General features: G+C 63.4%; 79 protein-coding genes and 3 tRNA genes. 33 read left to right on the forward strand and 49 right to left on the reverse strand.

What is annotated here, in order from left to right; translation table 11 throughout:
* Positions 1-41: 41 nt before the first annotated feature.
* From rplL to ACFVSI_RS16030, 9 genes are all read right to left on the reverse strand, one after another.
* A complete protein-coding gene (gene rplL / locus ACFVSI_RS15990; protein WP_144659408.1) occupies positions 42-419 on the reverse strand; it encodes a 50S ribosomal protein L7/L12 in 378 nt (125 codons plus the stop codon).
* A 76-nt stretch (positions 420-495) separates the two neighbouring features.
* A complete protein-coding gene (rplJ, locus tag ACFVSI_RS15995) occupies positions 496-1095 on the reverse strand; it encodes a 50S ribosomal protein L10 (protein WP_387825646.1) in 600 nt (199 codons plus the stop codon).
* Between the two features lie 299 nt (positions 1096-1394).
* A complete protein-coding gene (locus ACFVSI_RS16000) occupies positions 1395-2564 on the reverse strand; it encodes a GNAT family N-acetyltransferase (protein ID WP_387825649.1) in 1170 nt (389 codons plus the stop codon).
* Complete coding sequence (locus tag ACFVSI_RS16005; RefSeq protein WP_387825652.1) at positions 2543-3652, reverse strand: GNAT family N-acetyltransferase; 1110 nt, start codon at positions 3650-3652, stop codon at positions 2543-2545. Before ACFVSI_RS16005 ends, ACFVSI_RS16000 begins: the two co-directional genes overlap by 22 nt.
* Before the next feature lie 106 nt (positions 3653-3758).
* A complete protein-coding gene (rplA, locus tag ACFVSI_RS16010; protein WP_144659404.1) occupies positions 3759-4466 on the reverse strand; it encodes a 50S ribosomal protein L1 in 708 nt (235 codons plus the stop codon).
* Between the two features lie 146 nt (positions 4467-4612).
* On the reverse strand, positions 4613-5044 hold the full coding sequence (gene rplK, locus ACFVSI_RS16015) for a 50S ribosomal protein L11 (protein ID WP_144659403.1): 432 nt from the start codon (positions 5042-5044) through the stop codon (positions 4613-4615).
* Between the two features lie 129 nt (positions 5045-5173).
* On the reverse strand, positions 5174-5995 hold the full coding sequence (gene nusG, locus ACFVSI_RS16020) for a transcription termination/antitermination protein NusG (protein WP_144659402.1): 822 nt from the start codon (positions 5993-5995) through the stop codon (positions 5174-5176).
* A gap of 114 nt (positions 5996-6109) precedes the next feature.
* Positions 6110-6391, reverse strand: a complete 282-nt coding sequence (gene secE / locus ACFVSI_RS16025) for a preprotein translocase subunit SecE (protein ID WP_144659401.1) — start codon at positions 6389-6391, stop codon at positions 6110-6112.
* A gap of 80 nt (positions 6392-6471) precedes the next feature.
* Positions 6472-6544 (reverse strand) — tRNA-Trp (locus ACFVSI_RS16030).
* Positions 6545-6799: 255 nt separating this feature from the next.
* On the opposite strand from ACFVSI_RS16030, the gene ACFVSI_RS16035 reads away from it, so the two are divergent.
* Positions 6800-8029: a pyridoxal phosphate-dependent aminotransferase gene (locus ACFVSI_RS16035; RefSeq protein ID WP_387825657.1), complete on the forward strand. Its 1230-nt coding sequence runs from the start codon at positions 6800-6802 to the stop codon at positions 8027-8029.
* 431 nt (positions 8030-8460) lie between these two features.
* On the opposite strand, the gene ACFVSI_RS16040 is transcribed toward ACFVSI_RS16035, so the two are convergent.
* Complete coding sequence (locus ACFVSI_RS16040) at positions 8461-9135, reverse strand: LuxR C-terminal-related transcriptional regulator (protein ID WP_387825660.1); 675 nt, start codon at positions 9133-9135, stop codon at positions 8461-8463.
* Complete coding sequence (locus ACFVSI_RS16045) at positions 9132-10643, reverse strand: PspC domain-containing protein (protein ID WP_387825663.1); 1512 nt, start codon at positions 10641-10643, stop codon at positions 9132-9134. The genes ACFVSI_RS16040 and ACFVSI_RS16045 overlap by 4 nt, the downstream gene beginning before the upstream one ends.
* A 125-nt stretch (positions 10644-10768) precedes the next feature.
* Between ACFVSI_RS16045 and ACFVSI_RS16050 the strand changes: the two genes are divergently transcribed.
* The 5 genes from ACFVSI_RS16050 (at position 10769) to ACFVSI_RS16070 (ending at position 14957) form a co-directional block, all read left to right on the forward strand.
* On the forward strand, positions 10769-12310 hold the full coding sequence (locus ACFVSI_RS16050) for a PspC domain-containing protein (RefSeq protein ID WP_387825665.1): 1542 nt from the start codon (positions 10769-10771) through the stop codon (positions 12308-12310).
* Between the two features lies 1 nt (position 12311).
* A complete protein-coding gene (locus tag ACFVSI_RS16055; protein WP_387825667.1) occupies positions 12312-12686 on the forward strand; it encodes a hypothetical protein in 375 nt (124 codons plus the stop codon).
* Between the two features lie 49 nt (positions 12687-12735).
* Positions 12736-12984 (forward strand): PspC domain-containing protein, encoded by a 249-nt coding sequence (locus tag ACFVSI_RS16060; RefSeq protein ID WP_377548300.1) that lies wholly within the window; start codon positions 12736-12738, stop codon positions 12982-12984.
* A 188-nt stretch (positions 12985-13172) separates the two neighbouring features.
* Positions 13173-14198, forward strand: coding sequence for an ATP-dependent 6-phosphofructokinase (locus ACFVSI_RS16065; RefSeq protein WP_387825670.1), 1026 nt, complete (start codon positions 13173-13175; stop codon positions 14196-14198).
* A 9-nt stretch (positions 14199-14207) separates the two neighbouring features.
* The gene (locus ACFVSI_RS16070) at positions 14208-14957 is read left to right on the forward strand and encodes a GNAT family N-acetyltransferase (protein ID WP_387825672.1); all 750 of its coding nucleotides are present in this window, start codon (positions 14208-14210) and stop codon (positions 14955-14957) included.
* Positions 14958-15035: 78 nt separating this feature from the next.
* Here the strand turns inward: ACFVSI_RS16070 and ACFVSI_RS16075 are convergent, their stop codons facing one another.
* The 7 genes from ACFVSI_RS16075 to ACFVSI_RS16105 form a co-directional block, all read right to left on the reverse strand.
* A complete protein-coding gene (locus tag ACFVSI_RS16075; protein ID WP_387825675.1) occupies positions 15036-16577 on the reverse strand; it encodes a DHA2 family efflux MFS transporter permease subunit in 1542 nt (513 codons plus the stop codon).
* Positions 16561-17190: a PadR family transcriptional regulator gene (locus ACFVSI_RS16080; RefSeq protein ID WP_387825677.1), complete on the reverse strand. Its 630-nt coding sequence runs from the start codon at positions 17188-17190 to the stop codon at positions 16561-16563. Before ACFVSI_RS16080 ends, ACFVSI_RS16075 begins: the two co-directional genes overlap by 17 nt.
* Positions 17191-17313: 123 nt before the next feature.
* The gene (locus ACFVSI_RS16085) at positions 17314-17733 is read right to left on the reverse strand and encodes an ankyrin repeat domain-containing protein (RefSeq protein ID WP_387825680.1); all 420 of its coding nucleotides are present in this window, start codon (positions 17731-17733) and stop codon (positions 17314-17316) included.
* Positions 17730-18815, reverse strand: coding sequence for a YgfZ/GcvT domain-containing protein (locus ACFVSI_RS16090; RefSeq protein WP_387825682.1), 1086 nt, complete (start codon positions 18813-18815; stop codon positions 17730-17732). The genes ACFVSI_RS16085 and ACFVSI_RS16090 overlap by 4 nt, the downstream gene beginning before the upstream one ends.
* Positions 18816-18869: 54 nt before the next feature.
* Entirely contained in the window at positions 18870-19586 is a 717-nt protein-coding gene (locus ACFVSI_RS16095) for a flavodoxin family protein (protein WP_387825685.1), read from the reverse strand.
* A 79-nt stretch (positions 19587-19665) separates the two neighbouring features.
* Positions 19666-20265: an FABP family protein gene (locus tag ACFVSI_RS16100; RefSeq protein WP_018776715.1), complete on the reverse strand. Its 600-nt coding sequence runs from the start codon at positions 20263-20265 to the stop codon at positions 19666-19668.
* A 166-nt stretch (positions 20266-20431) separates the two neighbouring features.
* Positions 20432-21166 carry a permease gene (locus tag ACFVSI_RS16105; RefSeq protein ID WP_387825687.1) on the reverse strand — a complete coding sequence of 245 codons (735 nt, stop codon included), beginning with the start codon at positions 21164-21166 and terminating at the stop codon, positions 20432-20434.
* 263 nt (positions 21167-21429) lie between these two features.
* Here ACFVSI_RS16105 and ACFVSI_RS16110 point away from each other — a divergent pair, with 263 nt between their 5' ends.
* The 11 genes from ACFVSI_RS16110 (at position 21430) to asd (ending at position 32057) form a co-directional block, all read left to right on the forward strand.
* Positions 21430-22128 carry a response regulator transcription factor gene (locus ACFVSI_RS16110; protein WP_018776718.1) on the forward strand — a complete coding sequence of 233 codons (699 nt, stop codon included), beginning with the start codon at positions 21430-21432 and terminating at the stop codon, positions 22126-22128.
* 212 nt (positions 22129-22340) lie between these two features.
* Complete coding sequence (mshD, locus tag ACFVSI_RS16115) at positions 22341-23312, forward strand: mycothiol synthase (RefSeq protein WP_387825690.1); 972 nt, start codon at positions 22341-22343, stop codon at positions 23310-23312.
* A gap of 104 nt (positions 23313-23416) precedes the next feature.
* A complete protein-coding gene (locus tag ACFVSI_RS16120; protein ID WP_387825692.1) occupies positions 23417-25666 on the forward strand; it encodes an RNA degradosome polyphosphate kinase in 2250 nt (749 codons plus the stop codon).
* 8 nt (positions 25667-25674) lie between these two features.
* Positions 25675-26643, forward strand: coding sequence for an NUDIX domain-containing protein (locus ACFVSI_RS16125; RefSeq protein ID WP_387825695.1), 969 nt, complete (start codon positions 25675-25677; stop codon positions 26641-26643).
* Positions 26644-26770: 127 nt separating this feature from the next.
* Entirely contained in the window at positions 26771-28366 is a 1596-nt protein-coding gene (locus ACFVSI_RS16130) for a hypothetical protein (RefSeq protein ID WP_387825698.1), read from the forward strand.
* Positions 28363-28755, forward strand: a complete 393-nt coding sequence (locus ACFVSI_RS16135) for a GntR family transcriptional regulator (RefSeq protein ID WP_387825701.1) — start codon at positions 28363-28365, stop codon at positions 28753-28755. The genes ACFVSI_RS16130 and ACFVSI_RS16135 overlap by 4 nt, the downstream gene beginning before the upstream one ends.
* A complete protein-coding gene (locus ACFVSI_RS16140) occupies positions 28752-29555 on the forward strand; it encodes a thymidylate synthase (protein ID WP_387825704.1) in 804 nt (267 codons plus the stop codon). Before ACFVSI_RS16135 ends, ACFVSI_RS16140 begins: the two co-directional genes overlap by 4 nt.
* Complete coding sequence (locus ACFVSI_RS16145) at positions 29552-30148, forward strand: dihydrofolate reductase (protein ID WP_387825707.1); 597 nt, start codon at positions 29552-29554, stop codon at positions 30146-30148. Before ACFVSI_RS16140 ends, ACFVSI_RS16145 begins: the two co-directional genes overlap by 4 nt.
* Before the next feature lie 5 nt (positions 30149-30153).
* A complete protein-coding gene (locus ACFVSI_RS16150) occupies positions 30154-30393 on the forward strand; it encodes an NF038396 family protein (RefSeq protein WP_144659380.1) in 240 nt (79 codons plus the stop codon).
* Between the two features lie 24 nt (positions 30394-30417).
* Positions 30418-30819 carry a hypothetical protein gene (locus ACFVSI_RS16155; RefSeq protein WP_387825709.1) on the forward strand — a complete coding sequence of 134 codons (402 nt, stop codon included), beginning with the start codon at positions 30418-30420 and terminating at the stop codon, positions 30817-30819.
* Positions 30820-30914: 95 nt separating this feature from the next.
* On the forward strand, positions 30915-32057 hold the full coding sequence (asd, locus tag ACFVSI_RS16160) for an aspartate-semialdehyde dehydrogenase (protein ID WP_144659378.1): 1143 nt from the start codon (positions 30915-30917) through the stop codon (positions 32055-32057).
* Between the two features lie 19 nt (positions 32058-32076).
* Here asd and ACFVSI_RS16165 read toward each other — a convergent pair whose 3' ends face one another.
* The gene (locus ACFVSI_RS16165; RefSeq protein WP_387825712.1) at positions 32077-32766 is read right to left on the reverse strand and encodes a hypothetical protein; all 690 of its coding nucleotides are present in this window, start codon (positions 32764-32766) and stop codon (positions 32077-32079) included.
* Between the two features lie 364 nt (positions 32767-33130).
* Positions 33131-34252, reverse strand: a complete 1122-nt coding sequence (locus tag ACFVSI_RS16170; protein WP_387825715.1) for a winged helix DNA-binding domain-containing protein — start codon at positions 34250-34252, stop codon at positions 33131-33133.
* A gap of 85 nt (positions 34253-34337) precedes the next feature.
* Here ACFVSI_RS16170 and ACFVSI_RS16175 point away from each other — a divergent pair, with 85 nt between their 5' ends.
* On the forward strand, positions 34338-34817 hold the full coding sequence (locus ACFVSI_RS16175) for a hypothetical protein (protein ID WP_387825718.1): 480 nt from the start codon (positions 34338-34340) through the stop codon (positions 34815-34817).
* Between the two features lie 17 nt (positions 34818-34834).
* On the opposite strand, the gene ACFVSI_RS16180 is transcribed toward ACFVSI_RS16175, so the two are convergent.
* Genes ACFVSI_RS16180 through ACFVSI_RS16210 form a run of 7 tightly spaced genes read right to left on the reverse strand, consistent with a single transcriptional unit; the run spans position 34835 to position 40220 of the window.
* Positions 34835-35902 (reverse strand): UDP-N-acetylmuramate dehydrogenase, encoded by a 1068-nt coding sequence (locus ACFVSI_RS16180; protein ID WP_387825721.1) that lies wholly within the window; start codon positions 35900-35902, stop codon positions 34835-34837.
* Between the two features lie 9 nt (positions 35903-35911).
* Positions 35912-37198, reverse strand: coding sequence for an MFS transporter (locus ACFVSI_RS16185; RefSeq protein WP_387825824.1), 1287 nt, complete (start codon positions 37196-37198; stop codon positions 35912-35914).
* A 41-nt stretch (positions 37199-37239) separates the two neighbouring features.
* Positions 37240-37677, reverse strand: a complete 438-nt coding sequence (locus ACFVSI_RS16190; protein ID WP_262275653.1) for a MaoC family dehydratase — start codon at positions 37675-37677, stop codon at positions 37240-37242.
* Between the two features lie 2 nt (positions 37678-37679).
* Positions 37680-38129: a MaoC family dehydratase N-terminal domain-containing protein gene (locus ACFVSI_RS16195; protein ID WP_144659372.1), complete on the reverse strand. Its 450-nt coding sequence runs from the start codon at positions 38127-38129 to the stop codon at positions 37680-37682.
* Positions 38130-38182: 53 nt separating this feature from the next.
* On the reverse strand, positions 38183-38407 hold the full coding sequence (locus ACFVSI_RS16200) for a DUF3188 domain-containing protein (protein ID WP_144659371.1): 225 nt from the start codon (positions 38405-38407) through the stop codon (positions 38183-38185).
* A gap of 20 nt (positions 38408-38427) precedes the next feature.
* Positions 38428-39348, reverse strand: coding sequence for a DUF2797 domain-containing protein (locus ACFVSI_RS16205; protein WP_387825725.1), 921 nt, complete (start codon positions 39346-39348; stop codon positions 38428-38430).
* A gap of 8 nt (positions 39349-39356) precedes the next feature.
* Positions 39357-40220: a CoA ester lyase gene (locus tag ACFVSI_RS16210; RefSeq protein WP_144659369.1), complete on the reverse strand. Its 864-nt coding sequence runs from the start codon at positions 40218-40220 to the stop codon at positions 39357-39359.
* 379 nt (positions 40221-40599) lie between these two features.
* Between ACFVSI_RS16210 and ACFVSI_RS16215 the strand changes: the two genes are divergently transcribed.
* Genes ACFVSI_RS16215 through ACFVSI_RS16230 form a run of 4 tightly spaced genes read left to right on the forward strand, consistent with a single transcriptional unit; the run spans position 40600 to position 44400 of the window.
* Positions 40600-41622, forward strand: a complete 1023-nt coding sequence (locus ACFVSI_RS16215) for an ABC transporter substrate-binding protein (protein ID WP_387825729.1) — start codon at positions 40600-40602, stop codon at positions 41620-41622.
* Between the two features lie 2 nt (positions 41623-41624).
* Positions 41625-42512, forward strand: a complete 888-nt coding sequence (locus tag ACFVSI_RS16220; protein ID WP_387825732.1) for an ABC transporter ATP-binding protein — start codon at positions 41625-41627, stop codon at positions 42510-42512.
* On the forward strand, positions 42512-43423 hold the full coding sequence (locus tag ACFVSI_RS16225; RefSeq protein ID WP_387825735.1) for an ABC transporter permease: 912 nt from the start codon (positions 42512-42514) through the stop codon (positions 43421-43423). Before ACFVSI_RS16220 ends, ACFVSI_RS16225 begins: the two co-directional genes overlap by 1 nt.
* 53 nt (positions 43424-43476) lie before the next feature.
* The gene (locus ACFVSI_RS16230) at positions 43477-44400 is read left to right on the forward strand and encodes a TauD/TfdA dioxygenase family protein (RefSeq protein WP_387825738.1); all 924 of its coding nucleotides are present in this window, start codon (positions 43477-43479) and stop codon (positions 44398-44400) included.
* Positions 44401-44492: 92 nt separating this feature from the next.
* On the opposite strand, the gene ACFVSI_RS16235 is transcribed toward ACFVSI_RS16230, so the two are convergent.
* From ACFVSI_RS16235 to ACFVSI_RS16255, 5 genes are all read right to left on the reverse strand, one after another.
* Complete coding sequence (locus ACFVSI_RS16235) at positions 44493-45446, reverse strand: aldo/keto reductase family oxidoreductase (RefSeq protein ID WP_387825741.1); 954 nt, start codon at positions 45444-45446, stop codon at positions 44493-44495.
* A gap of 15 nt (positions 45447-45461) precedes the next feature.
* Positions 45462-47216, reverse strand: a complete 1755-nt coding sequence (locus ACFVSI_RS16240) for a glycoside hydrolase family 13 protein (protein ID WP_387825744.1) — start codon at positions 47214-47216, stop codon at positions 45462-45464.
* A gap of 84 nt (positions 47217-47300) precedes the next feature.
* Positions 47301-48200 carry a carbohydrate ABC transporter permease gene (locus ACFVSI_RS16245; protein WP_144659364.1) on the reverse strand — a complete coding sequence of 300 codons (900 nt, stop codon included), beginning with the start codon at positions 48198-48200 and terminating at the stop codon, positions 47301-47303.
* Positions 48200-49147, reverse strand: a complete 948-nt coding sequence (locus ACFVSI_RS16250; protein ID WP_387825748.1) for a carbohydrate ABC transporter permease — start codon at positions 49145-49147, stop codon at positions 48200-48202. The genes ACFVSI_RS16245 and ACFVSI_RS16250 overlap by 1 nt, the downstream gene beginning before the upstream one ends.
* A gap of 23 nt (positions 49148-49170) precedes the next feature.
* Complete coding sequence (locus ACFVSI_RS16255) at positions 49171-50442, reverse strand: ABC transporter substrate-binding protein (RefSeq protein ID WP_387825751.1); 1272 nt, start codon at positions 50440-50442, stop codon at positions 49171-49173.
* 230 nt (positions 50443-50672) lie between these two features.
* Here ACFVSI_RS16255 and ACFVSI_RS16260 point away from each other — a divergent pair, with 230 nt between their 5' ends.
* Positions 50673-51890: an ROK family protein gene (locus tag ACFVSI_RS16260; RefSeq protein ID WP_387825754.1), complete on the forward strand. Its 1218-nt coding sequence runs from the start codon at positions 50673-50675 to the stop codon at positions 51888-51890.
* A 22-nt stretch (positions 51891-51912) separates the two neighbouring features.
* On the opposite strand, the gene ACFVSI_RS16265 is transcribed toward ACFVSI_RS16260, so the two are convergent.
* The 9 genes from ACFVSI_RS16265 to ACFVSI_RS16305 form a co-directional block, all read right to left on the reverse strand.
* Complete coding sequence (locus tag ACFVSI_RS16265) at positions 51913-53484, reverse strand: Na+/H+ antiporter (RefSeq protein WP_387825757.1); 1572 nt, start codon at positions 53482-53484, stop codon at positions 51913-51915.
* 116 nt (positions 53485-53600) lie between these two features.
* Positions 53601-54257 carry an SDR family oxidoreductase gene (locus ACFVSI_RS16270; RefSeq protein ID WP_387825760.1) on the reverse strand — a complete coding sequence of 219 codons (657 nt, stop codon included), beginning with the start codon at positions 54255-54257 and terminating at the stop codon, positions 53601-53603.
* 62 nt (positions 54258-54319) lie between these two features.
* Positions 54320-54393, reverse strand: a tRNA-Met gene (locus ACFVSI_RS16275).
* Positions 54394-54453: 60 nt separating this feature from the next.
* Positions 54454-54525, reverse strand: a tRNA-Thr gene (locus ACFVSI_RS16280).
* A gap of 118 nt (positions 54526-54643) precedes the next feature.
* Positions 54644-55201, reverse strand: coding sequence for a LysM peptidoglycan-binding domain-containing protein (locus tag ACFVSI_RS16285; protein ID WP_387825763.1), 558 nt, complete (start codon positions 55199-55201; stop codon positions 54644-54646).
* A gap of 148 nt (positions 55202-55349) precedes the next feature.
* A complete protein-coding gene (locus ACFVSI_RS16290) occupies positions 55350-57449 on the reverse strand; it encodes a DEAD/DEAH box helicase (RefSeq protein WP_387825766.1) in 2100 nt (699 codons plus the stop codon).
* A 380-nt stretch (positions 57450-57829) separates the two neighbouring features.
* Positions 57830-58486: an MOSC domain-containing protein gene (locus tag ACFVSI_RS16295; RefSeq protein WP_387825769.1), complete on the reverse strand. Its 657-nt coding sequence runs from the start codon at positions 58484-58486 to the stop codon at positions 57830-57832.
* A gap of 32 nt (positions 58487-58518) precedes the next feature.
* Positions 58519-59193 (reverse strand): response regulator, encoded by a 675-nt coding sequence (locus tag ACFVSI_RS16300; RefSeq protein WP_387825772.1) that lies wholly within the window; start codon positions 59191-59193, stop codon positions 58519-58521.
* Positions 59190-60713, reverse strand: a complete 1524-nt coding sequence (locus tag ACFVSI_RS16305; RefSeq protein WP_387825775.1) for an ATP-binding protein — start codon at positions 60711-60713, stop codon at positions 59190-59192. The genes ACFVSI_RS16300 and ACFVSI_RS16305 overlap by 4 nt, the downstream gene beginning before the upstream one ends.
* A 151-nt stretch (positions 60714-60864) precedes the next feature.
* Between ACFVSI_RS16305 and ACFVSI_RS16310 the strand changes: the two genes are divergently transcribed.
* Genes ACFVSI_RS16310 through ACFVSI_RS16320 form a run of 3 tightly spaced genes read left to right on the forward strand, consistent with a single transcriptional unit; the run spans position 60865 to position 64315 of the window.
* Positions 60865-61584, forward strand: coding sequence for a Tat pathway signal protein (locus ACFVSI_RS16310; protein WP_387825778.1), 720 nt, complete (start codon positions 60865-60867; stop codon positions 61582-61584).
* A 2-nt stretch (positions 61585-61586) separates the two neighbouring features.
* Positions 61587-62792 (forward strand): glutathionylspermidine synthase family protein, encoded by a 1206-nt coding sequence (locus ACFVSI_RS16315; RefSeq protein WP_144659352.1) that lies wholly within the window; start codon positions 61587-61589, stop codon positions 62790-62792.
* Positions 62789-64315 (forward strand): APC family permease, encoded by a 1527-nt coding sequence (locus ACFVSI_RS16320; protein ID WP_387825782.1) that lies wholly within the window; start codon positions 62789-62791, stop codon positions 64313-64315. The genes ACFVSI_RS16315 and ACFVSI_RS16320 overlap by 4 nt, the downstream gene beginning before the upstream one ends.
* A gap of 21 nt (positions 64316-64336) precedes the next feature.
* Here the strand turns inward: ACFVSI_RS16320 and ACFVSI_RS16325 are convergent, their stop codons facing one another.
* Positions 64337-65689 (reverse strand): glycosyltransferase 87 family protein, encoded by a 1353-nt coding sequence (locus ACFVSI_RS16325; protein WP_387825784.1) that lies wholly within the window; start codon positions 65687-65689, stop codon positions 64337-64339.
* A gap of 134 nt (positions 65690-65823) precedes the next feature.
* Here ACFVSI_RS16325 and ACFVSI_RS16330 point away from each other — a divergent pair, with 134 nt between their 5' ends.
* On the forward strand, positions 65824-66999 hold the full coding sequence (locus ACFVSI_RS16330) for an acyl-CoA dehydrogenase family protein (RefSeq protein ID WP_387825787.1): 1176 nt from the start codon (positions 65824-65826) through the stop codon (positions 66997-66999).
* Between the two features lie 62 nt (positions 67000-67061).
* Here ACFVSI_RS16330 and ACFVSI_RS16335 read toward each other — a convergent pair whose 3' ends face one another.
* Positions 67062-67676, reverse strand: a complete 615-nt coding sequence (locus ACFVSI_RS16335; RefSeq protein WP_387825789.1) for a TetR/AcrR family transcriptional regulator — start codon at positions 67674-67676, stop codon at positions 67062-67064.
* A 146-nt stretch (positions 67677-67822) separates the two neighbouring features.
* Between ACFVSI_RS16335 and ACFVSI_RS16340 the strand changes: the two genes are divergently transcribed.
* The 4 genes from ACFVSI_RS16340 to ACFVSI_RS16355 are packed head-to-tail and all read left to right on the forward strand — an operon-like array spanning position 67823 to position 74099.
* Positions 67823-69157 (forward strand): ABC transporter substrate-binding protein, encoded by a 1335-nt coding sequence (locus ACFVSI_RS16340; protein ID WP_387825792.1) that lies wholly within the window; start codon positions 67823-67825, stop codon positions 69155-69157.
* Positions 69154-70101, forward strand: a complete 948-nt coding sequence (locus ACFVSI_RS16345) for a carbohydrate ABC transporter permease (protein WP_387825794.1) — start codon at positions 69154-69156, stop codon at positions 70099-70101. Before ACFVSI_RS16340 ends, ACFVSI_RS16345 begins: the two co-directional genes overlap by 4 nt.
* On the forward strand, positions 70098-71012 hold the full coding sequence (locus ACFVSI_RS16350) for a carbohydrate ABC transporter permease (RefSeq protein WP_387825797.1): 915 nt from the start codon (positions 70098-70100) through the stop codon (positions 71010-71012). The genes ACFVSI_RS16345 and ACFVSI_RS16350 overlap by 4 nt, the downstream gene beginning before the upstream one ends.
* Positions 71013-74099, forward strand: coding sequence for a glycoside hydrolase family 2 TIM barrel-domain containing protein (locus tag ACFVSI_RS16355; RefSeq protein WP_387825800.1), 3087 nt, complete (start codon positions 71013-71015; stop codon positions 74097-74099).
* Positions 74100-74169: 70 nt separating this feature from the next.
* Here the strand turns inward: ACFVSI_RS16355 and ACFVSI_RS16360 are convergent, their stop codons facing one another.
* Entirely contained in the window at positions 74170-75552 is a 1383-nt protein-coding gene (locus tag ACFVSI_RS16360; protein ID WP_387825802.1) for an MFS transporter, read from the reverse strand.
* A complete protein-coding gene (locus tag ACFVSI_RS16365; protein ID WP_387825805.1) occupies positions 75549-76127 on the reverse strand; it encodes a winged helix-turn-helix transcriptional regulator in 579 nt (192 codons plus the stop codon). Before ACFVSI_RS16365 ends, ACFVSI_RS16360 begins: the two co-directional genes overlap by 4 nt.
* A gap of 164 nt (positions 76128-76291) precedes the next feature.
* Between ACFVSI_RS16365 and ACFVSI_RS16370 the strand changes: the two genes are divergently transcribed.
* Complete coding sequence (locus tag ACFVSI_RS16370) at positions 76292-78406, forward strand: phosphocholine-specific phospholipase C (RefSeq protein ID WP_387825808.1); 2115 nt, start codon at positions 76292-76294, stop codon at positions 78404-78406.
* On the opposite strand, the gene ACFVSI_RS16375 is transcribed toward ACFVSI_RS16370, so the two are convergent.
* The 4 genes from ACFVSI_RS16375 to ACFVSI_RS16390 are packed head-to-tail and all read right to left on the reverse strand — an operon-like array spanning position 78403 to position 82734.
* The gene (locus ACFVSI_RS16375) at positions 78403-79698 is read right to left on the reverse strand and encodes a glycosyltransferase 87 family protein (RefSeq protein ID WP_387825811.1); all 1296 of its coding nucleotides are present in this window, start codon (positions 79696-79698) and stop codon (positions 78403-78405) included. The two genes, ACFVSI_RS16370 and ACFVSI_RS16375, sit on opposite strands and share 4 nt — an antisense overlap.
* Position 79699: 1 nt before the next feature.
* A complete protein-coding gene (locus ACFVSI_RS16380) occupies positions 79700-80869 on the reverse strand; it encodes a cystathionine gamma-synthase (protein ID WP_387825813.1) in 1170 nt (389 codons plus the stop codon).
* A 41-nt stretch (positions 80870-80910) separates the two neighbouring features.
* Positions 80911-82296, reverse strand: coding sequence for a cystathionine beta-synthase (locus ACFVSI_RS16385; RefSeq protein ID WP_387825815.1), 1386 nt, complete (start codon positions 82294-82296; stop codon positions 80911-80913).
* A 45-nt stretch (positions 82297-82341) separates the two neighbouring features.
* The gene (locus tag ACFVSI_RS16390) at positions 82342-82734 is read right to left on the reverse strand and encodes a VOC family protein (RefSeq protein WP_387825818.1); all 393 of its coding nucleotides are present in this window, start codon (positions 82732-82734) and stop codon (positions 82342-82344) included.
* Positions 82735-82878: 144 nt separating this feature from the next.
* On the opposite strand from ACFVSI_RS16390, the gene ACFVSI_RS16395 reads away from it, so the two are divergent.
* Positions 82879-83850, forward strand: a complete 972-nt coding sequence (locus ACFVSI_RS16395; RefSeq protein WP_387825821.1) for a DNA-3-methyladenine glycosylase family protein — start codon at positions 82879-82881, stop codon at positions 83848-83850.
* The last annotated feature ends 53 nt before the right edge of the window (positions 83851-83903 follow it).

Genomic DNA, 83903 nt, shown 5'->3' on the forward strand with positions numbered 1-83903 from the left:
CCTTTGATTGGAACGGGCGGGGCTTCCACAAGCAAGACGAGTTACTTGAGGGTAACCGTTGCGCCAGCTTCTTCGAGCTGAGCCTTTGCCTTCTCGGCAGCTTCCTTGTTGGCGCCTTCGAGAACAGCCTTCGGTGCGCTGTCAACCAGGTCCTTGGCTTCCTTGAGGCCGAGGGAGGTGATGGCGCGGACTTCCTTGATCACTGCGATCTTCTTGTCGCCAGCAGATTCGAGGATGACGTCGAAGTCGGTCTTCTCTTCAGCAGCTTCAGCGGCACCGCCGGCAGCGGGGCCAGCAACTGCAACAGCAGCAGCCGTAACTTCGAAGGTCTCTTCGAAGAGCTTGACGAACTCGGAGAGCTCGATGATGGTCAGTTCCTTGAAAGCTTCAATGAGCTCTTCGTTGCTGAGCTTCGCCATGGTGGCGTCCTTCCATTAGTTGGCGCAGGTCCGGATCGTACCGCTCCGTGCGCCGGAGTTTGTTTGGGGGGAGAACTTAGTTCTCTTCGGTTGCAGCTTCGGCAGCGGCCGGTGCTTCTTCAGCAGCCGGAGCTTCCTCGGTTGCAACCTCTTCAGCCGGGGCTTCATCAGCGGCCGGTGCAGGTGCGCCGCCCTCTTCTTCAAGCTTGAGGCGCAGAGCGTCGATGATGCGTGCAGCAGCAGATGCGGGAGCCTTGAGGACACCAGCAACGCGTGCGAGCTGCAGTTCGCGGGACTCGAGGGCTGCCAGTGCGGCAACTCCTGCTGCGTCCAATGCCTTGCCTTCGAAGACGCCGGTCTTGATAACCAGCTGCTTGTTGGCCTTGGCAAAGTCCGTCAGGCTCTTGGCAGCAGCAACAGCGTCACCCTTGATGAAGGCGATTGCAGTAGGGCCGGCGAGCTGATCGTTGAATGCTTCAACTCCAGCTTCCTTGGCTGCAATGGCGCTCAGGGTGTTCTTGACGACCGAGAACTTGGTGTCCTGGCCGAGCGCAACACGCAGTTCCTTGAGCTGTGCAACAGTGAGCCCGCGGTATTCGGTCAGGACAGCCGCGTTCGATTCCTTGAAATCGTTGGTGATCTCCGCAACTGCGGAAACCTTGCTAGGCGTTGTCATAACCCTCCTTCCGGGGAATAAAGCCGGTCTTCCGGGTCCCCGCTCACGAGAGCTAAAACTAAAAACGCCCCGCGCAGATGCACGGGGCTTGGCTCAACACAGATGTATCCGTGGAGACTTGCTTCGTTCACCTGCGCCGGCCGCCCTATGTTCAGGGTCCTTCGTCAAGGAATTCACTTGGTTCTCAAGGGCGTAGCTGCAGAATTGAGCTGTGCTCGAAAGAGTGGATTCCCATCAACCGACGGTCTTTGGTACTTCAAGGTTACGGGAGAGCGTTCAGCAAACCAAATCGGGGCTGCCTACTCAGACACCGTTGGCCCTTTGTCGCGCCCCGGAAGCTCCTTTTGCCACAGTCCGGTGACACCCGCCGTCGTAAATCCCAGCTGCTTGTTCACTGTCAGGAGGTACCGGTTTTCCGGTGCGTTCCAGGTGTAGATCACGCGGGCGTCGGGAAATTGCTCGCTGAGCCTTTCCATGTTGGCCACCTTGATGAGCAAGCCCAGCTTGTTGCCGCGATGCTCCTGGAGGACCAAGGTATCGTCCTGGAACACCACGTCCTGGCGGTGCGCGAGCACACTGATGGTGGTCAAGCCCACCAGCTTGCCGCTGTCCACATGCTCGACGGCGGTGACCACCGTGCGTCGTCCCTGCGCCAGGGCGGCGTCTTCGGTTTCCCTGAGAACCGCGGTGTCGAAAACCATGCCGCTTGCTTCAACCTCGGGAGCGTCTTCCTCGGCGTCGTCGCGGACAACTTCGCCGGCTGCGTTCTCCAACGCGGCAACAGCTTCCAGCCAAGGTTCCGGGCAGCGATCGGTCCAGTGGTGGAGGACGTACCGTCCGCCGTTGGCTTCCTCCGCCTCGAGCTGGAGGTCTGCCACGAGCTGGGAATCCAGCGGCAGGATGCAGGAACTGAACTGTTCAATGTGCTGGAGGGTGTAGCCGGCCTTCTTGGCGAAGTCTGTCTCACGGCTGCTGACGGGAACAAAACCTGCTCCGCTGCCGGGGATCATCTGATCCTCGGGTACCTCCGTCAGTGACGTTGCAGGATGGTTTGTATCCACCAGGACCATGGTGCGGCCCTCCGCGCGGGCCAGCTGCTCGGCAGCCTCCAGCAGTTGCCTTCCGACTCCCTGTCCTTGGAACTCAGGCAAGATATCCAGGGTGAACTCGGCCAGGTCCATGTTGTCGGCCAGCGGAAGGGCGATGTCCACCACGCCCACTATGACGCCATCCACCTTGGCCACCAGGATGATCTGGCGTTCATAGGGGTCCGAAAATTCCAGCAGCTTTTCCAAGGGGGTGTAGGCGAGGTCATCGCTCCCCCATGTTTCCATGCGCACCCGGCGCCCGACTTCCACGGCGTCAAGGAAATCGGCGGCCTCGGGACTATCCAGGGTGTCGGGCACCCACAGCTGCTCGACCTGAACGGTCCCCGCCTCGTCTACAGTCATCCCAGCCGTTTCTGCCATTCGCCTTCAAAGCCGGACGGCTTGAATCCAAGGGCGATATTTATGGCCAGCATATGCTGGTTTTCCACGGCGTTCCATGTCATCACCGACGTGGCGTCCGGCCAGAGCTCTTTCGCGCGGCGCAGGTTCTCCACTTTCACGAGCATCCCCAGACGATGTCCACGGTGCCCGGGCGCCACCAGGGTGTCTTCCTGGTAGATCACTGACGGCGCCTCTTCCCGGTGGGTCAGGACCGTATAGGCAGCCAGCTCTCCCGTGTCATCCCGGCGGGCAACGCACACTGCCGTGTCAACGCCGCTCGCACGCCACGTGGATTCCTCCTGACGGACCCGGGCGACGTCCCATTCCTCGCCTTCCCATCCCAACCCGGCGATGGGAACCTCAGTGCTCATGAGGCTCTTGAGACGGGCGAAGGACTCTACAAGGTGGTCTGGACCGCGTTCCTGCCAGGCGACCACACTGTAGCCCTCCGAACTCCTCAGCGCGTCCGCCTCCAGGTCCCGGAGCAGCGTCTCGGGAACGGGAAAGGCCAACGTGCTGTTCGTTTCCACCTGTTCAAGCGAATACCCGTGGCGAAGCGCGAAGCTTGTTGACGCTGCGGCCAAAGGCACGCCGCCCGAACCGGATTTCGCCTGCAGCAACTCAACACCGGCCTCCACAGGAGCCAGCGGTTCTCCGCAATAGGCATCGAAGGAAGCCCTCCCCCGCCTGACCGCCTGCTCCTCCACAACGGCCAGGATCCGCGAACCAAAGCCGCGCCGCCGGAAGCCGGCGTCGACCAGCACGTCCACGCCCGCCGTCGTCGTATTTTCACTGAGCGGAAGGGTCAGCGTCCCGCTGCCAACTACGGCACCGTCCAGGCGGGCCAGGAGCACCTGGCGTTCTTCGTAGTCATTGCCCTGCCAGAACTGGATGGCCTCGGCGAGCGTGGCACAGCGGTCGAGGTTGCCCCACAGTTCAAGCGCGTGGGCTCTTTGCAGCTGATGAAAGGCACGGAAGTCGGCGGCATCCGCCGTGTCAGGACCCGCCGGGACAGGGATCCGCTCCACGCTCAGCCCGGCAGTCACGGAAGTGTTCGACGACGTCACGAACCACAGCCTACGGCCCGCCCCCTGCCTGCGAACAGGCCAGCAAACGAAAATGGACCGCCCGGCAAAGCCGGACGGTCCTTTTCAGGGCAGTGCTCTGCGAAGCTTACGCTTCGGTGAGAACCTTGGTGACGTTCGGGTCAACGGTGATGCCCGGGCCGAACGTGGTGGCAACGGTAGCCTTCTGGATGTAGCGGCCCTTGGAAGCGGACGGCTTCAAACGAAGCACCTCTTCCAGTGCGGCTGCGTAGTTCTCAGCCAGCTTGGTGGCGTCGAAGGACACCTTGCCGATGATGAAGTGAAGGTTGGAGTGCTTGTCGACGCGGAAGTCGATCTTGCCACCCTTGATGTCGTTGACAGCCTTGGTGACATCCGGGGTAACCGTGCCGGTCTTCGGGTTCGGCATGAGGTTACGCGGGCCGAGGACCTTACCGAGGCGGCCAACCTTGCCCATGAGGTCAGGGGTGGCAACGGCTGCGTCGAAGTCGGTCCAGCCGCCTGCGATCTTTTCGATCAGGTCATCGGAACCAACGAAGTCGGCGCCGGCTGCGATTGCTGCCTCGGCCTTGTCACCGGTTGCGAAAACCAGGACACGGGCGGTCTTGCCGGTGCCGTGGGGGAGGTTGACCGTGCCGCGGACCATCTGGTCAGCCTTGCGGGGGTCAACGCCGAGGCGGAAAGCGACCTCAACCGTTGCGTCGAACTTGGACGGGTTGATTTCCTTCGCCAGGCTGATGGCCTCGAACGGGGCGTAGACCTTGTCTGCCTCGATCTTGGCTACGGCTGCCTCATATGCTTTGCTGCGCTTTGCCATGCTGCTTGTTTCTCCTTGTGCAGTTGTGGTCTGCGGACCGCGCTGGGCCCTGCCACAGTCGTGGATCCGGCAAGGATCCTGCGACATTTCAATGTTCAGGTGCCGGTTGCCCGGCGGGTGAAGGCCTCAATGGGCCCTCGGGGGTTTTAGCCCTCTACGGTGATGCCCATGGAGCGGGCGGTACCGGCGATGATCTTGGCAGCAGCCGCGACATCGTTGGCGTTGAGGTCTTCCATCTTGGTGGTGGCGATTTCCTCAACCTGTGCCTGGGTCAGCTTCGCAACCTTGACGGTGTGCGGCGTAGCCGAACCCTTGGCAACGCCTGCAGCCTTCTTGATGAGCTCTGCAGCCGGCGGGGTCTTGGTGATGAAGGTGAAGGAACGGTCTTCGTAGACCGTGATTTCCACCGGGATAACGTTTCCGCGCTGGGATTCCGTTGCAGCGTTGTACGCCTTGCAGAATTCCATGATGTTGACACCGTGCTGGCCAAGTGCAGGACCGATCGGCGGAGCCGGGTTAGCGGCACCTGCCTGGATCTGCAGCTTGATGAGGCCGGTGACCTTCTTCTTGGGAGCCAATGTAGGGTCCTTCTCTCAATAGCTTCCTGGGGCACAGGAGCGCGTCCCAGGTTGGTGGCCGCCATGGCGAGGCGGCCGGCCGCTTCCGTACCGCTAAGCAGGCGGCAGGGAGCGAAATTTTGGAATCAGTTAGATCTTGGTGACCTGGTTGAATGCGAGCGTCACCGGGGTTTCGCGCTCGAAGATCGAGACCAGAACCACCAGGGTCTGGGACTCGGGCTTGATCTCGGAGATCGTTGCCGGCAAGGTCTCGAACGGACCTTCCTTGACGATGACCGACTCGCCGACCTCGAAGTCGACGGCCACGGGAGCCTGGTTCTGCTTGTTGACCGGCTTGCCCTGCTCTGCCTGCTCTTCTTCGAAGACCGGGGCGAGCATGGAGAAGACCTCGTCAAGGCGCAGCGGAACCGGGTTGTGGGCGTTGCCCACGAAGCCGGTAACGCCGGGGGTGTGGCGGACGGCGCCCCAGGAGGCGTCGGTCAGGTCCATGCGGACCAGCACGTAACCGGGAATGCGAACGCGGTTGATGACCTTGCGCTGCGCGTTCTTGATCTCGACGACCTCTTCCATCGGCACCTGGATCTCGAAGATGTAATCTTCCATGTCCAGGGTCTGGATGCGGGTCTCAAGGTTGGCCTTGACGCGGTTTTCGTAACCGGCGTAGGAGTGAATGACGTACCAGTCACCCTCCTGGCGGCGCAGCTTGGCCTTGAATTCCTCGGCAGGATCAGCCGGCGCTGCAGCAGCAGCGGCCGCGAGCTGGTCGCCGTCGGACTCTTCATCAGACTCTTCGTCCACGTCCGCCTCGAAGTCCTCTTCGGAATCGTCGGCGTCGACGTCGGCAGATTCGGGCGCAGCGGAATCAACCTCGGACTCTTCTGCAGCCTCAGCCGCAGTGCCCTCGGATTCTTCCAGCTCAGTCTCGTTTACCTCGAGCTCCTGCTCAGACACTTGGTCTCCTGCTTCCTCATTGCCTAACATGCCTATTTAAATGGCTCAATTCCGCAAACCCCGCAAAATTCCCGGAGTATCAAGGAATTCCACACAGTTTGCGGACAGATCCGCTTAGCGGTCCGTGGCGCCTGACCCACCGAAGACCCAGCTGACTCCCGTGCCGAAGGCGAGGTCCAACAGGGTGACAATGACCATCATGATGACCACGAACACCAGCACCACGAGCGTGTAATTGATCAGTTCCTTGCGGGTGGGTGCAACGACCTTCTTCAGTTCGCCGATGATCTGGCGTACGAAGAGTGCAATACGGGCGAAGAAGCCGCGTTCGGCTTTCTTGGCGGGACGGCCCTTCGAGCTGCTGGCAGCTGTTTCGGTCACCTGGTCCTCACTCACCTTGCAAAGTCGTTGACCCGACTCTGATCAGAGCCATGGTTGCTGCGCGTGTTCCGGCGTTTCCGCCGGAACAGCTTGCGCAGGGCAGACAGGACTCGAACCTGCAACCTGCGGTTTTGGAGACCGCTGCGCTACCAATTGCGCCACTACCCTATGGATCGAATCCATGTTTCAGGCCGCACTTCAGCCTGCGATGCTTTTCAACACCGGTGAACCAGTCTACGCAAGAAATTCGCGATAGTCGAACCGGCTCGATTCCGGGGCTCCCACTCCCCTTTTACGCCTGTGACCAGCACCATCAGTCACAAAGCCGGGTGGGCACCCGGGAGCTCCGCAGAACAGCATAAGGTAGTTTACGTCGAATCCCATCATCCAGCCCACGAGCTGCCTGCGAAGAACGGTACATAGATGTCTGCCGGAACAACTGCCGCCCGCATTTCACAGCGAATCTCCGCCATTGCCGAGTCCGCCACCCTTGCCGTTGACGCCAAGGCCAAGGCACTGAAGGCCGCGGGTCGTCCCGTGATTGGTTTCGGTGCCGGCGAACCCGACTTCCCCACCCCCGACTACATCGTCCAGGCCGCCATTGAGGCAGCCGGCCAGCCGAAGTACCACCGTTATTCCCCTGCGGGCGGTCTGCCGGAACTGAAGAAGGCCATCGCCGACAAGACCCTGCGTGACTCGGGCTACAAGGTTGATCCTTCCCAGGTCCTGGTGACCAACGGCGGCAAGCAGGCCGTCTACAACACCTTCGCCACGCTGGTGGATCCGGGCGACGAGGTCATCATTCCCACCCCGTTCTGGACCACCTACCCGGAGGCCATCCGCCTCGCAGGTGGCGTTCCCGTCGAGGTTTTCGCCGGACCGGAGCAGGGTTACCTGGTCACTGTGGACCAGCTTGAAGCCGCAGTAACGGACAAGACCAAGATCCTGCTCTTCGTCTCCCCCTCCAACCCCACGGGCGCTGTGTACAGCCCGGAGCAGGTTGCCGAAATTGGCAAGTGGGCCGCGGCCAAGGGCCTGTGGGTAGTCACTGACGAAATCTACGAGCACTTGACCTACGACGGCGTCGAGTTCACCTCCATCGCCACGGCGGCCCCGGAGCTTGGCGATCGCGTTGTGATCCTCAACGGTGTCGCCAAGACGTACGCCATGACCGGATGGCGCGTCGGTTGGATGATCGGCCCGGCCGACGTCATCAAAGCCGCCACCAACCTGCAGTCGCACGCGACGTCGAACGTCTCCAACATCATGCAGGTCGCTGCCGCCGCTGCCCTCACCGGCCCGCTGACCGCCGTCGACGAAATGAAGGTTGCCTTCGACCGCCGCCGCAAGGCGATTGTCGCCGGACTCAACGCGATTGACGGCGTGGAATGCCCGACGCCGACCGGCGCCTTCTACGTGTACGCGGACGTCCGCGGACTGCTGGGCAAGGAATTCGAGACCTCCAATGGTCCCGTCCGACCGACCACCTCAGCTGAACTCGCGGCCCTGATCCTCGATGAGGTTGAGGTAGCTATCGTTCCGGGCGAGGCGTTTGGGCCCTCCGGCTATGTGCGGCTTTCCTACGCACTCGGCGACGATGACCTCGCCGAAGGCGTCCGTCGGATCCAGGAATTCCTGGGCAAGGCAAAGTAGCGCCTTCACTTTTTTCGGCAATCAGCCCCCAGCCAACCGGAACAGGTTGGCTGGGGGCTGATTTGTTTTCCATACGTGCGGCGAGCCGCGGGCGTGTACCGCCACGACCTGCTTTGCCTGGCTTCGATGCCCCGCCACGCCCAACCTGCGGTGGGTCGGGGCGCGTGGGCTGCTCAAAGTCAGTGGCAGGGGTACGCCCGCTGGTGTGTCGTGCCTCTTTGACAGCAATCAGCCTCCAGCCACGGGAACCAGGTTGCTTGGGGGCTTACTTGTTTTTCAAACCCGTGAGCAATCCTCACCCGGAAGCGACGCCGTCAGCCATGTGCCGCCGTCGGGCGCCACCTTGCACGCGTGACGTGAGCGAGCGACCCGCCCAAACACCCGGGACGTGAGCGAGCGACCCGCCCAAACACCCGGGACGTGAGCGAGGGTCAGAGGAGGCGGCGCTCCGCCGCCCACTTGGTGAGTTCGTGGCGGCTGGAGAGCTGGAGCTTCCGCAGCACAGCTGACACATGTGTTTCCACGGTCTTGATGGAGATGAAGAGTTCCTTGGCAACTTCCTTGTAGCTGTAGCCCCGGGCGATGAGCCGCATGACCTCGAGTTCCCGGGCGGACAGCTTGTCCAGCTCGTCGTCAGCGATGTCCGCAGGGGCGGTGCCAAAGGCGTCGAGGACGAACCCAGCGAGCCGGGGCGAGAACACGGCATCCCCATCAGCCACGCGGATGACGGCGTCGGAAATTTCCTTGCCCGAGATGGTCTTGGTGACGTAGCCGCGGGCACCGGCCCGGATCACCGAAACCACGTCCTCGGCGGCATCGGAAACACTCAGGGCCAGGAAGCTGGTACTCCCCAGCAAGGCGGCGGACCCGGCGATGACCTCGCGGCCGCCGCCACCGAGGCCACCGGGAAGGTGGACGTCCAGGAGCACTACTTCCGGTCGGGTCCCGGCGATCACGGCGATGGCTTGCTCCACCGTTCCTGCCTCCCCCACCACGTCCATGCGCCCATCAAGATCGGCCTTCAAACCGGAGCGAAAAATGGTGTGGTCATCCACGATCACCACCCGCACGCGGCGTCCTGTGCTTGCGTCAGGATTGATAGTCATTGCTTCGTGTCTCCGTTCCGGACATCAGTGCCCCGGGCCTCGCCGTTCCGACCTTCGCCCATCTCCGAATTTGCTGATGGCAGGGCCAGCCGGACCTCTGTCCCATCGCTGCTGCTGTTGATCACAGCTGTGCCGCCGTGCCTCTTCATGCGTCCGATGATCGATTCCTTCACGCCCAGCCTGTCATCGGGGATGGCTTCGAGCGCGAAGCCAGGGCCCCGGTCCTTGATAAAGATCTCCGTGCCGCTGTCGGTGCTCTCAAGATAGACCGAAACGGTGCCGCCGCCGTGTCGGGCGGCATTGAGCATTGCCTCCCGCGCCGCCTGGACCAAGGCTTCGTGCCTTTCCGTCATATCGGAATCACCGACAGCGACCACCTCGACGGCGTGGCTGTGAGCGTCCTCCACGTCTGCGGCAACTGCCTTGATACGTTCTGCGAGCAGCCCGGATTCCTTGGCGGGATCGCTGAAGAGCCACACCCGCAGTTCGCGTTCCTGTGCTCTTGCCAAGCGGATGACGTCCTGTTCAGAGCCGGCCCGCCGCTGGATGAGCGCCAACGTCTGGAGCACGGAGTCGTGCAAATGTGCTGCGATCTCGGCGCGCTCGGTTTCGCGGACGCGTCCGGCACGCTCTGTTTCCAGGTCCTTCCAGAACTTGAGTCCCCATGGCAGCAGCACCAAGGCAACGCCACCAAGGACGGCAACGGAAGCCAACAGCGCCAGCCACGTCTGCTCCCACGACCCGGAGCCGGACACCATGACCAGTACGCCGGCCACCACCAGCGCCAGGCCCGCCGCCAAGCGCACCCAGCCTCCGGCTTGGTCCGCCTTCGTCTTGTCCACCAGCCCGGCCCTGCGCGTTTCATCGAGCTGCATCCAGGCGATCGCGGCACCACCCAGGATCGCCGCTGCCGGAATCAGCGTGCCCAGCGGGACGTCCACGCCGAACTGGCGGGCAATCAGGATGGCAGCCACCAACAGCAGCGCCGCGCCGAGCAGGATTTCTTTGCCGTATTGGATTTTCCGGAAAGAGAACCAGGAAGCCAAGGAGCTGCCGTCCCACCCTGCCCCGGACGAGGCCTGGGAATGCGTCGCCGATGCCCCTGCCTCCGGGCTGGTCCCGGCCGTGCCGCTGCCAGGTGAACTGCTTGCCGGGGCGCCCGCCGCCGGTGCGCTGGGCACCGCCGGTGCCGCTCCGGCGTCGTACATCTGATGCTGGCGGGCCGTCCCGACGCCGGCAGCCGGCACGGGCGGCAGGCTCACGGCAGGAGCAATAGGCGACGCCGGCCGGCGGGCATTGCGTTTGGCGGCCTCGTCCGCGGTGGGAACCATGGTCCACAGCCACGCGTAGAAAGCCAGGCCCGCTCCGCCCGCGAAACTGGCCAGAACCATCCCGAGCCGCACATATTTGACCGGCCACCCCAAGTGATCGGCCAATCCGCTGCAGACGCCCGCGATCATGCGGTCGCTGCTGCGGACCAGCGGGGGGCGTTCGATGGCGGTTGTCATGTACCAATCCAAGCACGGATCAGGGTTCCCCGAACCGGATTCCCGCAGGCTCAGGGGGTCTCTCAGGGATCATTCAGGGTATCCCCCAGTAGAGGGCGAACGCGGCGGGACGGCAGGATCGAAGTATGAACGCGAACAGCATGAACCCAGAGGAACCCGGAACGCCTGGCACCGCCGGCACAACCGGCTCCAGCGCCACGAACGGTGCCTCCACCGGCGCCCCCGGCACTTCTTCGGACCAGCCCTCCGCCGGAGGGTCCGCCGGGACTGGTCCGGCAGACGGCAGTTACGCGCCAACCGGCGAAGCGCCCCAAGGTTCCCAGCAGAACTTCTTCGACTGGATCCGTAACCTGGGGATCCGGCGTGGACCTGACCGCTGGATCGGCGGGGTGGCCAGTGGAATTGCCCACCGGTTCGGCATCGATCCGCTGATCGTCCGCGGCATCTTCATTGTGCTTGCACTTTTCGCCGGCGTCGGGGTCCTGCTGTACGGCATCGCATGGGCGCTCCTGCCTGAGCCTGATGGACGCATCCACGTTCAGGAGGCGGCCGCCGGGCGCTGGTCAGGCGGCATGACAGGTGCCTTGATCACCACCATCATCGGCTTCCCGAGCTTGGGCCGCGGATTCTGGGGATGGGGTGGGAACGGGCTTCCCGGTGTGTTCTGGACTCTGTTCTGGATAGCCGGCGTCAGTTACCTCGTCTATGCCCTGGTTCAGCGGAACAAGGGCGCGAAAGCATCCCAGTCCACAGGCCCGCAGAACTACACGGCCTCCTACTCAGCCACTCCCATGGCGGGCACCAACACCGGAGTTCCCGTGTACGGCGCATCCGTGCCGACGGGCGCTTCCGTGCCGACAGGCCAGCGCAGCGGGGCTACAGGCGCGGGCGGGTACGGTTCGAACGCTTACGGCGCTCCTGGCTACAGTGCGGGGCCAACCCCTCCATCGACGCCCGTCCCTCCTTCAGGGCCGCGTCCTCCGTACGGTTCCACTCCCCCGCAAGGGTGGACCCCGAAGCCGGCCGCCCCCAAACGCAAGGGACCCGGAGCAGCCATCATCGCGGTGTCCGCAGGTGCGGCGCTGCTGGCCGGAGGCACGCTCAAAGCGCTCGACGCCGGGCACGTCATTGATCTCGGCAGCTCGGCCAACGCTGTGGTGTGGGCAACCGGCGCTGCAGTCCTGGGCCTGGGCATCCTGGTCGCCGGACTCCGCGGGCGGACCTCAGGTTTCCTCGGGTTCCTGGCCATAGTTGCCCTGATCATTGGCGGCATCTTCAACGTGGTTCCCCGCAACGGTGACCGACTGACCTTCCACGACGTCAACTGGGCACCCACCAGCGTTGAACAGGCGAAACAAGGCATTGACGTCACCGGCGCCCAGGGCACCGTCGACCTCAGCGACATCACTACGACACCGCCCTTGATCACAGAGGTCCTGGTACCCATCGACGCCACCGCGAGCAACGTCACCGTCATCATCCCGGACAACGTCCCTGTGGAGGTCAGGGCCGATATGACCTTCGGCAACCTGAACGAACGCGGAAGCGACCGTGGAGGGCGGCTGAAAGATGACCGTACCGTCTACAACACAGGGAAACCCGGGGCCAATCTGGTGGTCCAGATCGACGGCACCTTCAGCAACGTGACCATCAAGGAAGGAAACTGACATGAGCACGAACGATCCAGCCACGGAATCCGGATCCTCTCCCACCGAACCGTTGCCCAGGGGAACCCGCCCCACCGAAGCCCTCCCAAAGCCCGCGCTCCAGGAGATCCCGCTGACACCACTGCTGGAGCCAAGCTTCCGGGCGGAGCACGCCGAAGAGGACGACCCCCGGCAGGCCCGCATCGGCACAGTGGTGTGGGGGCTGATCGTGGTGGCTTTGGCGGCGTTGATCATCATCTCCACCCTCGGCTGGGTGACTCTGAATGGCACCTATGTGCTCATAGGCCTGATGATCGGAGCCGGGGCGGCCTTGGTGGTTGGCGGACTTCTTTCAACGCGCAAGCGTTCCACTAAGTCCAAGAACCCCGCCGCGTGAGCCGCCCGATCCACGTGACAAAGCAACCGCGACAGGGAAGTGTGTAGACATGGACAAGTTCTTCAGCATCGTCAGGGGCCTCGGCCTGAAGCGCGGACCACAACGCTGGCTGGGTGGCATATGCGGAGGCATCGCCGCCAAACTCAGGGTGGATGTGGCTTACGTTCGGGTAGCATTCCTGCTTTTCTGTCTGCTACCCGGGCCTGCAGTGGTGGTGTACATCCTCGGTTGGCTCATCCTGCCGGACCAGAACAACAAGATCGCCCTCGAATCCTTCCTCAGCCAACGGTCCCGGTAACTACCGGGCACAGAAGGCGCTCCGCCGGTCGGCGGGGCGCCTTTTGCTGGTTTCCGCCATGTTTCCACTACCGCACACCTGGGCCAAAAAGTAACCATTTGTGTCCCACCCCACATGCACGTCTACAATCGTGGGGAGCTCAGCGTGGCGCTCTTGCACGTATTCCTCCAAGCCATGAGTGAGCAAACATGAAAATTGGCATTCTTACCAGCGGTGGCGACTGCCCCGGACTCAACGCAGTGATCCGGGGAGCAGTCCTCAAAGGCATTGCCATCCACGGCCAGGAATTCGTGGGTTTCCGTGACGGCTGGCGTGGCGTCGTCGAGGGCGACATCATCGACATCCCCCGCACCATGGTCCGTGGTATCGCCAAGCAGGGTGGAACCATTCTGGGAACCTCCCGGACCAACCCTTTCGAAAACGGCGGCGGCCCGGACGTCATCAAGGCCCACATGGAACGTCTGGGCATCGACGCCATCATCGCCATCGGTGGTGAAGGAACCCTGGCTGCGGCCAAGCGCCTCACGGATGCCGGCTTGAAGATCGTTGGTGTGCCCAAAACGGTGGACAACGACCTCGATGCCACTGACTACACCTTCGGCTTCGACACGGCAGTCCAGATTGCCACTGAGGCCATCGACCGCCTGCGCACCACCGGTGAATCCCACCACCGCTGCATGATTGCCGAGGTCATGGGACGCCACGTGGGCTGGATCGCCCTCCACGCAGGCATGGCAGCCGGTGCCCACGCCATCCTGATTCCGGAGCAGAAAGCCAGCATCGAACAGATCGCAGAGTGGGTACAGGAGGCCCACGACCGCGGCCGTGCACCGCTGGTGGTTGTTGCGGAAGGTTTCGTCCCCGACCACATGGAATCCCCGCACTCCGAGCGCGGCCTGGATACCTTTGGCCGGCCCCGCCTGGGTGGAATCGCCGACCAGTTGGCCCCCGAAATCGAGGCCCGCACAGGCATTGAAACCCGTGCAACCATCCTTGGGCATATCCAGCGCGGCGGCGTTCCGACTGCTTACGACCGCGTTCTCGCGACCCGTCTTGGCATGGCCGCCATCGACTCCGTGGTCGAAGGTCGTTGGGGAACCATGGTGGCTCTCAAAGGCACGGACATCTCCCACGTTGGCTTCGAGGAAGCCTTGGGCAAGCTCAAGACCGTGCCACAGCACCGCTACGACGAAGCGTCCGTATTGTTCGGCTAGGCTGAATCCATGACTCTGGAGCCCACGTCCGCTGCCATCATCCAGCTGGCGTGGGCTCGCCATTTGGGTTTCGACGACGACGCTTTCGCCGGCGCTGCTGCCGCCCTCAGCTCTGACGGGACTACTCCGGGTGACCCCACCAGCAGGATGACCCGGGTTGATGACTCAGCGCGGGCACTGGTGTTCCTGCGGTTGTTTGGCGTCTCGGCCTTGGTGGGCCCGCAGTGGGCGTTGGACGCAGCCGAAGACGTCCCTGATACCGAACTCGCCCAGCATGTCACGCTGCTGACCCTCACCCGCTCGCACGGTGGGCACGGACTGGGATCGTCGGCCCTGTTCTTCGCCGATGACCTGCCGTTGCAGCAGCCTTCGGAGGACCTCACGGTCTCGCACGGCAATCCGGAGGCCATCTTGCTGGAAGGACTGTGCCCACCGGACGACGTGAATGAAGTGGGGCTCCAGGGCCTGGAACACCGTTTCACCATCATGCACCCGGAAGAGGAACAGCCCACGCCGGTGGCCTGCGGAGCTTATGGGGAGTGGGAGGGCATCCTGGCCAACATGGGAGTGCTGGTGGCTCCTCCGTGGCGCAGGCGCGGAATCGGAACGCTGGCTGCTTCCATCGCCGCCCACGAAGCACTTGCCGCCGGGCTGACCCTTCAATGGAAGGCCGACGTCAGCAACACAGGAGCACTCGCGATGGCCCGCAGCCTTGGCTTCGCAACGGGCGGGCTCCACGCGAGCGTGCTCCTGGGCTGACTCCCCCTCCGAGTTTTGTACAGCCAACGTGCTTTAGAAGGGCTCTTGAGGGCGTTGGCTGTACAAAAACTCCATCTGCTAGCGCTGGACTTGGGAGTTGCTTTCTTCGGATCGGGTGCCGGCTGCCTCGGTTTGGACTGGGGGCTTGGCGCCCCAGCCGGATACGGCCTTCGGCTTAGCGAAGAACAGGGCGACGACGGCGGCCAGCAGGATCGCGAAGGCGGGCAACAGGATGGACTGGCTCATCGCCGTCGAGAATCCCGCGTGCAGGAACTCCGGCAGGGTGCCGCCCATCGATACCTCCCCGACAGGCGCCCCGGCAGGTGCTGCCGGGAGCTCAGCTGCCAGACGTGACTGGATCAACGCAGCGATTGCGGCCGAGCCGAGTACTGCACCGATCTGGCGGGTGGTGTTGAAGACGCCGGACCCTGCGCCGGCCTGGCGCGGTTCCAGGTTGCGGGTGGTCGCATTGGACACCGGTCCCCAAATGAAGGCGTTGGCAACACCCTGCAGTGCGCTGGGCAGCAGGAACATCCAGATCGGTGTATCCGGCCCCAGCAACGAAGCCGTCCAGAACAGTGCGCCGGACAGGCAAACCAGGCCGAAGGCAGCGAACCAGCGGGGGTTGGCGCGGTCGATCAGCTTACCCACGAACGGGGCCAGCGCACCGGAGATGACTGCCATCGGGATCATGAGCAGTGCCGACTGCGTGGGCGTCAGGCCCCGGACTGTCTGGTAATAGAAGATGGTGGGCAACGGGAACGCCGTCACGGTGAAACCAACGGCCATGATGGTGGCGTTGCCCAGCGAGAAGTTCCGCTCTTTGAACAGGCCCAGGGGAAGCAGCGGCTCTCCGCCGCGACGCTCCAGAATCCACTGCCACAGGACAAACACCACAAGGACTGCCAGACCCGTGATGATCAGGCCCCAGACCGAGATGAACCCGTTGACGGTGCCCCATTTGTAGGTCTGGCCTTCCTGGATTCCGAAGACCAGCAGGAACATGCCCACGGCAGAAAGGACTACGCCCAGAATGTCGAACGAGTGGCTGTGCGTGGTCAGCTTGGGAACGAACCGTGTCACCAGGATGAAAGCTACGAGTCCGATGGGAACGTTGACGAAGAAGATCCACTCCCAGCCGAGGCTGTCCACCAACACGCCGCCCAGGATCGGGCCGACCAGCACCGCCATGCCTGCCGTGGCGCCCCAGAGCCCCATGGCGGCGCCGCGGCGGTCCGGCGGGAAGATCCGGGTGATGACTGCCATGGTTTGCGGAGTCATCATGGCCGCACCGAAGCCTTGCACGGCCCTGGCGGCGATCAACATGGTCACATCGCCGGAGAGTCCGCACCACAGGGATGCCAGGGTGAAGACGACCAGGCCGATGAGGTACAGGTTCTTGGGGCCGAAACGGTCACCCAGCCTGCCGGTGATGAGAAGGGGCACTGCGTAGGCCAGCAAGTAGGCGCTGGTTACCCAGATGACGGCGTTGATGTCAGTGTTCAGGCCCTCCATGATCCGCGGGTTCGCGACCGACACGATGGTGGTGTCGATAAGGATCATGAAGAAGCCAACCACGAGTGACCACAGCGCGGGCCACGGCTTAGCTATGTTTTCCAAGGGGTTCCTTTGGCTTGTGTGAAAGTTCGGTCGGGGCAGGGCGGGGTTCGTCCCAAGGCAACTGCCCGGTGCCCAACTCCTCCAGGAGACCGCGGATCCACGCGATCTCGGTTCGAAGCATGGCTTGTTGGTAGGTGATGTCGATCCAGTACTTGCGCTCGAGCCCCTTGGCTGTGACGGCCTCCTGCGCGCGGAGCAGGAAGTCGAGATCGGCACTCAAGGCAACCACCCGTTCTTCCAGGAGGCCGGTCACCACGTCCGCCGGGAGGTGGTGGGCTTCGGCTATGGCATGCGGAAAGACGGGGTACTCGTTGATGGGCGTGGCCAGCATGGCTTGCAGCCGCGCATCCAAGGCCGCATGTCCGGCCGGGGTGATCCGGTAGGTGGTCCGCTCGGGACGCTTGCCTTCCCGGCCGGTCCCGGTTGCTTCCACGAGTCCGCTCTCCTCGAGCCGGCCCACGGCGTGGTACAGCGTGCCGGGACGCACTTTGACCAGCCGGTCCTCATGGCGGGCCATCAGCACTTGGTACATCTCGTAGGGATGCATCGGCTGTTCGGCTAGAAGCGCCAACGAGGCCACGCCCAGCGGCGTCAACTCAGCACTTTTGGCCATAGCCATCCCCTTCCACGTGATCTTATTCCACAACAACTATTCCACGTGGAATATCTAGGCGCAAGTAACCCCGGCTGTACCAACAGCCGGGGTTACGTGACGGGACGACCTAACCCGGACAACTCAGCCGAGCAGTGACAGGATTTCGGTCCGGGCGAACATCGTGGCGGCGTCGCGGGCGCTGGGCGTCCCGGCGTCGGGATCCGCTCCCGCGTCCAGCAACGCCCTGGCGACCCCCACGTATCCCTTGAAAACGGCGCCGGCAAGCGGTGTCTGTCCCCGGTCGTTGGCGGCGTTGACATCGGCGCCGTGGTGAATGATCAGCTGCACAGCGTCCTCGTGCCCGTGGTAGGCGGCAAGCATCAGGAGGGAGTCGCCCGCGGCGTTGGTAAGGGTGGCCGGGGCCCCGGCGTTCAAATAGCTTCGGAGCAGCCCGGCGTCGCCTTCGCGTGCGGCGTCGAACAGTGCGTGGGCCAAAGCCAAGGTCTCATCATCCGGGCCGGTCCCGGGGTTTGTGGCATCGGCACCATCAGTGTGGCTCATCGGTGGGGTCCCTTCAGGAATCCGGTCTGGCGCCCGACCACCTGGCCGGCGTCGGGGGCGACGATCACTTCCTGGGCTGCGACGTAGGGCTCCTCGCCGTCCATCACGGTCAAGGTCTCCTCCGCCGAAACGGAGCGCTTGATCACGGCCAAAGCCACAGGTCCCATCTCGAAGTGCTGCGCCACCGATGTCAGAGTACCCACCTTGCGTTCCCCGGCAAAGACAACACTGCCGACCGCCGGCAAGGTGTGCTGGGAACCATCGAGTTGCAGGAACACCAGGCGGCGGGGCGGGTGTCCAAGGTTATGCACGCGCGCTATGGTTTCCTGGCCCTTGTAGCAGCCCTTGTTGAGGTGGACAGAGGTCCGGATCAGGTCCAGCTCATGTGGAATGGTCTTGTCGTCGGTTTCCGCTCCGAGCCGAGGACGCCACGCCGCGATCCGAAGGGCGTCCGCTGCCATCGCACCGGCCAGTGGCAGGCCTTCGACGGCGGCCTCAAGTTCGCCTTCCGGGACCAGGTATTCGAACCAGGGACGCTCAAGACCCGGATGCGACTCCTCCGGGACCAAGCTGTACGAGTACCCACCGGGCGACACCCTAGGCCACGGATCTTCCCATACGAGGCGGCCGGCAAAGCGATCCACTGGCTTGGTGGAACCAACCACGGCCCATTCCCCGCTGACATCGGCGATCTCCACGCGCAACATGAACTTCATCTTGTTCAGCCATTCCGCGAGGGGTTCCGCTTCCGCCGCTTCGACGATCAGCCAGGTTGTGCCGCCGTCGTCAATAACCCGTGCATCGAATTCGATGCGGCCCTGGACGCTGAGCAGCAGCAGCTCGCTGGCAACGTTCGGCTGCAGGTTTGTCAGCTGCTGCGAGGACAGGGAGTTGAGCCAGCTGAGACGGTCGGGACCGGACACCGTGACCACGCCACGGTGCGAAAGATCCACGACGGCGGTGCCTGCCGCCAAGGCGCGCTGCTCGCGCAACGGTTCACCGTAGTGGGCAGCGACGCCGGCATCCAGGCCGGTATCTTCGACCGCGCCGGGGCGCGACAACAGAGGGCTCTTGTAAGTCATATCCAGTAGAAGTCCTAGCGGCTTTGAGGTATTCCAGACCGGGGGCAATCCGGTTCAGCGGTATTCCGGGTTGTCGAAGTCGAACCGGGTGCCGGCTTTCCATTCCTCCGGCAGGTTGCCGTAGGCCGGAATGCCGTCTGCATCGCGCAGGAGCCTGGCCATGTGGAGCAGGTTCCAGGTCATGAAGGTGGTGTTCCTGTTGGTAAAATCACTCTCCGGGCCGCCCGATCCTTCATCCAAATAGCTGGGTCCGGGGCCTACGGGACCGATCCAGCCGGCGTCTGCCTGTGGCGGGATGGTGAACCCGATGTGCTGGAGGCTGTACAAGACGTTCATGGAACAGTGCTTGATGCCGTCCTCGTTGCCCGTGATCAGGCAGCCGCCTACCTTCGGGTAGAACGCCCACTGGCCCTTGCCATTGAGCTCGCCGGAGTGGGCGTACAGGCGCTCGATGAGTTTCTTCGTTTGGGAGGAGTTGTCGCCCAACCAGATGGGGCCGGCAACCACCACGATGTCCGCTTCCCGGACCGCGGGATAGAGCTCCGGCCACTCGTCCGTCTTCCACCCATGTTCGCGCATGTCCGGGTAGACACCGCTGGCGATATCGTGGTCCACAGTGCGGATAAGGCGGGTGGTGACACCCTGTTTTTCCATGATGTCGCGGCTGATCCGGATCAGGCCGTCGGTGTTGCTCAGCTGCGGCGATGGCTTCAGGGTGCCGTTGAAAAAGAGGGCTTTGAGCCCCTCATAGCCCGTCGGTTTATCGTTCACTTTCTGCTCCTTTTGCCGTTGCTTCATGGAACGTACGGTGAACCCCGAGGGTCAGGAAACCGGGGCGTGGAAACCTGGGTTACGAGACCTTGTGCAGGAACGCCGATGCGTGGGCTTCGAGGGTCTTGCCGTTGGCTGCGACATCCCAGCGCCACAGGAGGTTGCCGTCCACCAAACCGAAGATCCGGGTGGCTGCAGTGTATTCCTTGGAGTGGCTCCCGCGCATCACCATGTCAGTGCTCAGTTGGATCTGGGGTCCCTTGATCTGACCGTAGTAGAGCTCGGTGATGCCACCGGGGTGGGCGATCGAGACTGAGATATCGAAGCCGCCGTCTTTGTTGCGGCGTTCTTCGACTTCGTCTGCCGTCTTGAGCACGGGGACGATGTCGGCCGGAATCAGCCCGGGGCCGCCGTCGCCTTCCTCAAGCTTGCGCTCCAGCGCCCAGAACCCGGTCTCCACCGTCAACGGGCGCAACTTCGCGCCGGCGTCGTCGCTGATCCAGGTTTCGGCCCGGTACTGCAAGTACGGCAGGCCGTTGTGGGTGAAGGAAACATGCTGGACAAAGTGTTCGGAATCCTCGTCGCCGCTGCCGAGCCGACCACGGCCCTCCCACTCACCAATGAGCCAGGAAAGGGGGACGAGTTCGGGCGTCAGATCAGTGGGGATCTCAATAGGCACAACAGTTACCTCGGTTGGGCTGCAGAGTCAGAAGGTTTACTTCTGGCCCTTGAAAAGGCGGTAGACGACGAATCCTGCAAACCACGCCATGGCGACGCTGGCAAGGCCCAGGAGAACGAGGAAGAAGATTTCAAATGCGAGTACAGACATGATGCCATCCTAACCGTTAGTAGATGAGTAGTTTGTCTATGAAGTACGCCAAGGCGCCCACGGCCCAGACAGGGGCGACCCCCATGCCCACCGCTGCCGGGAGGTTCAGCCTCCCCCGCCGAAGAGTGGCCATGCGCCGGAAACACACCAGCACCGAACCCACGGCCACGCCCACCAAGGCAGCGGGCAGTACGGCGATGTCGGAGAAAACGAGGCCCGCAAGGGGACCCATGAGGCCTGCCATAACAACTCCAAGCGGCGCCACGATGCGGTCCGGCCAACGGATGATGCCCACCAGAAGGGCAACAGCCGCACTCAGGCCCGCCACCAGGACCATTTCCTTGACGCCGTTGAACCTGGCGCTGGCTATCCAGCCTGCTCCGAGGCAGTTCAGGAGCACACCGGCACTGCAACCGAGGGTCGACTCCAGGCGCTGGGCCTGGCCCGTACCGCGGACAAGTTGGACGACGAACACGGCCATCACGCCCAGCGCAACAAAAGCCGGTGTCCCCTCAAGGAAGCCGGGGGCCGGAAGGTATGCGGCCGCCACTGCCGAACCGGCACCGGAGAGTCCGATGACGGCTGCCAATGTCTTCTTGGCCGGGACTCCCAGAAAGTGGGGCCAGCCGATGCCCACCGCTGCCGAGGCCGCGACGCCGACCCCCACCATGGCTTCCCGGGAAACGAAGGTGCCGGCCACGATGGCCGCGAGCGCCACGAGTCCAAATACCCCGATACTCCAAGACTTCACTGTGTGCCCGACCTCAATCCGATGCGCCTTCTACGGCCTCTCGACAATCCTGCCCTATACCTGCCCAATATGTCGTAATTGCCCTGCCTGCCCGTCACGAATCCATGTGTCGCAGGGCACTGATGGGTATACTCAGACTTCAACAGCGCACTGTCCTGGCCTCCATCCCGTCACAACGGGGCAAGGGCCGCAAGGCGCTGGGACCGGCCGGGAAACTCCGGCTTCGACGCCCGATGATGCGCGTACAGCCCATTGGAGGAACTATGTCGCACATCCTGCTCCTGACGAACAGCACCGGCTCATCGGTGGACATTCTGCCTGCCTTGGAGTTGTTGAACCACCGTGTGCACATTCTCCCGGCAGAACCGACCGCCTTGCTCGAAACCGATCCCACGGACATCGTCTTCCTTGATGCCCGCAAGGACCTGGTGGGAGCCCGCTCGTTGACGCAACTGCTCAAGGCAACAGGACTAAGCGCTCCCTTGATGTTGATCCTGACAGAGGGCGGCATGGCCGCCGTTTCTTCAGCCTGGGCCGTGGACGACATCGTGCTCGACTCCGCCGGACCGGCCGAGGTGGAAGCCCGCATCAGGCTCGCCATGGCGCGTGCCGTGCCCGGCGAAGAAGAGACCCAAACGGAGATCCGGGCTGCCGGCGTCGTTATCGATGAAGCCAGCTATACCGCGCGCGTCAGCGGCCAGCCGCTGAACCTGACGTTCAAGGAGTTTGAGCTTCTGAAGTACCTGGCGCAGCACCCTGGCCGCGTCTTCACCCGCCAACAGTTGCTGACTGAAGTCTGGGGCTACGACTACTACGGCGGCACGAGGACGGTGGACGTGCACATCCGGCGTCTCCGCGCCAAGCTGGGCGTGGACCACGAAAACCTCATCAGTACGGTCCGCAACGTCGGATACAGGCTTACGCTGGTGCGGCTGCCGGATGACGAACTCTCCGAAGCCTGAGACACAGATTTAACAGTAAAGGCCGGGATCCCCACGGATCCCGGCCTTTATCTTGCTGCATTGGTGGAGGACATACGGGTCGAACGTATCGAGGCCACCCCACTGGTGGATCCCCCCTGTACCCGGCCGAAGCCGAATGAGATAACGACACTACAGCCGTTGGGCCGGGACTTCAAATCACGGGGACAGCCCGGGGCGTATAGCCTTGCATCATGAGTCACGCGCATCCGGAGAACTGGCCCGTACTGATCATCAAAGGCGCTGTGGACGTCGAACTCCTCCACGACTTCAAGAGCCTTACTGCCGCGGCCGAGGAGTCGGACGGTAACCCGCCCCTGTCCGAGCAGACCATGGTCATGCTGCGGGGAGCCGACTCAGGAGACCATTCGGTGCTGTCCTTCGCGCTTTATGCCCCGGACGAGGACTCGGATCCGGCGACGGCCGAAGACCTGGCGGGAATCGCCGTCGTCGTTGAAGCTCCGGACGGAAGCGGCGTGCTGGAGCTTGCCGTCCACCCCAGCTACCGCAACCAGGGCGTGGCCGGGCGGCTTCTGGACGCCCTTCAACAGCAACGGACCCTTGAAGGTTTGAGCGCATGGTCGCACGGCAACCACGAGGCCGCCGCCCAGCTGGCCACCCGCTACAGTTACGGTCCAATGCGGGAGCTGTGGAAGATGCGTCTGATGTCCTCGACGTCCGCATTGCCCGACGCCGGCCTCCCGGACGGAGTTTCGATCCGCGCCTTTGTGCCGGGCCAGGATGAGCAGGCCTGGCTGGCCGCCAACCGCGCCGCCTTTGCCCACCACCCGGAGCAGGGAGCACTGACCCTCGCAGACCTTGAGGCACGCAAGGCCGAAGACTGGTTTGACCCCGAAGGTTTCCTCCTGGCGGTCAACGACGCCGGCGAAGTCCTGGGATTCCACTGGACGAAGGTCCACCCACGGCAGGGAACACACCCGGAAATCGGCGAAGTGTACGTGGTAGGCGTGACCCCGGCCGCGCAGGGTTTGGGGCTCGGCAAGGCCCTCACCGTAGCCGGAATCCGGCATCTCCAGGACAAGGGCCTCCACGCAGTGATGCTGTACGTCGACGCCGACAATCAAGCTGCTGTGGCCCTATACCAGAAACTTGGCTTCGTCCGCTGGGACACCGATGTGATGTACGGTCCGTTAACGAAAAATTAACCGGCTGGGATCGTCGCGGGGAAAGGTGGCGGCTCCATGGATTCGCGTGCCGCGATTGCTTGTAATGTGGGAGACAAACCCAGTCCTGAGCTTAGGAGAGCCCCATGCAGCCGGACCCCGTCGGCATCGCCGGATCCACCTCTAAGGGGGCCACACTGCCCTCACGCTTCGGATCGTCGGAAGTACCGGCCTCGCGGGCCACACAGGACCGCATCGACATCCCCGAATTCGCGCCGAGCCTGGAGCCTGAAGGCGACATCTCCCCGGACCGATTCCTTGACCGTGAGCTTAGCTGGCTTGCCTTCAACTCCCGCGTGCTGGAGCTGGCCGAAGATCCCGATCTGTTCCTGCTGGAGCGGGTCAACTTCCTCTCGATCTTCGCATCCAACCTGGACGAGTTCTTCATGGTCCGCGTGGCGGGCCTCAAACGGCGTATCGCTACCGGGCTTGCGGTGCCTTCACCCGCAGGACTCAGCCCCATCGAGGTGCTGGAACAGATCGGTGAAGAGGCCCACAAGCTGCAGGAACGCCACGCCCGCGTCTTTGCCGAACAGATCCGGCCGGCATTGGCATACGAACACATCCACCTCATGCACTGGGATGAGCTCGATGACGACGCCCGCCATCGGATCAGCGCCATGTTCCAGGAGAAGGTCTTCCCCATCCTGACTCCCCTTGCGGTGGACCCGGCCCACCCGTTCCCCTACATTTCAGGGCTGTCCCTGAATCTGGCAGTGATTGTCAGCAACCCCATCAGCGACAAGGAACTCTTCGCCCGCGTCAAGGTTCCGGACCAGTTGCCGCGCCTCATCTCCGTGGACGGACCCCGCGCCGGCGCCATCCCGGGCCGTGTTGCCAGGTTCATCGCGCTGGAAGAAGTCATCGCTGTCCACTTGGACAAGCTCTTCCCGGGCATGGAAGTCCTGGAACACCACACCTTCCGCGTCACCCGTAACGAGGACCTGGAAGTTGAAGAGGACGACGCCGAGAACCTCCTGCAGGCTCTGGAGAAGGAATTGCTGCGCCGCCGCTTCGGTCCTCCCGTGCGCTTGGAAGTAACCACGGACATCAACCCGAACATCAAGGCCCTGCTCATCCGGGAACTCGGCGTCGAAGAGTCCGAGGTCTACTCCGTGCCCGCGCCGCTGGATCTTCGCGGCTTGTCCGCGATCAGCAGCATTGATCGAGCCGATCTCCATTACCCGAAGCACGTTCCGCACACCTCGCGTTACCTCAACGAGTCCGAGACCTCGAAGGCTGCCAACGTCTTCGCAGCGATGCGGCGCAGGGACATCCTGCTCCACCACCCCTATGACTCCTTCTCGACCTCCGTCCAGGCGTTCCTGGAGCAGGCGGCAGCGGATCCCAAGGTCCAGGCCATCAAGCAGACCCTTTACCGGACGTCGGGCGACTCCCCGATCGTGGATGCCTTGATTGACGCCGCTGAAGCCGGCAAACAGGTCCTGGCCCTCGTGGAAATCAAGGCCCGCTTCGATGAGCAGGCCAACATCTCGTGGGCACGCAAGCTGGAACAGGCCGGGGTCCACGTGGTGTACGGCATTGTTGGCCTCAAAACCCACTGCAAGTTGTCCCTGGTGGTGCGCCAGGAAGTGGATGGCCTGCGCCGCTACTGCCACATCGGTACGGGCAACTACCACCCCCGCACCGCCCGTTACTACGAAGACCTTGGATTGCTGACGGCCAACGAACAGGTGGGCGAGGACCTCTCCAAGCTCTTTAACCAGTTGTCCGGCTATGCACCGAAGTCCACCTTCAAGAGGCTCCTTGTGGCGCCCCGCTCGGTCCGGGCAGGCCTGGTGGACCGGATTGAAACCGAGATCCGCAACGCCCGTGCCGGCATCCCCGGCCTGGTGCAGATCAAGGTCAATTCAATGGTTGACGAGGCCATCATCGACGCCCTCTACCGTGCTTCGCAGGCAGGGGTAAAGGTGGACGTAGTGGTGCGCGGCATCTGCTCCCTGCGCCCTGGTGTTCCGGGACTGAGCGAGAACATCACGGTCAGGTCGATCCTGGGTCGCTTCCTTGAACACTCACGGGTATTCGCCTTCGGCAATGGCGGAGACCCTGTGGTGTACATCGGTTCGGCCGACATGATGCACCGCAACCTGGATCGCCGCGTGGAAGCCCTGGTGCAGCTTGCCAGCAAGGAGGACATCACAACGGTCATGGACCTGATGCGCCGCTATGTGGATGACGGAACTGCCAGCTGGCACCTGGATAACCAAGGACACTGGACCAGGCACCACCTGGATGAGAACGGCAAGCCGCTGTTGGACATGCAGTCCTGGTTGCTGGAGTCGCGTTCACGCCAGCGCGCGTCGGCACGTAGGTAAGGACACAGTTGAACAGCGATACCCCCGTGGAGGATCAGACAGACCACCCCGGCGAGCCGGTGGCCGTCGTGGCCGCCGGCGCCATTCCCTGGCGCGTCAACAAAGGCGCTTTGGAGGTCCTGTTGATCCACCGGCCCCGCTACGACGATTGGTCGTGGCCCAAAGGAAAGCTCGACGCCGGCGAAACAGTACCTGAGTGCGCAGCCCGTGAAGTGTGGGAAGAGATAGGTCTCCGCGCTCCGTTGGGTATCCCGCTGCCTGCCATTCACTACCACGTATCCGCTGGCCTGAAGGTGGTCCACTACTGGGCCGCCAAGGTCAACGGGGAACCGCTCCGTCCCGATGGCAAGGAAGTGGACAGCGTGATGTGGTGCAGCCCGGACCGGGCAGCGTCCTTCCTCAGCAATCCCACGGATGTGAAGCCTCTGGAATATTTGGAGAAGGCCCACGTCCGCGGCGAATTGGACACGTGGCCCCTGATTTTGATCCGTCACGCGAAAGCAAAGCCGAGGTCCTCGTGGACCAAGGCGGAGGGTGACCGCCCCCTGGCCGCTACGGGCCAGCGACAGGCAGTTGCTGTGCAGCGCCTGCTGAATGTCTGGAAGCCGCAGCGTCTGGTCTCCAGCCCTTGGGCACGGTGCGTGGCAACCATCGCCCCGTACGCGAAGGCGTCGGGCGCCAAGGTCAAGCTGGTGGAGGCTCTCACCGAACACCACCACCAGCGCTCCCCCAAGAAGACTGCCGCCGCCATCGAGGCGTTGTTCGACAAACAGCTGCCCATCGCCGTGTGTACCCATCGGCCTGCCCTGCCCACGGCCTTGAAGCAGCTGGGGCAGCACATGCCACAAAACCTGCGCGCGGTCCTGCCCGCGGCCGACCCCTACCTTTCGCCGGGTGAGGTCATTGTGTGCCAGGTAGTGCGGGGATCGGAACGGAAGATTGTTTCAGTGGAACAGGTCAAGCCCTTCGACGACTAAGGCCGACATGGTTGACCCCCGGGTGTTTGTATCAAATACTTGACACATTGATCCGAAGACTTGGGGGGTCTTTACATTGTCTTTTTACTTGCCGCCGCTCCTGATAGTGGGGCCGATAATCGGCGCCGTGCTGGTCTACCTTTTTCTCAGGGTGCAGGTCTGGTCCAAGCCCGATGCCAAGTCCGTGGAATCGCACGGGCTCTGGGTCGGCATCATTGGCTGGATGGCCAGTTCCCTCCAGGGAGCGATGAGCGCGGGCATCCTCAAGGCGAACACGTCGACATCGAACGTACCGACTGCTCCGGATCAGATATTCACGGCCCTCGCTTGGCCCGTCCTTGCGGCCTTGACCGTTCACTCCTTGGGCCAGTGGAGCTATCCGGCACCGAAGGCACCCCGCAGGTACGCCGAGTTGAGGGTCCGCCGGATCAGCGATTTCCTCTCCCGGAAACTTGCCTTCTGGACGGCTGGCATCTTCGTCTACGCCGCCATCGCCATAGGCTCGATCGCGGCACTTCCCGCCTACGCTCCAGTACTTCCCGACACGACACCCCGGCAGTTCCCGGAATACAACACCGGCTACGTTGGGCAGGGACAGGACGGCAGGATCGCGGGTTCGGAACTGGCGGGGTGGCTGGGGGGAGCCCTGCTGGTACTCGCCGTGGGTACGTGGTTGGTTCTGGTGCTCATAGCACGACGCCGCCACCTGGAAACCCTCAGCAGCGAGGACAACCTCACCCTCCGGGCCATAGCAGCAAACCGCCTCCTGCGTACGGTAGCCACCATCGCTGCGGGCCTGGCCAGCATCGCCGGCAACTACGCTGCCCTCCCCGAGCCTGGAGTTGCGTGGCAGTCGTCATGGTTCAACGCGCTGGGCTTCGTCAACATGGCCGTGCTGCTGGTCATGTGGTGGTGGAGGGTGCCCATTCTTCCCTCCCTCCAGGCAGCCCGGAAATCCACCAGTGGCGCCGCTCTTCGCGCCGATCCCCGCACGCACGGCGCAGCGAAACTCAGCGTGTCCCTCGGAGCGGTCCTTGGAGTCGCAGGCGTCTTGCCGCTCCTGACTTTGGTGTTCTGGTTCGGTTTCTTTCCCGTACAAGGCAAAGACTCCCTTGGTCCAACGATCGTCGTCTCCGTGACCGCCGTGCTGGTGTTGCTCGCCATTGCCGCAGGCGAGCTGCTGGTCGCCCGCAATTACGGCGACCCGGCGGCGCCCGTGGCTTGGCCGCGACAGGCAGTATCCAGGGGACTGCTGACATTCGCCATCGCTTCGGCTGCCTTATTCGCCGTAACCATCGTCATGACCGGCGCTGCGCAAGCACTCCTGGTGGGACCACCCTCGTGGCCCACCTACCTCGCCCTCACGTTCGGCGTGGGGCTGGTGGGTGCCGCCGCGATCCTGGCCGCGCGACGTCGTCGCGGACTTCCCGAACCCGGGGAAAGCCGCGGACTTGATGCCGCGCTGCGTGCCATCACGATGTACAGGATCGTCCGGACGCTGGCGGCCTTCTTCCTGGCCCAATCCGCGGTGATGCTGCTTGGAAACGCCGAGGCATGGGGAACGCTCTTCCCGGCGTTCAATCAACTGGGACCGAGTCCTGTGTACATGGCGGGGGTCGTCCTTGCCGTCTTTGCAGTGGTCGTCGCGGTGACGCCGGTCCGGAGCCTTTTCCGTGCCATCCCCCGCAGCAAGCCCGCTCAGACCGCGGAACGCGCCCAGTGACCGCCGGGATCACCATCGACCTCGCGGACCCGGTCCCGCCCTACGAACAGATCCGTAGACAGCTCAGCTCCCTGATCGCCGTCGGGGTCCTGGCACCCGGCAGTCGCCTGCCCACTGTGCGGAGCCTTGCGGCGGACCTCGGGATCGCGGCGGGTACGGTAGCGCGGGCGTACAAGGAACTTGAGCAGTCCGGACTGATTGAATCACGACGCCGGAACGGGACTGTCGTCGTCGGGCCCCCTGCCGTGCAAAACGGCACCGCAGGGGCAGACGCGGAGGTGATTGCCGCCGTCGACCGCTTGATCCGGACCGCGCGGGGCGCGGGTGTGAGCGATGAAACGTTGATTGACCTGCTTCGCGGAAGGTTGGCAAGTAAGCTTGAGCCGTGAGCATCCCCACCCCGTATGAAGACCTCCTGCGCGACGTCATGGCCAACGGCACGCACAAATCCGACCGCACCGGAACCGGAACGCGCAGCGTGTTCGGACGCCAGTTGAGGTTCGATCTCGCCGAAAGCTTCCCGCTCATCACCACCAAGCGGGTCCATTTCAAGTCCGTCGCGGTGGAGCTGCTGTGGTTCCTGCGCGGGGACTCGAACGTGAAGTGGATGCAGGACCAGGGCGTGTCCATCTGGGACGAATGGGCAGATGCGGAAGGCGAGCTCGGTCCCGTTTACGGTGTCCAGTGGCGCAGCTGGCCCACCCCGGACGGCGGCCACATCGACCAGATCTCCGAGGTCATGAAGAGCCTCGCCGCGAACCCCGATTCCCGGCGCCACATTGTCTCCGCGTGGAACGTCTCAGAACTCAAGGACATGGCCCTGCCTCCATGCCACGCGTTCTTTCAGTTCTATGTGGCCGATGGCAAGCTGTCCTGCCAGCTGTACCAGCGCTCCGCCGACACCTTCCTGGGTGTCCCGTTCAACATTGCCTCCTACGCGCTCCTGACGCTCATGGTGGCGCAGCAGCTGGGCCTCGAACCGGGCGAATTTGTGTGGACGGGCGGCGACGTCCACGTTTATGACAACCACGTGGAACAGGTGACCGAGCAGCTCAGCCGCGAGCCGTACGAGTACCCGCAGCTCAAGATCCTCCGCAAGCCCGACTCGATCTTTGACTACGCGCTCGACGACTTCGAAGTGGTCAACTATCGCCACCACCCCACCATCAAGGCGCCGATCGCGGTATGAGCGACTCTTCCTCCAGCCCGGACCAGCTCCCCGGCGTCATCTTCACCCAGGAAACCGCTGCCACTATGACCGGCATCGGCATGATCTGGGCCCAAACCACGTCCGGTGTCATCGGCAAGGACGGCACCATGCCGTGGCAGTTGCCCGAGGACATGAAGCACTTCAGCCAGATCACCACCGGACACCCGGTCATCATGGGGCGTCGGACCTGGGAATCCTTCCCCGCAAAGTACCGTCCCCTCCCGGGCCGGACCAACATCGTGGTGACCCGCAATGAAAAGTGGGCTGAGAGTCCGGAGGCGCAGGGCGCCGTCGTAGTGTCTTCCTTGGACGAGGCCCTGCTGGAATCCCAGTTTGCCCCCGGCGGCCAGAAAGTGTGGATCGTCGGCGGCGGGGAAATCTACCGCCAGTCCATGGGCATCGCCAACATTGCGGTCATCACCATCATCGACACCGATGTGGAAGGTGACACCTACGCACCCGAACTCGGCGATGACTGGACCTTCGACACCGTTGCGCCCGCCGAAGGCTGGCTCACCTCCAAGAACGGCACCAACTACCGGTTCACCACGTGGCGCCGGAACGAAAGCTAGGAAGCATGCTGAAAAAACCCGAAACCCTCTTCGTGCTGGGCTACATGCTGCTGCCGCTCTTCGCACTGCTCTCGGCCATTGTTGGGCTGACCATGATTCTTGGGGGCAACAAGATCGTGGGCATCATCGTCCTGGTTGTTGTCACGCAGGTGTTCACGTTCGGTGCGTTCTTTGCCCTGCGCAAGCGCAAGGCCGCTTTGCTGCAGGAGCACGAGGCACTGCAAGGACCCGACGCCGGCCTCTAGGCTCGCGGCCGAGGGACCAGTTTCATGACCCCACCAGAGCGCCGTCGCGGACACCGAAAGGGATACTACGCGCGGCAGATCGAGGCCGAGGCCGAACGCCAAGGCCTGACAGTTGAAGAGTATGGGGTCTACAAAGGGGACGTCGGCAGTGCCGTCAAACCCATCAACTCAGCGGGCGGACTTCTATTTCTCAGCATCCTGATCTCGCTGATCATGGCGTTTGTAGGCGTACTGATGGTGAAGCTTTTTGTCGATGGCACCGAAGAAATCAATTGGGTACAGATTGTCTTTACCATCGTCGTCGGCCTCTGGCTCGTCCCGACTGCCTGGTTCCTGTATTTCAAGGAACGCAAAGCCTCTCGCCTTCGAAAGCAGAACGGCAAAACCATCGAACTGCCAACCCGCCGTAACACTCCCCGCGACTGAGTCCGCTCAATCGCTGTGGCGAGTGCCGGCGTCGTGCTTTGGGTGCGTGACGTAACCAACAGCGGCAGTCTGCTCCAAAAGTTTAGACTTGGAGAATGACTACAGCAGCTAATCCGTCCGTAGGACTGGTCGGTTGGCGTGGCATGGTCGGCTCCGTCCTGATGCAGCGCATGCAGGAAGAGAACGACTTCGCCAACATCAACCCGGTATTTTTCTCCACCTCGAACGCAGGAGGTGCCGCCCCGTCCTTCGCTGATGGGGCCGGCAAGCTCGAGGATGCGTTCGATATTGAGACGCTTGCCAAGCTGCCGATTATTGTCACCGCCCAGGGCGGCGATTACACCAAGCAGGTCCACAGCGAACTCCGCAGCCGCGGCTGGGACGGTCTCTGGATCGACGCTGCCTCCACCCTGCGCATGAACGACGACTCGATCATCGTGCTGGATCCCATCAACCGCGACGTCATCGACGCCGGGCTGTCCGGCGGCGTGAAGGACTTCATCGGCGGAAACTGTACGGTTTCCTGCATGTTGATGGGCCTTGGCGGCCTCTTCAAGAACAACCTCGTCGAGTGGGGTACGTCCATGACGTACCAGGCCGCTTCCGGCGGCGGCGCGCGCCACATGCGCGAACTCCTGAACCAGTTCGGAACCCTGAACAACGAGGTCAGCAGCGAACTCGAGGATCCGGCATCGGCCATCCTGGAGATCGACCGCAAGGTCCTCGCCACCCAGCGCACCGGCGTTGATGCCACCCAGTTCGGCGTTCCGTTGGCCGGGTCCCTGATTCCGTGGATCGACGCCGACCTCGGCAACGGCCAGTCCAAGGAAGAATGGAAGGCCGGGGTCGAGACCAACAAGATCCTTGGCACGTCCAAGGGAACCCCGGGCAAGGAGCACATCGCCATGGACGGACTCTGTGTCCGCATCGGCGCCATGCGTTCGCACTCGCAGGCGCTGACCCTGAAGCTTCGCGAAGACCTGTCCGTCACGGAGATCGAGAACCTCCTGGCCAAGGACAACGAGTGGGCCAAGGTTGTGCCCAACACCAAGGAAGCTTCCATGGCGGACCTGACCCCGGTTGCAGCTTCCGGCACCCTGGACATCCCGGTTGGCCGTATCCGCAAGCTCGAAATGGGTCCGGAGTACATCAGTGCCTTCACCGTAGGCGACCAGCTCCTGTGGGGTGCAGCCGAACCGCTTCGCCGCATGCTCAACATTGTGACGGGCAAGCTCTAACCCAGGCATTTTCACGTCCCTAACCCGCTGTTCCGTTGCTGCCCTGCAACGGAACAGCGGGTTTTCGACGTTCTGGCCTCGACAAGGCAGTCTTCACTTGCCGTTCCACTTCCCACGGCCTGCCGAGGTCCTGCCACTCGATGCGGATAACGTCCCAGCTTAATGCTTTGAGTGCTTTCTCACGTCTCCGTTCCTGAAAGACCACCTCGTCAGTGGGCGTATAGTCGAAGTACTTGGTGCGGCCGTCGAACTCGAGAATGACTTTGCTGTCGGGCCATCCGAAGTCTCCGCGGTAGCGACCGATGGGGGTATCGACTTCGAGCTGAAGCACGGCTTCCGGGATTCCCACCCTCTCCAAAAGAGCACGCGTCCGGGTCTCGCCCACGGATTCGGAACGGCCATCCATTGCGTCCAGCACCCGCCGCAAGCGTCGAGCGCCTCTCGTGATCCGGCCCCCGTCCACATAAGCCTGAATCAACACCGGATCCGCCCCTCTGCGAAGGGCTTGGTCTGCGACCACCAGTGCCCCTTCGAATTCCAGGGTCCGGGCACAATCGACGACAGTGCGCTCCAGGCTCGACACTCTTGCGCGTCGCCCCCAAGGAGTCAGGATCTCAACAATCTCGGCAGCTTCCAGCGCTCCCCCATGTGCCTGTACATCCTCCCCGGAACTTGCCTGGGCCGGCGAGAACGGCGTGGTGACGTGCACCAGGGGCCCACCATCCCACGGTGCGCATCCATGCAGGCGCGCGGCACTGGCATGGCTGTAGAGACTGGCCGAGCGCGAACTAAGCTGGTGTGCTTGGATTCTCAGCAGGTCCTGCTCCCAGGGAGGTCGGCGACGCCAGTCTGAGCTTCGGGCGTATGCGCCCCGTCTTACCCGAATAAGCTTGCCGGAGCGCACACCCGCTGTCAGCACGCGGTCGCCCAAGCCTTTTCCTGCGAGTTCCGACGTAACAGCAGTGGTGCTGTCAGGCCAATTGGCGGCTATTAGTGCGTCGCGGCCCCGCACCATCGTCGTTGGGCTACAACGTAAAAGCGGGCCGACAACGACTTTGACCCGCAGCGGGGAGTCAGCCGGTCATGAACTTCAGATACGCACGGCCCTGGGCCTGGAAGGACCGCTCCGCCGCCGGGCCCAACGTCCCCGCGAACGGCTCAGGCCCGACTCCGATGGTCTTGCCACTCACCGTCCTGGTCCACGTCCCGATAACCTCGCCCCCGGAGACGATGATCCGCTTGAATACCCCGTTCTTTCCAGGCACCACGAGCTCGGCGAATTCAGGATCCAGGACCAAGCTGCGGTCCTGGTAGCCCAGCAGGTACTCGTCGAACCCGGGCAGAGCCAGCAACGAGCGCGAGCCGGGAACGCCGTCGTCGAGTATTGCCGCTGACTCGGGCGAGAGCCAATAGCCGGCACCGCCGAACTGCAGCTCAATCAGGCGGTCACGGACCGCATCGAGGGCGGCGCGGGCCTCCGTCAGGGGAATCTGGCTCCACCAGGAGAAATCCTTCACCGTCGCCGGCCCCCGGCTCCTGACGTACCGGAAGAGCAACTCGGCGATGCCTTCCTCCCGGCCAAGGTCCCGGGACTCCGGGATCCATTCATCCAACGGTACGAAGAGTTGCTGCACCCCGATCTTCCCGTTGGAGACCGCCATCGGCCCCTGGACCAGCCACGCGCGTTGGCAGAGGCTCCCGAGCAAGTGAATGCCGCGCTGCGCCTTGGTGGGCTGGCCGGCTTCCTCGAAGGCCTGGAAGAGCTGCTCCCGGGTCGCACCCGGCGCACCCTCCGCCTTGAGGACTTCGGTGGTCTTGAAAGCAATGTCCCGGCAGTGGGCGATGTCATCGGGGCTGATGGAGAGCTCGCGGTGGCGCCCCGCCACGGCGTTCATCAGCCGTCCACTGGTGATACCCAAAATCCAGCGGAGGTCCTCCGGGGCCAGCAGATGCAGGGTGCCCCGCATCGGCCACGATCGGACCACCGTCCCGGCATCGAGTGCGGCGCGCACATCCGAGGCAGCGATGCCGGGTACCCGCTGGCCTACCGCCCATAATGCCGAGCCGAGATCCTGCGCCTGCAGGGCCGTCATCCAGCGGACGGCCTGGGGAACAGTGGAGAAACCGCCTCCCAACAAGCCTTGGCTGGCGAGCCGCAATCGGCCCAGGACGCGCGGAGTAACGGGTGCAGGCATGCTTCATCCTAAGAGCAGCAACAAGCACAGGGAACCTTGCCGCGCCTCCCAGCCGTCACCCAGCAGCGGCTCCTAGGATGATTCCATGCTTTTTGGTGATCTTGCTCCGTTTGTGCGGCCGCTCAGCCGGTGGTTGGCTACCGCCGGTTGGTTCTGCACGCTCGTCGGGCTTGGCTCCGGGCTGATAGTAGCGGTTGGAACCGGCGTAAGCCTCTCCCCTTCGATGCAAGCCATCCAGACTGTCAGCTTAATCGCGACTGCGGCTGCAGCATTGCTGATCGGGACCGGTGCGGCCAGCCAGCCCCTCTCCGATCGCCCTGACGATGCCCCCGAGCCGTGGTACTACCCTGCGGCCGCAGCCCAGGTCCGCAGCTTCCTGCTGGGAGCCATCGTGTTGCTCCTGGGGCTGGTTGGCTTCGCCACCGCAGGCTTGTTCATGCCCAGTGGGCCGTCGCCGCAGAGCATCGCGTTCAGCCAGATCTTTTTGTTGGGATCTGTCAGCTGCGGACTCACGTTCCTGCTGCTGAACAAGGTGCTCCCGATCGCCGAACGCAGGACCCGCTAAGCGCGTGCGGCAGTTGGCTACAGGCTGACGCCGATCAGCAGAGGCTCCGGGTGCAGCTCAATACCAAAACGTTCGACGACGCCGGCCCTCACCTCACGCGCGATGGCCACCATGTCCGCAGCCGACGCCGAGCCCCTGTTGGTAATGGCAAGGGTGTGCTTGGTGGACAGGGAAGCACGGCCGCCTGAAACGCTGGACTCCTCCAGGCCGAAGCCCTTCCCGAAGCCGGCTTGGTCGATCAACCATGCCGCGGAGAGTTTCACCAAACCGTCCGATCCCGCGGGATACCGGGGAGCATTCTCGGGGAGTTCCGCGGCGCGCCCGGCGGGGACGATGGGGTTGGTGAAGAAGGATCCCGTGGAGAATGTGTCGCGGTCGGCGGCATCAAGGACCATGCCCTTGGATGCCCGGAGCCAGAGAACTTCACGGCGGACATCGTTGGAGTAGGCACGCTTTCCGGCCTCGACACCCAGGGTTCGCGCCAACTCGGCGTAGCGGATCGGGGCACTCATGCGGCCCAGCGGCAGCTGGAATTCCACTGTCAGCACCACGTACCGCGGGGATCCTTCAACAGTGGTTTGCTTCAGGATTGAATCCCGGTAGCCGAACTTCAACTCCGAATTGGTGAAGGTCTGGACGGCGTTGCGCTCCCTGTCCCACGTCCGCACGGCGGCAATGGTTTGTGAAACGTCTGCCCCGTAGGCTCCGACATTTTGTACGGGGGTAGCTCCCGTGGCGCCCGGAATGCCGGACAAAGCTTCCAGGCCCGACCACGCATGCAGCACGGAGTACTCCACCAACGCATCCCAGTTGTGGCCCGCCTGGACCACCACGGAGACACCTCCGCAGCTGTCCTCGGAGTTCACGGTGAAACCTTCGGAAGCAATCTTCAGGACGGTACCCGGGTAGCCGTCATCGGAGATCAACAGATTGGACCCTCCGCCGATGATCAGGAGTTTCTCCCCCGCGGCGTCGGCCGAGCGGACGGCGTCGATGATTTCTGCTTCGGTGCGGGCTTCAACATAGTTCCCTGCGGGGCCGCCGACGGCAGCTGTGGTCAATTCTGAAAGAAGCATCTGGGTCACCAATCAAGCCTAACGGGATTCGCTGGACTCCATGGACGCTGCCTTCTGCTTGCCGGCCAAAGGTGCCAGGAAGAAGCTGACCACCAGCAGGACCAGGGGCGCCAGCAGGGAATGGAGGATGCCGAAATGCTCGGCCAACAGCCCGAGGAGTGGCGGCCCGCACAGGAACGCGCCGTATCCAATGGTGGACACCACGGAGACACGGGCGGCTGCATGAACGGGATCATCGGCCGCGGCCGACATACCCACCGGGAAGCCCAGCGAAGCGCCCAGTCCCCACACCGCCAACGCCACGAAGGCAAGCCAAGGAACCGGGGAAAATACGAAAAGCGCAAGACCAACGACGGCGGTGGCGGAGCACCAGCGCATCACCCGTACGCGCCCGAACCGGTCGAGGACCACCGTCCCCGTGAACCGCCCGACAGTCATGAACGTGACAAACACGCCATAACCCACAGCGCCCGCCGCGTCGCTTTGCCCGTGCCCATCGGCCAGCGCCAAAGCCACCCAGTCTCCCGCAGCGCCTTCTGCCAAGGCCAAGCCAAGGACCAAGACACCGATCAGAAGGGTCCGGCGGTCACGCCAGGCGAGGGCGACAAGCCGCTTGTTGTCCAGCGGTGGGGCGGTCTCTGCCCCGGCCCCGGAGGGTTGGACGCTGACAATGGGCAGCGGTCCCGTAGACGGGTCCTGGAAGGTGTCCGTCTCACGGGGCTTGTAAGGTGCGGCAGCGGGGGCAGACTTTTCCGCACGGAACCAGAAACTTGCTGTGACCACCGAGGACGCAACCACTACGCCCACCACCAGGAAGTGCCAGAAGACAGGCATGTCCACTGCGGCTGCCCATGCCCCGAATCCTGCGGCGGCCACGGTTCCCAAGCTGAAGGCCCCATGCAAGTGCGGCATGATGTGCCGTTCCAGCCCGCGTTCGAGTGCCGCGCCTTCCACGTTGGATGCCGTGTTCCAACTCGCAGTACCCAGCCCAAGAACCACCAGTCCTGCGGCAACAACGAGCGGGCTGGCAGCGATCGAGGCCCCAATGCCAACGATGACCAGGCCCGCCCCCACCATGCAACTGCCGATCCTCGTGGTCAGTTTGGGACCGAGCCGCAGCACGATGAGCCCCGAAGCCGAAATCGAAATGAAGGACGCAACAGTCATGCACATCAGCAACAGGCCGATGCCGCCCGGGGTCAGGTCCAGGCCATCACGGATCGCCGGCAACCGGGACACCCAGGTGGCAAAGGCGACCCCGCTGGCGGCATAGGAAGCAAGAACAGCGACGCGCCACCGCAACATTTCCGTCGCAGTCGCCCGCCGCTGTGCGTCGTTTGCTTGGCTCAAGAGACCTTCACAACCGCCTGCGACTTCATGAGGACTTTCTGCCCGGCAGCCACCACGGTGAGGTCGATACGGGCGGTGCGGGCATCGGCGTCGAGCGCTCCCACCACGCCGGTGACATCAATAACAGCACCTGCTTCGTCGGTGCCGGTGGTGTCGGTGACTACTACGGGCTTGGTGAAGCGGGTCTGGTAGTCGACGACGGCGGCTGGGTCGCCTGCCCAGTCGCTCACCAGCTGCACGGCCGCACCCATGGTGAACATGCCGTGGGCGATGACGCCCGGGAGTTCCACGGACGTCGCAAAGGCCTCGTTCCAGTGGATGGGGTTGAAGTCGCCGGAAGCTCCTGCGTACTTCACAAGGTCCTGGCGGGTGACGTCAATGCTGCGCGTGCCAATTTCCTGGCCCACGCTCAGTTCTTCGAATGAGTGGCTCATGGTTACTGTCCCTCTCCGCGGACCAGGATGGACGAGGTTGTGGTGGCGACTTTTTCGCCTGCCTCCGTGGAAATCTCGGAGCGCGTGGTGATCATGGCTCCCCCGCCCATGGCCCGGACGCCGTCGACGTGGAGTTCGGCCACCAGGCGGTCCCCGGCAACGATGGCGCGGTGGTGGGTGAACCGCTGATCGGCGTGGACCACGCGGGAAAAGTCGATGCCCGACTCAGGGTCTTCAACCAGTTGTGCATCAGCGCGCTGGGCAATGATGATGGCGAACGTTGGGGGTGCGACGAGGTCGCTGTGGCCGAGGGCTTTGGCTGCCTCAACATCGAAGTGCGCCGGGTTGCTGGCCTTCACGGCCTTGGCGAACTCGCGGATTTTTTCACGGCCGACGTCGTATACCTCTGCGGCAGGGTAGCTTCGGCCCTGCAGGTCCGGATTGATACTCATGCACCAACCCTATCGGGCACCGGCCGTGCAGGAAGAGCGGAACTCCGGGGCGCCTACTTCTTGTAGCTCTTGCGGATCTTCTGGCCCCGAACCACCAGTCCTGTGACGTGGAGGATCAGTCCGACGCCGATCACGGGCAAGGACGCCACCGCCAGCGCCTGGTTGCCGGTGGTGTTCCCAAGGATGGACAGGATGAGTCCGACGGCGATCAGCCCCATGGCACTGAAGACCAGCACTTTATAGGCGGTTGAGGCGGTGGCCCAGAATTGTTCAAGCACCGTCCAAGTCTACCGGGGCTCTAGAACAACGAATCCTGCAGTGCCGGGATCTCCGTGGTGTGGGGCCCGAATTCGATCCGCCGCCCTTTCAGGGCACCGAGGTCGGCCACAAAGGTACCTTCTACCTCATTGCCCCCGGCGTCGGGCAAGCCTGCCAAGGCGATGGCCCCCGATAGTGAGTGGACCCGCAAACCGTGCCCGCCGCCGTCGAACGCGGCCGGGTACGGATGGCGGATGGCGCCGGACGGCCGGGCGCTGCACAGCTGGTGGGCCAACTCAGGCCGCTCCCACTCCTCCTCCACAACGGTGAACCCCGTCATGGCCAGACCCGACAGCAATTCACGCACGTCGGCGGCATGCTTCCGGTTGATGCCCTGGAGTTCGACGCCGGCACGCGGCTCCACGAGCGATGCCACCTTTGCTGCCGAACGGACCTGCTGGACGAGGCCAAGGTCCCGGGTTACGAGGTCCTCGAGCAATCGGACGACACGGCCGTCTTCAGCGCGTGAAACATAGGAAGCATGGACGGCGCCCTGTTCCGCCAGGCGATTCCATTTGCGCTGGGCCGAAGCAGTACCAACTTTGCTGGCACCGTTGGCGAAGGTGGCCACGTAGAGCCAGTGCGGCTGCATGAGATAAGACCGGAGCCCCGGTGGCACGGAGCCGCCGCGGTGGAAGTCGTGCATGAGCCGGGAGTCGTCCCGCGCGAAGCAGGCACCGCACTGTTTGCCACGTTCGGCAGGAGAACTGCCGGGACAGGGAACATGTGTCCTGTCGCCGGGACCATGCACCTTGACGTGGCCGAGGCACCACAAACCGGGCATAACACGCAGGCCCAGGGATGAACCCTGGGCCAACGCAACATCAGTAAATTCCCCATCCGGGGTGTGGAGCCGCAACGCCGGGGATGATGAGTCCCACGCGACTCCGTGGACCAGCACGGAGCCTCTTACAGGGAAGGCTGGACCCCGAAGGCCACGGCGAGCTTCATGATCTTCTCCGCACGGCCCAGGCGCGGCAGGTCGGAGCCGTCGCGGATGACGCGGCCGTTGGCTTCGAAGTCGTTCATGAAGTCGGTGGCCCAGGCGACGTCGGACGGCGTGGGGCTGATGACCTCGTTGATAACCGTGGTCTGGTCGATGGCCAGGCACAGCTTGCCGGTCATACCCATGGTCACGGTGATGCCCGTCTGCTCGCGCAGGATCGGGTGGTTGGTGCCGACGGTGGGTCCATCGATGGGTCCCGGGAGGTTGCCTACGCGGCTGGCGACAACCAGCTTGGCGCGCGGGTACGCCATGGCTTCAGGGGTTGCGGCCATGCCGGTGTCGCGGCGGAAGTCACCGGAACCGAAGGCCAGGCGGAAGGCACCCTGTGCGCGGGCGATGTGGTTCGCTTCCTCGATGCCGAGGGCGGATTCCACCAAAGCAACCACGGGAGTCTTGCCGTCCATGCGGTGGTACGACTCAGTGACCTGGTCCGCGGATTCGGTCTTGGCGAGCATGACGCCCAGGAGCCCCGGAGTACCGCGCAGGCCGGCGAGGTCATCGGCCCAGAAATCGCTGGTGGCATCGTTGATACGGACCCAGGCCTGGCCGCCGCCGGCGAGCCAGTTCACGACGTTTTCGCGGGCAGCGTCCTTCTGGGACGGGTCCACGGCGTCTTCGATGTCAAGGATGATGGCGTCAGCACGCGAAGCCGCAGATTCGTCAAAAAGCTCCGTCTTCATGGCATTCACGAGAAGCCAGGAACGGGCGATATCAGCAGGAATATTGCGGGTGGGCCGAATGGATTCGGCGGCGATGCTAGACGTCATGTATCTACCGTATCCGCCCTGCCGCCCGCAAGGCCAAGAATTCGCGTTCCTTGTGAGGATCAATACGAACTAAACGCCATATGACTGTGGAGTCCCGCAGTATGAAGGCCCGACGGCGGTACACGCCAGTCATGAACGGCCCGCCTGACGCTGTTGTTCACGCGGCTCAACACGGCGTCTTTGAGTCGCCCGGTTGCCGGGAATGGCTCAGGATTTCGTCCCGTTTCGGGCTGTTTCGCAGCGTTTCCGGGCGTTACCGCGCTACTTCCCAGCCGCCGTCGTCATGGGCTTTCATCGTTCCCAAGCCGTTGCACAGCTCGCCAAGTACTTGCCGCAGCGGATCACCCCAACCCACTCCAATCCATCGAAAGTAGCTCCCATGAAACTGCATCTGCCCCTCCTGAGCGTCGCGGCCGCCGTCGTACTAGCGCTGACGGTGAGCGGCTGCGGCGGTGCAGCCGAAGCCGGACAAAGCGGTCAGCCAGGCAACGAGGTCAAGGAACTTCGGTACCAAGGCTCGGCCAACAACGTGACCTTCCCCGAACTGGCAGCGGACCTCGGCTACCTGGGCGACCTGAAGCTGAACTGGGTGGGAAACACCACCAGCGGCCCCCAGGACATCCAGTCCGCAGCCACCAACCAGACGGACTTCGGCGGCGCCTTCTCCGGCGCGGTGGTGAAGCTGATCGAGGCCGGAGCCCCGGTGAAGGGCGTCGTGAACTACTACGGTTCGGACGAGAAGACCTTCAGCGGCTACTACGTCAAGGCAGACAGCGACATCAAAGGTCCCAAGGACCTGATCGGCAAGAAGATCGCGGTCAACACCTTGGGCGCCCACCATGAGGCTGTCATCAATACCTGGCTGACCAAGAACGGCCTGAGCCAGGACGAGATCAAGCAGGTCCAGCTGGTTCCCCTGGCTCCCAACGACACCGAGGAAGCGATCCGCCGCGGCCAGGTGGATGCCGGAACGCTCGGCGGGGTCCTGCAGGACCGTGCCGTTGAAGCCGGCGGACTGCGCTCCTTGTTCAGCGACGTCCAGCTGTTCGGCAACTTCGCAGGCGGGCAGATCGTGCTCCGCAACGACTTCATCGAGAAGAACCCGAACACCACCCGCACCTTCACCACCGGCGTTGCCAAAGCGATCAAGTGGGCAGCTGAAACACCGCGTGAGGAAGTCATTGCCCGCTTCACCAAGATCATCGAAAGCCGTGGCCGCAACGAGAGCACGGCCAATCTGAAGTTCTGGAAGAGCCCTGGCGTACCGGACACGGGCGTGATCCAGGACAAGGACTTCACCCGGTGGGAGGCCTGGCTGAACTCGGCCGGAATCGTCAAGGACAAGCTGACCGCGTCCAAGTACTACACCAACGACTTCAACGATCTCGCGAAGAAGGGATGACCATGACAGCGAAGATCAGCCTCAGGAATGTCACCAAAAAGTTCACGGTCCGGGCTACCAAGTCCACCCCCGCCACGACGCTGACTGCAATCGACTCCCTCAGCCTGGATGTCCGCGACGGCGAATTCCTCACCTTGGTGGGGCCCAGTGGTTCGGGGAAGACAACGCTCCTGGACCTGCTTGCCGGGCTTTCCACGCCCACCTCCGGCGAGGTATTGGTGGACGGCAAGCCGGTAACAGGACCTGGCAAAGACCGGGCCGTGGTTTTCCAGCAGTACGCCTTGTTCCCCTGGCGGACGGCTTCGGCCAACGTCTCCATCGGACTCGAGGGTGTGGGCGCGGACGGCAGGAAGCTGACCCGCCGCGAGCGCGCCGCGAAAGCCAAGGAGTACCTGGCGCTGGTGGGCCTCGCGGGCTTCGAGGACCGCTACCCGCACGAGCTCTCGGGCGGCATGAAGCAGCGCGTAGCCATCGCCCGCAGCTTGGCGTACGAGCCCGATGTGCTGCTGATGGACGAGCCGTTTGCGGCCTTGGATGCCCAGACCCGCGAGCAGTTGCAGGACGAGCTCCTCAGGATCTGGAAGGCCACCGGCAAGACCATCGTCTTCATCACGCACGGCATCGATGAAGCCGTGTACTTGGGCCAGCGCGTTGCGGTCCTTAGTGCCCGCCCGGGCCGGCTCAAGGAAATCGTGGACATCGATATCCCGGACCGTGACGGCGATGAGGACATCCGCTCCAACCCTGCGTTCGTAGAGCACCGGCACCAGGTGTGGACCCTGCTTCACGACGAAGTCCGCCGGGCACAGGACGCCGGACACCGCAAGATCCTCCCGGACGGCAGTGCCCCCGACGAACCAGCAACCATCCCTGAAAGGAGCGCAGCCTGATGACCACCACCCTCGCACAGGCAGAAACCGCCGCGTCCGCACCCCAGCGGACAACCGCCGTCGAGCCTACCGTTTCACAAGTACCCACGGCGGAACGTACGACGCCGGCCCCCGGCCTCGTGCGCCGCGTCACCTCGGCTGTGGGTTCGGGCGTGTGGAAGTCCGCCGCCATCCTTGCCTTCCTGCTGCTGTGGGAGCTCGGGCCGACGTACTTGGCCAGCCCCTCCACCCGGGTATTCCTTCCGCCGCTGCATGAAGTGCTTCTGGCATGGGGCAAGCTGTTCGAAGCCGGGACCATCCAAGGCCACATCGCGGCGAGCCTGACCCGTTCGGTGGCCGGTTTCGGGGCGGCCCTGGTGGCTGGTGTATCGCTGGGCTTGCTGATTGCCTGGTACGGACGGCTGAACTCGGTCCTGAACCCGCTGCTGGAACTGTTCCGCAACACCGCCGCCCTTGCCCTGCTTCCGGTCTTCACGCTGCTGCTGGGTATCGGTGAGGAATCCAAGATCAGCATCGTGGCGTACGCTGCGTTCTTCCCGGTGCTGCTCAACACGATCGCCGGCGTGAAGACCGTTGATCCGTTGCTGATCCGGGCCGCGCGTTCGCTGGGCCTGAACAGCTTCCGACTGTTCCAGAAGGTCATCCTGCCCTCGGCGGTTCCGACCATCTTCACCGGCATCCGCATGGCGGGCACCGCGTCCATCCTGGTCTTGATCGCCGCCGAAATGGTCGGCGCCAAGGCCGGACTCGGCTACCTGATCGTGAACGCGCAGAGCAGCTTCCTCATCCCGGACATGTACGCAGGCATCCTCACGGTCTCCCTGCTGGGGCTTGGAGTGAACTTCCTGCTGGTCGGCCTGGAACGGCACTTCTCCCGCTGGCGGACCGCCGTTGGTTCTGCCGCTTCCTAAGTTTCACCCGTGGCGATCCAGCCACACCCATCACTGAAAGAAAAGGAAAAACAATGACTGTCATTACCGAAACCAAGCTCGAATTCGCCAAGCTGGGCTCCCGCATCGGCGCCGAGATCCGCGGATTGGACATCAGCGGCGACCTGAGCGAGGACACGGTTGCCCAGATCCGTGCCGCGCTCAACGAACACAAAGCACTGGTGTTCCGTGAGGCCAACATCCTCACGGACGAAGCCCAGGTGAAGTTCGCTTCGCACTTCGGCCCCCTGACCAAGGCGCACCCCACCGTGGCATCGGTGGAGGGTGAAGAGAACGTCCTTCCCGTGGACAGTGAGAACGGCTCGGCCAACAACTGGCACACGGATGTCACGTTCGTGGTGAACCCGCCCCAGGCTTCGACCCTGCGCAGCATCGACCTGCCTGCGTACGGCGGCGAGACGCTGATCGCTTCTTCGGCCGGCGCCTACCAGGACCTTCCGGAGGAATTGCGCAACTTCGCGGACACCCTGTGGGCCATCCACACCAACGACTACGACTACTCGGTGCCAAAGAACCTGGAGCACGCCAACGCCGAGGAACGCCGCAAGGAGTTCACCCGCTTGAAGTTTGAGACCGCCCACCCGGTGGTCCGCGTGCACCCGCTGACCGGCGAGCGCGGGCTGTTCATTGGCGGCTTCGCGCAGCGTCTTCGGATCGTGGGGCTTTCCAACACCGAGTCGAAGGACATCATCCGTCTGCTGCAGGCCTACGTGACCCGTCCGGAGAACGTGGTCCGTGTGAACTGGGAGCCCAACCAGGTGGTGCTGTTCGACAACCGGATCACCCAGCACTACGCTCCGGACAACTACGACGGCCAGCCGCGCAAGCTCAACCGCGTGACCATCGCCGGCGACATCCCCGTGGGTGTGGAGGGGAAGCCGAGCCAGGCACTCCAGGGTGATTCCAGCACCTACTCCGTGGTCGCTGAACTGTCCTAGGGGGTCTTATGTGTTGCTGTTGTAACCCAACTGAGTCGCAGTAGATGTCGTTTTGAGCGTTGATTACGACAAGAACTGCGACTCAGTTGGGTTTAAGGGATGTTGCTTCCCCGGGCCGCCATCCACAGGCCGTACCACTCAGCCCGGGACATGCTTGCAGCCACGTCCGCGGCGTCCGCACATGCGCCGATGCGCGAAAGGTTGGTGGTGCCGACCACAGGCGATATCCGGGCCGGATGCTTCATGAGCCAGCCCAGCAGGACGGCTTCCACCGTGGTGTGCTTCTCCGCAGCCAGATGCTCGAGCAGCGCAGCAGTGGCCGTCTCCGCCGCCGATTGCCCGCCCGCACCTGTGTACCGCCCTTGGGCCAAGGAGCCGTACGCCTGAAGCTCAATCTCCTTGTCCATGCAGTACTCCAGTGTCCCGTGCGGGAAGCCGGACCCAGCGCTTTCCGGATGGTTGACCAGCACAGTGCTCTCAAGCCAATCCCGCTTCAGCAGGCTCATCTCCAGCTGGTTCGCCACTACGGGCCTTTCCAGGCGGTCCTGGAGGTACGCGATCTGGGCGCCGGACATGTTTGACACACCCAGTTGCCGAACCTTGCCTTCGGCCATCAACTGCCCGACGGCGTCAGCCACCTCGCGCGGGTCCATCAAGGGATCGGGCCGGTGCAGAAGCAGCACGTCGACGTACTCCGTTTGGAGTCGTTTCAGGCTCTCATTGACCCGTTCGAGGATGGCTTCCCTGCTGAGGTCGTAGTGGGTCTGCAATCCCCGCTCCCCCAGCCTGATCCCACACTTGGTCTGCAGCTGGATTTTCTCCCGCAGGCCTGGCGAACGGACGAGGACCTCACCGAAAACGGCCTCTGACTTGCCGCTGCGGTAGATGTCGGCGTGGTCGAAAAGCCCGATGCCGATACCCCGCGCCGATTCAATCACTGCAGCGGCCTGGTCAATCTCAGCGGCACCGTAGGCGGTGCCGTCCCAGGAACCACCCAGTCCCATGCAGCCGTAGATGAGGCGTCCCCGCCCGTTTGCATTGTTCAATTGCTTTTCCCGTGCTTAGGCTTCGCGGACAATCCAGGCGGTGGTATCGGCAGGAAGCTTGCCCTCCTCCAGGGGACCGCTGCTGACGACGACGGTCCCCGCAGGAAGCTCGAACGCATCGGCGCCGAAGTTGGTCACCGTTTCCCAACCGCCCGGGCGGCTGAAGTGCAGTACCTCGGGGTTACCCGTCTCCACCCACTCGAGTTCTTCTTCAGTCTGAAGTTCACTGCGAAGGTGCAGGGCCTTGCGGTAGAGCTCCAGGGTGGAGCCTTCAACGCCTTCCTGGGTGGACACAGCGTAGTCCTTGAACCAGGCAGGCTGGGGCAGGTGTGCGGTACCTGCGCCGAAGCCGAAGGACGAACCCTCGGGAGTCCACGGCAGCGGGACGCGGCAGCCGTCACGGCCGATCTCCACGCCCTTGTTCCGGAAGAAGGAGGGGTCCTGGCGTTCGGAATCGGGAATCTCGCTGACTTCTCGCAGCCCGAGCTCTTCGCCCTGGTACAGGTAGGCCGAGCCCGGAAGCGCGAGCAGCAGCAAGGAAGCCGCCCGTGCCCGCTTGAGGCCAAGTTCGATGTCCAGCTCTTCAGCCGGAGCGCCCGCGAGCAACCAGCCCTTGCCGTCCTGGCCCTTGGGTTCGGCACCGGTGATGTCCTGGGCTGCGTTGGTTCCCTGCGCTACCGAACCACCCTTCGGCAGCCCGTAGCGGGTGGCGTGCCGGACGACGTCGTGGTTGGAAAAAACCCACGTGGAGGAGGCTCCGGACTCCTTGGCGTGCACCAGGTTGTCCGTGATGATCTTCTTGAAGGATGCGGCGTCAAAGTCCGACTGCAGCAGGTCGAAGTTGAAGGCCTGGCCGAGGCCCTCCGGACTGGCGTAACGTGCGCGGCGTGACTCGTGGACCCATGCTTCGGCCACGGCGGTCCGGGGCGGGTTGTATTCGTTGAAGAGTTTGCGCCACTCCGCGTAGACCTCGTGGACTTCGTCCCGGTCCCAGAAGGGGTGGGAGCCGTCGATGAAGCCGTCGGTTCCGTGGGCCTTCTTCAGGAGGTCTTCCTTCATGGGCATCGGCTCGGACAGGTCCTTCGCCATGCCGTGGGCAACGTCGATGCGGAAGCCGTCCACGCCGCGGTCGGACCAGAAGCGCAGGGTCTTCAGGAAGTCTTCGCGAATCTCCGGGTTCTCCCAGTTAAAGTCCGGCTGCTCCTTGGCAAAGATGTGCATGTACCACTGGCCGGGGGTGCCATCCGGTTCCGTGATGCGCTCCCAGATGGGTCCGCCGAACACAGAGTCCCAGTCCGACGGCGGCACTTCGCCGCTTTCGCCCTTGCCGTCCCGGAAAATGTAGCGGTTCCGTGCCGCCGAGCCTTTCGGCGATGCGAGGGCTTCCTTGAACCACTCGTGGCGGTCGGAGGAGTGATTGGGCACGATGTCGACTACCAGCTTGATGCCGGCGGCGTGCAGGGCTGCGGCCATCTCGTCAAAGTCTTCGAGCGTTCCGAGCTTGGGGTCCACGTTCCTGTAGTCATCCACGTCATAGCCGCCGTCGGCGAGCGCGGAGGGGTAGAACGGGCTCAGCCACACGGCATCGACGCCAAGTTCCTGCAGGTAGGGAACCTTGGCCGTGATGCCTTTGATGTCACCCAGGCCATCACCGTTCGCGTCGTAAAAGCTGCGCGGGTAGATCTGATACACGGCTGCCTGGCGCCACCAGTTGGGGTCGGCCATGCGGTCGGAGTGGGACAGGTTTGCCTTGGTGGCGGAGGTGCTCACATATCTCCTTTGATTTAGATTCTAAATTTAGTTCCCGAACCAGTATGTGACGGCTGGCGCGGGAGGTCAACAGCCCTACTGGGGTCAGCCCTTTACAGCGCCCTGCGTGACTCCTGCCATGACCCATCTCTGGGTGAACAGGTAGGCGACAATCGCGGGCGCCATGGCCATCAGGTACGAGGCGAAGGAGACGTGGTAGTTGTTGCTGAACTGCGTCTGGAACAGGCTCTGCCGCACGGGAAGGGTCTGGAGTGCGGGATCGGAAATGATCAGTGAAGGCATCATGAAGTCGTTCCACGCATAGAGGAAGGCGAAGATGCCCACTGTCGCGCTCATGGGAGCCAGCAAGGGAAAGATCAGCTTCCAGAACGTCTGCCAGGTGGTGGCTCCGTCGATCCTGGCACTTTCCTCCAACTCCATGGGAATGGAGCGCAGGAACGCCGTAAAGAGAAGGACGCTGAAGCTCAGTTGGAACATCGTGGCCAGAAGGATCACGCCAAACGGATTGTCCAGGCCCAGCCGCCCGGTCAGTTGGATCTGCGGCAAGGCCACCACCGGGAACGGGATGAACATCGCCGCGAGCAGGTAGAAGAACGAGTACCGAAACAAACGCCGGTCCCAGTTGCGGACAATCGCGTAGGAGGCGAAAGCTGCAAGGACGATCGTGGCAACCACCGTCCCCGCGGTAACCAGCAGGGACATCGCCGCCCCCACGGGGAAGTTTGTCAGTGTCCACGCCTGGATGAAACCGTCGAGGCTGAAGGGAGCGGGCAAGGAGAAGGCATTGCCGTCCACGGCCTGCCCTTGCGTCTTGAATGCCATGGAGACGGTGACATACAGGGGCAGCAGCACCGTCACTGCGCACAGGACAAGCACGGTGGTCGCGGACCAGTTGATCCGCTCCGGCTTTTCGGGGGAGCGTCGGGCACCCGCAGAGGTGGCCTTGGTGGCGTGTTCAGAGTCGAGAGTGGCTTGTGTGCTCATCAGAGGGCATTCCGTCCGCGGGTCAGGGATAGCTGTACAAGGGAAATGGCGATGGCTACCAGGAAGAAAATGGTGGCGTTGGCCATCTGGTAGGCATAGTCTCCGCCGTTGAAACCGGTAATGACCGTCATGGCGATGCTTCGCGTGGAGGTACCCGGTCCGCCGTTGGTCAGACCCACGATGATGTCGTAGGCATTGAGGAAACCCTTGAACCCGAGGATGACGTTGATGACCACATAGCCGGCAACAAGCGGCAGCGTGATTTTGAGCAGCTGCTGTGTCTTGCTCGCACCGTCGAGGTCTGCTGCCTCATAGACATCCTCCGGTACCGCGACGAGGCCCGCGATGTAGATGAGCAGGGATCCAGGAACTGCCTGCCATGCAGTGACCAGCACGATCGCGATCCACGCCAGGTCGGGGTTGGCCAGGAGGCTCCCCTCCAGCCACGGGATTCCTGCGGAAGCGCCGAACGCCGGCAGGGAGTTCGAAAAGAGGAAGTTGAACACGTAGGCGATGATGATGCCGGAGACAACCATCGGGATCACGAAGATGGTCCGCAGCGCGGACTTCATCCGGATGCGGGAGGTCAAGCCGACGGCCAGCAGGAAAGCGATCACGTTTACCGCGATGACTGTGACAATCGAGAAGCCGAACGTGAACAAGTAGCTCTGCAGGATGGCGGGGTCACTGAAGAGGGCGATGTAGTTGGTCAGCCCGACGAACTCCCAGTCTCCGATGCCAATGGAGTCCGTAAAGCTGAAAAAGATACCGATGGCTCCCGGGACTGTGATGGCCAGAGTGAAAAGGACAAGGCTCGGCAAAAGGAACAGGTAGAAGATCGGTTCAACCCGTTTCCCCTTGCGCTGCCGCGGGGCCGCCGCCGGGCCCCGGCCATTGCCAAGGGTTTCTTGGTCTTCTGATGTTTGGGATGTTGCGATGATGGACATTTTTCTGGCTCCCTGTCTCTGCGCTACTGGCGGAAGGCCAGGCGTGCCCAGTCTGCGTCGAGTGTGCGGAGGGTGGATGTGGGGTCGGCACCAAACACGAGCGCCTGCGTGTAGTTCATGATGGGGATTGTTTTGGGAACCAGCACGGATGGCCCTTGGTACACCTGGGCGTTGTTGTAGTACTTGGCCATACCCTCCACGCGAGGGTCGGGCGCTCCGCTTGCATCCTTGGTGGGAGTGAATCCCAGCTGCGACTTGTTGTAGGCCTCGATAACCTCGGGCCGGTACAAGTATTCAAGGAAGTCATGGGCTGCGTCCTTATGCTTGGACGCCTCCGGAATCCATGCGGCGAGGTCCACATTGACCCGCACGCGCAGGTCATCCGGATCCTCCGTCATGGGCAGCGGAAACGTTCCGAGCTGCAGGTCCGGGGCTGTCTTGGCAACTTCGCTGAAAGCCCAGGGACCCTGCAGGTACATCGCTGCCTTGCCCTGCGAAAACGCGAGGTTTCCGTCTCCGTAAGCGCGGCTGGCCGCGTCCTTGTTGACGTAGTTCTTTGCCAGCGTCAGCATCTTGTCCACGGGCTGGTCGAAGTCCTTTTGGAATGACGCTTGGGATTCGGGCCCCACGGCGGTCCCTTCGGATTCCAGCTTGTCGAAAAAGCCGAGGGTATCCAGCTGGCCACCCACGGAGTAGTCGAACCACCCCTGGGCGATGGTCCAATCATCTTTCCAGGTTGCATAGAACGGCGTCACTCCGGCCGCTTTGAGCTTGTCGCACGCAGCGATCAGTTCGCTCCAGGTACGTGGAACCTCGATGTTGTTGGCGGCGAAGATCTCCTTGTTGTAGATCACCGAGGAGGCCATGACCGAGTACGGCAAGGCGCTGGTCCGGCCCGGATAGGAACCGTACTGGTCCATCAACGGCTGGAGGTCTTCGCGGATGCGCGAGGCGGCCCCTGTGCCGGACAAGTCGCTCAGGACTCCTCGCTGGACAAACCGTGAGGTTTCCATGTTGTAGTTGGCCAGGGCGATGTCCGGCGGATTGCCCCGCACGAAGCTCGCGGACACCACGTCCACACCCGAGGTATCCAGCACGACTTCCGTATGGTCCTGCGAAGCGTTGTAGTCGGCCACCAGCTTGGTCATGAAGCCGATCGCCTCCCGCTTGCTGAAGGTGAACCGGATGGTCTCTTTCCCCTGATCCGCGGAACATCCCGAGAGCAGTCCTGCAAGCAATGCCAATCCGAGGCCCATTGCTGCCATGCGTTTCTTGCGTGTCACTTTCACAGACACGTAGTCCTTTCGTCGTGCGGCCCCTCTGCCGCATGCGTCGGATGATGGCGCGCTACATCACCCAGGAATTTAGATAGGAGATAAATTTATTATCTGCCATAAGTATTCTGTGAGCGTCGCCACACGGTCAAGCCAGAGGACGTAACAAGGCGAAGTTTAAATTTATGTACTAAATTTAGAGCGGTCGATGAGTCCTTCCATCGCCTCGCTGGAAAAGTTGGGAGCACTGCATGATGAGCGGAACCGCGCCGTCCACACAGTTGGTACGCAGGCTCAACGCCGGAGCCATGCTCAAGGCCATGCGCGGCGCCGGCGTCGTCACGGGCACGGAGTTGATGACAATGACGGGGCTGTCCCGGGCCACGGTCATCTCGATCTGCGATGAACTGGTACAGCTGGGCTGGCTGCAGGAGCTCGAGAACCAGCGTGGCGCTGGCGACTACATCAAGGGCAGGCCCGCCCGCAGATTTGTTTTCGACGACGGCGCTGCGAGCGTGCTGGGGATCGACATCGGCGTCAACAAAATCACCACAATAGTGGCCGACATGGCCGGGACCCCGTTGTCACAGGTAACCAGGCCTTTCCGGACCTACAACGTCTCAGCGGCCGAGCGGGCCGATGTCCTGGACAAGATCGCCGCCGAAGCGCTCGAAAAGGCCGGAGTTCCAGCCGACTCCGTGCTGGCCGTATCCGTCGGCGTCGCCGCCCCTGTCAACCGGGACGGCGAAGTCCTCACCGTCCAGGAGTTCTGGAAATCCTTCGACGTCCGTCGGATTGTCTCGGAACGGCACGGCTGGCACGTGCTGCTGGAAAACGATGCCAACCTCGCAGCCCTCGCAGAACGCTGGCGGGGTACGGCCAAGGGCGTGGACAACCTGGTGGTCATGCTGGCCGGTGACCGCCTGGGAGCGGGCATCCTTGAGTCCGGACGCCTGCTGCACGGCCACCTGGGCGGATTCGGCGAACTGGGGTTCCTCAACAACGTCGAAGGCGTGGGGAGCACCTACGGCATTGCCTACGAGGCCACCGCAGCAGGCCGGGAAGCCCTGAAGAAGCAGGCTGCCACAAAGCTGCGGGCACTCTGCGGCGGGAATCCCGATGCCCTGACCGCCGAGATGGTCTTCACCGCCGCCGCAGAAGGTGACGCTGCCTCAAAGAAAGCATTGGAGAGCGTCTCCCTCCGCATGGCGAAGGTAATTGGCGCCATCAGCACACTGGTCAATCCCGAACTCGTGGTAATCGCTGGAGGAGTCGCCGCTTCAGCCGACGTGCTGCTGCCCGGCATCGCCAAACACCTTCCGGAATTCACCTTCACTCCCCCGAGGCTGGCGACTTCCATTGTGGGCGACGGAATAGTTTCCCTCGGAGCGATCCGGCACGCCCTGGACTACGTCGAGGAACACGCACTGGACCTCTCGCCCTCGTCGCGGCGCACGCAGGCTTCCTGAACCTGCGCCCGGCAGGCGGGAGCTACTCCGGCATGGACATGGTGCGCAGGTCCAGCTGGCGCAGAACACGGTCGGCTACCTCGGGGTCCGTCCCTGGCTCGTTCCGTGCCTGGACCACTTCCATTCGGGCCGCATCAAGGGCGATGGTCTGCACAGTGATGGCCAACTCCCGGCCTCGCTCGCGCTTCTCCACAGCAGACTCGTTCTTCAGCGTGCCATCGAGCAGCTCGGCGTGCAGCCGGCGCATCTTCTCTTTCACCAGCGCCACCTTCTCCGGAGGAAGCTCCTTCATCAGGTCGTGATCCTTCAGGGCTGCGACCGCCGCTGTCTGTGCCCGCTTGGCCAGCAGGCGCGCAGCATCCTTTTCATGCGAGCCGTCCTCGGTAGCGTCCAGTACCCGCATCAACCACGGCAGGGTCAGCCCCGGGAGAACAAGGGTGGCCAGCAGCACGGCACAGGAGATAACCAGGATCTCGTGCCGTGCGGGGAAGTCGCTGCCATCCGGCAACGTCAGCGGAAGCGCCAAGGCCAGCGCCAGCGTGGCAAGGCCCCTCATTCCGCACCAAGTCAGGATGAGCACCTCTTTGGGTGAGGTGGGCTGCAGGAGGTTGCGCCGCCGTCGGGCCGTCAAGGCAAGAAGCCCAAGCCACAGGTACCGCACCACGAACACCAGGACACAAATCACCACGGCCATGCCGACCATACCGAAAATGGCCGTCCCCTCGTCCCTGATCACCTGCCGGATCTCCAGCCCCACCAGGCCGAACGCCAGGCCCGTGGCGAGCAACTCCACCACATCCCAAAACGCCGTCCGCGTGACGCGCTCGGCAGCGTCCTGCGGACGGGCGTGGCGCTGCAGTTCCAAGGCAGTAACGACGACGGCGACCACACCTGAGGCGTGCAGCTCTTCGGCCAGGATGTAGGCAGCAAAAGGAACCACCAGGGTGACTGCACTGCGTGCCACCATGGACGTGACCAGCTTGGTAATGAATTTGGTCAACCAACCCATCGCGATGCCGATCACGACGGCCAGCGCCGCACCCAGCACGAACTGGGGGATGACTTCAGGGCCTACTTCCTTGCCGGACATGGTGGCTGCGACGGCAGCCTGGAAGATCACGATGGCAGCGGCGTCGTTGAAGAGGCCTTCACTTTGAAGAACGGTGATGAGCCGGCGTGGCATATGCACCCGGCCTGCCACGGACTCCACGGCTACGGGATCCGGCGGCGCGACCATGGCCCCCAAGGCGATCGCGGCGGGGACACCGATACTTGGAATCATCAACCAGGCGGCCCCGGCCACCGCGGCGGTGGTCACCACCACCAAAGCCACAGCCATCAACAACAAGGTCCGCCAACGAACCCTGAAAACCGCCCAGGAACTCTTCTGGGCCGTGGCGAAGAGCAACGGCGGCAGGAAGATCGGCAGGATCAGTTCCGGTGAAATCTCAAACTCGGGAAAGCCCGGAATGAAGGTAAGGGCAACGGCCAGCAACAGCATTAGAACCGGATACGGCAACCGGAGCCGGTCCCCCAGACCGACGGCGAATACTGTTGCAAGCAGCAACCCGACTATGAGTGCCAGCTGATCCATGTTCCTGCTTCCCCGGATGTTGTACGGTCCCTTTCCCGGAGCGACCGGAAAAGTTCCCTACAAACATATCCCGGGGCGCAGACACTTCCCCGCGTGCGCGTGGCTCAGAGGCCCCGTCACTCCTTGGTCAGGGCGTCCACCACGTCCTCGGTGCCGTCCTTGAACGGGAGGGTCTTGCCGATGGTCTCCGGCAGCTCCAGGATGGCGGCGGCCACCAGGGCAACGTTGGCCCGGGACGTCTGCGTGCCGTCATCGGGGTTTTCCGGATGCAGTTCGATCAACCCCGTGGCCGGCTCATCGGTGAGGCTCCCTGGACCCAGCACGGTCCAGTCGAGGCCGGTGCCGCGCAAATAGTCATCAGCCGCAGCCTTGGACTCCGCGTAGGCAAAAAACGGGTTGTCGCTTGGGACTCCGTGCTCCTTGGAAGCACCTATGTAGGACACCATGACGTATCTCTTCGCGCCCGCCTCCGCCGCAGCGTCCATGGAACGGATGGCAGCGTCCCGGTCCACGGCGTAGGTCCTTGCGGGGTTGCCCCCACCGGCCCCTGCGGACCAGACCACGGCATCGTGGCCCTGCAGCGCCTGGGCGAGTTCCGCCGTCGTCGAATGTTCAACGTCAAGCACCTCCGCGGAGGCGCCCGTACCCGTGACATCCGCCACATGGTCGGGATTTCGGATGAAGGACGTGACGTCGTGACCTTCACCACTAAGAATCCGGGACAGATGCAGGGCCACTTTCCCGTGGCCGCCAATAATCGCGATTCGGCTCATGGACCCATTCTGTCCCAGAAAACGAAAAACCCCGCAGACTACATCTGCGGGGTCTTGCTCTGTAGCGGTGGGGAGGCTCGATCTCCCGACCTCACGATTATGAGTCGTGCGCTCTAACCAACTGAGCTACACCGCCACGGATGAGAAAAGCCTGCGTCAGCCGGTCAAAACCGCCTTGACGCAGGCCCTCATCCAGAGCCCCCCACCGGAATCGATCCGGTGACCTCGTTCTTACCAAGAACGCGCTCTACCACTGAGCTAGGGGGGCAACGAGTAAATACTCTACCGGACGTTTTCAGAAGCTACAAATCGGCGAATCCAAGGAGAAAAATGGCCTCGACACAATTTGCAAAACAGCTGTTTACCTGATCTACAAACGGAGAAAATCAGGGCAGGCGAAGCACCTGTCCCGGGTAAATCTGATCCGGGTTGGGCACGGTGTCGGCGTTCGTGGCGATGAGGGCACCGAGATCCACGCCGAACTGCGCAGCGATACCACTCATGGTGTCCCCCTGCTCCACGACGACCTCTGTGACACGCGGTGCCACAGGCCCGGGCTGGCCCGTCTCTGTCGCTGCCTCTACAGCGGCTTCCTGGGCCTGGGGCTGAACTTCCGGAGCCTCCGGCTCCAAGCCCTCTTGGGAGGCTTCCTCGGCCGCTGCGGCGTCTGCTGCGGCCTGTTGCCGAGCCGCTTGTGCCGCGGCAGCTTCGGCTGCGGAACTGTCCGCTGCTGAAACCTCGACGGCGGCAGCGTCCTCCTCGGCCTGGGTCACCGCCGTGTGGTCCGCCAGAGGCTCCGGAGCACCGCTCCCGCGCGTCCCGCCGTCGTCGACACCGATATTGCCCGCAGCACTGTCCTCTGGAACGCTGTCCGCATGCTGCGCCTCATGGCCGCCCTTGTCTCCAAAGCCCAGGTTCTTCTTCAAGTTGTCCAGCAATCCCATGGAACCTCCCCTGTTCAGCGGCCAGACGGCCGGCACCTTGATGGTACGGCGGGGCGGCGGCACATGTAACCCCGTTAACGCCGCAAGGGGCCGGCTCGAAAGCCGGCCCCTTGACGGGAACTACTCAGTGGTTACCACTTGGCGCTGTTTACCACTTGCCCTTGCGGTTGAAGTCGCGGTTGCTGCCTTCGCCGCCCGTGCGGGGCTTGCGGGCACCATCACCGTGGCCGCCGTAGCGCGAGCCGCTGGCCTGGCCACGATCGCGGTCACCGTAACTGCCTGAGGTGCGCTCAGCGCGGTCGCTGTAGGAGCGGCCACCACGGTCAGCGGAAGAACGCTCGCCATCGGACTTGCGGAACTCCTTCTTGAACCCGCCGTTGCCCTTGAAGTTGCCACCACCGCGGTTGTCGCGGTCGCCGTAGCCGCCGCGTTCCCGGTTGGGCCTGCGGCCATTGTCCAGCTCAAGGTGGATCAGCTCGCCGCCGATGCGGGTACGGGACAGTGCACGCAGCTGCTCGGGGCTCAGGTCTGCCGGGAGCTCCACCAGGGAGTGGTCCGAGCGGATGTCGATGCCACCGATCTGTGCTGAGGAGATACCACCTTCGTTGGCAATGGCACCTACGATGGAACCCGGCATGACGCGCTGGCGGCGTCCGACGGCGATCCGGTAGGTGGCGTTACCCTCGGTGAGCGCACGGGTCGGGCCACGGGAACCGAAGCCGTCCTTGGAGCGCTCACGCTTCTGGTACTCAGGAGCTGCGGGGAGTTCCTTGACCAGCAGGGGCTGTCCACCCTGGGCCATGACGGCCAGGGCTGCAGCGATCTCGGCAGCCGGGACCTTGTGCTCTTCCTCGTAGGAGGCAATGAGGTCGCGGAACAAGGCCACGTCCTCGGACTCAAGGGTCTCCGTGATGCGCTCGGCGAACTTGCCAAGACGCAGCGAGTTGACGGTCTCGGCCGTGGGAAGGTGCATCTGCTCCACCGTCTGGCGAGTGGCCTTCTCGATGGCACGGAGCAAGTACTTCTCGCGCGGCGTCATGAACAGCACGGCGTCACCGTTGCGGCCTGCACGGCCGGTACGGCCGATGCGGTGCACGTAGGACTCGGTGTCGTGCGGAATGTCGTAGTTGATGACGTGGCTGATGCGCTCAACGTCAAGACCGCGGGCGGCGACGTCGGTGGCCACGAGGATGTCGATGCGGCCTTCCTTGAGTGCGTCCACAGTGCGTTCGCGCTGCTGCTGCGGGATGTCACCGTTGATGGCTGCGGCCTGGAAGCCGCGGGACTTCAGTTTGTCGGCGAGGTCCTCGGTGGCCATCTTGGTCCGCACGAAGGCGATAACGCCGTCGAACTCTTCAACCTCGAGGATGCGGGTCAGGGCGTCCAGCTTGTGCGGGCCCATGACTTGGAGGTAGCGCTGGCGGATGTTGGTGCCCGTGGAGGTCTTGGACTTCACGGAAATCTCGGCAGGGTTGTTCAGGTACTGCTTGGACATGCGGCGGATCTGGCCGGGCATGGTGGCAGAGAACAAGGCAACCTGGCGGTCTTCCGGCGTCTGCTGGAAGATCTGCTCAACGTCGTCGGCGAAGCCCATGCGGAGCATTTCGTCAGCTTCGTCAAGCACCAGGTACTGGAGCTCGGAAAGGTCCAGGGAACCCTTGGCGATGTGGTCGATGACACGGCCGGGGGTACCGACAACAACCTGGGCGCCGCGGCGGAGGCCGGCAAGCTGCGGGCCGTAGGCGGAGCCACCGTACACCGGCAGAACGGTGAAGTCGTCAATGTGCTTGGCGTAGGAGGTGAAAGCCTCGGCAACCTGGAGCGCCAGTTCACGGGTCGGAGCCAGGACCAAAGCCTGGGTCTTGCGGGACGGGCCGTTGAGGTCGTGGAGTTCGGCCAGGCGGGACAGTGCGGGAACGGCGAATGCCGCGGTCTTGCCGGTACCGGTCTGGGCCAGGCCAACGACGTCGCGACCCTCAAGGAGCAGCGGAATGGTTGCGGCCTGGATGGGCGACGGCTTTTCATAGCCGACATCCTGCAATGCGGCCAGGACGCGGCCATCGATGCCGAGTTCGGCGAAACGGACGCCTTCTTCTTCGTCGTCGGCCTTGGGGGCAGCTTCGGTGGAAGCGGGGGCCGCAGCCTCAGCTGCGGCATTCTCGACGGCGGCAGCGGCGGCAGCCGGCGCTTCAGCTTCGACAGTTTCAGCGTTCCGGGCGTCGAAGTCTTCGTTGAGATTTTCGGTCATAGGGAGAAATTCCTCATCCATAGGGCAGTCGGCGCGACCCGGTTGGGCTGGCCGCAGTACTCGTCGCGAAAAACAGGAAATGGTGCCCTGCTTCCGCAAGAAGTCCGGCGCTGTCGCAATCCCATGGCAGGACTTCCCGCTGCATCTCTTGGCTGCTATCCCAGCAGTCTGTACAGCGTTTTCTTTAGCCGGCTCTCCCTATGAAAATGCCCGCACACAATTGCGGGCCCCAACACTTACCAGTCCTGCCTCAAGAATTGGGCAGGATAAAGGGAATTCCGGAGTGGGGGATGTTTCAAGTGTAGGGCACGCGGCATCCTCACCGCGAGTTAAGAACCCACTACTGCCGGGTGAGCTTGTTCACATCGGAGCCCTGGCTGCTAAAGTCCGCTCCTGCGCAGCACTTTCTCGAACTCAGGGCGGTAATCCTCCTGCAGGCGGATCTCCCCGTCCGCTTCGGCATCAAGCAGGATCTGCACCAGGTCCGGGGTGGGCTCACTGAACCACTGGCCCACGGTGATGCCGTGCTTGGGGACAAACGTGCGGTGGATGTGGTCTCCCGCCGAAATACTGCCCGTTGTGATCACGCGCAAGTAGGTACCAACCCGTCCGGCATCGGAAAAGCGCTTGACCCATTTGGGCTCCCCCAGCACCCGTTGGAACGTGGCGCAAGGGGTCCGGGGAGAGGTCACTTCAAGTTCGACGTCGAGGCCGATCTTCCACCGCTCGCCAATCACAGCACCTGTGGGGTCAATGCCTGTTACACGCAGGTTCTCGCCGAAGATGCCCGCCGGAAGATCCCTCTGCAACTCGCCGGACCAGTAGTCAGCGTCTTCCTGAGAATAGGCGTAAACGGCCTGGTCTTCTCCGCCGTGATGCACCCTGCTGGCCTGCACATCCCCATGGATGCCCAGTTTGTGAACCTTGACCGGTCCCTCGACAGGACGTTTGTCGATGGCGGTAACGCCCACGCTTCCCACGGGGTCGGGAAGCAACTGGTGGACGCGGCACACGGCAAGGACGGAAGCGGTGTTCATGGGCACCAGTCTACGGACGGACCGGGCGGCAGCTAAGGATCAAAACGGTAGCCCATCCCCGCTTCCGTATGCAGATGGCGCGGCTCCGCCGGATCCCGCTCCAACTTCCGCCGCAACTGGGCAATGTAAACCCGCAGATACTGGGTTTCCTTTGCGTAGGCTTGCCCCCAGACCTGCGTGAGGATCTGCTGTTGGCTGACCAACTTGCCCTTGTTCCGGACCAGCAGTTCCAGGATGTTCCATTCGGTGGGCGTCAGCCGGACCTCGGTCCCGTCCTTCACGATCTTTTTCCCGGCAAGATCAACAATGAAATCGGCGGTTGCCAGCGTGGGTTCTTCCCCTCCGGCCACCACGCGGCGTGAGGCCACCCGCAGCCGCGCAAGCAGCTCATCCAAACCGAAAGGCTTGGTCACGTAGTCGTCCGCACCGGCGTCGAGCGCCTCCACCTTGTCCTCCGAAGCATGGCGGGCGGACAAGACAATGATGGGCATGCTGCTCCAGCTACGGATGCGGCGGATGACTTCCACGCCGTCGATGTCCGGAAGGCCCAGATCCAGCACCACGATGTTGATCGGGTGCTTCGCGGCCGCGTTCAGGGCGTCGGCACCGTTCCCCACAGTCATGGCCTGGTACCCGTGGGCCTGGAGGGTGACCTGCATGGCCCTGGCAATGCGGGCCTCGTCCTCAACAATCAGAACCAGCGTCACAGCGGATCACCGGTCCACAACGGCAAGGTGACCACCATGGTCAAGCCTCCACCCGGCGTCGGCTCCGCTGCGAGGCGGCCACCCATGGCCTCGGTGAATCCCTTCGCCACGGCCAGTCCCAAACCGACCCCGCCGCCCGTCCCTGTCCCGACGGCAGTTGAGGCTGTGGACGAATCGCCAAAACGCTGAAACGGCTGGAACATCGTGAGGACTTCCTCATGGCCGACGCCCTTGCCGTGGTCCGTGATCCGCAGTTCGCCGGCTGGCTGCTCCCCCACGGTAATGCCCTCCCCCGCACGGGCCGTCAGCACGACATCCGAGTCCGGGGCGTACTTCATGGCATTTTCGACGATATTGGCCACGACCCTTTCAAGCATTCCCGCGTCCGCCTGCACGGGAGGCAGGTTGGGCGGCAATTCATTGCGGAGCCGCTCGTGCGGTACGCCACGTAACGCATCCGGCAGCACGTCCGCCCACACGATCCCGCTCAACAAGGGGTTTACGGCGTCGGCGGTGATCCGGGACATGTCCAGGAGGTTGTCCACCAGGTGGTCCAAGCGGTCCGCATAATCCTCGATGGTCTCCAACAGCTCCCGCTCGACATCCGGCGGAAAGCTCACGTCTTCCTGCCGGAGACTGCTGACAGCCAGCTTGATTCCAGCCAATGGAGTCCTTAAATCGTGGGAAACCGCCCGAAGGATTGACGTCCGCATCTTGTTGCCCTCCGAGAGCCTGACGTTGTCACGCCTGCTCTTTACCAGCTGTTGCCGCTCCCTGACAGCCACCACGAACGCGCCGAAGGCCACCAGCATCCGCTGGTGGTGGGGCGACAACGGACCCCCGCGGAGCAGCAGCGTGTAATGGGGATCGACGACGGCGGCATGATCGGCGGCGGCGTGCGTCACCGGCGGATTCGGGCCGGCGCTGGCGAGGACACGCCATTCAGGGGGCGCGCCTTGGGTGGTGGTCCCTGTGCCTGTGGAACCCAGGAGGGTCACTGCGTCCATGCCGAGGTTGCCTCGGACTTTCTCAAGGAACGTCTCCAGGCTTCCATCCGAACTCAGGATACGGAGGGCAAGCTCACTGAGCGCAGTGGCCTCCGCGCCGGACCTCGCCGCTTCCTGCGCTCTCCGGCTGGCCAGGCCCACCGCCAAGGCCACTCCACAAGCCACCGCGAGGAAAACCACCAGGGTAAACAAGGTGGTGGGATCGGCGATGGACAACGATCCCACCGGGTCTGCCGAGAAATAGTTCAGCAGGAAACTTCCCAGCACGGCCGCAACCACTGCAGGCCACAAACCACCAATGGCGGCCACCGCCACGGCCACGGCAAGCTGGAGAAGCATGATCATGGAAAAGTTGCGGAAATTGAGCACCGTTACGGTCAGCTCCACCGCTGGCGGAAGCAGCAGGGCCAGAACCAGCCCTGCCGTGACCCGGCCACGGCCAATGCCACGCACCGTCGGAAACTTCAGCAGGGCGTTTTCATCACCGTTGCCCTGAGCCTCAGTTGCCGCCATGGCTACATCCTTGCACGGTTCCCGTGATGGGCACTTCTCCCCATATGCCGCGGGGATAAGTGCCTGCAGAGGGTGCAAGGACTAGGCTTGCTCTGAGCATTCTGGTCCGGCGGGGCGCCGGGCACACCACGGTCTATCCAGGGGGATATACATGGACCCGAAAGACAGCCCTGACGCGGCCGGCAACAATGGCAGCGGTGGGGACAACAACGATGGCTTGAACGCGGCCAACAACGCGCCCAAACCACCTCCATGGCAGGTGCCCAAACCTGAGCTCCACCCCGAGTTGTTCACCCCTGTCGAGGACGGCCCCACGGGAAGCGGCAAGCGGTCCAAGAACAAGAAGGCCACTGCCGGCGCACCCGTGGGAGCTTCCGCGGGTAGTAACACGGCAGGACAAGCTGAGCCGGGACAACCCCTCCCCGTCGTGGACCCGTTCGAGCGTGAACGCGAACGTGAAGCCGCTGCCGCAGCAAAGAAAAAGAAGCGCTCGCAGCGCCGCACCATCGTGGTGGGGCTCGGCGTGACAGCCCTCCTGGCCGGAACGATCACCGCCATCGTGGCCTCCAACGAACAGGAGGCCGACTACGCCCAGGTATGTTTCAACGAAGAAACCGGCGAGCGCGTGGACGACGACCAGTGCAACAACAGCAGTTCGGCAGGCCGGAGCTCCGGCGTTTATGCCTGGTACTTCTACTCGCGCGGCGCCAGCGTACCCGCCGTCGGCCAGAACCGCAGTGCCTTCCCGAGCGCGACTAAAACTGTTCCGCAAGGTGCCAAGTCCTCCACGGGATACAGCACCAAGGGTGGCACGGTCAGTCGCGGTGGCTTCGGCAGCAGTTCCAAAAGCGGCGGAAGCTCGGGAGGCTAGGCGTGCGGCGACTGTCCTCCGTGCCTCGGCCGGACTGGAAGCAGAAGATCGAAGAGCAGGGCCTGGTTTTTTCGACCACCACCATGCCCGACGGCCGGAAAATCGAATACTGGAACGAATCGGCCTACTACGAGTTCACCATGGACGAGGTGGAAAAACTCGAGGAGACCGCCGAAGGCATGCACCTCATGTGCCTGGAGGCAGCGAAGTATCTTGCCACCGGGGCCATGGGCGACATCGGGATCGGGCGCCAGGCACTGGAACTGGCCGCCGAGTCGTTGCAGGCCGGGGACATGGACATCTACGGCCGTTTCGACTTTATATATGACGGCGCCGGCGGCCCGGCCAAAATGCTGGAGTACAACGCCGATACGCCCACAGGTCTGATCGAGGCCTCGGTGGCCCAATGGTTCTGGTTGCAGGACGTCTTTCCTGAAAAGGACCAGTGGAACGGCATCCACGAGGCGTTGATCCGGCAATGGCAAAAGCTGCAGTACAGGACCGGAATGAGCACCCTGCATGTTGCCCACTCCGAAGCCGAGGAATCCGGCGAGGATTGGATGACGGCCGCCTACATGCGCGACGTCGCCAGCCAGGGCGGGTGGACCACCATCGGCATCAACATGTCGGACATTGGCTGGGACCCCAACCTGAACCGGTTCGTGGACCTGGACAACTTCATGATCAGCACCATGTTCAAGCTGTACCCCTGGGAATTGATGATGAAGGAGCCTTTCGGCCACCGTCTTCTGCAGCGTGCACACAACCCTCGCTGGGTGGAGCCGGCTTGGAAGATGCTGCTGTCCAACAAGGCCCTCCTGGCTGCACTGTGGCACCTCTACCCCAACCACGAGAACCTGCTGCCCGCCTACCTCGGTGATCCCGGACCGCTGAAGGAATGGGTGGCCAAGCCCCTGCACGGCCGCGAAGGCGACAACATCCGCATCCACGCCCCAGGCATTGATATCTCGCAGCCCGGAGGCTACGGCCGCGAAGGCTGGTGCTACCAGCAGTACCACCCGCTTCCCGACTTTGACGGAAACCACCCTGTCCTCGGGCTCTGGGTGGTGGACGGCGAATCAGTCGGCTGCGGCATCCGCGAATCGGATGGCCCCATCACGGACTACTTCTGCCGCTTCGTCCCCAACACCATTGACGCCCCCGCGCCCGTCGCGCCCCCTGCTACTTCCTATGGAGCTGCACTATGAGCACTGAAACCTCGACGCCGGGTGGCGGCCCAGCGGGCGGCGACCGTACCGCCGTCGTACCTCCCAAAGGGCTCCACGCCGGAATCCTGGACCTCGGCGACTCCGTCATGCTGGGGCTGGCATCCACCGCGCCTGTGTATTCGCTGGCGGCAACGCTGGGACTGATTGTCGCGGTCAACGGGAACTACACACCGCTCATTCTTGTGCTGGGATTCATTCCTGTCCTGTTCATCGCCTACGCTTTCCGCGAGCTCAACAGCGCCATGCCGGACTGCGGAACCACGTTCTTCTGGGCACGCAAAGCGTTCGGGCCGTGGGCGGGCTGGCTGGGCGGCTGGGGCGTGGCCCTGGCTGGGATCGTGGTCCTGGCCAACCTTGCCCAGATCGCCGGAAAGTACCTTTGGCTGCTGGTTGGCGACGGCTCCCTGGCGGAGAATAAATGGCTGGTGACCGCCACGGGCGTGCTGTTCATCGTGTTCATGACCTACGTCAACCATCGAGGCATCAGGTTGGGTGAACACGTCCAACGGACATTGACGTACATCCAGTACATTTCCCTGGGCATTTTTGCCGTGGCAATCATCTTCCGGATTGCCGGCGGAGCTCCCGAGGGGCAGGCCTTCGACTTTGAGTGGTTCAATCCTGCGGGCGCATTTGCCGACCCGGGAGCAGTGGTGCACGGGGCACTGCTGGCCCTGTTTATCTACTGGGGTTGGGACACCTGCCTTGCGCTGAATGAAGAAACCGAAAACCCGGCCAAAACCCCGGGTCGCGGTGCCGTCATTTCCGCCTCGGTGCTGGTGGCAATCTACGTGTCTGTGGCCCTGCTGGTGATGATGTACGCCACGATCGGAACCGATGGTATCGGCCTCGGTAATGAGGCCAACCAGGATGATGTCTTTCTGGCAATGAAGGATGTTGTTCTCGGTCCGTGGGGATGGCTGATTGTGGTGGCGGTGCTGGCCTCTGTCCTCTCCTCCACCCAGACCACTATCCTTCCGACGGCCCGCGGCACCCTGTCCATGGGTGTCCATGGCGCCCTTCCCCCGCGCTTCGGAAAGGTCCACGAGCGATTCATGACGCCCGGGTTCTCAACCCAGGTGATGGGGGCCGTGGCGGTGGTTTACTACGTGGCCATGAGCTTCCTCAGCGAGAACCTGCTCTCGGACTCCATCAGTGCCATCAGCCTGTTCATCGCGTTCTACTATGCGCTCACCGGGTTCTCTTGTGTCTGGTACTTCCGTTCAACCCTTCGGGATTCCGCACGCAACCTCTGGTTCCGCGGCATCCTGCCGTTCCTGGGAGCCTTGTCCCTGACGGCGGCGTTCTTCATCTCCGCGGTCCAGATGTGGGATCCGTCCTACGGCGATACGCAGATCTTCGGCGTCGGTGGCGCGTTTGTCAGTGGCGTGCTGCTGCTGGCCCTGGGCGTGGTCCTGGCTGTCGTATGCCGCTTCGCCCCTTCCACCCGCGGCTACTTCACGGGTGAACGGGCCGACGCTGGCGTGGTTCGCGGCGAGTAGGCCGGGTCCTGTATTCCCTGCCTAGGAGCGGGCAGCCCACTGGCGCAGGCGGGTAGGAACGTCCGGCACGTCTTCGGTGCGTACGGAGTTCCTGCGCAGGGCTGCCAACCAGGAGAGGAGGATGGCCGCCGCGCAGAAAACACCGGCGCTGGAGGCCATGATCCACAGACCGGGCGTCTGGACATCCAGGTTGGCTGCGCCGAGTGCGGTACCAATGGTCTTCGGGGAGAAGAAAAACACCAGCGTGGAGACGGTAAGAACGATCCCCATCACCGTCCGTTGGGCCTTCAGACGCGCCGGTGTTTCTTTGATGGTCCATGCGAACGCCGGCAGGACCACGGCCATCCAGACCCAATGGTGGGACCACGAAACCGGGCTGACGAGCAACATGGCCAGTGCCGTCGTCGAAATGGCAACAACGCGGGCGCCCTGGGCGCTGGCTGCACGGACAAGCAAGGCAGCCAACACCAGCGTTCCCAGGCTGAACGCGAGCCAAGGGAGCGTCACTGCGTCCTGCGGGACCCCGAAGTGCAGGAGGGCACCCTTAATAGAGAGGTTGTCCACGTAGCCGGCTCCGCCGATGCGGGAGGTGTCGGGAAGGATCTCCAGCCAGAATTTCAGTGATTCCGCCGGGCGCAGCAACCACGCAAACAGCACAGTGAAGACAAAGCCCAGGGACATGTTCGCAAGCCCCCGCCAGTCCTTGCGCATCAAGAAATACAGGCCGAACACCAGCGGCGTCAGCTTGATTCCGGCGGCAACACCAACAAGGAAGCCGCTTCCGCGGAACCTCCGTCGCTTGGACACGCCGCCGAGCAGGTCCGCCACCATCAGGCCCATGAGCAAGATGTTGATCTGCCCGAAAGCCAACGTCTCTCGCCACGGCCCCAGGAAAAGGATTGCCAGGAACAACGCCGCAGCTGTCCAGCAGCTCCTGGCCGAGGATAGTGCGCTCCGCAGGTCGGGCTTGGATGACCAGTAACGGACGATCGTGACAGCCACCCAGCCCGCGACCACCACACCGGCGCCGTTGAACACGTTGAGCGCCGTCAATTGTGGCAAGCGGGCCAACAACCCGAACACCAGCGCGGCGAACGGTGGGTACGTGAAGGGCAGCTGGGGTCCACCGGCCGAGGCCACGCTGGGGCCATAAAGGTCCGAGGGTGAAGAACCTGCCTGGTTCAGGATGCTCCCACCGAACCAGTAGACGCTAAAGTCCAGGCCTTGCTTTGCCCAGTCCGCGAGCAGCATCAACGCCGGCAGGGCCACTACCGCCAGGGGAAGCAGACGGCGGAACAGCGGAGACGCTTGTGCTCGGTTGTGCGGCCGCGCGGCGTCCGTTTCGGTCCTTAAATCGACGTCGGGCAGTGCCATCCAAAATCCCCCAAATAAGCAAAGTCGCACGGGGGAAGTGTGCCGCCCCCGCATCCCATACTACTGAAGGGCCTTCCGAGGCCCTGCGCCTCAGGCTGGCACACCGGACCCCGCGGTGCCCCTAGGATTCTGGAATGAGCGATTCAACGACGAACACCTCCGACGTCCTGGCCCTGGATTCCCTTCTTTCCGACGACGAACTCGCCGTCCGCTACAAGGTCCGCGATTACACCACCCAAAGGATCCGTCCGAATATTTCCCGCTGGTACGAGGACGCGGTCTTTCCCCGGGAGATCGCCCCGGAACTTGGCGAGCTGGGCGTCCTCGGCATGCACCTGGAGGGTTACGGCTGCCCCGGCCGGACCGCCGTCGAATATGGCCTGGCCGCCTTGGAACTGGAGGCCGGCGATTCGGGCATCCGGACCTTTGTTTCGGTGCAGGGTTCGTTGGCGATGACCGCCATACATCGTTGGGGATCGGAGGCACAGAAGGAGGAGTGGCTTCCACGGATGGCTGCGGGCGAGCTGATTGGCTGCTTCGCTTTGACTGAACCCTCGGCCGGCTCGGACCCTTCCTCCATGACCACGACCGCCCGGCAGACCAGCGATGGATGGGTGCTGGATGGAGCCAAGCGCTGGATCGGCCTCGCCTCGATCGCGGACGTCATGGTGGTGTGGGCGCGGACAGAGGATGGAATCAGGGGCTTCCTGGTCCCCTCCGATGCCCAGGGCGTCACCGCCACACCCATTGAGCCAAAGCTTTCAATGCGCGCCTCGGTCCAGTGCGATGTAACGTTCGACGCCGTTCGGCTGGCTCCGGAGGCGATCCTCCCGGGTGCCATGGGTCTTCGCGGCCCATTTTCCTGCCTGAACGAGGCACGCTACGGGATCGCCTGGGGTGCCATGGGAGCGGCCCGCGATTCCTACGAAGCCGCCCTTTCCTATGCGGCTGAACGCTTGCAGTTCGGACGTCCCTTGGCCGGTTACCAGCTGACGCAGGAGAAACTGGTGAACATGCTCCTGGAGATCCAGAAGGGCACGCTGTTGGCCCTCCACTTGGGCCGGCTGAAGGACGCCGGGCACCTCCTGCCACAGCAGATTTCGCTGGGCAAGCTCAACAATGTCCGCGAAGCCATCAAGATCGCCCGCGAGGCCCGGACCATCCTGGGCGGCAACGGCGTCACGCTGGACTACTCACCGCTGCGGCACGCGAACAACCTGGAGTCAGTGCGCACCTATGAGGGAACCGACGAGGTCCACACCCTGATCCTGGGCCAGCACATCACGGGTCTGTCGGCCTTCCGCGGCTAACCCACCCCAACCAGAGGACAGTAAACGTCGCTACGGGGGCTCAATGGGACGTTTGCTGTCCCCTAGTTGGGGTCCGGGAGGATTACCAGGTTGAGGAACCCACTGAGGCCCCTGGTTACGTCGACCTGGTCCGGGGCAAGGAGCCACTGGGTTTGGAGGCCGTCCCAGAGAGCCACCAGCGATGTGGCTGCCTCCCCGGGATCGACGCCGGGCCGCAGCCTGCCGTCAGCTGCAAGCTCGCCGAAACGACGGGCATAGCTTGCCCGCAATCGCTCGAAACGTTCCGTGAAATAGTCCCGTCCAGGGTGCTCATCCGTGACGGACTCCGCACACAGGACTGTGTAGAGCTCAATCACCCCGGGGATGTTCTCGTTGTACAGCGCCGTCCGGATGATCGAGTCCGCCAAGCCCTCTTCCATGTCATCAGGGAAGGCTCCGCCGGTGATCTCGTCACGCCGTTCCAGGACCGACATCAGAAGGTCGCGCTTGGACGGGAAGTAGTGCAGAAGGCTGGTCTGGCTCATTCCCGCCCGGTCGGCGACTTCCTGCAACGATCCCCCGCGGTATCCACGTGCAGCAAACACCGCGTGGGCTGCATCCAGAATCGTCAGGCGCCGTTCCTCGGATTTCGCGTAAGGGCCACGCCTCACTGTCCGGCCCGCGTCCTTTGTGGTCATGGCTAGCCAGTGTACGCGGAACGTCCCTGCGTTGAAATTCGAGTAGTCACTCGAATTTTCTGTTACCGTGGTCACAATCGACGTGCCACACCCCCGCTTTCCGGGTGCGCGGCAGCGTCCAACCCGACACAAAGAGGTGAAGGCTCATGACCGGTTTCAGTCGAAGACAACTCCTGGCAGCAGGCCTGGGAACAGCCGCCATGGGCCTGCTGTCCGGCTGCGCCACCCCGGGAACCCACTCCGTCAACGCTGCACCGACCATCCCCGCCGCCAACGGTCCCGTGCGGCTCACCTACTGGGCGTGGCTGAAGGACTTCCAGAAGGTCGCCGACGTGTGGAACGCTGCCAATCCCAACGTCCAAGTGGATGTGGTGTGGATCCCTGGCGGCAACGCGGGCGGCTACCAAAAGCTGTACTCGGCCCTGGCGGCCGGGGGCGGGCCGGATCTGGCTCAGGTGGAACTGCGGTCGGTCCCGGAGTTCATGCTGGTGAACGGGCTGGTGGATGTCTCCCGGTACGGTGCCAACGACCATCAGCACCTGTACGATCCCACCCTGTGGAAGCAGGTCAGCTACACGGGCGGTGTCTACGGAATCCCCCAAGACTCGGGTCCGATGGCCATGTTCCATCAACCGGACCTCCTGGACAAAGTGGGCGGAACTCCACCTAAAACGTGGGAGGAATGGGCTGCCCTGGCCCGCGAACTTCGTTCCGTGGACACCTACCTTGATTGCTTCCCCATCAGCGATGCCTCCCCTTTCGCTTCCTTTGCCGGACAGGCAGGCGCCGCTTGGCTCCGACCCGAGGAAGACGGCTGGGTCATCAACATGACCGACGACGCGACGCTCAACACTGCGCGCTTCTTCGACAAAGCGATCGACGACGACCTCGTCACCACTGCGTACGGCGCCTTCTCGCCGGGCTGGTTCGCCGCGGCAGGCAAAGGTGGCATTGCCTCCACTGTCACGGGAAGCTGGGGTGATGCCCTGGTCCAGGGCGTCAGCGGCTCCGAGGGAAAGTGGCGGGTTGCCCCCATGCCCACTTGGGGTGCCACCGGCTTCGGTTCCAGCTACCTCGGTGGATCCACCGCTGCCGTCCTGGCCAACAGCAAGCATCCCAAGGAAGCTGTGGACTTCGCCGTCTGGCTGACCACTTCCAAAGAGGGAATCGATGCCGAAATCAAGAACAGCGGCATCGGCTGGTCTCCGAATCCCGACTTCATTGGCACGGACCGGCAGCAGGCATCGCCGTTCTTCGGAGGCCAGAACTACAACCAGGACGTCTTCGTTCCGGCCGCACAGCAGCAAAACCCTGAATGGTCCTGGTGGCCGGTGACCCAGCAGTCCTTCAACATCCTCAGTGACGGGTTCCGCAAAAAGGCCTTCGGTACGTCCTTGGTGGACTCCATTGCCGCCTCGGAGCAGCAGATCATCACCGTTTTCAAGAACAAGGGCCTCACCATCCGGAAGGAAACGGCATGACGACCACCCGCACTGCATCCACCGCGCAACGTCCCGTCGCGGCGGCCGGCCGCGGCAAGAGGACAGGCGCCGCGGCACGGGCACCCTGGCTCCTGCTCGCACCTTTTCTGGCGCTCTTCGTCCTGACGTTTCTGCTTCCCATTGTTGTGGCCCTGCTGTCCAGCTTCACCAAAGTGACCCGGAGCGGACTCTTCGGAGAGGCGGGTGTTACCAGCGAATTCGCCGGGTTCGGCAACTATGCACAGGCCCTTGCCGACGGTAGCTTTGTTGCCTCAATCGGACGGATGCTGTTGTTCGGCGTCGTCCAGGTTCCGGTCATGATCGTCCTCTGCACCGTCCTTGCGTTGATGCTGGAATCGGCGTCGGCCAAATGGCCGGGATTCTTCCGCGCCGCCTACTTCATGCCTTACGGCGTCCCCGGCGTCATCGCCACCATCCTGTGGTCCTTCCTCTACGTACCAGGGCTCAGCCCCCTCTTTGACGCTGCCAAAACAGTAGGTCTGACCCCGGATTTCCTTGGTGCCAACAGCGTGCTGTGGTCCATCGCCAACATCGTCACCTGGAGCTACACCGGTTACAACATGCTGATCATCGTGGCGCAGCTCAAGGCCATCCCTGCGGAACTTTATGAGGCGGCAAAAGTCGATGGGGCTTCCACGTGGCGGGTGGCCCGGAGCATCCAGCTCCCCCTGATCCGTCCCGCCCTCATGCTCACCACAGTGTTCTCCATTATCGGAACGCTGCAGTTGTTCGCCGAAGCACAGGTCCTCAAGACCGTGGCCCCCGCCATCGACAGCCAGTACACGCCGAACCTCAGCGCCTACACGACGGCCTTTGCCTACAACGACTACAACGTTGCGGCCGCCCAGTCGGTCATCATCGCCGTGGCTGCGTTCGCCCTTTCCTTCGCCTTCCTCGCACTCACGAACAGGAAGCCATCATGACCGCGACAGCTACCAAACCCTCCACCACCACCGCACGAAGCCAACAACCCGCAGGCCAAGACCGATCAGCCGGACGACGGCGGTCCTCCACCATCGTCGTCACCGCCCTTCTGGTGGTGGTAGCGCTCTACTTCCTGATCCCCGTCTACTGGGTCGTGGTGGCCTCCACCAAATCCACTGCCGATCTGTTCTCCACCAACGGATTCCTCTTCGCTCCGACGTTCTCGCTCTGGGAAAACCTGGGCCGGGTCCTCAGCTATGATCAAGGCATTTTCGGCCGCTGGTTCCTGAACTCGGCCATCTACGCCGGTGTTGGGGCACTCCTGGCCACATACTTTGCTGCGGCAGGCGGCTACGCCCTGGCCAAGTACGAGTTCAAGGGACGCAACCTGGTGTTCGGCACCATCCTGGGTGGCGTGCTGGTTCCGGGAACGGCCACTGCCCTGCCGCTTTTCCTGCTGTTCAGCCAAATGGGCCTTGCCAACACGTACTGGAGCGTCCTGCTGCCATCGCTGGTCTCCCCTTTTGGGCTGTTCCTCTGCCGGATCTATGCGCAGGCCACTGTGGACACTTCACTGATCGAAGCGGCAAGGATCGACGGCGCCGGTGAGTTGCGGATCTTCCACACCATTGGGCTCAAGGTCCTGACGCCGGCCCTGGTAACCGTATTCCTTTTCCAGCTGGTGGGCATCTGGAACAACTACTTCCTGCCGCTGGTCATGCTGTCCGATTCCGAGCTCTACCCCATCACGCTGGGCCTGAACAACTGGCTCAGCCAGGTGGACCGCCTGCCCGAATTCTACGAACTGACCACGGGCGGAGTGCTGCTCTCCATCATCCCGCTCAGCATCGCCATGATTGTCCTGCAGCGCTTCTGGCGCGGAGGACTGACAGAAGGAGCCGTGAAGTAAATGACCGCCCCAACAGTAACCGGCTACATCACAGATACCGGCCCCGGAACGGGCAACCGCCTCCCCGCGCGGAGTTGGCTGCATTCCGATGCTCCTGCCCTCTCCTTGAATGGCCAGTGGCGCTTCCGCCTTCTGCCCGGCGCTCCCGGCACACCCGGTGGACGCGGAGTGCTGCCTGCCGGAGAAGCAGTTGAGGGCGTGGCTGAAGAGTCCCTGGACGACTCAGGCTGGGACCGGATCCCTGTCCCGGCCCACTGGGTGCTGGAAGGTGACGGCGCCTACGGACGACCCATCTACACCAACGTCCAGTTCCCCTTCCCCACCGAAGCACCGCACGTCCCTGACCAGAACCCCACCGGCGACTACCGTCGCACCTTCGAACTCCCGGAGGACTGGAACCTCACGGACAGGACAGCTCTGCGTTTCGATGGCGTGGAGTCCCGCTACAAGGTGTGGCTCAACGGAACCGAAATCGGCGTGGGCACCGGCAGCAGGCTGGCGCAGGAATTTGACGTCACGGAAGCACTCCGGCCGGGCACCAACGTCCTGGCCGTCCGGGTCCACCAGTGGTCGGCGTCCAGCTACGTCGAAGACCAGGACCAGTGGTGGATGCCCGGAATTTTCCGCGATGTCACGCTCCAGACACGCCCCGGGAAGGGAATCGACGACGTCTGGTTGCGGACGTCCTACACGGCAGGCTCCGGCGTCATTGACCCCGAGGTCACGGCATCCGCGGCAGCCTACCCCATTCGCCTGTCGGTCCCTGAACTGGACGTCGACGTCGTCTGGGACTCCCCGGCCGACGTCGCCCCGGTGGCGATCACCGGCGTCGAACCTTGGTCTGCTGAGGTGCCGCGCCTCTACAACGCGAGCGTCGCGAGCCCAGGCGAGACCGTCTCCCTTCGCCTCGGTTTCCGCACGGTGGAGATAAAAGGCGACCAGTTCATGGTCAACGGCCGGCGCGTGGTCTTCCACGGCGTGAACCGCCACGAGACACATCCCGATCGCGGGCGGGTGTTCAACGAAGACTTCGCGCGCGAGGACCTGGCTCTGATGAAGCGGTTTAACGTGAATGCGATCCGCACCAGCCACTATCCGCCCCACCCTCGTTTGCTGGACATTGCTGACGAGCTGGGATTCTGGGTGATCCTGGAGTGCGACCTGGAGACCCACGGTTTCGAGCGACACGGCTGGGTGGGCAATCCGAGCGATGATCCGGCATGGCACGAAGCATATGTGGACCGCATGGAACGGACAGTGGAACGGGACAAGAACCACCCCTCCATCATCATGTGGTCCCTCGGCAACGAGTCCGGCACCGGCGCCAACCTGGCTGCGATGTCCGCGTGGGCCCATGCCCGCGACACCGGCCGCCCCGTCCATTACGAAGGCGATTACACCGGGGCCTACACGGACGTCTACTCACGGATGTACTCCTCCGTGCCTGAAACCGAAGCGATTGGCCGCGACGATTCGCACTCACTGCTGCTGGGTTGCTCCGCTGCCGAATCGGCCCGGCAGCGCACCAAGCCGTTCATCCTCTGCGAATACGTCCATGCCATGGGCAACGGTCCCGGCGCGATCGACCAATACGAGGACCTTGTGGACCGGTACCCGCGGCTGCATGGTGGCTTCGTCTGGGAATGGCGGGACCACGGCATCCGCACCACTGCCGCGGACGGAACAGAATTCTTCGCGTACGGCGGCGACTTCGGCGAGGTGGTCCACGACGGCAACTTCGTGATGGACGGCATGGTGCTCTCGGACTCCACGCCCAGCCCGGGACTCTTCGAGTACAAGCAGGTAGTGGCACCGATCCGGCTGGGCTTCTCCACCGAAACTCACCACGGCGGTGCCCGCCACTTCATCATGGTCGCCAACCTGCGGCACACGGCTGACGCGTCCGACGTCGTGCTTCGCTGGCGTCTTGAGCGTAACGGCGAGCCGGGCGCTTCTGGAGAGTTCGACGTCACCGATTCCGCGGGGGCGGCACTGGCCGCAGGTGGGAGCACCACGATGGAACTTCCCCGGCTGGCCATCGGGGAAGCTGGCGAACAGTGGCTGACCGTGGAGGCAGTGCTCCGAAAGGACACAGCCTGGGCGACGGCTGGCCACGTGATCTCCGTGGCGCAGTTGGCGCTGGCGGGGCCGAGGGCACGTGTCGCCCCGCCCCGGCCGCAGCCTGCGGCTGATCGGCGTTCAGACGACGTGGCTCCCAGCGTGACGCTCGGCCCGGCGGTCTTTGAACACGGCCGCCTGGCGTCCCTGGCCGGGCTCCCGGTCTCCGGTCCCCGGCTGGAACTGTGGCGTGCCCCGACGGACAACGACGCCGGTGCGGGCCGCGGCAGTTACGACCTCGCCGATCCGTGGCTCAACAATGGCGACGGTGTTCCGGCTCCTTCCATGGAGAGCATCTGGCGTTCTGCCGGACTGGACCGGCTCACGGGCCGGGTGGACGGCATATCAGCCAGCAAAGACGGCGTTTCTGTCCGAACCCGTTACGCCGCGGCCGACACCGCTCGCTGGGTGTCAGTGGAGGAAAACTGGCAACTGGCCGATGGCGGGCTGTGGCTACGGGTGGAGATCGTTCCGGGCTCGGGTTGGGACATGATCTGGCCGCGGCTGGGAATCCGCTTCGACCTGCCTCGCTCCGTGGACGGGGCCACCTGGTTCGGAACAGGCCCCCGTGAGTCGTACCCGGACAGCATGCGCGCCGCCTTGGTTGGACGTTATTCCGCCGGTATCGACGATTTGTCCGTGCGTTACGCCAAGCCCCAGGAATCCGGCCACAGGAGTGCGGTCAGATCACTGGACCTGCACAACAACGGTGCTCCCTGGCTCCAGTTCCATGCGGTGCCGGACTCCCGCGATCGCCTCCCGGGCTTTACGCTTGCCCGGCACACAGCGCAGGAGATTTCCTCGGCCGCCCATCCGCACGAGCTCCCCGAGAGCCAGGGCAGCTACCTGTACCTGGACGCGGCCCAGCATGGACTGGGGTCCAGGGCTTGCGGCCCTGATGTGTGGCCGGACTTCGCTTTGCGTCCCGAAGCCCGGACGCTGACGTTCCGGATTTCAGAAGCGGGCTAGTCCTTGTTGTGAGGCCTGCTCTGCGTGCTATCCGGCACGAATGGCACGCAGAACGGGCCTCACAACGGGCTCAGGCCACGGCTACGGGTTCCTTTTTTGCCGCGTCTTTTCGGATCGTGGCGCTGATGACTGCCGCCACCGTGCACATGGCTGCCGCGCCCAGCCACGCGTAGTTGTAGTGTCCGGTGGCGTCGCGGATGAACCCGGCGGCCAGCGCTGCAGCCGCGGCCCCGAGCTGGTGGGCGGCGAACACCCATCCGAACACCACCGAACCATCGGCCCCGAACACAGAACGGCAAATGGCCGCGGTGGGCGGCACCGTCGCCACCCAGTCAAGCCCGTACACCACCACGAAAATGATCATGCTTGGTTCCACGGACGAGCCCAGCAGCAGCGGCAGCACCAGCAGGCCGATCCCTCGGAATTGGTAGTAGACGGCCAGCAAGACCTTGGGGTTGAAGCGGTCGGTCAGCCAGCCCGAGGCGATGGTCCCAACGATGTCGAAAATTCCGACGACGGCCAGCAGGCCTGCCGCCGTGGTTTCGGGCATGCCGTGGTCGTGTGCCGAAGGAATGAAGTGCGTGCCGATGAGTCCGTTGGTGGTGGCTCCGCAGATAGCGAAGCCTGCAGCCAAGGCCCAAAAGGTGCGGACTTTGGCGGCGCGCTTGAGAACCTGCAGGGCGCGGACGGCCGCGTTGGCGGAGTCCTTGGGAACCACAACGTCCGGATTGCCGGCCGCCGCAGCGGTAGCCCCGGCGTCGGCGACCTGCACCTCAGGTTCTTGCGCACCATAAGGCAACACCCCGACGTCGGCAGGTGAGTTCCGCAGCCACCGCAACACCAGCGGCACCACCGCAAGCGCACCGGCCGCGATGAGGAGCGAGGCCCCTCGCCAACCCGGGTTCTGGGCAAGCGCAGCAATGAACGGCAGGAACACGAGCTGACCGGCCGCACTACCCGCGGTAAGGATGCCGATCACCAGGCCGCGGCTCTTGGCAAACCACGTGTTGGCGATGGTGGCGGCGAAAACCAGGGCCATGGACCCGGTTCCCAAACCGATGAGCACTCCCCATGTGAGAAGGATCTGCCAGGACTGGTTCACCAGGACTGTCAAAGCCGAACCCAGCCCGATCATGCACAGGGCCAGCGCTGTCACTTTGCGGATGCCAAATCGTTCCATCAGGGCAGCTGCAAAAGGTGCCGTCAGCCCGAAGAGGACCAGGTTGATGCTGACCGCCAGGGACAACACAGTGGTGGACCAGCCGAATTCCTGCTGCAACGGGACCATCAGCACGCCGGGAGCCGCACGGAACCCTGCGGCGCCCACCAGCGCGAGGAAAGCCACAGCCGCCACGACCCAAGCAGGGTGCACACGGCGCTTTCCGGAGGGACGCTTTCCGGAGGGGAGGCGCGGCGAGTTGGTAGGTGTCCCTGTGACGTCGGAAGCGGTCATGCGGGGATCTCCGTCTCTGCTGTGTTGGTCGTCTCGGCTGTGCTGGCTGGATCGGCCGTGCTGGTTGGATCTGTTGTGTTGGGTCGCTGTGGTGCCACGGCCAAGGGCACCGGGTGTTTGTTGCGCTTGAAACTGTGCCAGCTGGTGTTCGCGGCGGTAAGTGCCGTGCCGCAGTGGGTGCACGTATCCGCCGAGGACGTGGCGTGCCCGCAGTCGGTATGGATGACCCGCATGTGGGAGATCTCGTTCGGCGCGTCCAGGTGCTTTTCTGCCCAGATGATGATCGCGTTCAGGACAGGCAACGCTTCCTCACCTTTGACGGTGAGCACATATTCCTGTCGGGTCCGGCCGCCGTCCTGGTAGGGGCGTTGGACCAGCAGTCCGGCCTCGAGCAACCACCCCAGACGCTTGCTCAGTACGGTGTCCGCCACCTCGAGCCGTTGCTTGATGGCGTCGAATCGCCCGTTGCCAAGGAAGATTTCCCGGAGCACCAGGCTTCCCCAAGGGTCCCCAAGGACGTCAAGGCCGCGGGCAAGGCTGCACGAGCGGGCAGACCAGTCGGAACGAAGAGGCATGCGCCCTAAACTAGCTGACTTTTCTAAAGAAAGCCATAAGCAAGTACGACACGAACTTCCGGGTTGGGCGGGGTTCACCGGCGGTTCACCTGCCGTGCCTACGCTTGCCGGGTCAACTCTGACCACGAAAGGCACCCTGAATGTCCTCGAACAACCCTGACTTGGTGAAACGTTCAACCGAATCCGCTGGGCTTTCCCGTCGCGGCTTCCTCGGCACGGCAGCTGCTGCGACGGCGCTTGCGGCGGCCGGCTCTCTCCTTCCGCCCTCCGTACAGGCAGCAATGGCCAAACCCACGCCTCCCGGGAGCCTGCAGTCCATCAAGCACGTGATTGTCCTGATGCAGGAGAACCGCTCCTTCGACCACTACTTCGGGTCACTGCGCGGAGTGCGCGGGTACGGCGACCAGTCCGTCACCCGGCTGCCCAACGGCAAATCCATGTTTGAACAGCCCCGCGCCACGGGCGAGACGGTGCTGCCCTTCTCCCTGCGCAAGGCCGCCGAACTCGCTGGACGGCCCGGCTCCGACATCCAATACCTCGGAGATCTGGATCATTCCTTCAAGGGCACCACCACGGCATGGAACAACGGCTGGTGCGACAAATGGATTCCGGCCAAGAGCGCCTCCACCATGACGTTCTACGAGCGCCAGGACATCCCGCTCCAATACGAGCTCGCGGACACCTTCACCATCTGCGATGCCTATCACTGCTCCGTGAACGGCTCCACCAATCCCAACCGCAACTACCTGTGGAGCGGCACCACCGGCAACGAGCCCGGCAGCAGCAGCCGGGCAGTCACCAACGCGGCCTATGGTTACGATCATGGAGGCTACGACTGGACCACCTATCCGGAACGTCTGGAGCAGGCCGGGGTCTCCTGGAAGATCTACCAGGACTGGGACAACTTCACGGACAACGCCGTCGAGTACTTCCAGACGTTCAAGGCGATCGGCCGGAAGATGCTCACCTCGGTTGACGGCAAGCTCCGCACCACCGAGGAGTTCTACGACAACCTTGCCGGCAAGTCTGCAGCGGAGCAGGAACGCCTACTGGCCCAGTTGGAACAGGGACGGGCCAAGCTGACGGACGCTGAGCGGTCGCTCTTCGACAAGGCCATGTGGCGTGGCCGGCCGGACACCCTCCTGGAGCGCCTCAACGCCGACATCACCGGAGGAACCCTGCCGCAGGTCAGCTGGCTGGTCCCGTCCGCTGCCGACTCGGAACACCCGGGAGCTTCGACGCCGGTGGGCAGCGCAAACTTCGTCTACCGCCTCCTGGATACGGTCGCCAGCAACCCCGACACCTGGGACAGCACCGCGATTTTCCTTAACTTCGACGAGAACGACGGCTACTTCGACCACGTTCCCCCGCCCGTGCAACCGCGGCCGAACTCGGGTGAATCACCGGACTGGACCACGGCCAGGCCCATCGGACTGGGCCCGCGGGTACCCATGACCGTGGTCTCGCCATGGACGGTGGGCGGCTACGTGAGCTCAGAAGTCTTCGACCACACCTCCGTACTGCGCTTCCTGGAACGCTGGACCGGCGTAGAGGAACCCAACATTTCGGCTTGGCGCAGGCAGGTGTGTGGTGACCTGACGGGCGTCTTCAACTTCAGCACCCCGGGCACTCCCCCTGTCCTGGACCACCCGGGACCCGTGCCCGCCAAAATCAGCAGGTGGCGGCCCACCCCGCCGGCTGTCCAAGTGGCACCGATCCAGGAAAGCGGCTCGCGTCCGGCCCGCCCGCTCCCCTACAGGCCACAGGTGTCCGCGGTCGCAGCGCCGGGGAAGCTCACCCTGGCCCTGACGAACACGGGTACCCGGTCAACGCACTTCGCCATCTACGGTTACGCCGGCGAGCTCGCAGAACCACGGCACGTGGACGTGCTCGGGAACGACGCCGTGGAGCTGGCCCCCGCCTCGGGCGCGTTCGACGTCGTCGTCACCGGTCCCAACCGCTTCCAGTACGAACTGAAAGGCACGACGGCGGGCGCCGCGTCCGGCGTCGACGTTACGGTCAACGGCCGCCGCGGCAATAAGGCCATGGAACTGGAAGTCCGCAACAACGGCGCGGCTGCGGTGACGCTCGCATTGAAATCCCTGCAATACGCACCCGGTGCCGAAACTGTGAAACTCAAAGCCGGACAATCGAAGAAGATCGGCTGGGAAACCGTCAGCGGCTGGTACGACGTTGAAGTCACTTCCCCCGAGGACAGCACGTTCCGTCGCAGGCTGACGGGCCGCTACGAAGACGGCCGCGAAGGCATCTCCGGCTAACCGCTCGCCGGCTGGTCCTTGGTGGTTGCACCAAGGGCCAGTCCGGTCCGCGAAGGACGGTAAGCCAAGGCCCAATAGACCATCATGGCGATGGCGCAGACAACTCCCAGGCTGGAAACCATGAGTTGCCACTGGGTCTGCGGGTCCTTGCCCCATTCCGCGGCGCCAGCCCAAACAGCCAGGTTCTTGGGTGTCATGTAGAACGCAACCGTGGAGCACACCACTATCACCCAGCCCGCAGTACGCATCCGTCCATTGCGGGAAGGAACCCGGTGCATCGCAAACGCCATACTGGGCAACGCAACTGCAACCCATACCCAGTGGTGGGACCAGGAGACCGGGCTGATCAGGAGCATCAGGATGGCCGTGGCAGATACCGCAATGAAATTCTCGTCCACAGCCACGGCCCAGGTGATGATGAGCCCAGCCACAATCGCGAGCCCCAGCGACAGGACCATCCACACCACGTTGGTGGCTGACGAGTCCGGCATGCCAAAGTGCAGGAGCAGGCCCTTGACCGAGAGGTTGTCCACGTAGGCAGGCCCGCCAATGCGGCCCGTGTCCGGGAGGATCTTGGTCCAGAAATCCAGCGACGCCTGCGGCAAGACAGCCCAGGCCACGGCAATGGACCCAAAGAACCCGGCCGCCATCCACCCCAACGCTTTGAAATCACGGCGAACCAGGAAGTACAAGCCAAAGGCAAGAGGAGTGAGCTTCACCCCGGCTGCCAGACCGATCAGCAAACCCGCCGGCCAGCGGATGGCACCGGCGCGAACTTTCCCGTAGAGCGCGAAATCGGCCAGGATAACGCCCATCAAAATGATGTTGATCTGCCCAAAGACGAAAGTGTCCCGCCACGGTCCCAGGAGCAGGATGGCTCCTGTTCCCACCAGCGCCGTGGTCCTGAAGCGGTAATCGGCAAAGGCTTCACGCCAGGTCTTCAGGCCGAAGTAGTGCCTGGCCAACCAAGCGGCAACGGTTGCGGCACCGCCCAGGGCCACGAGAATGAAAACCATGCTTCCGGCGAAGAACCCCAACGCCGCCAACCCCGTGAAAAGCAAGGCGGCAAAAGGAGGGTACGTGAACGGCAGGCCGTCACGGACGGCGTACAGGTCACCGCCTTCCAGGACCTTGCCCCCGCCGTAGTAGTACACCTCAAAGTCGTTGAGCGCCGGCTGGTAGTTCGCGTACAAGTAGCACACGGCCACCAGCAGGGTCAGGGCACCCGCCACGGTGAGGATCCAGCCGCGCCTGTTGGTGAGGGTCACCGTGGGTGAGGGAGAAGCAGCCATGTCAGCCATTGGTGATCTTGGCGAAAGCCTGTTCAAGGTCGGCAATCAGGTCCTCGGCTTCCTCGATGCCGCACGAGAGGCGCAAAAGGTTGACGGGCACGGCCAGCTCGGTGCCCTTCACCGAAGCATGGGTCATCTCCGAGGGGTAGTTCATGAGGGACTCGATACCGCCCAGGGATTCGGCGAGAGTGAACACGGAGGTGTTTTCCGCAACAGTCCTTGCCGCGGCCTCTCCACCCTTGAACTGCACCGACACCATCCCGCCGAACTTCTTCATCTGTTTTGCGGCGAGGTCGTGGCCGGGGTGGTCCGGGAGCCCCGGGTACAGCACTGCCTCAACCTCGGGACGCGTCAGCAGCCACTCGGCTACTGCCTGGCCGTTCTCGCTGTGACGGTCCATGCGCACCCCAAGGGTCTTCAAGCCACGGGTGGTCAGGAACGCGTCCATCGGACCGGACACAGCGCCTACGGCGAACTGGATGAAACCGATCTTCTCGGCCAGCTCAGCATCCTTCACCACAATGGCGCCACCCACCACATCCGAGTGGCCACCGATGTACTTGGTAGTGGAGTGAACCACGACGTCGGCACCCAGGGCGAGCGGGGTCTGCAAGTAGGGAGACGCGAAGGTGTTGTCGACGACGAGGAGGGCACCGGCGTCGTGCGCTACAGCGGCGAGCGCCGCGATGTCGGTGATCTTCATCATCGGGTTGGACGGCGTCTCAACCCAGACCAGGCGGGTCTTGTTCGCAGCAACAGCGGCAGCCACGGCGTCGAGATCGGACATGTCCACCGGGGTGTTGCCGATTCCCCAGTCACCAAGCACACGGTTGATCAGGCGGTAAGTTCCACCGTAGGCGTCATTGCCCAACACGATGTGGTCGCCGGGACGGGCCACCGCACGAATCAGTGAGTCTTCGGCAGCGAGGCCGGACCCGAAGGAGAACGCGGCCGTTCCACCTTCAAGGGCGGCAAGCTGTTCCTGCAGGGCGTCGCGCGTGGGGTTGCCGCCACGACCATATTCATAGCCCGAGCGCAGGCCACCGATGCCGTCCTGGGCATAGGTGGTGCTGAAGTGCAGGGGTGGGACCACAGCGCCGGTGCGTGGCTCGAATTCCTGGCCGGCGTGGACGGCTCGTGTGTTGAAACCGGTCTTGTTGTTGGCGGACATGGAAGCTCCTCTTTGTTCGATCAACGGTTGGTCAGCGCAGGCTAGTTGCTGAGGTAAGCCAGGAGGTCGTGGCGGGTCAGGATGCCGACCGGGGCTCCCGCGAAGGTCACCATCACGGTATCGACGTCGGACAGCAGCTCACGCGCGGCGGAAATGGTCTCCAAGGAGCCGATCACGGGGAGGCGCTCTCCCATGTGTTCGGCGATCTTGTCCGTGAGCTTTGCATCGCCGCGGAACAGCTTGCTGGTGAGGCTGCGCTCGTCGACGGCGCCCAGAACTTCGCCCATCACCACGGGAGGTTCCTGCGAGAGGACCGGGATGTGCGAGACACCGAACTCGTTCATGATGTTGATGACGTCGCGGACGCTCTCGTTGGGATGGATGTGCACCAAGTCCGGCATCTCGCCCGTCTTGGACTTGAGCACTTCCCCCACGGAGGCCTCTTCGCCCCCGGAAAGAAAGCCATAGGAGCGCATCCACTGGTCGTTGAAGATTTTGGCGAGGTATCCGCGGCCCGAGTCGGGAAGGATGACCACCACCACAGCGGATTCGTCCAGGTCCTTGGCAGCCTGAAGCGCCGCCACCACAGCCATGCCGGAAGAACCGCCAACGAGCAAGCCCTCTTCCCTTGCCAGACGGCGGGTCATGGCGAAGGAATCGGCGTCCGAGACAGCGATGACGTGGTCCGGGACGTCACGATCGTAGTTGGCGGGCCACATGTCCTCGCCGACGCCTTCGACGAAGTACGGCCGGCCGGTTCCGCCCGAGTAGACCGAACCTTCGGGGTCCGCACCGATGACCTTGACCGGGCCGCCGTCGGACTCCGGCCGTTCAGCCGAAACCTGCTTAAGGTACCGCCCGGTGCCGGTGATCGTCCCGCCGGTACCGGCGCCGATGACGACGTGGGTGACGCGGCCGTCCGTGTCGTTCCAGATCTCCGGGCCGGTGGACTCGAAGTGGCTGCCGGGGGCGGCCGGATTGGAGAACTGGTCCGGCTTGAATGCATCAGGAATTTCGCGGACCAGTCGATCGGAGACGCCGTAGTAGCTTTGCGGGCTGTCGGGAGCCACGGAGGTAGGGGTCACCACGACCTCGGCCCCGTACGCCTTCAGGACGGCCCGCTTGTCCTCACCCACCTTGTCCGGGACCACGAAGATGCACCTGTAGCCCTTCTGTTGGGCCACCAGTGCCAGACCAACTCCCGTGTTGCCCGACGTCGGCTCGACGATGGTGCCACCGGGCTTGAGCCGACCGTCCTTTTCCGCGTCTTCGATCATTTTCACCGCGATGCGGTCCTTGATCGATCCACCGGGGTTGATGTATTCGAGCTTCACCAGGACTGTGGCCCTGATCCCCTCAGTAACGTGGTTGAGTTTGATGAGGGGCGTATTGCCGATGAGGTCCAACACGGACTGGGCGTACTTCATAGGTACAAAGTTACCGCCTGCCCGCATTGGGACCGGACCGGACGGTCAGCTCCCCGCCGAAGGATCCGTCTGCCACAGCCCCAGGATGTTGCCTTCGGTGTCCTTGAAGTAGGCGTACCAGCCCATGGTTGGCACGGCGTCCTTGCCCTGCACCACTGAACCACCGGCCTGTTCAACCTGGGCGAGGGCAGCGTCGACGTCTGTCACGTCGATGGTGAGGATGGGGGTCTTGAGGTTGTCCGTCCGGGGGAACAACGCACCGTTGATGGCTCCGGGTTCTTTCGGCGCACCGGTTTGATCGTCCGATTCGGTGGTCAGGGCGATGGTGTAGTCCATGCCCTGCATCGGGCTGAGGTTCCAGCCGAACGTGTTTTGGTAGAAGGCGTTGGCCCTCCCGGTGTCATCGGTTGGAATCTCGAAATGCACTATTGCGGCCATGGCATGCGCTCCTTGTTCCTGGCTTTTGTTCCTTGGTTTGGGCACGGCTCACCCGCGCCACACCACGGAGTCTAGCCGTGGGCGTCGTCGTCGGTAAGGGCTCCGCGGAGCAAATTGTCAGCCCGGCGTGGGACCATTAAGAACATGACCATTGCAGAAGCCCCTCCGCTTGTTGCGGCCGCGGCGGACGCATCCATCAGGTGGCATCCGGGCAGTTCCTTCCGCCTGGACCAGACCATGTTCCCGCTGATGCGCGGCAACGCTGACCCGTCGTTCGCGGCGCATGCGAGTGGTTACTGGATGGCTTTCACGGCCCCTACCGGTCCGGTGACCCTTCGCCTTTCCGGCGGAGGCCTGGGTCCTGATTCGTTCGTGGACGCACAGGCTTGGGGGCCGGGGGCCGCGGACGCCGTGGCAGGAGTTCCACGGCTGCTGGGCGCCGACGACGACTGGTCCGCTTTCGATGACCCAGCCTTCCACGCCACGCTTCCGCGCCGCGTCACAGAATCACGACGCCGGAACCTGGCTGTTCGCCTGCCCTCCACCGGGCGGGTGGTTGACTCACTGGTGCCCACCATTTTGGAGCAAAAGGTCACCACGTTGGAGGCCCGTCGGGGCTACAGGTACTTGATGTACCGGTACGGAACGCCTGCACCGGGCAAAGCCCCGGCAGGTCTCCTCGTCCCTCCCACCGCGCGGCAATGGCTGGCCATTCCGTCCTGGGAGTGGCACAAGGCAGGGGTTGGACCACAGCGTTCGGCGACGGTCATGCGGGCGCTGCAATCCGCCGTCGCCCTTGAACGCCTGGCCGCTCTGGACTCGGTGCAGGCCGGCGCCAAGCTGCAGACGATCCCCGGAATCGGTGTCTGGACCGCAGCGGAGGTTGTCCAGCGGACCCATGGTTGCCCCGATTCAATCTCCGTGGGCGACTACCACTTGGCGTCCTACGTGGGCTACGCGTTGACCGGGCAGAAAACGGACGATGCCGGCATGATCGAGCTGCTCGAGCCTTGGCGCGGACAGAGGCAACGGCTGGTCCGGATGCTGTACCTGAGCGGCTTCCGCAAACCCACCTTCGGCCCCCGAATGACAGTGCAGGACCACCGCCACCACTAGAAGCAACGCGGGGTCACTTATGGCCCATGTTCACCGCGATTATGGGCCATAAG

This window comes from Paenarthrobacter sp. NPDC057981 (assembly GCF_042886835.1).
Lineage (GTDB): Bacteria > Actinomycetota > Actinomycetes > Actinomycetales > Micrococcaceae > Arthrobacter.

Coding starts and splice junctions, on each gene's coding strand:
- ACFVSI_RS16390 (WP_387825818.1), bottom strand. CDS start 82,734: ATGGCCGCAATAGTGCATTTCGAGATTCCAACCGATGACACCGGGAGG.
- ACFVSI_RS16085 (WP_387825680.1), bottom strand. CDS start 17,733: ATGAGCCACACTGATGGTGCCGATGCCACAAACCCCGGGACCGGCCCG.
- ACFVSI_RS16325 (WP_387825784.1), bottom strand. CDS start 65,689: ATGGCACTGCCCGACGTCGATTTAAGGACCGAAACGGACGCCGCGCGG.
- ACFVSI_RS16230 (WP_387825738.1), top strand. CDS start 43,477: ATGACTGTCATTACCGAAACCAAGCTCGAATTCGCCAAGCTGGGCTCC.
- ACFVSI_RS16035 (WP_387825657.1), top strand. CDS start 6,800: ATGTCTGCCGGAACAACTGCCGCCCGCATTTCACAGCGAATCTCCGCC.
- ACFVSI_RS16175 (WP_387825718.1), top strand. CDS start 34,338: ATGCTTTTTGGTGATCTTGCTCCGTTTGTGCGGCCGCTCAGCCGGTGG.
- ACFVSI_RS16050 (WP_387825665.1), top strand. CDS start 10,769: ATGAACGCGAACAGCATGAACCCAGAGGAACCCGGAACGCCTGGCACC.
- rplJ (WP_387825646.1), bottom strand. CDS start 1,095: ATGACAACGCCTAGCAAGGTTTCCGCAGTTGCGGAGATCACCAACGAT.
- ACFVSI_RS16210 (WP_144659369.1), bottom strand. CDS start 40,220: ATGACGTCTAGCATCGCCGCCGAATCCATTCGGCCCACCCGCAATATT.
- ACFVSI_RS16250 (WP_387825748.1), bottom strand. CDS start 49,147: ATGTCCATCATCGCAACATCCCAAACATCAGAAGACCAAGAAACCCTT.
- rplA (WP_144659404.1), bottom strand. CDS start 4,466: ATGGCAAAGCGCAGCAAAGCATATGAGGCAGCCGTAGCCAAGATCGAG.
- ACFVSI_RS16355 (WP_387825800.1), top strand. CDS start 71,013: ATGACCGCCCCAACAGTAACCGGCTACATCACAGATACCGGCCCCGGA.
- ACFVSI_RS16310 (WP_387825778.1), top strand. CDS start 60,865: ATGGACCCGAAAGACAGCCCTGACGCGGCCGGCAACAATGGCAGCGGT.
- ACFVSI_RS16190 (WP_262275653.1), bottom strand. CDS start 37,677: ATGAGCCACTCATTCGAAGAACTGAGCGTGGGCCAGGAAATTGGCACG.
- ACFVSI_RS16045 (WP_387825663.1), bottom strand. CDS start 10,643: ATGACAACCGCCATCGAACGCCCCCCGCTGGTCCGCAGCAGCGACCGC.
- ACFVSI_RS16080 (WP_387825677.1), bottom strand. CDS start 17,190: ATGGCCAAAAGTGCTGAGTTGACGCCGCTGGGCGTGGCCTCGTTGGCG.
- ACFVSI_RS16365 (WP_387825805.1), bottom strand. CDS start 76,127: ATGCCTCTTCGTTCCGACTGGTCTGCCCGCTCGTGCAGCCTTGCCCGC.
- ACFVSI_RS16000 (WP_387825649.1), bottom strand. CDS start 2,564: ATGGCAGAAACGGCTGGGATGACTGTAGACGAGGCGGGGACCGTTCAG.
- ACFVSI_RS16055 (WP_387825667.1), top strand. CDS start 12,312: ATGAGCACGAACGATCCAGCCACGGAATCCGGATCCTCTCCCACCGAA.
- ACFVSI_RS16155 (WP_387825709.1), top strand. CDS start 30,418: ATGACCCCACCAGAGCGCCGTCGCGGACACCGAAAGGGATACTACGCG.
- ACFVSI_RS16380 (WP_387825813.1), bottom strand. CDS start 80,869: ATGTCCGCCAACAACAAGACCGGTTTCAACACACGAGCCGTCCACGCC.
- ACFVSI_RS16195 (WP_144659372.1), bottom strand. CDS start 38,129: ATGAGTATCAATCCGGACCTGCAGGGCCGAAGCTACCCTGCCGCAGAG.
- ACFVSI_RS16385 (WP_387825815.1), bottom strand. CDS start 82,296: ATGAAGTACGCCCAGTCCGTGTTGGACCTCATCGGCAATACGCCCCTC.
- ACFVSI_RS16220 (WP_387825732.1), top strand. CDS start 41,625: ATGACAGCGAAGATCAGCCTCAGGAATGTCACCAAAAAGTTCACGGTC.
- ACFVSI_RS16090 (WP_387825682.1), bottom strand. CDS start 18,815: ATGACTTACAAGAGCCCTCTGTTGTCGCGCCCCGGCGCGGTCGAAGAT.
- ACFVSI_RS16375 (WP_387825811.1), bottom strand. CDS start 79,698: ATGGCTGCTTCTCCCTCACCCACGGTGACCCTCACCAACAGGCGCGGC.
- ACFVSI_RS16320 (WP_387825782.1), top strand. CDS start 62,789: ATGAGCACTGAAACCTCGACGCCGGGTGGCGGCCCAGCGGGCGGCGAC.
- mshD (WP_387825690.1), top strand. CDS start 22,341: ATGAGTCACGCGCATCCGGAGAACTGGCCCGTACTGATCATCAAAGGC.
- ACFVSI_RS16215 (WP_387825729.1), top strand. CDS start 40,600: ATGAAACTGCATCTGCCCCTCCTGAGCGTCGCGGCCGCCGTCGTACTA.
- ACFVSI_RS16065 (WP_387825670.1), top strand. CDS start 13,173: ATGAAAATTGGCATTCTTACCAGCGGTGGCGACTGCCCCGGACTCAAC.
- ACFVSI_RS16270 (WP_387825760.1), bottom strand. CDS start 54,257: ATGAGCCGAATCGCGATTATTGGCGGCCACGGGAAAGTGGCCCTGCAT.
- asd (WP_144659378.1), top strand. CDS start 30,915: ATGACTACAGCAGCTAATCCGTCCGTAGGACTGGTCGGTTGGCGTGGC.
- rplL (WP_144659408.1), bottom strand. CDS start 419: ATGGCGAAGCTCAGCAACGAAGAGCTCATTGAAGCTTTCAAGGAACTG.
- ACFVSI_RS16225 (WP_387825735.1), top strand. CDS start 42,512: ATGACCACCACCCTCGCACAGGCAGAAACCGCCGCGTCCGCACCCCAG.
- ACFVSI_RS16340 (WP_387825792.1), top strand. CDS start 67,823: ATGACCGGTTTCAGTCGAAGACAACTCCTGGCAGCAGGCCTGGGAACA.
- ACFVSI_RS16185 (WP_387825824.1), bottom strand. CDS start 37,198: ATGTTGCGGTGGCGCGTCGCTGTTCTTGCTTCCTATGCCGCCAGCGGG.
- ACFVSI_RS16120 (WP_387825692.1), top strand. CDS start 23,417: ATGCAGCCGGACCCCGTCGGCATCGCCGGATCCACCTCTAAGGGGGCC.
- ACFVSI_RS16305 (WP_387825775.1), bottom strand. CDS start 60,713: ATGGCGGCAACTGAGGCTCAGGGCAACGGTGATGAAAACGCCCTGCTG.
- ACFVSI_RS16330 (WP_387825787.1), top strand. CDS start 65,824: ATGAGCGATTCAACGACGAACACCTCCGACGTCCTGGCCCTGGATTCC.
- ACFVSI_RS16170 (WP_387825715.1), bottom strand. CDS start 34,252: ATGCCTGCACCCGTTACTCCGCGCGTCCTGGGCCGATTGCGGCTCGCC.
- ACFVSI_RS16395 (WP_387825821.1), top strand. CDS start 82,879: ATGACCATTGCAGAAGCCCCTCCGCTTGTTGCGGCCGCGGCGGACGCA.
- ACFVSI_RS16360 (WP_387825802.1), bottom strand. CDS start 75,552: ATGACCGCTTCCGACGTCACAGGGACACCTACCAACTCGCCGCGCCTC.
- ACFVSI_RS16335 (WP_387825789.1), bottom strand. CDS start 67,676: ATGACCACAAAGGACGCGGGCCGGACAGTGAGGCGTGGCCCTTACGCG.
- ACFVSI_RS16060 (WP_377548300.1), top strand. CDS start 12,736: ATGGACAAGTTCTTCAGCATCGTCAGGGGCCTCGGCCTGAAGCGCGGA.
- ACFVSI_RS16345 (WP_387825794.1), top strand. CDS start 69,154: ATGACGACCACCCGCACTGCATCCACCGCGCAACGTCCCGTCGCGGCG.
- ACFVSI_RS16295 (WP_387825769.1), bottom strand. CDS start 58,486: ATGAACACCGCTTCCGTCCTTGCCGTGTGCCGCGTCCACCAGTTGCTT.
- ACFVSI_RS16110 (WP_018776718.1), top strand. CDS start 21,430: ATGTCGCACATCCTGCTCCTGACGAACAGCACCGGCTCATCGGTGGAC.
- ACFVSI_RS16070 (WP_387825672.1), top strand. CDS start 14,208: ATGACTCTGGAGCCCACGTCCGCTGCCATCATCCAGCTGGCGTGGGCT.
- ACFVSI_RS16040 (WP_387825660.1), bottom strand. CDS start 9,135: ATGACTATCAATCCTGACGCAAGCACAGGACGCCGCGTGCGGGTGGTG.
- ACFVSI_RS16350 (WP_387825797.1), top strand. CDS start 70,098: ATGACCGCGACAGCTACCAAACCCTCCACCACCACCGCACGAAGCCAA.
- ACFVSI_RS16145 (WP_387825707.1), top strand. CDS start 29,552: ATGAGCGACTCTTCCTCCAGCCCGGACCAGCTCCCCGGCGTCATCTTC.
- ACFVSI_RS16265 (WP_387825757.1), bottom strand. CDS start 53,484: ATGGATCAGCTGGCACTCATAGTCGGGTTGCTGCTTGCAACAGTATTC.
- ACFVSI_RS16290 (WP_387825766.1), bottom strand. CDS start 57,449: ATGACCGAAAATCTCAACGAAGACTTCGACGCCCGGAACGCTGAAACT.
- ACFVSI_RS16260 (WP_387825754.1), top strand. CDS start 50,673: ATGATGAGCGGAACCGCGCCGTCCACACAGTTGGTACGCAGGCTCAAC.
- ACFVSI_RS16285 (WP_387825763.1), bottom strand. CDS start 55,201: ATGGGATTGCTGGACAACTTGAAGAAGAACCTGGGCTTTGGAGACAAG.
- ACFVSI_RS16150 (WP_144659380.1), top strand. CDS start 30,154: ATGCTGAAAAAACCCGAAACCCTCTTCGTGCTGGGCTACATGCTGCTG.
- ACFVSI_RS16245 (WP_144659364.1), bottom strand. CDS start 48,200: ATGAGCACACAAGCCACTCTCGACTCTGAACACGCCACCAAGGCCACC.